Origin of the sequence: Cellulophaga sp. L1A9, assembly GCF_009797025.1 — a bacterium.
Taxonomy (GTDB): domain Bacteria; phylum Bacteroidota; class Bacteroidia; order Flavobacteriales; family Flavobacteriaceae; genus Cellulophaga.
Genome location: NZ_CP047027.1, coordinates 3460287 through 3575629, shown reverse-complemented (window position 1 = coordinate 3575629; position 115343 = coordinate 3460287). Strand labels below are relative to the sequence as shown.

Sequence of the window (115343 nt, the reverse complement as noted above, 5' to 3'; positions counted from 1 at the left end):
GACACACACCCACAGGTTGGCGATCCTGTTCTAGCATCTGGCTTATCAAACCCTACTCCTCTTCTTACATTTTCTTTGCAGAAATAACAGGTATTAAATTTCTTTATGGTTCTAGAACTTATAAAACGATCACCGCCATAAAATCCTCCTTGTAAATACATTTGCATAATTTTAGCAATATCACTCGCATTACTAAACAAGCCTGCATGCCCCCCTACGCCACCTTGCATGGCGGCTCCCATATCATGAACATATCCCTGTACTCTTTCATAGCGATAATAGGTGTCTTCTTCACTTGGGACGATCAGATCTTTATTAAATTTATCTAAAGGATTGTATGTGGTTGTTTTTGCTCCTAATGGAGCGTAGAAAAATTTATTCGCTAAAACATCTTGCTTTTCACTGTAGGTATCCTCTATATATTTATGAAATACATAATACCCCACATCACTGTACCTGTATCGATTAGATTTTAAATCTTGTCTCCCAATCCTATTGTAAATAGAATCCGTATATGCATCGGTTAAATAAAGTTTATCGGTGACTCTCGTAGAAAAACCGGGTAGTGGCTTATCTCTATAAAATTCTCCAGAAGGCTTTCTGTTCTTGTTCAATGTACTGGTATAAAATGCAATCCAAGCCGGTAGTCTTCCATAATGCGATAAGGCTTTTAAAACGCTTACATTTTTAAGCTCCGTATCTGCATAGGCTGGTATTAATTCTTGAAATGTTTGGTTTAAAGATAATTTACCTTCCTCTTCCATTTTCATCAAAATAGGTAAGGTTCCCAAGATTTTTGTTAAAGAAGCCAAATCATAGATATGATCTAGCGTTACTTCTTCCGTAGCATCATAGGTGGGTTTACCAAAGGCTTTTTCGTAAATAATCTTCCCTTTTCTAGCCACAAGCACTTGGGCTCCAGGAAACATTAAGGAATCTATACCCGCTTTCACTAAGCGATCTATTTCTGCTAATTTAGAAGAGTTTACACCTACGCGTTCTGGTAAACTATACCCCAACCTTAAAATAGAATCAAATTCAACACTCCTATTTACAGGCAGTTCAGGATTAGCGGTTACCGGTAATTTACCTTTAGCACCGATGGCGCCAAAAATAACTTCGGCAACTTTTTCTTGCGCGATAGCACTATTTTGATAGCCAACAACAACACTATTTATTTTTTCTAGTTTTACCGCAGTTAAGGCATATGGTTTTGCGAACTCGGCTAAAATTAAGTTAGACGTCCTCAAAGCACCTATACTATTCAACACATTTAAATCACCACTTGAGTACGTATATGATTTCCAAGGACTCTCGTTACTTTTATGATGCCCTACTATAATTAAATTATAAGATGCAAGGCTCTTAGATCCTGACGTGATGGTGTTTTTATCTATTTTAGTGACCGTCGTATATTTATTTAGGGTTTTAAAAAACACATCTCCAGAGTCATCCCCTAATTCTATGTAGGCAATTTTTTTATTTTCTAAGGTTCTGATAGGTAAGAGAGAAAAATCATTTTTAGCAACTGTAATAGCATTTTCAATAGCTCTTTCATAAACTAAATCATTTTCAAGGCTATTTAAATCTTCATATAAATTTTTTAAAACGACAGGCTTATAAGTATTTAAACCTACTTTATATTTTGCCATTAGAATTTTCTTCACAGAAGTCTCTAATCTTTTTTCTGATATTCTTCCCTTTCCATAAGCTTCTAGCAAACGCTTTTTAGCGGCCACCACATCTTTTGGCATCAATAAAATATCATTACCCGCATTGAATGCCGCAAGTTCTACATCGCCAGGTTTTTTTGAAACTCCTACGCCATTCATATTTAATGCATCTGTAAACACTAAGCCTTTAAACCCTAATTCTTCTTTTAGTATTCCTGATATAATTTGTTCCGATAAAGAGGAAGGAAGATCTTTTTGCAACTCCAAACTAGGTACACTTAAATGCGCCACCATAATAGAGCTTATACCTGCATCAATAAGTTTCTTAAACGGATACATTTCAATGCTATCCAATCGTTTTCTAGAAAACGGAATTTCGGGCAGTGTTTTATGGGAATCTGAAGAGGTATCTCCATGACCAGGAAAATGCTTACCGCTTGATAAAACCTGCTCGCTTTCCATTCCTTTCATAAATGCAATACCATTTCTGGTAACATTTTCACGATCCTCGCCAAAAGATCGATTGCCGATAATTGGATTTTTTGGATTCGTATTGATATCAATATCTGGCGCAAAATTAATATTCACCCCTAACCGCTTGGCATGTTTTCCTATTTGTTTTCCTACGCGTTCTACGACACTACTATCTCGAATAGCCCCTAAAGTCATGTTCCAAGGAAAGGCATACGTAGAATCTAAACGCATCGCCAAACCCCACTCCGCATCCATACCGATAAGCAACGGTATTTTTGAGGCAGATTGATAGCTATTCGTAAGTTTTGCTTGTTGAACAGGACCGCCATTAGAAAATATAACACCTCCTATATGATTTTCAGAGATAATTTGTTTTATTTTATCTGTTGCTGCTCTATTCTGATTAGACGCCACACTTACCATAAATAACTGCCCTACGCGTTCTTCTAAAGACATTGCGTTGTATTTAGCTTCTACCCAATTCTTTTGCGAAAGACTGTCCTTAACGACAAGAGGATTTCTTTGTGCATGCGCAATGAATGATCCGATAAATAATAAAGCTAATAGGGAGTTTTTAAACATAAAAAGAGGAATCTAAAAGTAGACAACCAAAAATAATGCCTTTTATTGCATTTTGTCGATTGATTATAGTAAAATTAGGGTTTTTGATTGACACTAAAATAATAAATGCGATAAATTGTACGTAAAATAGAAGCATTTTTAACTAAAAAAAACATCTAGCTAAAATAGATTAGTCTAGATGTTTAAATTATTTTTTTATTCGTTTTGCTACATGAATCTAGCATGCCAACTTTCTTCGGCTGGCACTTCCCAATGTGTTAAATACTCTTCTTTGTTGGTAACCAAATTATTAAAGACGATCGTATTCTTGGAAACAGATTTATTCTTCGCCATCTTTTTAAAATCTAACAAGGTTTTATAGGCAACAAATTCTCCTTGCTTGTAAGAAACATTCATCTTATCTAATAAGTCTACCGAATATTTTTTCTCTAATCCTTGAATGAAACGAACAGAAGCATCTATAGAACACCCTGTTGCACCAGCTACATTTTGATCTAATGCAATTACAATAAAACGATTGTATGGCATTTCATACCCTGCATTTAAATCACTACCATGTGCGGTCCAATCTTTTAAAAAGATATCTAAGGCTGAACGAATTTCTATCAATTCAATTTCATTGAAACTTCTATTGGCCTGATATATCCAAATTCTAGAAGAATCTGGTAAGTCTTTAAAATCTATAAGCATTTTTATTTTTTATTAAAGATCGTCTGCTGAAGCTATTAACTCAGCAATATCCATTACGGCAATACTTGCCTCTTTTTCTTTATTCTTTACACCATCAGTCATCATCGTATTACAAAACGGACAGCCCGCTGCAATAATATCTGGCTGTACTTCTAAAGCTTGTTCCGTACGCTCTATATTAATCTCTTTATCTCCCTTTTCTGCTTCTTTGAACATTTGCGCACCACCAGCACCACAACACAATCCTCTGGTTTTACAGCTCTTCATTTCTACAAGCTCGGCATCTAATTTTCTAATTAAATCTCTAGGAGCCTCATAAACATCATTTGCACGTCCTAAATAACATGGGTCATGAAACGTGATGCGTTTACCTTTAAACTTGCCACCTTCCATCGTAATCCGTCCTTCTTCCAGCAATTGCTTTAAAAACTGAGTATGATGTACTACCTCATAAGTACCTCCTAAACCTGGGTATTCATTTTTAAGGGTATTAAAGCAATGTGGGCAAGCAGTAACTACTTTTTTTACATCATAGGCGTTTAAAACCTCAATATTGGTAACCGCTTGCATTTGAAATAAGAACTCATTTCCTGCTCTTTTAGCCGGATCTCCCGTACAACTTTCCTCAGTACCTAATACTGCAAAATTTACGTTTGCTTTATTTAAAATTTTTACGAATGCCTTGGTTATTTTTTTTGCTCGATCGTCAAAACTACCAGCACAACCCACCCAAAAAAGTACTTCGGGTTGTTTACCTTCTGCAAAAAGAGATGCCATTGTTGGCACATTTATTTCATTACTCATACTTATTAATTCTTAAGATTCGTTAGCCCAGTTTAATCTGTCTTGTTGATTAAAAGGCCAAGGCGCTCCATTGTTTTCTATATTTCCCATCATATTATTTAAATCTGATGGTGCTGCGGATTGTTCCATAACTAAATACTGACGCATATCCATAATAATAGATAGCGGATCAATACTCACAGGACAAGCTTGTACACATGCGTTGCACGAAGTACAGGCCCATAATTCTTCATTGGTAATATAATCTCCTAATAATTGTTTGCCATCAGGGACAAAAGTTCCTTTATTGGCGTCTATATTTTTACCCACTTCTACCAAACGATCGCGAGTATCCATCATGATTTTACGTGGTGAAAGTTTTTTCCCAGTAATGTTCGCAGGGCATTCACTCGTGCAACGACCACATTCTGTACAGGTATAGGCATTTAATAACTGTACCCAACTTAAATCTGTAACATCAGATGCACCAAATTTCTCAGGAACTGGAGCATCTTCGGCAGGGGCTGCAAATGGATCAGCAGAAGGATCCATCATTAATTTCACTTCTTTAGTAACCGCTTCGTTATTTGAAAACTGCCCTTTAGGTATAAGTTTCCCGTAATACGTATTGGGAAAGGCCAATAGGATATGTAAATGCTTAGAGAAATATAAATAGTTTAAAAATACCAAAATTCCAATAATATGAATCCACCAAGCGGTACGTTCAATCATATGTACGTTTCCTTCAGACATTCCTTCAAATAAAGGGGCTATAAACTGACTCACAATATTCCCTGAACCTAAATTTTGAAACGTTGCGTCTGTTGCATTCATTAGTAAGAACAAGCACATTAAGACTACTTCAAAATACAGAATGATATTCCCATCACTTTTAGGCCAACCTGTCATTTCTGCACTCCAAAAACGCTTAAGTTTAATAATATTTCTACGGATCCAAAAAATAATTACTGAAGTCAATACCAATACCGCTAAGACCTCAAAAGTTCCTATTAGAAATCCGTAAACAGATTTGTTTAAAACATGTAAACCTATTCTGTGTGTACCGAAAACACCATCGATTACAATTTCTAATACTTCAATATTGATCACAATAAAACCTACATAAACGATAACATGAAGAAAACCAGCAATAGGCCTCACCACCATTTTGGTTTGTCCAAGTGCAATTTTGGCCATATTTTTCCATCGCTGTGGCTTATTATCACTAACATCTAGGTCTTTTCCTAATTTTATATTCCGGAATAGTTTTTTTACGTTAGAAGCAAAATAGCCAATACCGGCAATAAGAATAAGAGTGAATATTATTTGTGAAATGTATTGCATAATTTATTCTTGAATAGTTTGAGCTGGATCATTCTCTGGAACTTCGTAATCAACCTGTTTTTTTCCAAATACAGAAACATTTACGTAACGCTTAGGGTTTAAGCGAAAATCTTGAAGTAGTAAATCTAATTCTTTAGATGAGTTTGCTAAATTAGTATACAACTCTTCATCGGTCATTAATTTACCTAAAGTACCATCTCCTTTTTCCATTTTAGCCAACATAACATCTAAACTTGCTACAGTAGATTCTAAACTTTTCATAGTTTCTACTAAACCTGCTTTAGAAATAGAATCTGACAGGTTTTTAAAATTATCCGTCATGGTCGCTATATTCTGGATAGAGGTATCTAAGGTCCCTTTATTATCTACTAAAAGTCCGTTTAAAGCAGTTGCACTGCCTTGAAAACTTTTAACCAAGGTATTTAACCCACTAATACTTTCTCTTAAATCACTTTTAGTTTTGGCATCGAGAATTTGATTAAAATTAATCAATAAAGAATCTGCATTCGTAACAGCTCCTTCTATCTTACTCTGTAAAGGTGCTAAATTTTTCTGCACCAGATCTGTTAAACCTGGTTTTATATCAGATAATAAGGTATCTCCTGATTTTGCTACTGGAGCATTATCAAACATTGGAATAATCTGAATTCCTTTTCCTCCGATAATTCCCGTATCATAAAGTTCTGCTTTACTTTGGTTAGAAAAATTGAACTCATTACTTACAGAAAAGGTAACTAATAATTTTCCTGAATTATCTTTAAACTTAATGCCATTGACTTTACCAACATTATATCCATTAATAGATACCGGTGTTCCCGTTTGTAATCCTCCCACATTATCGTATACAGCATAGAACATTTTGCTATTATCAAATAAGGATGATGACTTAAGATAACTGAATCCCATTAAAAATAAAAGGATACCACCCACAACTATAATTCCCGTTTTAATCTCTCTTGATATTTTCAAATGAATGAATTTAGGATTTGTAACAAAATTAGAAATAATTTATTTAAGACTTGTTATTTATCTTACAGCTATTTAATTGCTTCTTTAATATTGATTCTAACACCATTTTTATAGGCAACCACATAAGAACCTTTATACCCCTTATCCTCAGCGTCTTTCCTTAAAGTGTTTGCATAGTCATACGATGTTGAACTCCCATACATATACCTATAAATATTTTTAAAGGCTTCTTTTGAAATATTATTTAAACCTTTAAAGTTAGAAGAAGCTACACCCAAATCTTTTGAACTGGCCATAATTTGCACTTTAAAAACAATTTCAGACTTCGGTTCTTCTTTTGCAATCACTGGAATCACCGGAGCTACTTTGGGGGTTTCTTTAGGCGCCACTACCACCGGCTTAGGTGCAACTTTAGGCTCTTCTTTTACCACTTTTTCGGCCGCAACAACCTTTGGCTCTGGGGTTAGAGCTATATTACTTTGATCACTTACATTTAAGCTGATAGACTTCTTATACTGAAGAATAGCACTTGCAATAGCATCTCCCATCTCACTCTGTCCTTTTGCAGAATTAAGATATTCTCCTTCTGGTTTATGCGTCAAAAAACCTGTTTCGACCAATACACTTGGCATGAACGTTTGATGTAGCACAATAAAACCAGCTTGTTTAACTTTACGATCCACTCGATCTAGTTTCCCTGTAAAATTATCTTGCATAGCCTTTGCCAGCAATATACTCTGATCTAAAAACTCTTCTTGCATAATGGTTAATCCTATAACGGATTCAGGAGAGTTAATGTTGTAAGCGGCATAACGCGATTCGTAATTATCTTCTAAATAAATGGATGAATTTTCCTTTTTAGCAATTTCAAAATTTTGTTTATTGGCATGTAAGCCTAGAACAAAAGTTCCTGCGCCATGTGCTTCTGAGGTATGAGAATCACAATGTACAGACACAAAAAGGTTAGCATTTGCCTTATTTGCAATTTCACCACGCTTATATAAATCAACAAAAGTATCATCATCTCTTGTATAGATCACTTTTATATCTTTATTTTTTGACAACACCTCTCCGACTCTTAAAACAATTTTAAGTGCTATGTTTTTCTCCAAGAAACCATTTCCTAAATTTCCAGGATCATGTCCGCCATGACCCGCATCTAAAACAACAATAAAAGGATCTTGCGCTGTTTCAATTTTGTCATTTCCACTAACCGTAGTAAACGTAAAACCTACTACTAAAAGTAATAGTGGATAAAAACAATTCTTATGCATATGTTATTATATTTGTAATATTGGTTAAATTTATTGTAATGTAGCCTATACAGAACAAAAAATATATGTAAGTTTGACTCCTATTCTTTAGTTCATAATGACAAGACAAACTATTACAAAAATAGGATTTATAGCCTTGCAATCAAACAAACAACATCTACTTTTAGTTTTACTGCTATTTGGCGGTATTTATAGTCTATTCAGCCAAGAAGGAAAAGTTATTATACTACCTTCTAAAACGCTAAATGACTCCATTAGGATTTCTGCTACCACAGATTTTTCTGAGATTGCATCTAAGGATAATGTTCAAACAGACTCCATACCTGCCGATTCTTTGTCGAAAAAAGAAACCCTTTTATTGGATAAGATCAAATATAACGCCAAAGATTACGTAAAACTTAGTCAGAAGGATCAAAAAATATATTTATATAACGAAGCAGAAATTCTATATCAAGATACCGAGCTTAAGGCAGGTACCATAATTATGGATTATATAAAGAATGAGGTCTACGCTGGAAGAATAAAAGACTCTCTAGGGAACTATACACAGACGCCCTACTTTAAACAAGGAGATAATGTGGTTATTCCCGATTCTATTCGTTTTAATTTTGACACACAAAAGGCTTTAATTTGGAACTCCAGAACCGAACAACAAGCAGGATTAGGATCTTTAGGTAGTGATTCTATGAAGGTGTATGCTGAAATCACAAAAAAAGAAAACGATTCTGTTTATTTTTTGAGTAAAGGTAAACTAACCACTTCAAAAGATACGATAAACCCTGATTACTATATTTTAATAAACAAAGCAAAATTTGTTCCTAAGAAAAAGGTAATCGCTGGTTTTAGTAATATGTATATTGCAGACATCCCCACTCCTATAGCATTGCCTTTTGCCTATTTCCCCATGAGTCAGGGTAGAACTGGTGGATTAATTTTCCCAACTTTTGGTAGTGTTGATGATCGTGGATATTTTATACAAAATGGAGGGTATTATTTACCTATTAGTGATTATGCCGATTTAGAACTTACTGGAGATTTATATACGAACGGGAGTTATGGCCTTAATTCCAGGTCAGTCTATGTAAAACGTTATAAGTATAGAGGAGGATTCAATTTACAATATCAAAACATCATAAACAGTCAAAAAGGATTTGATGATTATAGTAGATCTACGAGTTACAATATTCAATGGAACCATTCTCAAGATCAGAAATCGAGTCCAAATTCTACCTTTTCTGCATCGGTAAACTTAGGTAGTAGTCAGTATTACCAAAACTCTTTACGATTACAAGATATTGCGAATACGCAGAATAACACCCTAAGTTCTTCCATATCTTACTCAAAGACATTTCCTGAGTATCCATCTGTAAACATGAGTTTAACGGCTTCACACAGCCAATTAACAAGTACAGATGTTACCGATGACAATATAGATATAACCCTTCCTACTTTTCAAGCCAGTATGGAACGTATTTACCCCTTTGTAAAAAGAGATGGTATAAAAAAAGGAGCATTTGAAAACATCAACTTTCAATATGATGTGAATGCCCAGAATAGATTAACCACCAATGATGACGATTTCCTAACAGGCAGAATGTTTGATAAAGCGCGAATTGGAGCAAAACATAATCTTCCCATTAGCACCAATTTTAAAGTTGCTAAATATTTAAGTGTTACCATGGGTGGTACCTATGAAGATGTATGGTCTTTACAAACCTATAATCAAGTTTACGACAACGATGAATCTGCAATTGTAAGAGATACTGTGCAAGGGTTTGACCGTTTTAATAGTTATAATTTATCAACGAGCATTGGAACAACGGTCTATGGTACGTTTACGTTCGGTGAAGACAAAAAAATTCAAGCCATCCGTCATGTCATGAGACCAAGTATTAGTTATGGCTATACGCCTGCTTTTGATCAATACTATGACGACTTATATGATTCTGATGGCGCACCTAGAACAGATACTAATGGTGATATTACCCAATACACACGTTTTAACGGAACTTTATATGGCGTTCCTAGTCTAAGTAAATCTAACTCGGTAAGCTTTTCTCTTGCCAACACTTTAGAAGCAAAAGTACGGTCTAAAGATTCTACAGACCTGGAACCTAAAAAAGTGGACATCCTAAAAAGTTTAAACTTCTCTACAAGTTACAACTTCAATGCAGATTCTTTAAAGCTAAGCCCTGTTAGTTTTAGTGGTGGTACGGCAATTTTAAACAGTAAAATGTCCATAAACTTTGCAGGTACTTTAGATCCGTACGCTATTGACAATAACGGGACTAGAATAAACACCTTCAATAAAGCCAATGGTGGTAGTCTATTTAGATTAACCACTGCAAGAGCCAACATGAGCTACAGTCTTTCTAGCAAAGATTTTCAAAAAGACGACAAGGATAAAGGAAAAGAAGACGAAAACAAATATGATTATGCTGCCGCCAGTGGTGGGAGAACAGATGACCTTTTTGGAGATGCCGATTTCAGCAACAACAGAAGGACTGGAGATGAAGAGGATGAGGAAGAACGTGAAACTAAATTTTATTCTAACACAATTCCTTGGGATCTTCGATTAGCCTATACTGTTGGTTATACCAACCCAAACAGGCAAAACAGTATTAATAGCCATAGTTTAATGTTTTCCGGAAATATTGAACTAACTCCTAAATGGAAAGTTGGCGCCTCTTCTGGTTATGATTTTGTGAATAAAGGTTTTTCAATTACACAATTACGTTTCCAGAGAGAATTAGGGAGTTTTAACCTTAAATTTAATTGGACACCTTTCGGAACCTATGAACGCTGGGATTTCTTTATCGGAATTTCTAGTTCCATCCTACAAGACATTAAATGGGATAAGCAAAGTAGTACAACTAATTAATAGCTAAAAGATGAAAAAAATAATTAATACCCCAAATGCCCCTGCACCAATAGGACCTTATAATCAAGCTGTTTTAGCTGGCAACACCTTATATATTTCAGGGCAAATACCTATTGATCCAAAAACAGGAAACTTGATAGAAGGTGACATAAAAAAAGAAACCAAACAATCTATGGAGAATTTAAAAGCTATTCTTGATGAAGCAGGGATGACTTTTGAACATGTAGTTAAAACGACTATCTTCATCAAGGACATGAACCAGTTTGCGCAAATTAATGAAGTTTATGCTACCTATTTTAATGCAGAAACTGCTCCTGCAAGAGAAACAGTAGAAGTTGCAAACCTTCCAAAATTTGTAAACGTAGAAATTTCGATGATTGCGATAGTATAACGGAACAAAATAATCTAAATAAAAAAGCATCTAAGAAATTAATCTTAGATGCTTTTTAGCTTTATATAGGTTATTACCCGCAAGGGCTTACCCTCTATTAAATACTTTTTTGGTGAAATTTCACCAAACCATCAATTGGTTTTTGTAAAATTTGCCCCACTATTAAATCATTACGCTCTAATGCCTTTTTCAGTTCATCACGCAAATAATACGCAATACTCCCCACAAAGGATACTGGGACTTTCGTGGCCAAATCAAACTGCATGATATAATTATTTATAAACTGCTGAAAGCCTTTTTCAATAACGCCTTTACAGTAAGAGTTTTCTTTATTCTCAACAATAAAACGTGCAAAAGTAGCTAAATAGGTGTTTGGATTTGGCTGCTTATAAAGATTCTCTTTAATCACATCTGCCTCCAAATTGTATTCACTAGCAAATTTCTCTGCTAATTCTTTTGGCATTTTATTAAAGTAATAATCTCTAATTAATTTTCTTCCGAAAAAATTACCACTACCATCATCCATAGGAATATATCCTAACGAGGTTACTTTCTGGTATAATTTCTCACCATCATAATAACTACAGTTAGAACCTGTTCCTAAAATACACACAATACTTTGATCTCCTATCGCTGTAGTAGCATATACCGCCGCATATGTATCCTCTCGAACCTCAGCTATGGCATTAGGAAAAAACACTTTAAAAATTTCTTTTAAGAAATCTTGCATTCTCTCTGTTCCACAACCTGCTCCGTAAAAATATAAAGCAGTAACATCTTCTCTATTTTTAGAAAGTTCAAAATTATTCGCCAACCTATCTTCTATAACTGGTCTGGTTAATACTTCTGGACTTAACCCTAAGGTTTGCGTTAAAAAAAGTCTTTCCCCTTTTTCGGTTAAAGCAATCCAATCAGATTTTGTTGCGCCACTATCTACAATTAATATCATATGTATTGGGTAGTAAAAAAAATCCTGAAAGTATGCTTAAATTACGATCAGGATTTAATAAGATTAAAAAATTATAATTTTGCTACGTGCTGAACTAAGTCTAACATTTTATTAGAGAATCCTGCTTCATTATCATACCAAGATATTAATTTGAAGAATTTAGAATTCAATTCAATTCCTGCACCTGCATCAAAAATACTTGTTCTAGAATCACCTATGAAATCTTGAGAAACTACTGCCTCTTCAGTATATCCTAAAATACCTTTTAACTCTCCTTCTGAAGCAGCTTTAAATACTTTTTTGATTTCTTCGTAAGACGTTTCTTTTTGTAAACGAACCGTTAAATCTACAACAGAAACATCTGCAGTTGGCACTCTAAAAGCCATACCTGTAAGTTTCCCTTTTAAAGCTGGAATTACTTTTGTTACCGCTACAGCAGCACCAGTAGAAGCTGGAATAATGTTTAACATTGCACTACGACCACCTCTCCAGTCTTTTCTAGAAGGACCATCAACAGTCATTTGCGTTGCAGTAGTTGCATGCACTGTAGTCATTAAAGCTTCATCGATACCAAAGTTATCGTTTAAAACTTTAGCTAAAGGCGCTAAACAGTTTGTAGTACAAGAAGCATTAGATACAATTGTATCAGATGCTTTAGCATCTTTATGGTTTACACCCATTACGAACATAGGAGCATCTTTAGAAGGAGCAGATATAACTACTTTTTTAGCACCACCGTCAATATGATATTGTGCTGTTTCTAAAGTTGTAAAGATACCTGTACATTCTGCAACAATTTCTGCACCTACAGCATCCCACTTACAAGCTTTAGGATCTCTTTCTGCAGTAATACGAACTGTTTTTCCGTTTACTACTAAGTGACCATCTTTTGTTTCAACAGTACCATCAAACTTCCCGTGAACAGAATCGTACTTTAATAAGTATGCTAAATGTTCTACATCTAATAAATCATTAATTGCAACAACATCTACACCTTCTTTAGCTACACTAGTTCTAAATACTAATCTACCTATTCTACCGAATCCGTTAATTCCTATTTTCAAATTTGACATTTTATAATTATTTGTTATTATTATTTGTTTATTATTATACCGTCATGATATCAGAAACTCGCATAAGCTCCTTATCTATCTTTGTATGACCTTTTATTGCTTTACTTATTGGGGTAAGGGTTATTTTATTGTCCTGAATACCCACCATTAAACTTGACTTACCTTCTAAAAGTGCTTCCACAGCTCTAACCCCCATTCTACTAGCCAGAACTCTATCAAAACACGAAGGAGAGCCTCCTCTTTGCATGTGTCCTAAAACAGAAACACGACAATCATAGATTGGTAAATGCTCTTCTACATATTCTTTAAGTTCAAAAACATTCTTACCTGTTTTATCTCCTTCAGCTACCACAACAATACTGGAAGATTTCCCAGATGCTTTACTGCGCTTTAGTGATTCTAACAAACGCTCTAAACCTAAGTTCTCTTCTGGAATTAGAATCTCTTCTGCTCCTGCACCTACTCCTGCATTTAAAGCAATATGACCTACATCGCGCCCCATTACTTCAACAAAAAATAAACGGTTATGGGAACTCGCCGTATCTCTAATCTTATCGATTACTTCTACTACAGTGTTTAATGCTGTATCAAAACCTAAAGTATAGGTTGTACCAAAAATATCATTATCAATTGTTCCAGGAATCCCTATAATAGGGACATTATATTCTTTGTGAAAAATTAATGCTCCCGTAAAACTACCATCACCACCTATAACCACTAACCCATCAATCCCTGCTGCTTGCAGTTGGTCGTAGGCTTTTTTTCTACCTTCTTTTGTCTGAAACTCCATAGAGCGAGCCGACTTTAAGATAGTACCTCCTTTATTTATAATATTATTTACGCTTCTGGCATCCATAGGCTTGAAGTCACCTTCTATCATCCCTTGATACCCGCGATAAATTCCCATGCAATCTATTTTCATATATGCACAAGTACGCACAACAGACCGTATTGCTGCGTTCATTCCAGGAGAATCTCCCCCAGATGTAAATACACCTATTTTTTTTATCTCCACTGTCATTTACTTCTATAAGAAACAAATTTAGCAAACTTTTCGCATTTAAATAAGCTATAAAACCCTTTATTTATAATAGTTAGAAGCTATAACGTTTTCGTAACAAAGAGTTACAGAAAAAATGGAAATTGAACATACCCTACCTGAAATATTGCAGTATTCTATTACGATTTCGCCTTAGGTTTAAAACGCATAAGGCTATCTTTCGCCATTTCTGTTCGGATAGAATCTGACGCTATTATTTTTAGCTTTTTGGGTTTGCGCACAAATAGTTTGCTCTTAAGTTCTTTAAAAGAATTAAAGTCTACCTGATAAGACAAACCTACACCTTGGGTATATCCTTGTGTATCGCCAATTAATTGTTCATCTGCAGTCTCGCGATTAAACACCTTCCCTTTTAAAGAACCATCTTCATTAAAGAGGTATTGCAATTCAAAATCGCCCCCAACATTTGAATTGGTCAATCCATCACCGCCTCCCACTGGAATCCCCACACTTCCACTTAACAACCATTTTTCACTTAAATTGGTTGCAAAATTAAAAATGGCTTTATTTTCCGTTTGATAACTAGAACTCCCACTACTCCCTTGTTCGTATGAAAAGCCTATATCGAGATTGTCATCATTATTATCAATCACCGAATTTAAAATCCCTGAAGCAGATTGCAATAAGTTCCCCGTTAGTGCTTGCTGATTAAAGCTACCATTTGCTTCGTTTACAAAAGTACCTTGCGCCAACAAGAAAAAAGCATTATTTGCAGTCACTGTAGGATCTTGCAATTTATAGGCTAACTCTGACTTGATAACCGAACTTGCTGATGGAAAATCTATTTCATAATCGATTGTAGGGTGCTCCAGTGATTCTGACAAACTGATAATTACATTGGTAGCTATTCTCTTAGTATAATCAGAATTATCTAATAAGGGCGCAGGATTTGCATTTAAAGAATATACTGCTTGCATTTTTAATTGCGCATCTAAAGGATCTCCTTCCCAATTTATAGTACCCCCAGGCACCACCTTAAATGTTTTATCTATAACCCCACCAAGCTTAAACCTGTACTCTCCTGTAACCACAACAAAATCTCCATTCATTATGAATTTATCATTGGTATTAAGTTCTATTTGAACCAACCCAGCTCCAGTTCCTTTTAGGCTACTTCCTGTTTTTTGATCCACAATAATTTCTACTTCGGCTTCCGGAGTAATGTCTAAATCGAAAGTCAACTCTAAGCCTTCATACTTTTTAGTATTCCTGCCCTCTTCTGTTTCCTCTATTTTATTTTTGCTGATGAAATTCATAAAAGAATAATCCCCAACGCTAGCCACATCACTTATTGGAATTTTTAAAGAAGTACCCTTCGCTGTTTTTCCCTCTACATTTATAGTCAATGCTGTTGTAGGACCAAAGATGCGACCTTTCCCATTTAAATAACCCGCACCATAATACAATTGTTCTTCATCATAATTTGTATTTAAAATCAAGAACCTATTGTTATTGGTATCTATATTTAAATCTAAATCCCAATCACGGAAAAAGTTATGGTTTATAACACCCGCTAACGATGCCTTTGTTTTATGCATCACGTCTGTTAATTGAATGTTCTGAAAATCAAAAGTCTGATCAAATAATACCACTTGAGAATTAAACCCAAAATCATAATCGACGTTTAAATACGGAATACCCAATCCAGCATTGGAAAGGTTTAATAATCCTGAAATATCTGGATTATCTAGCCTGCCCTCTATTCTGGCGCTACCAGACAGATATCCTCGTATATTAGAAAGAATAGGCTCTCCCAAAGGAGCGAAAGGCTCTAAGTTAAAATCATTAAAGGTTGCCAATAAATCAGCTACCGTATTTTCCCCACTAATATCCAAGCTGCCATTTATATCTAAACGATTGATATCTTTATCAATTAAACGTGTGTTTAATCTTATTTTACTTAAATCTCTATTCCCTAAAGCATTTATCTCAAGCTTTCCTAAGCGAATATCATTGATTGAAAAATCTTTAATATCTAAGTTAGATGTTGGCCTATAAATTTTATCATTTTGACGTATATGTAATATCCCATCTACCTGACCTCCTAAGCGTAAGCTATCTATTCTTGGGGTAATTTTGTCTAAGGAAACAATTTTAAATTGCAACTCTAAATCTTTATATGTAGAATCGGCAATCTGACCTTTCAATCGAATTTGTTCATCCGCATCATTATTCATCACAATTTCTTCTATAGTGATGCTATCCAGTGTACTATTTAAAATAACCTTGTTACGAGAATCCCCATCTTTATTGAGCATCCATTTATTGCCTTTAAAACTAACATCAGATGTTTTTAAGCCAATGACAGATTTGCGTTGATCATTAAATGTATGGTAGAAGTTAAGATTAAATTTATCACTAAAATCTTTGCCTCCTTTAAATTCTGTTCTAAAAAACAAAGTGTCTTTTAATGTAGTATTAATAAGATTAAAATCTTTTACATCATAATAACTGGTCGATAAATCTGCAACAGAAATAAAGGTATTAAAAAGCGGATTTTTATTATCAATCTTAATATCTAAGCTATCTAAAGTATTCCCATAAGCTTTAATGCTCGGCGACTTAAAATTTAGTTTAAAATCGCCTTTATCGGCAATAATATCCCCTTTAATAAACGTATTTGCGCCAAAAGCTACTTCTGGCAAGAATACTTCAACAATTTTATTATAAATTTTAAAATTAAAGGCCAATTCCTGTCCTTCTGAAATTTCAAACGGTTTATAATTGGTATATATACTTCCGACGGAATTAGCTGCCAACCGACCTAGTTCTGCAACTTTAAATTTCCCCTTCATATAACCTGTAATAATGTCTGGGGAATTAATATCAATATACCTTACGTTATCCTCTTCAAAACGAGAGGACACCTTAAAATCATCAAAATAATAAGTATCATTTTTATTCTGATAACTAGTTTTAGAGAATTTTACATCACCCACAATATTATCTAGGGTATTCCCTACAATATCCATATTTACATTCCCCTTAAATATAGAAACACTATCCTTTATAAAGTTAAGTTTTCTAAAATCTGCATATTCTACATCAGCAATAAAATTAAAGTTGTTTTGCAAATCTGAAAAATCTGCCAACCCTTTAAAGGTAAACTTCATATTTTCATCTTTAGAAACCAATAAACCATCAAAAAGCTGTTCTTTTAATATCCCAGAGACCTTTAAATTTTGATAAGTATAATTATTAAAATTAATGGAATACACATCTCCAATAACTTCTGTATTCAATGTTTCTTTGATAAAACCTTCGCCCTCTACATTTAAATCAAAGGTGGCATTGCCTAAATCTTCACTCCCTACAAAATATCCTAAATCAAAATCTATCAAAGAAAAGAATCCCTTATATGAAGCATTATCTATATCTTGAATTCCTATCATTTCTAAATCTGAATAACTGCTCCCTATTGCGGTATTGAGGTTGATTTTTGAATTAATAGTATTCTCTGTTACTGTTGCTTGGCCACGAATAGTAAACTCTCCTAAACGTTCAAATGACGGAGGTATGTTTTGACCTAAAAGCTTAGGCATTAAACTTCTCAATTGAAAATAACTACTCGATACGTTCTTTATTTGCGCCTCCATTACAAATGGATTATCGCTCTTAAATAAATTTTTGAAATTAAAATCTCCACGCACTCCTGTATTGTCTGAAGTAAGGAATAAATCATCTAAGCTTAAATCATTTAAAACACCACTAAAATGAGAAGAAAAATAAGCCTCTTTATTTCTTCCAAATTCATTATACAAATGGTTTATTTCATTAAACGAGAGTTTGGAGTCTACGAAGTCTGCCGTGAATTTCACTTTATTCACAAAGTCTAAGAAATCACCAGGCCCATAATCCATTATTAAATTCCCTTTCAATTCTGATTCAGTAGATTTTATTTCTAAGGCATCGAAGGTCATTTGTTCTTTCGTATACTTAAAAGAAGTAGCCATATGTTCTACCTGTAAGTCCCGTTTACTTTTAAATGAAAGGTTTTTAATATTTGTGGTGACCTCTGGACCTAGTATTTTTAATTCTTCCGCATCAATACTTAGATCCGTAAAATTTAAAACAGCAGGACTTTCTAGATTTTCATCTATAAAAGTGAATTTACTATTCTCGATAAGTACGTCTGTAGCTGTAAATAAAAAAGGTGGTGTTCCCGGATCTCTTGGTTTACCATCATCGAGTTTTGCTATAAAAACATTGATATTGGAAGTGGTTTCACCTTTATAGGTTTTTAGCTTAAAGTTAAGGTCATCTATCGTAATGGCACCAAACTCCAAATTACCATTAATTAAGTTTCTAATACTCAAAATTGAAGTATTTAGCTTCTTAACGTAAAAAAGTGTGTCTTTTTGATAATCTTTAATATACACCCCTTTTAAATCAGTATCCCAAGTAATAAAAGAAACTTTGAGCTTATCTAGAGAAATATCTGTTTTATAGGTGTCATTGATAGACTTGGTAACCTTTGCGGCTAATGAGGTTTGCACTATCGGAAGCGAAAAAACAAGCGTCGTCAAAACACAGATAATAAAAATTACCAGCAGGAAGCGAACTATTATTTTACCCAGTTTTTTGATAGGACTATTATGTTTTATCTTTGCACTCCAATTATTATTCCAATTTGCATGGAAAACGAAACAATTTATATACTTGCCATTGAGTCTTCTTGTGATGACACATCTGCTGCTGTTTTACACAACAACAAAAGACTCAGTAACGTAGTAGCAACCCAAAAAATTCATGAAGAATATGGCGGTGTTGTTCCCGAACTTGCGTCAAGAGCACACCAACAAAACATAGTTCCCGTAGTTCATCAAGCGTTAGCTAAGGCAAATATCGATAAAAAACAGTTATCCGCCATAGCTTTTACACGCGGACCTGGACTTATGGGCTCATTATTAGTAGGAACCTCTTTTGCAAAGTCATTAGCACTGGGTTTAAACATCCCATTAATTGAGGTAAATCATATGCAAGCGCATATTTTAGCGCATTTTATTGAAGAAGAAAACAGCAAAAAACCAAGCTTTCCTTTTTTAGCAATGACCATCAGTGGTGGGCATACTCAAATTGTTCTTGTTCGCGATTATTTTGATATGGAAATTTTAGGACAAACTCTTGATGATGCCGTTGGCGAAGCCTTTGACAAATCTGCCAAAATTCTAGGCTTGCCATATCCTGGCGGCCCATTAATTGATAAGTATGCGCAATTAGGAAATCCTAAAGCATTCCCGTTTCCCAAACCCAAAGTAGGCGGACTCAATTTTAGTTTCAGTGGCTTAAAAACTAGTATTCTTTACTTCTGCCAAAAACAGGTAAAAGAAAACCCTAATTTCTTAATAGAAAATAGAGATGATATTTGTGCTTCTATACAATATACCATAATAGATATTTTAATGTCTAAGCTTAAAAAAGCAGTAAAGGAAACTGGCGTAAAAAGTATAGCTATTGGCGGCGGAGTTTCTGCAAACTCGGGCATCCGAAAAGCACTTGTTGAAGCAGAACAAAAATATGGCTGGAAAACCTACATTCCTAAATTTGAATATTGCACAGATAATGCCGCAATGATTGGTATTGTTGGGTATTTAAAATATAAAGAGAAGATGTTTTCTAATCAACATATCAGTGCAAAAGCCCGTTATGTGCTTACGGAGTCTGAAAAATAATGGCTTATAATGAACAACTCTCTAAACGTATTGAAGCTTCCTTCAGGTGTTTTCCAAAGGAGATCTCTGAAGCAATCACACAAAAAAGAATGTTTGGGGGTGTTGTTTTTCTATACCAAGGAAAGATGGCAATAGGTGTTATCAAACAAGATCTAATGGTACGAGTTATTTCTTCAAAAATGGATGAGATCATGAAAAAAGAAGCAGTACGCCTTATGGACTTCACAAAGAAACCTGCCAAAGAATATATTTATGTAAGCTCAAAAGGTCTAAGGACTGAAGAAGAATTACAATTTTACATCGAACTTGGTTTAGAACACGCGCTAACTAAAATCTAATACACCCAAAAGCATGCAACTTTTTTACAATCCAGATATAAGTCAAGATATCCCCGAGTTTATTTTTCCAACAGAAGAGAGCAAACATATTGTAAAAGTACTCCGAAAAAAAGAGGGCGACTTATTACATCTCACCAATGGAAAAGGATATCTTTTTGAAGCTGAAATTTTACGCGCAGATTTACGTAAATGCGCTGTAAAAATAACCAAAGAAACCTACTATAAAAAAAACAGTCCAGCGTTACATTTAGTAGTAGCACCTACAAAAATGAATGACCGTTATGAATGGTTTTTAGAGAAAGCTACAGAAATTGGCATCACAGAAATAACACCTATTATTTGTGATAATTCAGAACGCAAAGTTTTAAAACTAGACCGCATGGAAAAGGTCTTGCAATCTGCCATGAAGCAATCGTTACAGTATCATCTGCCAAAATTAAACGAACCCATTAGCGCTAAAACATTTATAACACAAAACAATCCCAACACCAACAAAGAGCAACAATTCTTTATAGCACATTGTGAAGAAACTGAAAAAATAGATCTAAAAGAGCGATTAACTCCTGGCAGTAATGCGTTGATACTTATTGGTCCTGAAGGAGATTTTAGTACGCCTGAAATAGAATTAGCCTTAAATTTAGGCTACACACCTGTTTCTTTAGGAGAAAACCGACTTAGAACAGAAACAGCTGCAATCTTCGCTTGTGCCACAATGAAATTAATCAACTAAAATACGGTCTAATAAAAAATCGATTCCTTACCTGTTTACATTAATTTTAGTAGCACCAGTAATATCAAATTCGCTGTTTTCGGAAATAAGTACTAATGCTATTTTTTCATTTGCATTTACAATATCAGGGATTCGAATAGCACCATTATCATTCATTTTTAGATTCAAATACTTTTCTGCAACTACTATATTATTATTTACGAGGGTTCTATTTCTATTTTCACCACGTTTCACTTCGGTAACTCTTTTATCTAAAACCAATACTACTCTCAATTTTTTATTGGACACATCACCCGTAATTTTATAATCAAAATTAATGGTCTCTGCATCGACCTTCACATTAGAAAGAGTAAGCTTATTCATTGATTTCAATTTTTTAAAGGTATTAATCTTTGCATACATTTCTAATGAATTAGACCCCACAAAATGCGTTACCCCATTCACTACCACTTGGGGTGTATAATTACTCCTATTTTTAAATTTATAATTATATGCTGTTTGTTTTTCAGTAAACATTGCTTTACTAAATGGATCTTTCCAACCAATATAATTCCAATAATCTACATGGTAGGATAAGGGTATAATGTCTTCACCATATTCATTTTTTACTTTATCTAGCAAGACATCTGCAGGCGGGCAACTAGAACAACCTTGAGAAGTATACAGCTCTAACACTACAACATCTTGATTTTCATTTACTGGCAACACTTCAGGCACCGCTTCTGAATTAAAGGCAATTGAAAATGATGTTATTGCAAAACTTATTAAAAGTAATCCTAAAAGTATCCCTTTATTCTTCATAATATTTTAAATTTGAAACTATACAGAATGTCGATTTTACATGAAAGTACTTACCTTTTTAGCGGTCTTTATTAGTTTTTTAACAATGAACGCACAAGAAATTGCCATATTAAAGTATAATGGCGGTGGAGATTGGTATGCTAATCCCACAGCATTACCCAACTTAATAAAATTTTGCAATACAAATATTGGCACCACGTTGAATGAAAAACCAGAAACCGTAGAAGTAAATAGTCCCGAGCTGTTTCAATATCCTTTTCTACACATGACGGGTCATGGTAATGTGTTTTTTTCACAAGAAGATGCTGACAATTTGAGAACCTATTTATTAGGCGGAGGATTTTTACATATCGATGACAATTACGGTATGGAACCGTATTTACGAAAAGAGCTTAATAAAGTTTTTCCAGATAAAGAACTTATAGAATTAAGTGCAGAAAATGCCATCTTTGAACAAACGTATAGCTTTCCAAAAGGCTTACCAAAAATTCACGAGCACGATGGCAAAAGACCTCAAGCTTTTGGTATCTTTCATGAAAACAAGCTCATACTACTATTTACTTTTGAAAGTGATTTAGGTGATGGCTGGGAAGACCCTCAAGTTCATAACGATCCACCAGAAGTACGGTTAGAAGCGTTACAAATGGGGGCAAATATTATTCAGTATGTTTTTAAAAATTAATTAATGACTTCAAAAATTATTTCAAGCGGCATTTTAAGAGCCATAGGGATCATAACTGCTATTTTACTTACGCTATACTTTCTTTACAAAATACAGTCTGTAATTGCGTACTTATGTATCGCTGCGGTTATTGCTTTAATAGGCAGACCTATTGTCATTTTCATACGCAAACGACTAAAAGCACCTAACACTTTAGCGGTAATTATCACTATGGTTTTAATGGTGGGGTTATTATCAGGAATCATCGCCTTATTTATTCCACTACTAACGGAACAAGGAAAAAACTTATCGCTACTAGACATTAACCAACTCCAGGAGAACGTCAACGATTTATACAATCAAGTAACCCAATATTTTAGTTCTTCCCCGGAGAAAGTAACCAAAATGTTAGAAGAGTCTCATCTTGAGAAAAACATATTTGAAGGCTTAGATGTAGGTTTTATTCCGAATTTTTTAAACACCTTTTTAGATGTTTTAAGCACGGCTAGTATTGGTTTATTCTCGGTATTATTTATTTCATTCTTCTTTCTTAAAGACAGCAACCTTTTACAAAATGGACTACTAATGTTCATGCCAAATGAGAAAGAAGGAAAGATGAAAAACTCCATTTTAAAGATCAATGATTTGCTTTCAAGATACTTTGTGGGGCTTCTAATGCAGCTGTTTATTTTATTTGTAATCTACACTGTTACCTTACTTTTAGTAGGCATAGAAAATGCTATTGTCATTGCTTTCTTATGCGCCCTTTTTAACATCATCCCTTACATAGGACCAATCATCGGAGGCGTACTAATGATTGTACTTACAATGACCACAAATTTAGATGCAGATTTCAGCACGGTAATCTTACCAAAAGCAGGTTATGTTATCATTGGTTTACTTGTGGGCCAATTGATTGATAATTTCTTTTCGCAGCCTTTTATTTTCTCCAATAGTGTAAAATCTCACCCCTTAGAAATATTCTTAATCATCATCATAGCCGGCTTATTATTCGGAATTGTAGGAATGATTGTTGCAGTACCTGGATACACCGTTATTAAGGTAATTCTAAAAGAATTTATATCTGAAAACAAGCTCGTAAAATCATTGACCAATAATTTATAGTATCACTTTGAATAAATATATATTAAATACTGGTGTTCAAGAATTTATAATAAATAATTGGAATACTGACATCATGTCAGTATTGCTTAAAAAACAACAATTCACAGGAGTAACTCAGAAAGCGCTTTCAGAGCAGTTAGAAGCCAAGAAAAAATGCAAAGACAAGCTTCCTACATGGTTTAAAACAGCACAAATATATTATCCTAACAAACTAAACATTGAACAAACCTCATCGGAAACCACCGCCCAATATAAGACAACTATTGTAGCGGGAAATACGTTACTAGATCTTACTGGAGGCTTTGGTGTGGATAGCTATTTTTTCAGTCAAAAAATCAAAGCTGTTTACCATTGTGAATTGAATGAAAATCTTTCTGAAATTGCCCAATATAATTTTGATATTCTCGGTAGAAAAAACATTACTTGTATCGCTGAAAATGGCTTAGAATTTTTAGCAAAAACTGAACTGGATTTTGATTGGATATTCATAGATCCTTCTCGCAGAAATGATGCGAAAGAAAAAGTCTTTTTCCTTTCGGATTGCCTCCCTAATGTTCCTGAGAACTTAGCTCTTCTTTTTTCTAAATCTAAGTCCTTACTAATTAAAACTTCTCCCCTATTAGATTTTACGATTGGCATCAACGAACTAAAATTTGTAAAGGAAATTCAGGTGGTTGCACTGCAAAATGATGTAAAAGAATTACTATGGATAGTAGAGAAAAATTACGACAAGGAAATTAAAGTCAAAACGATCAATCTTTCAAAAAGTAAGACAGAGACTTTTGAATTTGCTTTGAACAATGAAAAGAAGGTGGTTTCTAGCCTCTCTGAACCCCTCACTTATCTTTACGAACCCAATAGTGCTATTTTAAAATCAGGTGCCTTTAAGAGTGTTGGAAATCATTTTAAGCTAAACAAATTACATGAGCATAGTCACCTCTATACCTCTAATGACTTACTAGATTTTCCTGGAAGGATATTTAAAATAGATGCCGTTATCCCTTTCAATAAAAAAGAAATTCAAAAGCAGAAGATAGTTAAAGCAAATATCACCACGCGAAATTTCCCTGAAAGCGTAGCTTACATTCGCAAAAAATATAAAATCAAAGATGGTGGACATACCTATCTATTCTTCACTACGGATAGTAGGGATAAATTAGTACTCCTAAAATGCTCTAAAGTACAGTTCGCTACTTCTCCAAGCTAAGCATCCAAGTCATCAGCTGATTAGGCCAATCTTTTAAAAACTCATCGTGAAGTCCTAAGCCAAATCCGTGGCCGCCTTTCGGATAAACAAAAAGTGTTGCCGGCACTTTATTTGCTTTTAAAGCGGCATAAAACAACAAACTATTTTCAACAGGAACCACGGTATCGTCTGTAGCATGTACTAAAAATGTAGGCGGTGTATTTGTGGTTACCTGAGTTTCATTTGAAAATGCTTTCACTTTCTCCTCAGATGGGTTTTTACCTAAGAGTGAGTTTTTAGATCCTTGATGTGTCTGCGCTTTCATGGTAATCACCGGATAAAGCAAAGCCATGAAATCTGGTCTTGCGCTTATCTCATCTATACTATCCTGTTTTGCATAAACAATTTCATTATAATGCGTTCCTAGTGTTGACGCCAAGTGCCCTCCTGCAGAAAAACCAATGACACCAATTTCATCACTATTAATATTCCATTTTGTAGCATTCGCTCTAGTAATGCGCATAGCTCTTTGAGCATCTTGCAATGGCACTTTGTAAGCCTCTGTTAGAGATTTTGAATTTGGCAATCTTGATTTTACGACAATTGCTGCTACCCCTTTAGCGTTTAAAAATTTGGCGACATCGGTACCTTCCCAATCATACGCCAAAAACTGATAACCACCTCCTGGAAATATTAGCATGGCCTTCCCTGTAGCACTTCTTTTCGCTGGTAAAAAAACTTCTAGTATAGGCTCCTGCACCCACCTAAAACGTAAAATTTCTTTAGCATCTTTTACTTCCTTTTCATCTGTTTCCACACGATTAGGAATTTCTTTAGTCCAAATAGGCAGTATAGTATCCTGTGCATTTCCTAGAATACACATAAATAACAACAGTAAAAAGCATACTTTATTTTGATTCATCATTTAACTTCTTATGACTCACAGTCCCATTTAAAATTAGCAATCTTAGCATTACTACCCGCACTTAAATTGTAATGCCACCATTCTGTTCTGATAGACCAAAATCCAAAGGATTCCATCGTTTCTTTCAACACTTTACGATGGTCTAATATTTCTTGCGGTAAGTTAAGATTATCGTGATACGCTTTCTTCCCGAAAAAATCAAAATCGGTTCCCATATCCACATCATCTCCTTCTAAAGTCACAAGCGTAATATCTACCGCTCCCCCTTTATTGTGAATGGACCCTTTTACAGGATTAGCAACATATTGAGGATTTGGGACAATCTCCCACATTTTGTATTGTACAGAATTTGGCCGGTAGCAGTCATAAAACTTAATCTTATACCCTTTTTCCATAAAAGCCGCATTAGCTTTGAGCAATGCTTTCGCTGTTTTCACACGCGTATAGCATTCCGCACAATCATAAACTTTGGCTTTTAAAAAATTATTAGTAGTGGCATACCGCAAATCATACACAAAATCATCACTATAATCCGCTAAACGAATAAACGTAGTATCTGCTATACCTACTAAACTTTTTAGCTTAGGCTTCTGTGGCGCTACAACAGGTATTGTTACCGGTTTTTGATCCTCTTTTTCTATTACAACTTCTTGGGCTTCACTTTTGAGATCCGTGGCTTTGTTTTCTTTACACCCAAAACACAAAAACAGTGTATTGATTGCAAGTACATAAAAAATAATTCTAAACATGATTAGTATTTAATTTATTTGGCTTTGCTTGTTAATTACGTCAGCAAGTTACCCTTTTCATCCCACTCTGCTTTTGTATTTCGCTTACTTTGGTCTACACATTTTGCTAACCATTCATCTTCATACGCCACACCGTGTTGTTTTAGCACATCTTCAGGAACACCGTCCCATACATTTGGTGTATTACCCACATATCCTAAATCTTCAATTCCTATTTTTGACGTATAGTAACCCGTTAATGTTAAGTTACGCATTAAGGAGAAAAACTGAACCTCTAAAGGTCTTTTAGGCTCTGGCACTTCAACATCTGGGTAGGCTATGGTATCTAATATTAGTTTTTGCTGTTCTGGCGTAGCTGTTTTAAATTCTACGCCAAAATCTTTATTACTTTTATGATCCAACCACATGAAACCACCACGAATAGGGGTTTGAAATTTTGGATAATCTTTAGTCATAAACTCAATAAAGTCTATCACTCCAGCATCGGAAGCACTGCCATACGTATCATTGGCAGGAAGAATTAAATCTACTAAAACCGTTAAGGTTTCTACTTCGTGCGCATTTAAAAATTGGGTTGCATTGAGTTTTGCAATCTGTTCTTTTTCTTCTGGAGTTCTTCCAAAATGAGCTTCTGCTCCTGAGGCGATATTTTCTCCTGTTGGCTCCACATTCTCTGGTTTACACCCATTTAATGCCAAACCACCTGCAACTCCTCCTAAAATAAGCGATTTTATACTTTTTCTTCTATCCATCTTTTAGATATTTTGCATTTTCAATTGTTCAATAATATAGTCTGATGTTCTCCAAGACAAGGCTAAAATAGTCCACGTTGGATTTTTATCTGCTTGAGAAACAAACGGACCTGCATCTACAATAAATACATTATCTACATCGTGTAATTGCTGAAACTTATTCACTACTGATGTTCTTGAGTCGTCTCCCATTCTAGTGGTTCCAACTTCATGTATAATCTCACCAGGCGCATAAATTCCATTTTTCTGTTCAATAGTTGGTTTATCACCTAATAAATGCCCTCCTACATTATGTACAATTTCCTCAAAAGTATCATGCATGTGCCCCACTTGATTAATTTCATCATCCGTCCATTTATAATTGAACTTCAATACTGGAATACCAAATTCATCTACTTTAGTAGGGTCTATTTCGCATCTATTATCTTTCTGAGGAATAGATTCTCCACGCCCTCCAAATCCCATTACAGAACCATAATATTGTTTCACCTCTTCTCGTAGAGGATTACCATAACCTCCTACATTTATTCCAAAATATTTATTAAACTCATTATGGTTAAATCCAAAGCCATAACTAGGCATTCCCATTCCTCCCCAAACTTCCACATGATAGCCACGTGCAAAATTTAAATTTTTATTATCTAGCCACCACGGGGTATATACATGCATACCACCGACACCATCTTCATTATACACTTTACGGTTCATCAAATCCGGAATAAAAGCAGACCGGCTACCTCCAGTTGAATCATGTAAATACCTCCCAACAATATTACTACTGTTTCCTAAGCCATTAGGATGTTGTTTGCTCTTTGAATTTAAAAGAATACGCGCTGAGCTACAAGCTGATGCCGCAAGCACAACTACTTTCCCTTTTAATTGGTACTCTTTTCTATCTTCTTTATTAATGTACGAAACTCCAGTGGCTTTCCCTTCTTCATTGGTGGTTACCTCTCGCACCATGGCATTTACAAAAAGATCTATTTGTCCGCCATTTTTTTGCGCTGGAAAGATTAAACAGGTACCTGCAGAAAAATCGGCATAAACAGAACAAGCTCTAGAACATTGTCCGCAATAAAAACAGATGCCACGTTCATCATTTATTCTCTTGGTCAGCATAGACATTCGTGAAGGATATACCGGAATGTTTGATTTTCGCGCTCCTTTTATATAAAATAACTCGTGCAAGCGTGGTTTTGGCGGTGGAAGAAAAAATCCATCAGGATCATTAGGTAAGCCCTCATTGGAGCCAAAAACGCCTATTAGTTTATCTACTTTATCATAATAAGGTTTTACATCATCATATCCTATTGGCCAGTTATCGCCCAGCCCATCCATATCCTTACGTTTAAAATCATTAGGCCCAAAACGCAATGAAATTCTACCCCAGTGATTTGTTCTACCTCCTAGCATCCTAGATCTAAACCATCTAAAATCTGTACCTTCTTCGGTGGTATATGGTTCCCCTTCAATATCCCAGCCACCATAAGCGCTATCAAACTCCCCAAATGGGCGTACTGTATTTGCACCTCTACGGGGAGATTCATAAGGCCATTTAAATTGTGTTTGCTGCTCTGGTGCTGCAGGGTCAAAATACGGACCAGCTTCTACAACAGCCACTTTTAAACCTGCTTCGGCGAGAATTTTAGTAGCCATACCACCGCCTGCTCCCGAACCTACGATTATCACATCATAAATGGTAGAATTTTCTATTATCTGCATAAAATTATTGGTTTGTTTGATATAATCGGAGTCAAGTTACATCTTTTTTTGCTTTTCAAACCACTTAAATAGGTCTGGATTTTTATACACCACATCCCAAATGGCATGCCCGTAGTTGTCATAACTCGTTAAAGTGACGTTATAGCCTAATGATTTTAACCTATTGACCATTTCTTCTGATTCGGTATACGGAATGATTGTATCTTTCCTACCGTGAAAAACTTTTATAGGTAAGCTTTTATCTATCCAATGCGCATAGGGTGTAGGAGCCATCCCGCAAACAACCGCTAATGCTGCAAATTTCTCAGGATATTCTATGGCTAAATCCCAAGCTGCTGCCCCACCACGACTTAAACCTGATAAGTATACTTTTTTTTCGTCGATATTATTTTGAGCAATAATAGTGTCTAATAGCTGCATTACCCCCGCGGTATTCCACATTTTATTCGGTTCACGCAATTGAGGCACTAGAATTAGAAATGGGTAGGCTGTTCCATCAATTAAAGCATCTGGTGGTAACATTTCTTGAGTTACCTCTGTTGGAATGCTCCCAGCACCATGCAAAAATAACAGCATACCGTATTTTTCCTTTGACTTAGCCTCATACCCTTCAGGATAATATAAATAATAATTTATTTCTTTGGTAACTACCGTTTCTAGGGCACCTTCCACAAGTGTACTTTGCGCCGCACAGGAAATGAATTGAAGTGTAAAAAGTAAAAGCGTGGTAATTTTAAGCGTTTTGTTCATGGCTCTTTTTGAAAGCCAAAAGTTACAAAAAAGTGAGGGGTGCGCATAAAAAAACCCTGAACAATAAAATTGAACAGGGTGTAATGTTTGGTACGTATTTATTTTTAAAACTAAGCTCTTAATCTTTTAATTAAGGCTAAAGTTTCTCTAACTGTCTTTTCCAAACCAGCATAATCTTTATTTGCTAAAATTTCTTTACTAATAAGTTTAGATCCCATACCTACACAAGTAACACCAGCATCAAACCAACCTTTTAAGTTTGCTTCATCTGTACTTACACCACCTGTAGGCATAATGCTTGTCCATGGTTGTGGGCCTTTAATTCCTTTTACAAATCCTGGACCGTATAAATCCCCAGGGAAAAGTTTAACAATCTCGCATCCTAATTCTTCAGCTGCATTGATTTCTGTTAATGAACCACAGCCCGGAGACCATAATACTTTTCTACGGTTACATACTTGTGCAATATCTACACGTAATGAAGGCGTAACGATAAAATTTGCCCCCATTTGCATGAACATAGAAGCTGCAGCAGCATCTGTAATAGAACCAACTCCTAAAATCATTCCAGGAAGATCTTTGATAGCATATTTATTTAATTCAGAAAAAACTTCAAAAGCGAAATCACCTCTAGCAGTAAATTCCATTAAACGAGCTCCACCATCGTAAACTGCCTTTAATACTTTTTTTCCTAATTCAACATCAGGATGATAAAATAAAGGAACCATTCCGTTTTCCTTCATCACATTCGCTACTTCAATTCGAGTGTACTGTGCCATTTTTAAATTATTTTTTAAGTTTTAGAAATAGATTGAAATGAAACTAAAATCAACCTACTTTTAATTTTTAATGTTCTTATCTTGAATTCAAATGTACAATTTAAAATTTTTAATTAAACGATTAACCATCAATAAAAACGCAACAAGTTTAAAAATTCACATTTTAATTCACTAACGTATATAAAATGAATACTAAAAAATTCCTTTTAAAATACTAGCGACTAGAGTTGCGCTAAAAAGTGCTGAAGTGCGGCATTTTTATTCTCTTTCTTCCATACTGCAAAAAGTGATGTGGTATGGGTTACATTCTTTAGTTCTATAAATTTTATATTATAATTATAATCATCCCGCAAAGAATTTGGTACAATTGCAATACCCATTTTATTTTCTACCAACTTAAAAATTGTGGGTCCATGGATTGATTTGTGTGAGATTTTTGGACTAAAACCATACTCCGCACATAAGTTTAAAATTTGCTGATAATACAAGGGGCTATTTTCATTGGGAAAAAGAATAAAAAACTCTTCCGAAAAGGTACCCAAATTTTTAAAATTATCCCTATCAACAGGATGGTCTTTTGGCAATACTAAAGAAAAGTTTTCACTATAGACCAATTTCAATTGCATGTTGGCAGTAACGGAGTTGGAACGCATAAAACCAACATCAATAGTATCAATCTCCAGTGCTTTTAATTGCTCTTTGTTGATAAGCTCCTCTAGCTTAAGGTTAATTTTTGGTTGTGAAGCACTATACTTTTTAATTATAGGCGGCAAATAACGATACATCGCAGAACCAACAAAACCAATGGTGAGCTGCCCCTCTACCCCTTTTAGTTGTAAATGCCAATGCTCAAGAGAATCATCTACCTGTTTTAAAATACGCTTTGCTTCTACTTCAAATAAAACTCCTGCTTTAGTTAAAGCCACTTTCCTATTCGTTCTTTGAAACAACTGTTCGCCCATTATGGTTTCTAAGTGTTTAATCTGCTGACTTAAGGCGGACTGAGATATGAATAATATTTCTGCACTATGAGTGTAGTGCAAATTTTCTGCTAACACCAAAAAATACCGAAGTAATCTAAACTCCAATTGATTAGTTTTACTTATCATTTAACAGTTAATAAGAATTGTTTCAAATTAAAAGTACAGCTATTTTTGATAAAAATTACATTCAGTTATGGTATCAAATAAAATTAAAGCCTTAGAAGCTATATTAGATGCGCTATTTATTCCTTATAAGAACAGCGTTCCAGATGTACTAAAAGTTACAAATGGTATGATTTCTGAAGGGATTATCACTAAGGAGAATGAAATTATTAATGATCATATTGCTTTTAGAACTTTAGGAGTTCCACATTTAGGGGTAGCTTCTTTTGAAAAAATATTCTTGCACTACGGATATAAAAAAAAGGATTATTACTTTTTTGAAGGAAAGAAATTAGATGGCTATTGGTACGCACCACCTGCTGATCATTTACCACGAATTTTCATGAGTGAATTACGCGTTCAAGATTTACCTGAGAAGACACAGCAAATTATTTACCGTTATACACAACATATTACCAGTGACCCTGTAGATGCTTTAGATTTAGATGCCATAGAAGCTGTAGGGTCTTTTTTTCATAAAGCCCTTTGGGACCTACCTACATTATCTGATTACTTGGCACTTGCCGATGAAAGCGAATATGCTGCTTGGGTGATTTATAATCGCTACTATCTAAATCATTATACAATTAGCGTTCACGATTTACCTAATAACTATAATACGGTAGAAAAATTCAATGTCTTTCTTGAAGGTCTAGGCATAAAATTGAATACTGCAGGAGGTAAAATTAAGGTAAGCCCAGACGGACTATTAAAGCAGAGCAGTACCGTCGCTAAAACTTTTGAAGCAAGGTTTGCAGACGGTGAAACCTATGAAATATCGGGAAGTTATGTAGAATTTGCAGAACGTTTACCTTTAAAAGAATTTACAGATCAGGGGTTAACAAGCTTTACTCGTAACCAACGACGTGATGGTTTTGAATCTGCAAATGCAGACAAAATATTTGAAAGCACCTACAAAGAACAGACCAAAAAATAAAACTCTTTTTAAACGAAATGTAACAAAAAAATCCCTCAGAATATTTTGAGGGATTTTTTATACTTTAACATAACCTAATATTGCCTCCTTATATTTACAAATACTTCTAAGACAAATTTGTACTAAAATACAATTTTTGTCAGCTTTACCGCTATGGCATTATTACTGCAATTAATTTTATAGTGAGACACATGAGTAGCGCTAAAAAGTAATTTATATGCAAGAGGAACATTTTAAAAATAACAACTATACCTCTGATTTACTGGGGAATGGATTTGAAAAATTAATCCTGCACTTTCCAGATGATTATGAAGGTAAAGTTATTGCTACCTTAATCCGAAAATGCGCCGAAAAAGATTCTCAAAAAGCAATTTTATACATACATGGCTTCAATGATTATTTCTTCCAAAAAGAAATGGCGCAAAAATTTAATGACCAAGGATATAATTTTTATGCTTTAGATTTACGGAAGTATGGAAGATCTTATTTGAGTCATCAAAAGTTTAATAATGTACGATCCATTCGTGAGTATGATGAAGAACTGAATCTTGCGTTGCAAATAATTAAATCTGAAAATAATAACCAGGTGCTATTAATGGGGCATTCTAATGGTGGCCTCATCACTACAAATTTTGCGATGAATCATTTGAACAGTACGCTATTTCATGGCTTAATAGGAAACAGTCCATTTTATGAATTTAATTTAAATTACTTAGAGCGTTCCATAGGGATTCCTATACTATCCTTTCTAGGCAAGTATTTCCCCGACACCCCTATATCAGGAGGGTTTTCAGAAAACTACGGGTATAGCCTACAGAAAGACAAACATGGAGAATGGGATTATTCACTCATTTGGAAACCTTACAATATACAGAAGGTTAATCTAGGTTTTATTAGGGCAATTCATAAGGCACAAAAAAACTGCAGACAGAAGCAAATTTTAGCTGTACCCACACTTATCCTGCACAGCAGCCAGACCATTAGCGAAAAACATTGGTCTGATAAATTTAAAGAAGGAGATGCAGTTCTTAACATACATCATATTAAAAAATACGCTCATAAACTTCAAGGCAAGGTTACCGTGACTGAAATAAAAAACGGTTTACATGATCTAATTCTTTCTAAAAAACCCATTAGAGAAAAGGTTTATAAGGTAATATTCGATTGGATTAATACTAATTTTAATAAGACGCACTAAACTTCTTATAAGGCCGTACCTATGCAAAAGATATGAAAACAACACGCACGCAAAATATATTTAGAATTCTATTAGCTCTTTTCATGATCTATGCGGGCTATAGCCACTTAACATTTAATCGGGTAGATTTCCAGGCACAAGTTCCTGACTGGCTTCCAATCTCTAAGGATTTGGTGGTGGTATTATCCGGTATTGTAGAAATTGGATTGGGACTCTGTTTATTATTATGGAAAAAACATCGAGCAAGAGTTGGATGGGTATTAGCACTATTTTTTGTTTTAGTATTTCCAGGGAATATTTCTCAATACCTAAATGGAAAAGATGCTTTTGGCGCTCTTAATTCTGATAGCGCAAGATTAATCAGACTCCTATTTCAACCTGTTCTTATTGCGTGGGCACTTTGGTCTTCAGGTGCATGGCAATCTTGGAGAACATCTAAAAAAAAATAAACTTATGAAAGCATTACAAATAATAAAATACGGAACAATTAAAGATGGACTATCCCTAAATGAGATAGAAAAACCTAAGATAAAACCAAAAGATGTTTTAATAGAAGTTAAAGCGGCTTCACTAAACCCTATTGATTATAAAATTATTGAAGGACATCTAAAAGACATGATTTCCTTAAAACTCCCAACGACCATTGGCTACGATGTAAGCGGTGTAGTCGTTGAAAAGGGAGCTGAGGTTCATAATTTAGAAATTGGTTCTGAAGTATACTCTAGAGTACCTCAAGAACAGATGGGAACTATTGCAGAATATGTAGCCGTTACCAGCGAACTTGTTGCTAAGAAACCAAAAAATGCGTCCTTTGAAGAAGCCGCGGCATTACCATTAACAGGACTAACTGCAATACAAGCCTTAGAACGTGTTGGTTTAAAAGAGAATGATAGGATTCTTATTCATGCAGGATCTGGTGGTGTTGGTAGTTTTGCCATCCAGTATGCAAAAGCAAAAGGAGCTATTGTGTACACCACGACCAGTACCAAGAATGTGGATTGGGTGAAAGCCTTGGGTGCAGATCGCGTAATTGATTATACTACTGAGGACTATAAAGAAGTTGCCAATAATTTAGACATTGTTTTTGATACCTTAGGAAAGGACTACACTTTTGATGCTTTTGATATTATCAAGGAAGGCGGAAAAGTAACCACTCTAGTGGGACCTCCTGATAAGGACACTGCCAAGCAAATGGGGATAAAGGATTATCAATTACCAGAAAGACTGTCTCATCTCATTGAAAAAAAATCTGCACAATATGCATTAACTTGGATGCAACCTAATGTTGAGCAGCTGGATATTATCGCAGCCATGGTTGAAGATGAAACTATTAAACCTATAATTGACCTTATCTATGCAATTGAAGACGGTATAGCAGCTTATGAATATTTGGCAACAGGAAGCGCAAAAGGCAAAGTAATTATTAGCCTTTCTTAAAAAGGTATATTCCGAAAATTATAAAGAACAACCACGAATAACATGCATAAAAAGCCACCTTATCTTTCCATCTCAATGGTTCTATTATTAACCATGATATGTATCTTTTCTAACCAGGTCATAGGGCAAACCTTAACACGTCAAGAATTTAAGGACACCATACAACAAATGCCTTCTTTTACCATTCATAAAGATAATTACTTTCTAACCGGTGTACCCACCAACAAGGAAATAAATAGTACTACTGCGAATGCAAAGTATCAAGTTAGCTTTAAACAAATAATTACAAAAGATATCTTGCCTTGGAATACTTATTTATACTTCACGTATAGTCAAAAAGCATTTTGGGACATTTATAAAGATTCTTATCCTTTTAAGGAAATAAACTTTAACCCTACAATTGGAGTAGGAAGGGCATTTTTTGATAAGAATGATAGATTACGAGGTATAGGTAGTCTTTATTTTGAACATGAATCTAACGGGAGAGATAGCATTTATTCCAGAAGCTGGAATAGACTTAGTCTTGAATACAATAGGGCTATTGGCCCAAAAACCATTTTAAGAATTAAAGGATGGATTCCTTTTGGGTACAAAAGTGGCAACCCGGAATTATTAGACTACGTAGGTCTAGGCGAATTAACCGCCTCGCATGACTTTGTAGAAAACAAGTTTAGTATTGAAATGAAATTCAGGAAAGGACTGAAGTGGGATACTAAAGGAATGATACGCACACGCTTTTACTACCGACCTTCTAAACATAAATCTAATCAATATTTTATGCTGGAATGGTATGTTGGCCAAGCCGAGAACCTAATTAATTACGAAAATTTCACTTCTATGATAAGGCTAGGATATGTTATTAAAGCTGATGAATTTAATTTTTTAAAAGGAAGGAAGTGATTTTCTAGTAGATCCATTAAAAAAACTTGTGACGCTATCAAAGAAAAGTAGACCTTTTAGCTATCTGCGAGCCTATTAATTTTCAACTTTTATCGTATGTCTCAAACCTAATTCATTTTCATAATTATAAAAACTAAAGGAGAGATACCCTCTTATGTCATCAGTAATCTTCTGTTCAAAAAAACGAGGTGCTATTTCACTTTTACTAAGATCATAGACTTTCCGCTCTCTATTTTCTTCTAAATACACGGCATTTTCTAAGAGGCTATTTTTTTCTTTACTTTTAATAAACATTCTATATCCAATGTAAATATCGAAAATCTTTGTTTCATAACTCGAGAATTTTACACCTCTCGGAGGAGGTGCTAATTTATGCTTATCTGTATAAATCAAATACTTACTGGGATTATGATATCCAGAACCACCTCCGGAATTCATACTAAGCCTGCTTGTTCTTATAGTGTTTGAATAATTACTTTTTACCTTAATTCTATAGGGTTTTAATAAAATTACAACCACACTATCAGCCATAGTGATAGACTCCATAATTTTAAGGGGTGCATCGGTTTTCTCAAAACTTAATTCTACGTTTTCTTCCTGAGATCTACAAGAAATGACTATTGAGACTACTATAGCAAAAAGGATGTAGGCATGTTTCCCCATTATAGATTTTAGTGTATTAATTATAAGGCTTACTGTAAGTCCACCGAAAGTTCCTGAATTTCTTTAATATCCAAAGCACCAATGGCAATATCAAATTTTAAAAAATTCTTGTCCATTTTTAAAAGATTAGAAAATACACAGTCTTTATTTTCATGTTGAAAATCTCTAAAAGAAGCTTTAACACTAGCTCTAAATTTCAACGGCACTCCATTAATAGCAATATTATAATAACTAAGGGTATCTATATTTTTTGCTTTTACCGTTAGTGATATCTTATCAATAGCACCGTCCTTGACCTCTTGAACTTCATGGTGGACATTTGTATTTAAAAAAGCTTTGTGATCCAAATAGGTCCGTTCCATTTTAGCCAAGGCCAATGAATTTTCATAGGGGTATAAGTTTGAAACTATAGTTTGTCCTTTTTCAACTCCTATAGTACTTACTTGTATATAATTAATAGTACTTAAAGTAACACCGGTAATAGGAAATGTAGCGGTAACAAAACCACTTTGAGAATTTAAATAGAAATTTGATGCGCTTTTTTGTCCGATAAGATAACTGGATTCTTTTTCAATGTAACCCATACTTGCCAATACATTCTCTAAACTATAGTCGTTTTTATTTTCAAAAGATCGCTCATCTAATTCAAAACTTACTTGAATAGAATCTATGCTGCAATTTTTGCTGAAATAGCTCTTTAGTTCTACTTCATTTGTATTCGAAATTTTTTTAATGGTAACTAAATCACATTTTGAACTACTTTGTTTTTGCTCTTTCTTATTTTTCGAGATACATGACGAAAGCAGGAGCGTGATACCTAGTACTTTTATAAAAATAAATTTCATAGTGATTTAATCAAGGGACTAAAATAATAGTTTGGAAGTTCTCAAACCATCTATCTGAGAATAAAATTTTAGAAAATTTTAATTCATCGTGTGCTATTTATCTCAATTGTTGCTCAAACCTCAAGACCCTCCCATCATTAGACCTCAGAATTATATCCTTTCCGTTCCATTTAAATAAGTAATTAATACCATCCAATTTCATTTGGTAATACCCATCTAAATAGTAACCTGTGAAATTAAATGTCTTGAAATTTTGAGAGTTTACAACTTCATTTTTTAATACATCAAAAGTAACAGCCTCATCAATTTTATTTTCATCAACATCAAACAAATCATAAGAGTTATTAAATACTGAAACTGCAAGAACATTTTTTAGTAAGTTGGGATCCGAAAATCGAAAAGAGCCAATACCATCAGTATACGAAATACTATCATTTTCAGTAATAAAGCTAATCTGATTTTTACGCTTAGCTATAAAAATTGAATCCGAAGATTTATAATTGTTCTTATTCCAATTAGTTAAATAGTAGGTAGAATCATTAATTTCTAAAACTCTGACTTTTCTATAATCAAGATTAGCACTTTGGGAAAAAATAATTTTCTTGTCCCAATTTTCAATATAAACCGATTCAAAAGGATATTCCGTATTATTTCGTTCTACATAACTAATTCCATCGCAATAAATATCTTTTACAAAATTAGTGGGAAGCCATGATTTATTGTTAACTGACTTTAAATAATCATGCATTAAATTGATACTGCAGGGTGTAATGCCCTTTTGCAAATCTAAAGGACTAGTATTTATACTTACTGAATCTGGCTTTGTGGTCTTTTTATTTATACAGGAGTTTAATATAAAAAAAAGCATAATAGCGTTAACTGCATTCCTCATTTGACACCTTTTATTTTGATAAACTTGCCATCATCTGAAATTTTATAACGCTCATAGCTAACAGTTTCTACTTCAAAGCCATCTATATTTTGAAAACTTTTCACATACCAAATGTAATTTTCATCTATATAACAACTTTTATTCACTAGCGTTTCTATGCGAGAAAATTCGTAAGTAGGTAGAACATCTAGAACCAGACCATTTTTCACGACTAAATATATGGGATTATAATGTATATTATTCTCGTAGGCAACAAGCCCAAAGACCATATTTCCCTGTGTATCTGGTAGTTTTATAAATGCTGAAACCTTAGGATTTAATGGGGTAATTCTGGAGTCATTATATTTCAAAAGTATTTTATTAATTTCAGAAATACTTTCTCCTAAATTGAAACTTTTATTTTCGGGTTGAGAAGCTAAATTGTCTTCTCGATTAAAGTGAATAATTGAAAAATATGCTTGTGCATAATCTATACTATCTTTAGACATATACCCCTCTTGCAGTAAAGAGCCCTCTAAATAACCCCCACCACAATACCAATGATCTGGAAAATCAGAATCTATTATCTCCTTTTTCCCATAAGGGAGTTCCATTTTCAGTGACAAAGAATCTAGTATTTTTACATCAATAAAAGTATTCTCTTTTTTAGGAGAATTAAAATTTTCAAAAGATTCTAAATAATTTGTACACTCCTCTGCTATATCAACAGTTATTTTATCCTTACTTGAGTTCTTACAAGATAAAACGTTAAATACACTAATTAATAAAAGACCTACAGCTAATTTAAACATCGCCCCTAAAGTATTATAGTTTTTTTAATTTATAATAGATTCGGAAATTGTAAATTATCTCGCTCCCTCTTTATTAATAGACATTACAATTTAGAACAATTAATCTAGTATCTTAAAATAACCTTCTCTATTAATTTTAAATTTCTTAAAATCTCTAATTGAAATATCCCCTTCTATATTCGTATAAATAGCAGTACTAATATTCCAATTTTTACTTATATAAAAAAACCTAGATTCCATACTATGTGTTTTAATGGTATGATAATATATATTGCATATATCGATAATTTCGCCACGTTTTGAGGAAATTAAATACAAATTTTCTATTCCTTTTTTATTGTCGTAAACTCTGTTATATATGGTTTTTAAAAAGAATATTTTAAAATTCCCTTTTTGAATATAAGAGCTTGAAATAAAATAACTTCTTTCCTTAAGGTTAGCATAGTAATTATTACTTAAAGCTATATTCAATGAATCTTTACTCTCTTGTATAAGTTCATTAAACAGTGCATGATTATTAATACTATCTTTAAAACCTAAGTTATCAATAGTTAGTTCTGTACTATCTAAGGCGTCTTTATAATTATTATAATTAGGATTTTTTGCAGATTTTAAACGAGTTATTTTTGAATACCCTAATGGTGGATTAAGGGTATGTACATTTAAGGTATCAATAGTAAATTGTAGTAAAATATCACTAGTTCCTATTGAGCTCACATTGTTTTTGGGAATATTTGTCTCAATTTTAGATTTGCAAGAAATTAATAGTATCAAAAAAACAAATAATATGCAGCTATATCTCATTAGTTAACATTATGCAATCGATTCATAAACTTTAGCTATATCATTTCTTCTCTCCTCAAAGTCCCCCAATTAGCATGACAAGCAAAGTCAAAACCTAAACTCAACAAGAAAAACAAATTATCAGAGAGTTAAAAAATAACACAGCCACGAGAGCGACGCTCGCGCTAGCAAGGGAACAACAGTAACTCATTTTTTTAAAATTTTGTTTTTAGATATTCACCAAATCTCCTTTATAGTGTTATTAAACTCTTCAAATTCCTTAGGAACGGATATTTTACCCATTCTCCAAATTATTATGCTATCGCTTTTGGTTTCAATTGCTATTAACCAATCTTTACCTTCATTGACACCAAAACTTCCGATTGTTTTACTTTTCAACTCTTCCTTAGATATCATTTCGAAAATATTTTTTCCGAAAAATTCATTTTTCATTCTAAGAATGGTGTCCTGAAAATTAGAATTATCCTCAATATTAAAAGATTTAATTTTATAAATTGAATCTCTAAGTATTATAAGAGTATACTGCTCTTTAATATAATTTGGATTAGTCATCCCAGAAGTTTCGCCTATTCCAATTAAGCGTATTTCACTATTTTGAGTATTAGTATTATTAGTAGTCGTAGTACTCCCTTTTAAATCTGGTTCCTCTTTACAATTAGAAAAAGCAAATAAACAGAAAACAAAAAAGTATCTTAGAGTCATAATTAATAGTTTTCGATTAAACTTTCATCTTTTTTTATAATATCCCGTTGAAACTTAAAAATGAATACATTTTTCCTTTGTATTTCTCCCCGCTCTACAAAATCTTCTAATTAAGCACAACAAACAAAGTCGAAACCTAAACTCAAGAAGAAAAACAAATTATCAGAGAGTCAAAAAAATAACACAGCTACGAGCGTGACGCGCGCGCTAGCAGAGGAAAACTTTACTTAATCTAGATGCCGGGCTGTGCTAAATATAAGTTCTTTTATTATTTTACCAGTTTTAGCATCTAGGTGAAAAGCTTTAACATTAGCGGTATTAATTAATTCTTGTGGCTTATAAATTATAGCCCATATATAATCTCCAGATTCGTCTGATCTATGTATTTCTACAATCTCCTCTTTTTTTATTTTATGTTCTCCTAAAAATCTTTGAACATCTTTCCAACTAAATTCATAGGGTTCATCGTGATTCTTATAGCTTTTAATAGTACCCTGTTCGTCATACCAATACTGTATATCATTGTTAAAACCATTTATATAAAAATTCCCATACATTTTTATAGTTCCAGATGGGTAGTATTGATATATATCTTCAAAAACAGCATCTTTTTGTCTTATTGTTTTTTGATATCCGGTTAAATTATTACCTCTTATATATATGTATATACCAGTACTAAGGGTTTCCTCATAATCATATTGCCTATAATTTTCGGATCCTTTGGCTACCGATGTACTGTTAGCCTTTTTATCTAATTTAAGGACGTCCAATTTATCATTTTTCATAAACACAGTATCAGCCTTTTTAATTTGATAACTTTGCGCTGTTATTGCTTTATCTGTAAATTGAGTAGTCATTGTTTTATTTTGTATTATTTGCCCAGAGCAGTTTATTATATAAAGTGTGCATAGAAATTGTAGACTTCCCCTTCTTAGGACACCTCTAATTTCGATAAATAATTATTATTTAGCCCAGATTTGATGAAGAATTTAAATTCTTCATCAAATCTGGGCATGAATTCTTTAGGTGATATATTACCTAAAGATTTATGCGGGTGATTAAAATTATAGTCTTCTCTCCAGTTGTCGCTTATTTTTTGAAGTTGATAAATGTCATTGAAATAATAGGCATCTAATATATCCTCCCTAAAGAAACGGTTAAATCGTTCTATATATCCATTTTGCATTGGCTTTCCCGGTTGGGTATATTTAATTTCTATAAAGTTCTTTTTACACCAGTTCATAAAAGTCTTAGAGATAAACTCCGGGCCATTATCACATCTTACATATTTGGGTATTCCTATTTCCTCTTTTAGGCATTCAAGAGTTTCTACAACAGCTCTTGCTGGATAAGAAAGTCCTGCGTCTATTGCTAGAGCTTCCCGATTACAGTCGTCTATAACATTAAACACTCTGAGCTTTCTACCATCAGTAAGGGCATCGCTCATAAAATCCATACTCCAACACTCATTTAATGTTAAAGGTGTTTCTAAAGGTTGTTTTATACGTTTAACCAAACGTTTTTTATGTTTACGGCGCAGACTGAGTTTCATCTCACGGTACACACGTAACACTCGTTTTCTGTTCCATTTTAAGCCTTCACGACGGATCTTATAATAATATTCATCAAAACCTCTAGTTGGGTATGATTCCGCTAACGCTGTTAGCTTATCAATAACCTCACTATCATCTTTCTTACTTTGGTAATACCACATCGATCTACTCAGTCCTACAATATTACAGGCACGGATGATAGGAATTACAAACCTTTTGATGAGATACTTTACACGAACTCTCTTGTCGGAAGGCTTTAGAACTTTTTTGACAATACGTCTTTAAGCATCTTATTATCAAGACTCACATCAGCATACATCTGTTTAAGTTTATTGTTCTCTTCTTCAAGTTCTTTTAAACGTTTAAGCTGCTGTTGTTCCATACCGCCGTACTTCTTTCTCCAATAGTAGAAGGTGCTTTTGTCAATTCCTAATTCTCTAGATAAATCACCTACGGATCTTCCTTGTTCATTTTCCTTAAGAGCTTTAATAATCTGGCTCTCGCTAAATTTGCTGTTTTTCATTGTGACAGTTTGAATTTAAAGTTAGTAAATTCGAATTATAAACTGTCCTATTTTTAGGGAAGCCTACAAAATTTAAATATTGTTTTCATACTTATTTTTCTTTTTCATTTTTTCTCTTCAACTTTTTCCACTGCCATTCCCAAGTACTAATCTGTTTAAGAGGCCCTTTAGGAGATTTAGCATATTCTGAAAGATGGGAATAGTCCATAATATTTTCTGTTTGACCTATTTTGAAGGTATGCGATGCATCGTTATTAAAACTATGTTCAAGCCCCATACAATGCATCAACTCATGAGCTACAAAAGACGGTAATGGTTTTTTGTACATCACGCACTCCTTAGATTTAATACCGTTCGCATGCCCTCCTAAAGGTGTAATCTCTCCCGTAATCGGATGCAAAGTTCCTCCATACTCACCAAGAAAAAATACTTTATAATAGTTTTTGTACTTGGCATTACTAGAGTCAGACTTAAATTGTTTTTTTAAATAACTCCCTAAACTCTTGCCTTTACTATCACTATACTTATTAAAAATACGCTTACTAATTAAAGGATCAAAAATTTTAAACTCTTTATGAAGGGTCTGTACTTCGGGTTTCGTTAAATCAGATAAATCTAAGGTGCTATTTTCAATATCAATACTTATCAATGCTTGTTTTAAGAATGGGCTAAGATATTTTTCTTGAACAATTAAATCCTCAGGGCTAATTCCATCCACATAACAACCCCGAGTATTAATATCAGTTAGTACGTTTACAAATACAATTTTACTGACCCTCCTATTTTTCTTGTCATTTGCTTTTACTTTAAGCATTCCAGATAGTATAGGTGTATCTAGTGTACCATTACTATTCTTATTTGCCGCCCAAACTTTAATGGTCTCATCTTTGGGTAAATTTTCTACACATTGTAATTGTATGTTTATCTTATTTGGGCTTCCTGCTGTGGTAACATTTTTCATAGCAGTAACTAATTTAAAGTGTTTTAAGGTTGAGTCATCTGGAGACTCTATGGCTCCTACAATATCAAAATATTTTTTAGAAAATTCAATGTATAGTTCATCAGGCATAACATCAATTTCAGTAAGTAACTCTAATTCAGCATATGGAATTTCTGTTGAATTAGAGCCTTTAAATATACTCAACCAAGGCGTGTAATATTCTATCGTATTACCGGATGAACCTTTTCTGTTGTTGATGTTTTGGGGATCATATCTTTTTTCTAAATTTTTATATTTTGCAGGCGTAAAAACTGCTCCTGGTTTTGTTGCCGGAATTTTTCCGTATTCCCCTACATTTTCTTCATAAGGAACATCCCCATCTATATTTGTATCTCCAATACGCATCCAATCAAAACCAAATTCCCCTTTCCAAGAACTATGTGGTCTAAAATGGAGCGTAGCTTTTGGTTTAGGTTTAATTTCTAATACTTCACTATTCTTGCTCTTTCCATTATGCTCTACTTTTGCAATAAGTTTGTCAATATCCGAAGTTTTAAATTCTTCCCATTGCTCTTTTATTTCAAAAGGTGTGATTTCAACTAGGCCATCTTCTGTAACAGATTCTGTAAAAGAAAGTTGAGTTTTACCGCTTTCAAATTCGGTCCCATCCTCTTTTACTATCATAATATTTACAGTTGTTCCCACTGGATTATTTATCTCAACAATTAAACTAACTTGTTGAGTTACTCCAATTTCTGTAATATCCTCTTGTTGTTCATCTGTATTTACCCATGAAATCCTGGTAATCTTGGTCTGAGGTATTTCTTCAATAGCTACAGGAGGCGCCTCCGCAAACGGATTACTCGGGTTCCAAACTTTCTCAAAGATGACATCCCGTACACGCTGTATCCCTGGAGTAATGGTGAGTTCCATTTTTAACGGGTCATGACCCGTAGCGCTAAATTGTTCTTGTAACCCTACGCAACAGCAATTGGCGAATTCAAAATCAAACAATTTACTCAACCCATCCTTTTTAAAGAAACGGATATACCCATCATACATTTGGTAATCATCTAACATCCATAAATGAAACAAAGCATCATCACCGGTAGCTTCTATGACAAAGTTTATTTGTCCGCCTTCCACATTTGCCTTAGGCTTCCCCCTAGCATCAAGAAGTTGATGGTATACATAATTACCATTGAGAACATTGCGTTGTTCTCCGTTGATAAAGAGTTTTGCTAGAAAAGCCATAGGTTACTGGTGCTTGTACTGTTTAACTGTAGAAGGATAACACAATTGTACTACTAGTGTATACAAGAAGATAAATTATCATTAAGAATCTTTGTACCAGACCCTTACTACTGAACAGCTAAAAATAAGCTAAATAGGTAAACTGATGGTATATTATTTCTAATTTACGATGAAATACACGTAAATTTTCTATAGTTACGGAGTGCGTTTTCATGAATAAGGAGAATACGAAAGTATAAAAACAAAAAAAGTCTCTGAAAATTCAGAGACTTTTGATGTGATGGCAGAAGGATTCGAACCTTCGACCGCCTGCTTAGAAGGCAGGTGCTCTATCCAGCTGAGCTATGCCACCTACACTGAAAGAATTAAATTTAATTCTTAGAGGCTGCAAATATACTGTTTTCAATAAATAATCTGCAACTAAATTTTAAGTAATTTTAAGAATGTTAAATTTAACTTTGCAAAAACTTAATTATGAATGCATTAGGGTTTAAAAAAAAATCTGATTTACCTTCATTTAATTTCAAACTCAATATACACTGGCAAATGATCTGAAGGATATTTTAAGTCTTTAGAATCACTCAATACCGCATATTTAGTAACGTTCATAGTAGTTGGAGTGATAAATATATAGTCTATCCTTCTTTTTACGGCTGTAGTAAATTTAAAAGCGTTAAATGTACCTTCTGGTCCAAAACTTAGACGGGCCACCTCCTTAGCGTCGCTTAACACCTTCTTCACGCTAGCAATAACAGCATCATTAGGCTCTAGATTAAAATCTCCTGTTAAGACTACAGGATAGTCTTTTGTATTTAACTGTTTTATTTTATCCAGAATCAATTGCACACCTTTGACTCTAGCTATAGCTCCTTTATGATCTAAGTGCGTATTAAATACCCAAAACTTTTCTTTTGTATCCTTGTTGGTAAACAATCCATAGGTACACACTCTATTGCAAGCAGCATCCCAATCCATAGAAGCTTCTTTGGGGGTTTCAGATAGCCAAAAGGTATTTTCTTCCGTAACCGTAAATTGTGATGAATTATAGAAAATAGCAGAATATTCTCCTTTATCTCCTCCATCTCGGCCCACACCAATAAATTTATAGTCTTTTAATTGCGTTGCTAAATAAGCAGTCTGTTGTGGTGTTCCTTCTTGAATACCAAAAATATCAGGACTATAGAATTTTAATTGATCTACTACAAAATCCTTTCGCAAGGGCCATGCATTTTCTCCATCTGAGGCCACATCTAAACGTATATTATAACTCATGATAGAAGTCACTTGTCCGTAACCCATAGCTGAAAAGCAAAAAATGGTAAGTAAAAAATTTACTAGTTTCATCGTATATGTTTTAAATCAATCACAATACTAAGGAATAACAATCAGCCTACCTCTATCGTAATCCTATGAAAATGTTAAGCTTACTTTTTTCGCAAAAGCAATAAACCTAGAATAGTTAAGCCAGCATTAACGGCGATGTTCACAAAACCAAAATCGAACTGAAATTTTGATATTAAGAACTCACTTAACAAATAGGTAGCAAAAGGTGCTAGAAGGCAAACAAAAGGAACCCATTTATCTTTAAGTGTAATTTTAGTAAACATTCCTAATAGAAATAAACCTAACAACGGCCCGTAAGTATACCCTGCAACTTTAAAGATTAACGAGATTACATCGCCTTTACTATTTGCAAAAAGCATAATAATGGTAAATATAATTACAGAAAACCCAAGCAGTACTTTGTTTTTTAAACTTTTACGCTGTGCTCCAGATTTTTCTGAAATATCTAAAAAATCATAGGTAAATGATGTTGTTAAAGCGGTTAAAGAAGAATCTACACTTGAAAAAGAGGCAGCAATAATTCCTAATAAGAAAAATATGGCTGCAAAAGCACCTAGGTGATTTAAAGCTAGATTAGGGAATAAGGTATCTGTATGGATCAATTCTCCTGCATCATTAACAGGAATAGCTATTCCGTTTTTCTCTGCATAGATGTATAATAAAACGCCAAGACCTAAGAACAAAAACTGAGTTGCCGCCAATATTAAACTGTAGGTCAGCGTATTTTTCTGAGCATCCCATTGGTTTTTACAGGTGAGGGTTTTTTGCATCATGTTCTGATCTAAACCTATCATGGCAATAGCTACTAAAATCCCTGCAATAAATTGCTTGTAAAAATTATTTCCAGAAGCACCGTCCCAATTAAAAATATCAAAATAACGATGGTCTGCAACAGCAGTAATCGCTGTAGTAAAATTTAAATTTAATGAGGTAGTGATCGCATAAATAGAAATAACAGCTCCTAAAATCAAGAAGGTGGTTTGTAAGGTATCTGTCCAAACAATAGTTTTAATCCCTGATTTATTGGTGTACAACCACACCAATAAAAGAATGATAATTACCGTAATAAAAAATGGAACATTCAGCGCATCGAAAAGAGCAAACTGTAGAATTTTAGAAGCCAATAACAAGCGGAGGGCTGCGCCAAAAGATTGTGATATTAAAAAAAACAAAGACCCTGTTTTATAAGAATTTACGCCAAACCGTTCTTTTAAATAACCATAAATGGAAACCAATTTAAGCTTAAAATAAAGCGGAATTAAAACAAAAGTGATAAACAAATACCCTACTACATTCCCTAATATAAATTGATAGAAATAGAAGTTATTGTTCCCTACCATTCCCGGAAGCGATACAAAAGTTACTCCAGAGAGCCCAGCGCCTACCATACCAAAGGCTACTAAAAACCAAGGCGATTGACGGTCTCCCGTAAAATAAGACTCATCGCTCCCGTTTTTAGAAGTGAAATGAGAAATAACCATTAAAATAATAAAGTAAATAGCAATAATGCCTAGAACGTAGTATGGATTCAAATTGATACAGTTTTAAGAGGATTAATTTAGCGCTTTTTTTTAGAACAACTAAGAACATTTGCAATCTCTTAGCAGATCCGCAAAAAAAAGATCCACACTATTAAGGAATCTCTTTAAACGACAGTCACTTATACCTCATGGATTTATGTTAGTCTATATAGAATTACCACTCACCGATACTTATTAGCTATTCATCTACTTAGCGAATTTTAATACGAGATAAAATGAAATATTTGCATTATAATTTATTAAGCTATGGACGTATTATTTATTGAAGACGACACGATTGAGACTATGAAGCTACAAAGAACTGTTTCTAAACTTCAATTAAAACATAATATTATTGAGGCAAAGAACGGTGAACAAGCTTTAGAAATTTTAAAATCTAGTACAAAATTACCAGATATTATTCTGTTAGATTTGAACATGCCAAGAATGAGTGGCATTGAATTTCTTGAAATTATAAAAGCAGACCCTAACTACAGATACTTACCTACTATTGTTTTAACCACTTCTGAGAATAGAGCAGATTTGTTAGAATGTTACAGAATAGGGATTGCAGGTTATGTAATTAAGCCCCTAAGATATGAAGATTACGAAGCTAAATTAAAAACTGTTTTTGAGTATTGGCAAACGAATGAGCTAGTAAAGGCATAAGGTTTTTGTCATTTCACAACATTTTTTTCATAACGGGTACTAATTTTCCTACTTTTAAAGTGAAATTAATATTTAGATATGAAAGGTGTTGTATTTACAGAATTTTTAGAAATGGTAGAACTCAAGTTCGGTTTAGAAGTTGTAGATACCATCATAGAAAATTCTAATCTGCCTTCAGAAGGTATTTATACTTCTGTTGGCACCTATAACTTTAATGAAATGGTAAGCTTAATTACCAGTCTTAGCGATGAAGTTAAAGCGCCAATGGGCGATCTTATTTATGCCTTCGGACTTTACCTCTTTAATGGGTTAGGAAGCTCACACCCCGAAGTAATTGAAAATTACACCAACCCTATAAGTCTCCTTTATGCCATTGAAGATCATATTCATGTGCATGTAAAGAAATTATATCCTGAAGCGGAACTACCGAGTTTCAAAATTCTAGATAAAACAGACAATTCAATTTCCATGGTGTATTCCTCATCTCGAGGCTTATACCGTTTAGCGCACGGATTAATTGAAAAAACATTTGAACATTTTAACGGTACTGCTACAATTACCTACGAACTTTTAAAAGAAGATGGTACTGAAGTAAAATTTGATATTGTCCAGAATGGATAACAAAGAAGTCACTTTATTAAAACGTGCTCTTGACCGGCAAGTAAAGGCTCGTAAACAAGCGGAGAGCATCTTGGAAGCTAAATCTAAGGAGCTCTACGATACTGCGCGCCATTTACAAGAAGTCAATAGTCGCTTAGAGAGTCTACTCTCTGAAAAATCATCAGAACTAAACGAGATTTTTATAAATATTATAGATCCATATGTGGTGATGGACCTTTCTGGTTCCGTTATAAAAATGAACGATGCCGCTAGAGATTTTCTAGGCTGCGAACCTAATGAAAACGTAGATTTAAGTTCTTTAATTCACAAAGATTATATTGAATACACCTACAATTCATTTAAATCTTTAGTAGAAGTTGGCACTATAAAAAATTATCGTCCTAAATTAGTATTGAAAAACGGCGATATTAAACACGTTGAAGTCAATGGTAGCATCATCTATGACAAAAACAGAACTCCTATTGGTGCCCAAGGTATTATAAGAGATATTAGCCAAGATTCTGAAATTAAGGAACTTTTAGCCAATCAACGTAAACAACTAGACATCATTGTAGAAAATTCTCCTTTGGGAATTATATTAACTGATAATGAGACTATTATTAAAGCAAACAATGCTATTGTAAACTTATTAGGGTACTCTATTGAAGAACTCAAAAAACAATCTTTAGATGCGCTCTCTAAATCTGAACATACTACTGAGTCTGAAAACTTAATGAAAAAAATGGACGATGGAGAAGTAGAAAACTTCTCTGTAGTTAGAACATTCATTAAGAAAAATGGAAAACAGCTCTTTACTAAAACAGCGGTAAGCGCTGTTAAAAATCAGTTTGGAAAAATAGTTTTTAAAGTAATTATCGTTGAAGACATTACCAAAGAGCTTGAGGCAGAAGAACAATTAAAAGCTTCAGAAAACAGACTCTCTTCTTTAATTGCCAATTTACATACGGGAATTTTAGTAGAAGATGAGCAAAGAAACATTGTACTCGCTAATAAAATGTTTTGCGACTTTTTTGATATTGATGCTCCTCCGCACAGACTCATTGGCATCGACTGTTTTAAAGCCATGGAGGATAATAAAGAGCTGTTTAAACAGCCTGATTTTGAAGTAAAAAGAATAAATGAAATAATACAAAATAAAACTTTAACACTTTCTGACGAGCTAGAAATGGCCGATGGTAGAATCCTTGAAAGAGATTATATTCCAATATTTAACAAAGGGGTTTATAACGGACATTTATGGACCTATACCGATGTGACCATTTCTCGTAATTATAAGCGAAATTTAGAAGTCCAAAAAGAAAAGTACAGTAGCATTATTGCAAATATGAATCTCGGTTTATTAGAGGTGAATACGAATGAAATTATTTTGACTGTAAACCAGAGTTTCTGTAATATGAGTGGTTTTACGGAAAAAGAATTATTAGGTAAAAAAGCTACCGATATTATACAAATTACCAACCCCGATATTGTTACAGGTAAAATTAATAAAAGACTTAAAGGTGAATCTGATTCCTATGAAATTGAAGTAATTGGTAAAGATGGTGCAATAAAACATTGGTTAATTAGTGGCGCTCCACGATACAATGATTCAGGCAAAGTTATTGGATCTTTAGGCATTCATTTAGATATTACCGGTCAAAAACAACTGGAATTACAAAAAGAGAACCTTGTAAAAGAATTAGAAAAGAGTAATATAGGCTTACAAGAATACGCTCATATAGTTTCTCACGATTTAAAATCGCCTTTACGAAGTATTAGCGCTTTATGCACTTGGCTTAATGAAGATTACAAAGATAAATTAGACGCGAATGGAACGTATAATTTAGCCATGATGCAAGAGAAAGTTGAAGCTATGGACAGCCTTATTGATGGTATCTTAAAATATTCTACCATTAACAGTGATAATATTGAAAATACCGATGTTGATGTAAATGAAGTAATTAAAGAGATTACAGATATCATTTATATTCCAGCGCATGTTAAGGTAATTGTTACCAGTAAATTACCTACAATCCATGCAGATAGGACTAAAGTACATCAACTCATACAAAACTTTTTAAGTAACGCTGTTGTTCATATTGAACGAGAGAACGGCTTGGTAGAAATTGGTTGTATAGAAACCAAAACTCATTGGCAGTTTAGTGTAAAAGATAATGGAGTGGGTATCCCAAAGGAATACCATGAAAAAATATTTAAGATTTTTCAATCTGTAGGTAATAAAGAACGTTCTACAGGAATAGGACTTTCTATTGTGAAGAAAATTATAGACTTATACGAAGGCCAAGTTTGGCTAGAAAGTGAAATTGGGGTTGGAACAACATTTTTCTTCACCCTAAAAAAATAATATAATGAAAACTATTCAAGTAGTAAAACATAAAGGCAAAGAATGGGAATTTAAATCCGAGAAGAAAGATTTAAAGAATCCGCTTGTACTCGTTTTTGGAAATAGATTTCTATTAGAATCTGCAACCATCTATGCGGAAGTAAAAGCTATTTTCCCAGACGGGAATTTAGTCTTTGGTTCTACATCTGGTGAAATTCTAGGTGAAAATGTTTTTGATGATAGCATCGTTATTACTGCTATAGAATTTGAAAAAAGTTCGTATGTCATACATTCAGAAAACATAAACAATTTTAATGCTGATTCTGAACGATTAGGAGAAAAATTATCTAGCAAATTTGATTCACAAAATTTAAAACATCTTTTTATTGTATCTGAAGGAAGTTTAATAAACGGATCAGCACTTATAAAAGGTCTTGAAAAAAATAATTCTGACAAAACCACGATTACAGGCGGACTCTGTGGTGATGGGGCTCGGTTTGAAAAAACAGTCTCTTCCTTTAATGAGAACCCAAAGATAGGAGAAATCATTGCAATAGGACTCTATGGAGAATCCTTAGAAATTACCTGTGCCAATTATGGTGGCTGGTCTTCTTTTGGTCCAGAACGCGTTATTACAAAATCTGTAAACAATGTTCTGTATGAGCTAGACGGACAGCCAGCCTTAGATTTATATAAAAAATATTTAGGTGATAAGGCCAATGAATTACCACAAGCAGCCCTATTATACCCTTTAAGTTTACGAGTAAAAGATAGCAGTGAGGTTGTCGTTAGAACAATTTTAAATATTGATGAAAAGGCCAATACCATGATTTTAGCTGGTGATGTGCCAGAAGGATCCACCGTACAATTAATGATGTCTACTGTAGATGATATTGCAGAAGGCGCAGCCAAAGCAGCTATGTACGCCATGCGTACGAGAACAAAAAAACCAGACCTAGCTTTATTGGTAAGTTGCATTGGTAGAAAATTGGTTATGAACCAACGAACAGAAGAAGAAATAGAAGAGGTAATAGAAGCTATTGGCAATCAAGCAGTGGTAACTGGGTTTTATTCCTACGGGGAATTATCGCCATTTTCTAATCAAATTGGATGTAAATTACACAATCAAACTATGACCTTAACTCTGATTAGCGAATAATGCACTCACTCTTAAAAAGACAAATCAGAAAACATTTACCTGAGAATCTCAAGGATTCTGGGGAGATTGCTGCTTTTTTAGATGCCATTAATAATTCTTATAAGGATTATGATGATAAAGCAGAAATGGTGCAAAGAGCCATGAGTATTAGTTCTAAAGAATTAACACAAGCAAATAAAGTGTTACGTGCAGAAGCAGAAAGTCAGCGTAAGACGCTAAACATTTTAGAGAGAGCTATTCGGGTATTAAATGACTCTAGTAGCACAGAAAATGAAGAGGCTAAAAGCAAAGATACCTTAGAGATAGATGCTTTAGAATTAGCCGCTAAAATAGAAAAGCAGGCAAAGGATATTGTAAAAATGACTGCAGAAAAAAATACGTTGCTTAAAAATTTAGAGCGTCAAAATGCCTCCTTAAATGACTATGCACATATGGTGTCGCATGATTTGAAATCGCCTATTAGAAATATAAATGCTTTAATGTGTTGGATTTTAGATGACGAAAAAGAAAAATTTTCACCTGCCAGTGTAGAAAATTGTAATCTAGTATCTCAAAATCTTCAAAAGATGGATGCACTTATTGATGGTATTTTAAGACATGCCGTTATAGACTCCTTAGAAGAAGAACACATACAGCTGAATATAACGAATCTAATAGACGAAATAACAAAAACAATTTTCATTCCTGAAAATATTGAAGTAAAAATTGAAGGTAAACTACCTACATTTTTAACAGAGAAGTATAAAATAGAACAGCTATTTAAAAATTTAATAACGAATGCTGTTACCGCTACAGAACACTTAGAAAAAGGGATAATTAGTATTCAGCATATTGACGATAAAGATTTTTGGAAATTCTCCGTTGCCGACAATGGTAGAGGTATTGCTAAAAAACATCAAGAAAGTATTTTCAATATGTTCAAAAAATTAGAAAATGATTCTAATGCTTCAGGCATTGGTTTAGCACTAGTAAAAAAAGTAGTAAATATTTATGAAGGTGATATTTGGTTAGAATCTGAAGAAAATAAAGGAACTACACTATATTTTACATTAAAAAAATAATATGGAACAGCAACCAAATCTTGACTATATAAAAGACTTATCCGGTGACGACATCGAATTTGAGCAGAAATTCATCGCTGTATTAAGAGAAGAAATACCTTTAGAAAAACAGGAGTACATACGATGTATCACTGCAGAAAATTTTAAAGACACTGCGTCTATCGTACATAAATTGAAACATAAGCTAAACATACTTGGCTTAAAAGAAGATTATAAACTTTCTGTTATTTATGAGGAGGATCTAAAAAAAGGAGACGCCTCACTTAATGATAAATTTTTATTTATCTTAAACAAAATTGAAAACTACATTAAAAACCTATAATTTATGAACTGTATTATAGTAGACGATGAAGGTGCAGCACGAATGATTGTGGAGCAATTATGTACCAAAATTCCAGATTTAGATGTTATTGAATCTTTTTCTAATGCCATGGATGCTATGAAATTCTTAAATCAACAAACTGTTGATGTGGTCTTTTTAGACATTCATATGCCAGGTTTTACAGGTATAGATTTTGTTCAAACACTAAAAAACCCTCCTAGAATAGTATTGACAACTTCAGATACAAATTTTGCTATTGAGGCCTATGAATACGAAGCTATTGTAGATTATTTGGTAAAACCTATTACTCAAGATCGTTTTGAAAAATCTATTGTAAAAGTAAAAACAGCTTTAGAAAAAAGTAAAACCCCTGCAGCAGTAACGACAAAAACAGCTTCTAATGCAGAAGATGATATTTACATTAATATTGATAGAAGGCTAATTAAACTAAAGTTGAATGAAATACTAGTTGTAGAAGCAAAAGGCGATTATATTGAAGTAAAAACGATCACTAAAAACTATCGTGTTCATAATACCCTTAAGAGTATTAAGGATAAATTACCTGAAAATATGTTTTTACAAATTCACCGCTCTTATATTATTAATTTTACTAAAATTATTGATATTGAAGACAATAGCGTTTTAATTGAAAAGAGTGTAATCCCTATAAGTAGGTCTAACCGGCCAGAGTTAATGCGAAGGCTTAATTTACTGTAGTACCTTCTTTTTTTACTTTACAGCTCGTTTAAATATCTCGTAGGAAACGTCAGATAAAAAATACTTTAAATCCTTTATGCTGATCACATTCAGCAATAATTTGCTCAACTACTTAAAAACTCCGCTAAAATTAATCAGCGGAGTTTTTTTATTTCTTAAAATTTCACCAAGCATATATTGATGAGTTATTCATTATTTTTCTTCAGCTTCTTAAAGTAAAAAGGCTCTTTAAGAAACAACCATTTTACTTTCAAACCTATTTCTGTAAATTCAAAACCAGCGGCAGTAGCTGAAGCTATATTACTATACTTACCGTATATCTCTGCATTCCATCTTTTATTAAATTGATGCTTTACCCCTACTTCGGCTCTAAAAATCACAGTCTGATCGTCTTCTTCAACTTTTTGTAATCCTGAAGCGGCACTTAGCATATACGTGGTCTTATCCGAGAATTTACCTCTTAAATCACCAAACAATTCAAATGCTTGGTACGTCTCTGGACTAAAATAAATGGTAGGTAATTGGTCTTTAAAAGTAATGTACTGAAAATTTAATCCCACTTTAAATGCAGGCTTTTTAAAAACATTATAATAAAGCGACGTAAAAAGTAAATTCCGTATGTTATCATCCGTTTGTCTCGTATGCATTAATTGGGTATACCAACCTAGTTTAAAATTGGTCCCTAAATTATAATTCAACCCAAAATGATTCATTACAATTTCTCGTTCAATTAATTCCGCATTAAAACTTTGCACTTCTCTTTGGTATCCCAAATCTAAACTTTGAAGCCTAAATGGTTGTGTTTGAAGTTTAATATCAAAAACAGGCTGTGTATAAGATACATCTGTAAAACTTGAATTATTTATTCCAATAATAGCCTTCAAATTTGTTTTAGGCATAAGCTTATAACTTATCCCCCCAAGTAATACATGCGATTGTGCTTTATTTAGGGTAACAGAATTTTCGGTATTTCTGTATTGATAGCTTAGTGTGGTTAATAATCTGGTTGTAATAGGGACATTAAAACTGGTATTGCTTGAATAGGCTACGTTATTTCCATTATCAAAAGTATATGCTATATGCTCTTCCACACTGGGCGTAAATTGGATGTTAAGCTTCTCTATAAAACCTTGGGCATCTTTTTGTTTGTCAAAGATTTTCAAGGTTTGAAATGCAGCTTCATAAGCGGGTATTATTTTATCCGATGCAAAAAGGGCATTTGCCTTTCCTAAATTACCGTCAAACGAAGCACTATCTCTTGCTAAAATAGCATCATAGTTAGCGAGGCTTGTTTTAAAATCTGCCGTATACATACCACGAGTAGCTTTTAGAGCTGCAAACCAGTTTTTTTCTGGATACAATTCTTCTAATACCGTAATTTCTTCTTTTGCTTTTCCGTATTTATTATTCCAAATAAGGGCTTGCACATACCGATCATAAGTTTGCTCCTTTAATTTTGTATCATCAATAGTATTTACTTTTTCTTTTGCCTGTATGGCAACACGTAAAGCTTCTTTATCATTCTCACCAATATGTTCTGCAAGCGCAATCCCATTTAATGCTGTAATAGAATCTTTAGGACTTGTTGCCAAACGGATATAGGTATCCTTAGCCTTTTCTGTATCTTTTATAATAAGATAAACATTGGCTAGATTTAATAAAGCATCTTTATCTTCTGGAAAATCTTCAAATATTTCATTTAAGTAGTTTATTCCTTTCTGGTATTCTTGGTTATTCACATAACTATTCGCATACCCTAATTTCATATATTTCCTTGAAACCTTGGCACTTTCATTTTCTGGCTGTAGGGCGATAGCTCTATTCACCATTTCTAAAGCTTTGCTATACTTTTTTAAGTTGGATAAGGTATTGGCATACCCTAATACAGCCCCAAAATTTTCTGGGTTTTCTAAAACTAACTCCTTATATAAAGGCTCCGCTTCAATAAACTTTTTATCCCAAAGAAAAGATTCATTATAATTGATCTGAATTTCAAAATCTCCTGGATAGTCTACTAATAAGGACTTAAACATGGAGTTTGCTTTTTCTGGCTCTCCGCTAAGTCCTACCGCCCTACCGTAGCAAAGTTTTGCCGTTTTATTGTCGGGGTATTCTACTAGATATGCTTTAAAAAAAGACTCTGCCAATTCAAAATCGCCTTTTTCAAGTAATTTGAAACCTTTGGTCATATCATCTGCTTGAGACAATAGTAATTGACAGAAAAGTAGTGCTATAATAAGGATAAACTTTTGCATGGAATATTTTGTACGTTTTTTACTACATTTTAAATAACGGTATTTTATCGAAAATATTAGCATTCATTACTATTTTTTTAATCATAGTAAAGCTATACTGTCCGATTTTATTTTGGAAGGAAGAAATTGTATACTCATCTACAACAATAGGTTATTCAACGAATTCCATAATAAAAAACAGCTTTAGAACGCGTTATTTGAAAGAAATAAGAACAGATTTTCAATTATTATTTTATTCATATCTAATAAAATATAGGAATAATCTTACAATATTTTGAAGTTTTAACGTTATAACTATGTGCTTTTGAAGAAAGGCTGTTAACCAAACCATTTAACCAAATTAGAATGTCTACCATTAAAATTTTATTTAAAAAAATTACGCCAGAGCAGTTGTTCATGGGTAGTGTTTTATTGGTAAATGGTGGCAATTACATATACAATTTGTTACTAGGGCGTTTATTAGGACCTGAAGCATTTGCTGAAGCTGCCTTATTAATTACCTTATTATTAGTATTATCATTTGTAGGAATGACTTTTCAACTGGCTACCGCCAAATTTGCTGTATTATTTTCAGGAGATCAATGGTTGAGTTTTAAAAACAGAAGCTATAAACACGCTACTCTTTTTGGAACTATTGCAGGAATACTCATCATCCTATTTTCTAAAAATTTACAAGAACTCTTTCATACCAAAAGCCATTGGATGTTTATACTATTTGGTATTGGTGTGCCTTTATACTTTTTCATGAGTGTAAACCGAGGAAATTACCAAGGGAATCAAGATTTTAAAAACTTATCGATAACCTACCAAACTGAAATGTGGAGTAGATTGCTAATTACTTTAGCGCTCTTACTATTTGTTCCTTTAGAATCCTCTTTTTTAGTTGCTTTAGGTATAGGTATTTCCTTTATATTCGGACTTATTCCTTCAGAGTTAAAAGGTTTATCCTTTACATCCAAAGCAAAATTATTACCAGAGAACGCAAAGCGAGTAACTAAGTTTATGATCCTTACCGCCTGCTATGAATTTACTCAAATTATCATTAACAATAGCGATATTCTTCTTGTTAAACATTATTTTGATGCTTTAGATGCAGGCCTTTATGCCTCACTAGCATTGATAGGAAGAGTTGTTTATTTTGTCGCTTGGATGTTTGTCATGTTATTATTACCAACTGTGGTACAGAAGCAAAAAGATGGAGAACCAACTGCTCCCATATTATTTAAATATGTGGGGTACATAGGACTTTTATCTGCGGTTATTGTAACAGCCTGCTATATCATGCCCGAGTTTATCATTACCATCATGTTTGGTGATGCCTATATTTCTATGGCTGGTTTATTATGGCAATACGCTTTAGCTACATCATTATTCGCTATTGGAAACATATTTGCCTATTATTTCTTGTCATTAGACCATTATGTACCCGTAATACTATCAGGGCTGTTAGGCATGTCTCAAATTGCATTAGTAGTGTTTTATCATGACACTTTAGAAATAGTAGTACAAGTACAAATTATGGCAATGGCTATTTTACTAGCGGTACAAATCATTTATTTCCTACTAAAAAAATCAAAATTATAATGAATAGATCTATTTATCGAAAGCGTCTTTTCATTCAACGACAGTAAAACGAACCTTGGCGGATACTAAAAACATAAAAGCCAATAACAAACCATATTTGTAAAACACAAACCAAATCATAAAAAGCCATACCATGAAACTAGCTATCGTCACAGCTTATCCACCAAGTAAAGTAACCTTAACAGAATATGGTTATCACTTAGTAAAACATTTCAGATTACAAGATCAGGTCACCGAGCTTATTCTTATTTGTGACAAGACCGAAGGAAAAAAAGATTTGGCCTTTACTGAAAACGGATGTAAAATAACAGTAAAAGAATGTTGGAGTTTTAATAGTTACGGAAATATTTTTAGCGTCAATAAAGCACTCAACCAAACTAAACCAGATGCTGTATTATTTAATCTTCAATTTTTAAAATTCGGAGATAAAAAAATCCCTGCAGCTTTAGGACTTCTTTTACCTGCTATATGCAAGTTTAAAGGCATTCCTACCATTTCTTTATTACACAATATTTTAGAACAAGTAGATTTAGAAAGTGCAGGATTTACAGAGAATAAACTATTACAAAAAATATATAATTTTATTGGAACTACCTTAACGAGGTTTGTTTTAGCTTCTGATGTCGTTGCTGTAACGATAAGCAAATATGTTACTATTTTAGAAGGGAAATACCATGCTAAAAATATAGCTTTAGTTCCGCATGGAGCTTTTGAGACCCCTCCTACTCCTTCGTATAATTTGCCAGAAGGACCTAAACAAGTAATGGCTTTTGGAAAATTTGGTACCTACAAGAAGGTAGAGGTCTTAATAGAAGCTGTTGAGCTTATAAGAAAAAGAACTCAAGAAGATATTGAAATAGTTATCGCCGGTACCGATAGTCCCAATACACCCGGGTATTTAGAGGCTATGAAAACAAAATACAGTACAGTACCTCAAGTACGATTTACAGGGTATGTTGCTGAAGAAGATGTAGAAAAAATATTTAGAGATAGTGCCGTTGTTGTATTTCCATACACGTCTACTACAGGGAGTTCAGGTGTATTACACCAAGCAGGAAGTTATGGGAATGCGGTTGCCCTGCCTGATTTGGGAGATTTAAGTATTCTTGTTAAAGAAGAAGGCTACAGAGGAGAATTTTTTGATGCGGACAATCCTAATTCATTAGCCGATGCCATACAAAATATAATTACGAATGACACCTACAGAAGAAGTTTAGGACATACCAACTATACCGCTGCATGTTCTTTACCTATGTCTCGAATAGCCGAAATGTACTTAACGCATTTTAATACTATTATAGAAAAGAAATCGCCATTACCTAAATTACAAGAGGAACAGGCTTAAAAAAAAATACAATACGCGTATTGCTTCTGTAAAAAAGCAGAGGCAATGCAAAATTTTGGTTAGTGATTATGTGTGTTAAAGGAGAGGGATGTTGTGGTCTACTCTCCTTTATTTAATCATTATCACCTTAAAAAAATTATACAACGATATTTAAAATTGGTTAGTGGTTATGTGTGTTAGGGAGAGAGATGTTGTGGTCTACTCTCCCTTTTTTAAAAAGCAGCGAACTAAAAAATTTAAACGTATTTACAATTTTGGTTAGTGATTATGTGTGTTAAAGGAGAGAGATGTTGTGGTCTACTCTCCTTTATTTTTTATACCCTACTAAAACACAATTAACTTAAGATAGTGCTGGAGTACATTGAAGCAAAATAACTAGATTATTTTAAATTTGATAATACTTTAAACGAAGGCTTAGGATTTCCTAAAGAATCTAAACAACCAAAGAAGTGCTGTTTTTTTGACTTCCAAGGGAGACTACCTGCAACTGCGCTAGGCACCTTTTCAAAGTCATATAAGGTCCAGAACATGAAAGGAATCTTTTCTTGATATAATATCGCTTGCATTTCTTCATAATAGTGAAGCTGCCCTTCTTCATTAGCACCACTATATAAATTCCACAATCCTTTATAAGAGGAAACTCCATATTCTTGTAATAGTTTAGGCTTTGAAGGAACAGCCTTGGCTAATTTATGATGCGCAACTTTAAATTTACTAGCTTCTTTATAATAATGATAGGAAACAAAATCTACTTGATCTGCTAATTCCACCGCAGCTTCTGGAGAAGACCAGCCTATGGTTACGGGGTGGTTTCTATCCCACTTTTTAATGTTTGCTATCATTTGTTCTAGCCAACCTAATACCCGTAAACGCCCACGAGATTCAAAATCTAAATCTGGCTCATTCTTTAAATCCCAACCTAATAATGCAGGATGGTCTTTTACGGCATTTACAATTGCTTCTGCATGACGGTGTGTTAATGTCCAATTAGAAACATCATAATCTCCATAAAAATCAAATAACGTGATAAGAACATCTAAGTGCTGCTGCTCTGCTATATCTAAAACTTTCTTAAGAGCGGCTATCTTTTTATAATCTACCATACTCTTGCCAAAATCTTCGTACTGTACAAAAATACGAATAGAATTTAGCCCCATTTTTTTTATAATTGTAAAATCCTGAGCTATTATAGTGTCATTAAATCGCTTTCCAAAAGTATCCCAAGGCGAATCTTTAGGGTAATAGTTGATCCCTTTTAATTCATTTATTTTTTCAATTTTAGCAGCAATGTCACGATCCGCTATTTTTGTGGTATCAATATTATTTTCAATTTCCTGTAAATGTCTTATACGCCAAAAGCCATCTTCTAAAAGCATCATCACATGGTAACTGGTCGTATCTTTTTCTGCCAATATTAATTCCTCTCCCACATATGTTTCTTGATATTCCTCAACATTATAATCCTTAAAGACCACCATGGTTCCATCGGTACTATAAAAATCTATAGCTCCTTTATGACTAAGGGTTGTGCGTTTATACCAATTATTATTTTTTAAATTAAGGTCTATATTATCATACAAACGCACGCGTGCACTATCTGTATAAAAATCTTCAATTCCGTAATAATCATTCTTTTTAAAGGCGATGTTCCGTACGTGCCAAGCATTAAAATAATCACTGGTAATCTCACCTAAGGTCTGTTCTTCTATAGGTCTGCCTGGATTCTCCAAATCTGTCCATTCTATACTAGGCCTATACACCTCATCCATAGGCACCTCTAAATGCAACATAGAGGTACGGTCTGCACCCGTATTTAAAAACACCCATGCAGAACCAATACCTGAAAGTATAAATGCATTTACACCCACAAATGTTACGATGATGATGATTCTATAAATTGTTTTATTTAATTTAAATGCCATTTAGTTCTTTTGTAAACTCCTTAGTTATCCCTGCTGCTTTTACCACTAATTTATAAGTGCCATTGGGTAAATACTCTGGATTGATAAAAATAGTACTCACTCCTTTTTTAGTCGTCGTTTTTCTTGTTTCAACAAATGCTCCACCTGCTGAATAAATATCTAATTGCACCAGAATACCATCGGGCACCAATTGGTTCATAAAACTTTCTAACGGTCCTATGTCTATATTTCTATTTCCCTTTGAAAAATAAACGCTATAATCTGAAATTGCAGTTTTAAAAGGTACCTCTATGGTATTGCTTTCTGAAGCTCCTGTTATAAATGCTTGAATCTCCCAATTTACTGTCTCTGATGGGTGCAAAGTTCTCCCTTCTACCACACCCCCTAGTGTAGTGCCCACTGTGTATAAGTATGCATCTTTATCATTCTTAATAACAAAAGTCACCAATGTTCCGTCGCTCACTACATTCCCGAATTTATCATAAATGATATCCGATCTTAGTTTTAATATCTGGTTCCCATCTGCATACCCATGATCTCTAAATGCTTCTATTGTAAAATTGGTTGAATTAGAAGGGTACACTATCGTCGTTAGTTCTTTTGATGTGGTACCATTACAAGCTGAAGTTACTAATATTCTACCAGATGTTTTTGTGGCTCTAACATTATACCAAGCCATTAGGTTATTGGTCGTAACCTTATACGCATCAATAGAATTTAAGAATTGTGTTTTTATTGTTACCTCCGTTCCAGGAGGTACAGGATTATCATATACATCTGTGGGAGCAATGACTAACATGGAATAATCATTGTCTCCTGCCGTTATACTTCTGGGTCCAAAATAGGTTTCCATATTGGTTCCTTTTTCTATATTTGGACGTATATTAATTTCACCTTTTAAAATGGTATGCTTCGCTTGAAGCAATTTCCAGTGACATTTTCCGGCCATACGTGAAAAATTCTTTGGAAGAGAAAAAATTATAGATCCCTCTGTGTCTTGGGGTGACAATAATAAGGTTCCAAAGGCATTTCTAACTTGTAGCTTAAGATCTGGAGATTGGGTTTCTGTTTTAAAAGCTATGGTTATGGCATCACCAGCGATATAATTACTGGTAGTGCTTACTAATTTGGCATTACTAAGAATACGGTTTTTAGGCGCTTCTTTTTTTGAAGAACATCCTATAAGAATGAAACAAATACATATGAATAAATTTTTATGCATATTACTTTGGATTTCCGATATAGCTGTTAATTTCAAATTTTATATAGTCATACCCTACTCCTTTAAAAGGCTGGGTTTGACTTGGACCATGGCTGAGTTTTCTATCAGGAAAAATTTTATCGGCAACGGCTGAATTAGGTAATCCATTTACAAAACAATTCTTTAAACTGCTGTTAATTACCTCTAGACTATCCAATCGTTCCGGTATATAATTAAAGAACTGCTTTCTTTGAATACGAACCCCTTCTGGCACAAAAGCATGATCTACCCATAGCAATTCATGGTCTTTGCTATAGTAAGATATGATTAATTGTGGAATGGTAACCTCCTGAACACCAGAATTAAAAAGAACGCCATTAAAACCTTGCGCTGTATACTCTAAATCTTGCAATGCAACCCCTTTATATAAATCTGTATTGGCAACATTCCCTGCAGATTGCAGGTTAAACTTTGTGGGTTGATCCTCAAAATTCATGGGTGTAAATTGGTCTGGATCAAATGTAGGCGGTAAGGTATCTTTTGTAGAGGACCAGGCTATACCTTCAAAGTTTATTTTAAAAGCTGTGGTTTCTTTGGGCATTAATTTATGCTTCATATGGTACTTCGCATTGTAATTGGCCAATTCTTTATTATCGTCATTATAAAGGGTTGCTTTTACCACAATATCCGCAGGAACATTATCTACATTCTGTAATTCGCCTATGATACTAAACTGCCCTTTATTTTTTACCAATTTGGCACTTAATATTTCTAATACAGGTTGCTTTAAAACATCTTCGTGATAGGTTTGTTGTGTTGATATCTTTCTTCTACCATGGTTATAAAAGGTCGTAGTATTTGCTGTAAATAATTGATCTGGAGGAACATCATTGTCAAATTTTGACGGTTTTATATACCATTTATTTTTCCTCTTAATAAGCTCATGATAATCACTACTGTATAAGTTTTCTAATGGCGTAATCCATCTAGTTTCTACTTTCGCTTTAGCACTAGTTGGTGTTTCATCAAAAATCTCTACATGCAGTGAATCCATTTTAGCATAAGAACTAAGGATACCATCGGTAACAGAAACTTCCAACATGTATTGCGCAATGGTAATATTACTATTTGGATCTAGATATTTGTGAGCCCTATTAAATTCTTTAAAATCCAAAGCATCATAGTATGCCTCTACTACATTCTGCGCGGAATGCTGTGCTACATTTTTGACATAGAATAGATAGATACCATATCCTAAGCAAATTAATACAATCAATGCCCAAATGTGAGAGATGATTAAAAGTTTGTAAGAGAACTTTGTATAGGGTAATTCTAGCTTCATAAAAGAGGGAGGCTCTATTTTTCTAGATTTTAAAAGTCGGACCCAAATAAGCTGAATATTTATTATAAATGCGATAAGTACAGTGGACAGAGGAATAATTCCCCACATAATTTTCATGATGGTAGGCACGTCCTCCTTTGGTATAATTTGCGGAATGGGTGGGACATTTAATTTTTCCCAAACCATAATACCATTTTCTAATTGCTGTAACCGCTGCCAACCACAATAATATAAAATGGGGTCATAAAATTTATCATTGGAAAATATATACTTTAAATTGTATTTCTCTGGCACCGTTAAAAACTGCTGTAAGGATCCTATACCTTCTACGCCTCTAAACTTGGAGTTTTCAATACGCTCAATAGCCCTCGTCGTTAATTCTGGTAACCTTCTTGCGGAATGGTAATTACCATCTACAGTCATCGCTTTCGTTTGCGCCGAAAGCCAAGCCATTTGATCTCCAAAACCTAAAGGCAAATACCGCCAAGAATCATGCGAATCTGCACCCAAAAAATTTACAATAGGCAATACATTAATTTTTGCAGGTTGCGATGGTCTAAAATAGCCTAAGGTCATGGTGAATAAAACCACAAATAACATTCCGCCAGCAATCAATCCGCCCAAAACTCTGTGATACACTCCACCAAATTTCTCTTGCACAAGAACCTTTAAATCGCCCTCTACCATCCTATAAGCGAATTCTGCAAAAATGGGTAATGCCATAATGGTAGCCCATAGGGTAAAACGATCTAAGGTTAGGATATTAAATGCATTTTCTCCTAGCATCATCAGCGGAATGGGTGTAGTACCACCTGTACCTAAAATAGTAAGTAAGGCAAATGATAAGCCAAAGAAAATATATCTTTTACTAAAATATCTATAGAAAAAATAAGGCAAAACAAAAAGAAATATACCCCAAGGAATTACAAAAAATACGAGACCGGATGAAGTAACTTCTAAAAAATTATCACGGGAACCATGTGGAATAGCTACCTGAGTTATAGGGTTACGTTTAGAGTTATACCAATATGGAAAAATACAGAATACGATTAGAAAAATACTGGTAATACCAAACTTTGCTATGCGCCAAAAATGCTTTAAGGTGGTGTTCCAGAAAATTTTAAATGAAAGATCTTTGTAAGAATCCACACGTTCCCGAGCGGCATCCATAACAGCCATACCAATTAATGGTGCTATAAAAAATACCATTCCAAATATTGGAGTGACGTGATGAGAAGTCACTGTAACGGCAAGCATAGAAACACTTGTTAGAAAATACCTGGTTTTACCTGTTCTTATCCACAAGTATATTTCGGGCATGGAATGCAATAGTATAGAAAGCGCCGTAATACTAGGTAATTGCCCAAAAATATGAAGGGTTTCTACGAAGGTAGATGAAAAAACAGCTAAAATAGAACCATAACCCGCGATTCTTCTACTGCCGGTCATGAGCAGCGTATACCTATAAACCCCAGTAATAAATAATACGATAGCTAATAACGCTACCGTATACATTCCAAACTTTAAGCCGCCAATATAAGAGAGAATACCAATTACCTGGTGCACCAAAGGCGGATAAGATTGTACTGTAAAACCAGTGTACCACCTATATTCCCAAGGATCAAACCATGAATTAGCATAGTGATCGGCAAAAAATAAGTGTATTAGGGCATCATAAGTAGATTCTAAAGTAAAAAAAATGGCTGAACCATGAAAAGCAAGTCCTACAATTAAAGCTAATATTAAAAGGGTATTGGTTTTTTTCTTCATTTAGAAAGTCATAGTAAGAAAATACAACAAAATCAAAGATATAAAATAATAAATTTATTAGGGGGATATAACAATAAACTTAAAATCACGTTATATTATAGTTGTTTACTCTTTTAATTGTAAGAATTTACATATAATTATAAAATTTAAATCGAAACTAATGATGCAATCGTCACCTGCTATATACAATTCGTCTACAGCTATTGGCCATTGAACAACTACGGAAGATATTCAAATGACTCACAAACTATTTTTGTAACAAATCATAACAAAAAAACCAAATTATAATACCCCACACCCATGAAAATCTTAGCCATTGATGACCAGCAATTAATTCTTATGTCTTTGCAAAAAAGACTAATTGAGTTGGGATACGACGTAAAAATTGCAGATTCTGGAGAAAAAGGAATCGAAATATTTAAAGATTTTAACCCTAATTTAGTTATTGTTGATATTAACATGCCAGGATTATCTGGACTGGAAGTTGTAAAACACATTCGATTAGAGGAGAAGTCCAAAACACCTATCATGGTGATGTCTGGCAATACTGATGAACAAATAATTGTTGACGGTTTTGATTTAGGCATCGATGATTACATGAAAAAGCCCGTGAGTTTAAGTGAAGTAGCGGCACGTGTAAAACGTATTATAGGCAATCCAGAAAATACCGTCACTACAAAAACTAAAAGTGAAGGTCAAATGTTGCAACAATACTGCGTTGGAGTGGTGATACCTTGCTATAACGAAGAAGAAAGGTTATCTGGAGAGGCATTTAGAAATTTTGTACACAATAATCTTGGCTACCATTTATGTTTTGTTAATGATGGGAGTACAGACAGTACCTTAGAAGTACTAGAAGAATTACGCAAAGGGAATGAAAATAAAATAAGTGTTTATAATTGTGAGAAGAATGGTGGTAAAGCTGAGGCAGTACGCCAAGGAATGTTACATTTAGCCAAAGATCCACAATTAGATTACATTGGATATTTAGATGCTGATTTATCTACAGATTTTAGAGATTTTGATGACTTGGTTAAAACCATGGAAACATCAGATTTTAAAATTGTTAGTGGCTCTCGTATGAGCAGAATGGGTGCTAATATTACCAAAGAATCTGCACGAAAAATAATTAGTATGACTATTAATTTAATCATCAGATCTATATTAAAAATGCCCTTTAATGATACCCAATGTGGCGCCAAAATAATGGACAAAGAATTGGTGGAATTAGTCTTTCAGAAAAAATTTATTACCCGTTGGTTGTTTGATGTAGAGATTTTTATGCGCATGCGTAAACATTACGGAAAAGACAAGGTACAAACTATGATTTGTGAGCAACCATTAAAAAGATGGATTCACGCCGATGGTTCAAAACTATCTATGAAAGACTCTATACAAATTGTGGGGCAACTGGCTAAAATTGCGATACACTATAAATAAAAATAAAATTTAAAATCGATATTTAAAATCCAATGCACTGTCATTGGATTTTTTTTGTCTTGAAACTTATTTTTAGAACACAGATGACATATATCATTTTTTAATGACCAGTTCTCTTCGTAACTTTATAGTTAGTTTTTTAAACGTAAAACTAAATTAATACGGGATAATAGCGCATATGGAATTCATAGATTATTATAAGGTTTTAGGCATTACTAAAAATGCATCTGCTAGCGACATCAAAAAAGCATATCGCAAAATGGCACGGAAACATCATCCAGATTTAAATCCGGATAATGCAGAAGCTGAGAAAAATTTTAAAAAAATTAATGAGGCTAATGAAGTGCTTAGTGATGTAGAGAAGCGCAAAAAGTATGACCAATACGGAAAAGATTGGCAACATGCTGATGAATTTGAAAGACAAAAACAAAGTCAAAATCAGCGTAGCAGACAAAACTATGGTGGTTCTGGAGGTTTCTCTGGCGGACAATCTAATGAAGATTTCTCAGATTTCTTTGAAAGTATGTTTGGTGGGGGGCAACAAGGTAATTTTAGATCCTCAAGACAAAACACCAAGTTTAGAGGGCAGGATTATAATGCAGAAATAACTTTAAACCTAACAGAAACTCTTACCACACATAAACAGACTTTAGCGGTAAACAATAAAAACATACGGATTACAATTCCTGCCGGGATAGAAGACCAACAAACCATAAAAATTACGGGCCATGGCGGACCTGGGGTTAATAATGGTCCTGCTGGAAATTTATTCATAAAGTTCACTGTAAAAAACAATACGGAGTTTAAACGTGAAGGAGCTAATCTTTACAAAACAATAGAACTGCCTTTGACTAAAGCTATTCTAGGAGATGAGATCACCATAGATACCTTATCGGGAAAAGTGAAATTAAAAGTAAAACCAGAAACACAAAACGGCACCAAAATAAAATTATCTGGAAAGGGTCTCCCTAAATACAAAAAAGAAGATCAATTTGGAGATCTTTATATTACCTATCAAATTAAAATACCTACTAATTTAACAAAAGAACAAAAAGAATTATTTGAATCATTAGCAGCCACAAACCTATAATCGGAAACACATGGAAACACAATTAATACAACTTAATGATTTTTGTAGTGGTCACGAAATAGAAGTAGCATTCGTTACTGAATTATATGACTATGACATCATCGAATTAAAAATCGTAAATGACAGTCCTTTTATTTCTTTGGAAGAGTTGCCCAAGGTAGAAAAAATGTTACGCCTACATCAAGACCTCAACATTAATATTGAAGGTCTTGATGCCGTACACCAACTACTAGAACGCACTATAGCGATGCAAAGCGAAATACGTTTGTTACGACAAAAACTTCACCGTTTTGACGAATTTTAGCCTTACTTTTTAGATTTAATATGATTTTCAATATGATGTTTTAATAAACTTTTTAGATCTGTTAAATAATCTTCAAGTGTATTGTTATCTAGATTTGGATGAACTTCTGTAGGTAAGGTTATAGGGTTTTCATCTAAGAATTGATATAGTTCTGGGTAATCTGTTTCTATCTTTTTAATCAAAACAGAAATCTCCGTTAATACATTATGTGCTTTTTTCATTTCATCAAATATTTAAATTATAATTTTGTGTTTCCCTAAGGTATAATCTTACCATCTTCCATTTGGATAATGCGATCAGTTTTTTTTGCAAAATCTTCATCATGGGTTACAATTAATAAGGACAGTCCTTCTTCTTCTTTCAATTGCTTGAAAATATTGAACACATTATCTGCATTATGACTATCTAAATTTCCTGTAGGCTCATCTCCCATTAAAATTACAGGATTATTAATTAAAGCTCGAGCAATAGCTACTCGTTGTTTTTCCCCTCCAGAAATTCTAGAAGCACGTTGTAAAGCTAGCTTATCTATGGCTAACATTTTTAATTTTTCCATCGCTAAATACTCAATTTCTTGATGCGATTTTTCGCCTAGTTTCTTTGCGGGTAACATCACATTTTCTAAAACAGAAAACTCCGAAAGTAAATAGTGAAACTGAAAGACGAAACCTACATATTTATTTCTGATTCTAGAAAGCTCTTGATGCTGTTTACCGGTCACCAATTCATTGTTCAAATACAATTCTCCCGTATAGTCTGTATCCATAGTAGATAAGATATACAGTAAGGTAGATTTGCCGGAACCAGATTTCCCCATGATAGAAACAAACTCCCCTTTTTCAATTCTGAATGAGATGTCTTTTAAAACATGAAAATCTTTGGGCTTTAAAAAATGCTTATTTATGTTTTTTGATTCTAGAACTAAATCCATATGCGCTATTATGTACCTCTGATTATTTTTACTGGATCAATTTTACGGGCTTTATTCGCAGGCAAATATCCCGCAATAAAAGTGGATACTAATGCAAATACGATTCCGATAATGTAATAACTAACACTAAAATCTACCGGATAGGTGTCAATCGTCGGTAAAGCCTCTGTTTCAAAAGGGGCATGATCAATAAGTACTGAGAACCCAAAACCTACTAATAGTCCAAGTACCCCACCAACGAAACCTATAATCATTGCCTGACTCATAAAAATAGACCACACATCTTTCCCTGAAAACCCTATTGCTTTTAATATGGCTATATCTTTCATTTTCTCATAAATCAGCATATTCAGAATATTATAAATCCCAAATCCCGCTACAATTAATAAGGTAATGGATACCGCATAGGTAATAAGATTTCTAATATTAGTACCTGTTTCAAATTGTGCATTGGCTTCATTAATGCTTGTTGCCGTAATAGAGAATAAACTGGCTAGTTTTTTTGAGTATTCTGGTGCATCATTAATTTCATTAAGTTTTACATTAATGTCTGTAATGTAATTTTGAGTTTCTCCTAAAATTCGCTGTACCGTTTTTAAATTTACAAAACTTTGGCTGTTATCTACATCTGCTATACCACTTTGGTATATTCCTACTATTTTAAGCGGAAAAAGGTCGCCCTTAATGGTACTCACCTGTACCCTATCTCCTATTTTCAAAGACATTTTTTTAGCTAAGCCTGCTCCTAATAAAATACCGCTGTCACTGTTTTTTAAATCTTCAGGAGTGCCCTGTGCTATATAATCTCTAATATTTGAAAGCTTAACTTCCTGCATAATATCTACGCCTATTAAATTACCTCCTAATTCAATAGCACCAGAAATATAAAAAATCTGAGCTCTTGCTTGTGGCGTAGCCCCTTTTACCTTTTTATCCTCTTTTAAGTACTGTAAAATAGGCAACGCATTATGTATTTTTTTCTGATTTTGCTTGGGCTTTACAGAATGTATAAATTGAAAAGATTGCTGTATTTCATCAAAGCGTGCTACGGGCTGTTTCTCTGTAGGTTTAACCTCATTGTACAAATGAACATGAGGGGTCTGATTTAAAATCAAATCATCAAGCATCGTATTTAAACCGGTCATAAAACTAACCAAAGTAATATAAGCTCCAATCCCAAAAGTTACACCAAGTGCTGCGGTTAACGTAGACTTTAACTTCGTAAGCAAATGAGTTTTTGCGATATTAAGGATTACAGGCCAATTCGTCATTATTCTGGTTTTATAATTTCAGTAGCTGCAGTAATCCCTTTTATAACTTCTACCTCATTTAAATTCTGTAATCCTATAACAACAGGCACCAAACCATCTTCCGTTAAAACCGAATTCCCATTCACTACATACTCTTTAGGAATGATTAACGCATCATTTTTTTCAGAAATCACAATATTACCTTCTCCTGAAAGCCCTGGGTATAGCTTAGCTGGCATGTTTATAAACAAAGCTTCTACTTTAAAAGTCTGTGTACGCGAATCTTTCTGTGGGTATATTTTAGAAACTAAAGCCTCAAATACTGTGGATGAATACGCATCTAAGCTGATTAAAGCTTTCTGGCCTTTTTCAATTTTCACAATATCTACTTCATCCACCAACAATTCTATAATAAAATCCGTGGCACTACCTACGGATGCTAATGGTTCCATCGTGGTCACATTTTCACCTGCATTTTTATACAACGCATACACCTTTCCATTAATTTTACTAGTAATGGTGTAATCATCGGTATTAATTTTAGACGTTGTATACGTGTTTTGTGCGAGCTTAGCTTGTGTCTGTAATTCCTTTTTAGTCCGATTAAACTTATTCAACAAGACCTTTAGTTGGTTTACAGAACGCTGATAGGTTAGCTTTTTAGTATCATATTCAATTTTAGAACCAATATTTTGATTCCATAAGTTTTCTTGCCGTTTAAAATTTATAGAATCATTTCTTAAGGTTAATTCTGCTGTTTTAATATCATCATTTAGCTCTTTTAAAACAGTTGAATTCCCTTGGTAATTACTTGTAGAGAGCTGCAATGATAGTAAGGCATTTTCTGCCGTTAATTCACTTGAGGAGTTTGTGATATGCATTAGAGGAGTATCTTTTGAAACTAAGGCACCTTCTTCTATTAAATTACGCTCAAGAATACCATTAACCACAGCGTGCGCTTCATACAAACTATCTGGTTCAATAGTCACAGAAGCATATACAGACTCCGTTAATTTTTTAACTACAGGAAGTGTTTTCTCTTGTTTACTTCCACATGAAACTAAAAATAAGATAAAAACTAGAGATACTATTTTCATTTGAAAGAAATCATCGTTACACTACAAAATAAACATAAGTAATATTCTTTACCTATGAGATTAATCATGTAAACGTATTTTTTGTTACTAAAGGATCTTTTTTCACCATAGCATCTAAAATAAATGAATGACTAATGTCATATTTTAAGACCTCCAAGCATATTATTTTTGTTGAAGCAATCAGTAGACTCTTAAAAACAACATCAATTACATCCAATAAAATGACCGATTTAAGCAAAAGCCAGAGCATAAGCATCCTCATTCAAAATTATTTTGGTAACCTAGGCGTTATCTCTCAGAACATCCCGTACGTGATACCAATTACGTATTATTTTGATAAAGAAGAGGGTTCAATAATAAGCTATACTGCTGATGGTCTAAAGCTAAAAGCCATGCGCAAGAACAAGCATGTTTCCTTAGCAGTACAAGAAATAACATCGGTAAATAATTGGCAATCTGTTTTAGTCCATGGTACTTTCGAAGAACTTACCGGTATTGATGCTAAGCAAAAACTACATGAGTTTAGTGAGGGGGTAAAAAAGTTGATTTTTGAGAAGGAAAATAAAGAAGCCGAGTTTATAAGCGAGTTTTCTAACAAATCTTATTCCAAAGGCATACCTACCGTATTCCGCATAAATATCACAGAAATTACGGGAAAAAGAAAGGAAATGTAATCCCGATCTGCCGTTATAAAAATTCAATAATTAATTCAACTTAAAGAGATTATTGTCTTTATCTTGTGCTTAGATAAAGAATCTCTTAACTTTGAGACTACGATAATATTTCCATTTCATGAGTAAAGCCATTTATATTGCAACCACTGAACCTAATAGTGGTAAATCAATTGTTTCATTAGGTCTAATGCATATTTTATTAGGAAAAACAGCAAAAGTAGGTTACTTCCGACCTATTGTTGACGATTTTAAAAATGGGGTCGTAGACAATCATATTAAAACCGTATTATCTCATTTTGAAGTGGATATTAAACCTGAAGATGCTTATGCCTTTACGCGTAGTGAAGTACTTCAGCTAAAAAATCAAGATAAAGACGATGAAATAATTAGCCACATCATTCATAAATTTAAAGCAATTGAAGATCGTTTTGATTTTGTTCTGGTAGAAGGAACCGATTTTTCTGGAGAGGGTGCTATTATTGAATGGGATATAAATGTACTCGTAGCTAAAAATTTAGGGATTCCTGCTGTTATTATTACAAGCGGTGCTGGTAAAACATTAGAAGAATTAGTAGGCAACTTATATATGGCTTTTGATTCTTTTAGAGAAAAAGGAGTAGAAGTGTTATTAACTGTAGCGAATAAAGTACAACCAGAAAATTTAGAATTGGTGGTTGCTGCTTTAAAGAAAAAATTACCAGAAAAAGTTCTTATTGGCGCTATCCCGGAAAATCCTACCTTAGGAAACCCCACAGTTAAAGAGATTGCCAATGAATTGGATGCCAAAATATTGTTTGGAGAAGATTATTTAAACAACCAAGCAAATGGTTTTAGTGTGGGCGCCATGCAGCTTCGTAATTATTTAACCCATTTAAAAAAAGACAGTCTTGTAATTACTCCAGGAGATCGAGCAGATATTATCCTTGGAGCCTTACAAGCTAATATCTCTACAAATTACCCTAACTTATCTGGTATAGTACTTACCGGTGGCTTAATTCCTGAAGATTCTATTATAAAATTAATAGAGGGATTATCTGATATTATTCCGATCATTTCTGTCAACCAAGGGACCTTTGCAGTGACCAATAAAATTGGCGCAATAAAGCCAAAAATATATGCGGATAATACAGAAAAAATAACCACTTCAATTCAAGAATTTGAAAAGCACGTTCCGGTAAATAATCTTGCAGAACGACTTATTACCTTTAAGGCCGAAGGCATTACTCCTAGAATGTTTCAATACAACTTACTAAAAAGAGCTAAATCTGCTAAAAAACATATTGTATTACCCGAAGGTACAGACGAGCGAATTCTAATAGCAGCTAAGAAATTACTGGAAGTAGAAGCTGTAACGTTGACACTTTTAGGTGATAAAGCCCAGATTGCGGCTAAAATGGAAGAGCTAGCACTTGTTTTTGACCCTAATGAGATAAACATCATTGATCCAAAAACATCCCCTAACTTTTTAGATTACGCGACAACTTTATATGAATTGCGCAAACATAAAAATGTAAACCTAGCTATGGCACAAGATCTTATGGAAGATGTGTCTTATTTTGGGACGATGATGGTATATAAAGGCCATGCAGACGGTATGGTTTCAGGTGCAGTACACACAACCCAACACACCATATTACCCGCATTACAGTTTATCAAAACAAAACCTGGCGTTTCTTTAGTTTCTTCAGTATTTTTTATGTGTTTGCCTAACCGGGTAACCATTTTTGGCGATTGCGCCATTAACCCTAACCCTACTGCGGAACAATTATCTGAAATAGCCATTTCTTCTGCAGCTACTAGCGCCGCCTTTGGAATAGAACCTAAAGTAGCCATGTTATCGTATTCTTCTGGAGCCTCTGGTACAGGAGAAGATGTGGATAGAGTGAGAAAGGCTACCGCATTAATTAGAACCAAACGACCCAATCTAAAAGTAGAAGGACCTATTCAATATGATGCTGCGGTAGATATTAAAGTAGGAAAAAGTAAACTTCCAGATTCTGAAGTAGCGGGGCAAGCAAGTGTATTCATTTTTCCTGATTTAAATACAGGAAACAACACCTATAAAGCCGTACAAAGGGAAACGGGCGCCTTAGCGATTGGTCCAATGTTACAAGGTTTAAATAAACCCGTAAACGATTTAAGTCGTGGCTGTACTGTTGAAGATATATTTAATACAGTAATCATAACGGCTATTCAGGCAGAAGGACTATAATTAACACCAAACATAAAACCAGTTTTACGTGAATATTCTTATTATAAATTGCGGCAGTTCGTCTATAAAATATCAATTGATAAGCATGCCTTCTGAAGGCGTAGTTTGTGAAGGTCTCATAGAAAGAATTGGGAGTGAAAGTGCCCTGCTAAAATACCGTACAGATACTGATCTATTAGAAGAAACGTTGCCCATATTAAGTCATAAAATGGGGCTGCTTAAAATAGCACGTGTATTATTAGACCCGTTACTAGGCGTAATAACCAACGCAGATGAAATTACAATCGTTGGGCATCGCGTAGTACACGGCGGAAAAACATTTTCTGATACTTCACTGATTGATGCTTCTGTAAAAGAAAAAATTAAGAACTTATTTTCATTAGCTCCTTTACACAATCCGCATAACTTAGAAGGTATAGAATTAGCAGAAGAAATTTTCCCACATGCAAAACAAGTAGCTGTTTTTGATACTGCTTTTCATCATTCTATCCCAGATGTGGCAAAAAAATATGCTTTACCAAAAGAATTCTTTGAAAACAGAGTTCAGGTATATGGTTTTCATGGTACCAGTCATAAATATGTTTCGGAAAAAGCTATTGAATACTTACAATTAAAATCTTCTAAAATTATTTCTATTCACTTAGGAAACGGTTGTAGTATGACCGCAATTAAGGACGGAAAAAGTATTGACCACAGTATGGGATTTGCGCCCTCAAACGGGTTAATAATGGGGTCTAGAAGTGGCGATATTGATCATGCCGTAATTTTCTATTTAGTAGAAACTCTTGGCTATACCTTGGAGGAAGTGAATACCCTGTTAATTAAAAAAAGTGGGATGCTAGGACTTACTGGTTTTAGTGATTTAAGAGACATACAGACAGAAGCTGCAAATGGCAATCAAGATTGCATTTTAGCTTTACAAATGAATGCGTATCGCATTAAAAAATACATTGGAGCTTATGCTGCTATTCTCAACGGTATAGATGCAATTATTTTCACTGCTGGTATTGGAGAAAATTCTGCATTGATTCGTGAAATGGTTTGTACGGATTTAGAGTATATGGGAATTACTCTTGATGTTGAGAAAAATAATACCCGATCAAAAACACTACTAGAAATCAATAAAAAAGAGGCGAAAGTTAAAGTATTAATGATACCCACCAATGAGGAATTGGAGATTGCGAAGCAGGCTTATCGTTTAATACACCTATAAACGATCTCATCTAATGGCCTTCTTTCGAGTGATAATTATCATTTGATACCAACACGGATTGCCCTATTTTTGTTTTACGTTACAGCATAAAATGTAACGTAAAACGCTATGCCGTCATTAAAATTACCTAAAACACATGATTTAAAAAGGTACGGTACACTGTTTAGTGTACTTTCTAAATATGGTTTTGAAGATGTATTGGCATCAACCTCAATTAAAAACCTAATCCCTAACACCTACCTAAAGAAACACCCTGACACTCATAAATTGCTTTCATACTCTACGTACGAACGTATCAGAATGGTATTGGAAGAATTAGGTCCAAGCTACGTGAAGATGGGACAGGTAATTAGCAATCGACAAGATATGCTACCTCCTGAACTTTTAAAAGAACTTGAAAAATTACAAGACAATGTAAAACCATTGGATAATTTTGATGTAGCAAAAAAAATTACAGAAGAATTAGCACTTGATACCAATGAGTGTTTTTCTTATATTTCTCCTGAACCACTGGCTGCAGCTTCTTTAGCTCAAGTGCACAAAGCACAATTGCTAACGGGAGAATGGGTTATTTTCAAAATTCAAAGACCAAATATAAAAGATACGATTGCTTCAGACATTTCAATTATGAAAGACGTAGCAAAAGCATTAGAAAAATACAGCACACAAGCACAACAATTACAACCAATACAGTTAATTAATTCTTTCGAAAAAAGTATTAATGAAGAGCTTAGTTACACTCAGGAACTAAACAATATGCTTCGTTTTGCTAAAAATTTTGAAAACAATCAAATTATTTATGTTCCAAAAGCATATCCAGAATTCAGTAATGATAGGGTTCTTTGCATGGAATTTATTGATGGTATTAAAGTCTCTGAAGTAGAAAAACTAAAAGAAAATAATATTGATACTAAAGCAGTAGCAACTTTAGGAGTCGATTTGTATTTAGAACAAATTTTAGATTTTGGCTTCTTCCATGCAGATCCTCATCCTGGCAATATATTTGTCCTTCCAGCATTAGAACGGATTTGTTTTATTGATTATGGGATGATGGGCAGTATTATGCCAAAAGATAAAGAAGCCTTAGAAGATCTATTGCTTGCGTTCTTTAAAAAAGATGTAAAAAAGATTATAATCGTATTAAAAAAAATTGCCATACGAACAGATATTCCAGAGGAGAAAACCTTGGAGTATGACTTAAATGAGCTTTTAGAAGGTATTAGTAATATTGCCATTCAAAATATAAAATTAGGGACCACTCTAAATCAATTCAAAAATATTTTATACGCCAATAAAATTGCTATTCCGCATTATTTATACATGCTAATTCGTGCCTTAGTGATTATTGAAGGGGTAGGTTTAAAACTGAATCCAGATTTTAATATTACCGAGAATTTAGAGCCTTACATGTCTACCATTATCCGCAAGCGTTTAAGCTTTAAACGCTTTGTAAAAAAGAGTATTTCTAGAGTTCAAGACTATACCAACTTAATGGATAACCTTCCGGAAGACATAAATGATATCATAGGTAAAATAAAAAATGGAAAACTAGTCATTGTTCATGAACACAAAGGATTAAATGAACTTAAAGACACGCTTAAAACGGCTATAAACCGGATGGTATACGCTATAATTATTGCAGCGTTATCTATTGGTTCTTCTATTTTAGTGATTGCAGATATGCCCCCAAAATTTAACGGCATCCCTATTTTAGGAGCTCTTGGTTTTTTAATTTCTGCTATTTTAGGCTTGACCATCATTTATTCTATTTTTAAAAACCGCAATTTATAGCTCTTATCCTATGGAAACCACTACCTATTTAAATGAAATCATGGGCAGCTATATGCTTGGTATTGTTATCAGTATTGGAATGGGACTAATTATTGGTTTGGAACGGGAGTACGATAAATTAAAAAAAGAAGCAGGTTTTGCTGGTATCCGTACCTTTCCTATTGTTACCATACTAGGCTTTGTCATTGGAAGTTTGAGTGATTCATTTACCGTATGGTTTCCTATTGCCACCTTAGTCGCATTTATTCTATTTTTAGGTTTTAGCCAGTTTTCAAAATCAAACAGCACCTATTCTAACGATTTAACGACAGATCTTGCTTTAATAACCACTTTCGTTTTAGGCCTTATGGTTTCAAGAGAATTGTATAGAGAAGCCGTTGCGACAGCTGTTATTATCACAACCCTATTGTCCCTTAAAACAAGATTTAATAGTGTAGTAAGCAATATCACTGCAGAAGAATTGTCTGCTTTTATAAAATTTACGATCATAGCGTTGTTAATCCTTCCCTTTTTACCCAACAGAGACTTAGGTCCAAACAGTTTACTAAACCCATTTGAAATTGGGTCTGTTATCGTAATTGTTTCCTTTCTAAATTTTATCGGTTATTTTCTTGTAAAATTTGTAGGTTCAAAAAAAGGAATCCTCTTAACCGCATTGCTAGGCGGACTCATATCCAGTACAGCTGTGGCATGGAGTTATGCGGCAAAAAGCAAAGAATTCCCTGAATTATCAAGAAAATATAGTGCGGGTATTATTTTAGCTTCAGCAATCATGTTTCCTAGATTAGCATTATTAATTTTCATATTTAACAGTGCATTGATACCCTCAATTGCCATACCTTTTGCTGTATTAACTTTCATTTGTCTTGGTACTGCATTACTATTAGTCAATAACCAAACAAATACACCCGATTCAAATATAAAGTTAGGGAACCCTCTAAATTTATTGAATGCTATTGGTTTCGGAGTTATTTATATCGTAATACGATTTGCTGTTTTTTATGGAAAATCATTTTTTGGTGATGATGGCTTGTATTATACCGCATTAATTGCAGGGTTAGCAGATACAGATGCTATCACCATTAGTATGGCTAAACTGTCGCAAACTTCTGGCAATTATAGTACGGCAACATCCGTAATTATCACAGCTATTTTAAGCAACACCGTGGTTAAACTCGGCATAAGCTTAATCAATGGATCTTCCGAAACTCGTAAACTCATAAGCATATGCTTCGGAGGAATTATAATTCTTGGGGTGCTATATGTTTTATTTGGGTAAGGTTCTAGGAATCTATTCTCAATTTATTCTTTAATTTTCAGGCTGATTTTAGTAACTTCATCGTCCGTTTATATACATTGAATTTATTCACATTAAAATATAAGTATGCATATTGTTTCTTGGAATGTTAATGGCATTCGTGCTGTCGTAAAGAAAGATTTTTTTGAAGCCGTAAAAACAATGGCTCCTGATATTTTATGTTTACAAGAAACAAAAGCACAAGATACGGAGGTAGCAAAGGCACTAGAACCCTTATCACATTTTAGCCTTAGTGCTAATTCTGCGGAAAAAAAAGGATACTCAGGTACTGCAACCTTAAGTAAACAGCCTCCTATAAGTGCAACGCCAGATATGGGGGTTGAAGCACACGACTTTGAGGGGAGAGTTCTATGTACTGAATATGATACTTTTTACCTTGTAAATGTATACGTTCCTAATTCCGGACAAAAATTAGACCGCTTAGAATACCGCCAGCAATGGGATAAAGATTTTTTAGCCTATCTAAAAAATTTAGAAAAGAAAAAGCCTGTCATTGCATGTGGTGATTTCAATGTGGCACACCATGCTATAGATTTAAAAAACGACAAAGCCAACTACAACAAAACCGCTGGATATACCCAAATAGAAATTGATGGGATGGATAACTTTATAGCGAACGATTTTACAGACACTTTTAGAGTTTTACATCCCGATGAAGTGGCCTATACTTTTTGGAGTTACCGTTTTAAATCTAGAGAACGCAATACAGGCTGGCGAATAGATTATTTTTTAGCAAGCAAGGCTATTGCAGATAAAATTGAAACGTTTACTGTGTATTCAGATATTATGGGTTCTGATCATTGCCCTATAGGAATTACACTCTCAATTTAGTTCTTTACGTTGCTTTACAAAATCGAAAATTGTCATCTTTAACTCTTTAAAATCTTGTGCTAATAAAGACATGTTTTCCCCTAACTTTTTATGTTCGTCTCTATAACTAGCATCATTTAATCCCGCAGCTAATTCCTTTAACTCAGAAAGGTTTTTTTCATGTGCAACAATATCTTTTTTAAGAAATTTAAAAAGTTGATCGTATATGGTATCTAAAGTTTGCAGCATTTGTTGATACCGAGATTCATTTGTTTTTGCCTTTTCTAAAAGATTTTTAAAAAACTGTGTTTCATAACTCCAAAAAGCAATAGTTTCTAAAAATTCTTTACTTTCTTGATGCAACACATCTAAACTTGCTCCTAGAAGCAGTGCAGTTTTAGGGTTTCCAGGTATTGTTTTCATAGTCTTACCGTTTAAAATTAATTCATATATCTGTTTAAAAAACTAGATTTCATTTTTGATTTTGCTTCTTTTAAGAAATGCTCAACTTCATGAACACTTAAATTTAAAATATTGGAAATTTCGTGGGTATTAAACTTATACGTACTAAATAATTCAAAAACATTACGCATAGGTTTTGGCAGGCCTAACAAAACTAAATCTGCATGTCTCTTAATACGTTCTGCCCCCAATTCTTTATCCAAATTAGCAATAATCTCTTTATCTTTATCTTCTACGAAAACAGCATTTAATAAATAATCATTATTCAAATATTGATTATTATCAAACTCTTCAAGCAACACAAAATCGCCATCGCCATCTGTGCTATATTTTTCTTCCATTTCATTCCATTCTGGTTTCGAAAAATTATCGACATTTTCAAAAAAATAAGTGTCAAATTCTTCATCAACCAGCAAATCTTCCACTAATTCATCTGCTTTTTTAAATAACCACGTATGAAAATCAGAAGCAGCTTCAACGGCGTCGATATGATCATAAACTTCAATGAATAGCTGATCTATAATATCATCCGCTTTAAACCTGTTTTTATCTAATTCCCCATTTTTTGATGCTACGTTCAATTTATGCTGTACATATTGTTTTACCTGTGGTAAAACTTTTAAGAGTAAATCATTGAAAGCTTTTGTCTTTCCTTCTTTTTTAAGTTGCACTAAACTTACATAGCTGGTAGATACAAATACATTAAATTCATTTGTTTGCTCTGAGTATTTCATAATATTTTTCTTAGTATTTGTGTATTGAATGATAATCACATTCAAAGTTGTTAAATAGTATAGAATCATACTATGACATTCGTCAGGTTTAAAAAAATAAAACTTTCTTACTTTCGATACTAAATTATCTGATCGTACATACTATGAATATAGGTTTAGTTCTTTCTGGAGGAGGCGCAAGAGGCATTGCACATATAGGTGCTATAAAAGCCTTAGAAGAACACCATATATATCCCTCATATATTGCAGGCACCAGTGCTGGAGCTATTGTTGGCGGATTATATGCTGGTGGTTGTTCTTGGCAACAAATTCTAGATTTTTTTAAAACCACCCAATTATTTACATTCACAAATTATGCAATGAGCAAACCTGGCTTTTTAGATACCGAGAAGTTCTATGAGCAGTTTAGCACCTACCTTCCAATTGATGATTATAGTGCCCTAAAAACACCGTTAGTGGTAACAGCAACTAACTTATTAGACGGTACTCTAAAAGTATTTGATTCTGGCATTTTGATTAAAACAATATTAGCTTCCGCTGCTGTTCCTGGTGTTTTTGCTCCTGTAGAAATAGAAGGTGGTTATTATGCTGATGGAGGAATTCTAAATAATTTTCCTGTTGATTTAATCAAGCATAAATGTGATAAAGTGATCGGCGTATATGTCAATCCTTTTCAGAAAATAAAAAAAGACAGTTTAAAGCATGTATATAATATCATGGAACGCTCTTATCATATTATGATGTCTAATGAAACAAGTCTAAAATTTAAAGAATGTGACCTATTGATTCGGCCTAGTCGAATGAAAGAATTTAGTACCTTTTCATTGAAAAATATTGATGCTATTTTTAATCTAGGTTATGAATCGGCACTAGCGGCTATTGAAAAAGATAAGGAAAAAGCAGAAAAATCACTTGATACCATTAATTTAGAAGCCATTAATGGCTTTACCATTACAAATTAAATAAAAACCTACCTCATGATTAACCCTACTGACTTTGGTATAAAAGGATTGTCTGACCAAGAAGTACTGACTGCTAGAAAAAATCACGGAAAGAACACCTTAGACTACAAAAAGAAAAGTAAACTTTTAGATGCTATAAAAAGTATTTTGCAAGAACCAATGGTCATTTTACTAGCCATTGCTTCGTGCATCTATTTTTTAACGGGCAATATTGGTGATGGCATTTTTTTAGCCGCTGCAATCATTCTTGTAGCTTCCATTTCCTTCTACCAAGAATCTAAAAGCAGAAATGCTTTAGAAAAATTAAAAGACATTACCCAACCCAAAGCACAGGTCATTAGAAATGGCAAAATTGTAGAAATACAAAGCCATAACCTCGTGATTGGAGATAGTTTGATGGTTGAGGAAGGGAATGTTATTCCTGCAGATGGAGTTATAATACATTCCAATGATTTTTCCGTAAATGAATCTTTACTCACCGGAGAATCTATGGCTGTCTTTAAAGATGCAGCTACTGAGAATTCCAAAATTTTTACGGGAACTACTGTAGCCATTGGATTAGCTATTGCTACTGTTACAGCGATTGGAAACGCAACAGCATTAGGGAAAATAGGAAAAAGCCTCGAAGGGATCCATGATGAGAAAACTCCGCTAGAATTACAAATAGGAAATTTTGTAAAAAAAATGTCTATTATTGGCGGAATAACATTTCTATTCGTCTGGGGAATTAATTATTACAACACACTAAATCTTCTAGACAGCTTATTAAAAGCATTAACCCTAGCGATGAGCATACTACCCGAAGAAATTCCGGTAGCTTTTACGACATTTATGGCTTTAGGATCATGGCGATTAATGAAGTTAGGGATTGTTGTAAAACAGATAAAAACAGTTGAAAGTTTAGGAAGTGCAACCGTTATATGTGTTGATAAGACAGGCACAATCACGCAAAATAAAATGAGCTTGGTAAAGCTTTACCTTTTTAAAACAGATCAAATAGTCCCGATACCCGAAAAAGCAAATCTTTTAGAAGAAGACTTAATTACAACGGCCATGTGGTCCAGCGAACCCATACCCTTTGACCCTATGGAAATTGCCCTTCATGAATCTTATTCAAAATTAATAGCCTCTGACGAACGCCAGGCTTATAAAATGATTCATGAGTATCCTTTAGGCGGGAAACCACCTATGATGACGCACCTTTTTGAAAACAAAACGGGAGACCGAATTATTGCTGCAAAAGGTGCTCCAGAAGCTTTCTTTCCCATAGCGAAGTTGAATGATGAAGAAAAAAATAAAATTAAAAAGGCAATCACAACATTGGGCGATAAAGGGTATCGTTTGCTAGGTGTAGGTAAAGCAAAATTTAAGGGGACAGATTATCCAAAAACGCAACAGGAATTTCCATTTGATTTTCTGGGACTTGTTGCCTTTTACGACCCACCTAAAGAAAATATTAGCACCGTTTTAAAAGAATTTGATCGTGCAGGGATTACCGTAAAATTAATTACTGGAGATACCGCAACAACCGCAAGTGCCATCGCTAAAGAAGTGAATTTTATTGGGTACGAAAAATGCATGACGGGTAATGAGTTAATGCAATTAGATGATAAGCAACTGCAAGAAAAGGTAAAAACTACGCAAATATTTTCTAGAATGTTTCCGGATGCCAAATTAAGAATAATCAATGCCTTAAAAGCCAACAAAGAAGTCGTTGCCATGATTGGCGATGGCGTTAACGATGGTCCAGCATTAAAAGCTGCTCACTTTGGCATTGCGATGGGTACAAAAGGAACAGAAATTGCAAAAGAAGCGGCTTCCTTAATATTAGTAGATGATGATCTTTCTAAAATGATAGACAGCATTGCTATGGGAAGAAAAATTTATAGCAATCTTAAAAAGGCTATTCAATATATTATATCCATACATATCCCGATTATATTAACGGTATTCATCCCCTTAGCCTTAGGTTGGGCATTTCCGAATATATTTTCTCCGACGCATGTTATTCTTCTAGAATTAATTATGGGACCAACCTGTTCTATTATCTATGAAAATGAACCCTTAGAAAAAAATACAATGCTTCAGAAACCAAGACTCTTGACGTCCACTTTTTTTAATATAAAGGAACTATTAACGAGTATTATTCAAGGTCTGGCAATTACCGTGGGTACCCTTTCTATTTATCAATATGCATTGGCTCAGAATAATTCAGAAGATACGACTAGAACAATGGTATTTTTAGTATTAATCATCGCAAATGTTTGTTTAACCTTAATAAACAGGTCTTTTTATTACTCTATACTAACCACCTTAAAATACAAGAATAATCTCGTTCCTTTAATAATAGCAATCACATTGTTAATCACAGCTTCCCTCCTATTTATTCCGCCGTTAACAAGCTTTTTTCAATTTAGTCGCTTAAGTTTTGAGCAATTATTTTTGTCTGTGCTTACCGGTTTCATTTCCGTTATTTGGTTTGAGATTGTAAAATGGAATACCCGTAAAAAAACCAATCGTACTAATACTTAACACCAAGACCCATAAGCATCACATTTTGCTTTACATAAAAGCAAGACTGTAAAAAAATAGCCACTTATCGCACACTATATTTATAAGAAAGCAGAAGTACAGCTTGTAGTGGCGTAATTGCATTTTTCAATGCTAAAATTGCTTAAAAGGCTGTATTTTTTTTGGTGATTAAGCGGTAATATTTAAAAAATCACCACGTATACTATTGTTTTTATTTTTATATTTTCCCTGTTTATTCCTAGCACTTAAGTATAATATGATAAAAATCAGTTTTAAAATTTTATCTTTGAAAGTATGCAAGCTTTCGAAAAGAACAGTACCATATTTACCCTACTCTCAGAAGGTGTTTCAGAGGGAATTATTGTTGTTAATAAAAAACAAAATATTGTCGCTTCTAATTCTGCCACAGACCAAATGTTTGGCTATGAAAAAGACGAACTAATAGGGAAACCGCTTGATGTTCTTATTCCAAAAAGATACCACCCTAACCACGATCAACAGGTATACAATTTTATTTCTAAAAGTGAAAAAAGACAAATGGGTCACGGACGTGAGTTGTTTGGAGTCCGAAAAAACGGAGATGAATTTCCTTTAGAAGCTGGTTTAAACCCCTTTGAGCTTTATGACACTACCTATGTCATGGCACTTATTATTGACATTACAGACCGTAAAGCCGTCGAGAAAGATCTAAGAATGAAAAGTGAGGCATTGCAATCTGCTTCAAATGGTATTGTTATTTCCGATGCGTTAAAGCCCGACAATCCTATTATATATTGTAATGCATCATTTAAAACGCTCACTGGATATTCCGAAGAAGAAACTATTGGAAAAAATTGTCGTTTTCTACAAGGGGATGACAAAAACCAAGAGTGCATCACCCATATGCGTGATGCTATTAAAAATGGAGAGAGTTCGCAAGCAATTTTAAGAAACTATAGAAAGGACGGTTCGCTTTTTTACAATGATTTATACATTACTCCCATAAAGGATAAATTTGGAAAAATTACCAATTATATCGGAATTCAGAATGATGTAACAGAACGCGTAAAAGCCCAACAAGAAAAAGAGCATTGGGCTAAGATTTTTAATGAATCTTTAAATGAGATCTTTCTATTTGAAAAAGAGTCTTTACTTTTTTTAAATGCAAATAAGGGAGCACAAAACAATATTGGCTATAATTTAGAGGAATTAAAAAAGCTTACTCCTATAAGTATAAAACCGTTTTATACAGAAGCGCAGTTCAGAGAAATATTAATCCCACTGATTAACAAAGAAGAAGAAAAAATAGAATTTGAAACTACGCATCAAAGGAAAGATGGAACGCAATACCCTGCGGAAGTGCATTTACAACTTTCTAGATTTGGAGATCAGGATGTTTATTTGGCCATTATATTAGATATTACAGACCGTAAGAACTATACTTTAAAACTAGAAAAAACCGTACAAGAACGTACCAAACAATTAACGGAAGCTTTAGCAAAAGAAAAAGAACTTAACGAGTTAAAAACAAGATTCTTATCCTTGGTTTCCCATGAATTTAAAACGCCTTTAAGTAGTATTCTAACGTCTATTACCCTACTTGCTAAATACACACAAACAGAACAACAAGAGAAAAGAGACAAGCATGTAAATACCATAAAAAGTAAAGTGCGTTATCTCGATACTATTCTAACGGATTTCTTATCGGTGGAGCGTTTAGATTCTGGAAAAATAAATTATACTTTAGAGGAGTTTCCCTTAAGTAAATTATTAGATGAAGTTATTTACAACGCAAACATGTTGCTTAAAACTGGACAACGTATTAGTTATCCAAGAAATATAGATGATCTTTTTATATATTTTGATGAAAAAACGTTGGCCTTGGCCCTATCTAATCTGGTACACAATGCCATAAAGTACTCTCCAGAAGATACTTCTATTGATATTATCGTGGAGAATGACAAGACTACAATTAGCATTAAAGTGGTAGATCATGGAATAGGTATTCCTTTAGAAGAGCAAAAACACATTTTTAATCGCTATTTTAGAGCAGAAAATGCACTCTTAACACAGGGAACAGGAATAGGACTAAATATTGCAAAACAGCACCTAGAAAGTTTAAGCACCACCTTAGATTTCTCAAGTATAGAGAATGAAGGGTCTATTTTCACCATTACCATACCAAAAGATATAAAATTATAAGCACATGAAGACTATTTTGTTAATTGAAGACGATAGAGCCCTTCGCGAGAATACGGAAGAACTTTTAGAACTTGCGGGGTATGCGGTAACTACAGCTCCAAATGGTAAAATAGGCATTCTAGCCGCAAAAGAACTTTTGCCTAATATTGTGGTCTGCGATATTATGATGCCAGAAGTTGATGGCTATGGCGTTTTAAAAGCGCTTAACGAAGATGAAAACACAAAACATTTACCTTTTATATTTCTTTCTGCAAAAACAGAACATAAAGAAATTAGAAAAGGGATGGATTTAGGTGCCGATGATTATCTAACCAAGCCCTTTGAAGAAGAAGATTTAATTAGTGCTATTGAAAGCAGGTTAGCCAAACATGAAATTTTAAAGCTAAATGCCACTGCTGCGCATAACAAAGAAGAAAACTCAGAAGACAGCATTCTGGATTTAAATGAGTTGAAGAATTTTTTTGATGATAATGGCGAAGTAGTCAAATTTTCTCAAGGCGCTACCATTTACAAGGAAGGCAATGCATCCAACACCATATACTTGGTTTTAAAAGGTGTGATTAAATGCCATTCTATGGATGAAGATGGCAAACAGTTAATTACCTCATTATACCGAGCAGATGATTTTCTTGGCTTTACATCATTCTTAAAAAACGTTCCATATAAAGAATCTGCTACCGCTATGGAAGACGTTGTTCTTACCGGTATTTCCAAAGAAAGCTTAAAAGAAATTTTGGAAAAAAACCATAATATATCTTTAGAGTTTGTTGAATTATTATCAGGAAATATAAAAGACATAAAACAACAACTCTTACAGATGGCATACAGTTCTGTACGGAAAAAAACAGCACAAACGCTGCTACAATTTGCAGATGTTATGAATACGCAAACCGATGATCCCATAAAAATTTCTCGGAGTGATTTAGCAAGTGTTGCCGGGATTGCTACAGAAAGCTTAATCCGTACTTTATCTGGTTTCAAAAAAGAAGGCCTTATCGAAATTGAAGGCCGAAACATAAAAATAAAAGAACTTAAAGCACTACAATACATATCCTAATCCATATTCTGAAATAGGTTTTGATCGTACTGATATTTATCATTTTTTTGGAACAAATGCCGTTATACCTTTGCTTTAAAGTATTTAGTCCCATTAATGAAACAAATTTTAGTACCTACCGATTTTTCTGAGAATTCCTTTAATGCATTAGAATACGCTGTAGCCTTTTATAAAAATACAGCTTGCACGTTCTATGTCATGAATATAAGGTCTTTAAGCGACTCAGGAATAGCATCTAATGGCTTTGCATTACATTTCAATAAGGTAGAAACACCTTCTAAAATGGAGTTGTTAAAAGAAAAAATAAAAGAGATTTCACAAAATAACACTTCAGATCTTCATCAATTTTATGCCTTACAAGAATTCGGGAATTTCGTTGATATTATCCGTAAAACTATTTTAGAAAAAAAGATAGATCTTATTGTTATGGGTACCAAAGGAGCCGCTGGCATAAAAAATACTTTTATTGGTAGCAGTACGGAAGATGTGATTACAAAAGTAGCCGCAGACTTATTAATTGTTCCTAAAAATGTTAAGTATCAACCTATAAAAAACATAGCCTTTCCTACGAATTTTAATAATTTTTATTCTTTCGACATTTTAGAATCACTAACCGAAATTGTTCGTGTTTCTGAGGGCACATTAAAAGTGATGAATGTATTGGTAACGGAAGCATTAAACACTTCTCAAGAAAAAAACAAAAACTATCTCCATGAATATTTAGATGAAGTCTTTGAAGAACGTTATAGTTTTCATAGTGTGAAAAATAAAAACGTAAAAAACGCTATTGAAGACTTTACCCTCCTCCATCAAATTGACATGACTATCATGGCGGCCAAAAATTTAAACTACCTACAACTGCTCTTATTTAACACCACTATTAAAAGAATAAGTAGGCATACAAGAATTCCAGTTTTTATACTTCATGAATAAGTGACTGCTCTAAATTATCGCAGTATGATAATTATCATAGGGAATTAGTGTATCAAAAGATATTTTTGAAGTGATATCAAAAATAAAAGCTATGACCACTGTATTGATTCCCACAGATTTTTCTACAAATGCGATGCATGCTATTGATTATGCATTAAATTTATATAAATGTGAGCAAACAGTTTTTTATTTTGTTCATGCCTATGCCGATGAAGTCTACGGCGAATTTAAAAACACAACAGATCTTTCTATTTCTGAGCGGAAGACTTCTATTGAAAAAAAAGCAAAACAATTACTTAGTGACCTTATTCGCGATAAGGAAGAAAAAATTCACAACCCCAAACATGAATATAAAGGAATAGCTACTTTTGAATCCATAGTAGATGCTGTAAATGATACGGTCAATCAAATAAATATTGACCTTGTAATCATGGGAACCAAAGGCCAAACGGCAGATAGAAAAATAACTTTTGGAAGTCATACCGTTCAAGTATTTAAATATGTAAAATGCCCTGTTCTTGCTATACCAGAATCCTATAGCTATCGTCAGCCTAAAAAAATTCTATTTCCAACAGATTACAATTTGCCTTATAAACGCCGTGAACTAAAGTTATTGAACGCTTTAGCACATGAGTTTAAGGCTACCGTATATTGTCTGCATATCTCAGATTTTGAAGTGATGAGTTTGCGTCAGTTAGACAACAAAAAATTTCTAGAAGAAAGCCTATCTGGTGCGTATTTAAATTTTGAACAGACTCCAGTTGAAAATAGACTAAAGGCCATAATGAAAAACATAGAAGAAAAAGAAATAGACTTTTTAGTCATGGTAAATTCTCGTCATTCCTTTTTGGAAGATATGCTGTACAGGTCTACTGTAGACGAAATAGGTCTTAAAATACACGTACCTTTTTTAGTGCTTCAAAATTTATCACGCTAACAACATCAACCACATGAAAAATATACTTATCCCAACAGATTTTTCTGAAAATTCTTGGAATGCTATTGCTTACGGATTATCATTGTTTAAAAAATCTAATTGCACTTTTTATCTTACGCACATAAGTCCTGTTTTGGCTGCAACTGGTGGAGATACTGCTCTGGTCATTGCACCAGATCTTATCGAAGAAGAGCTATTAAAAGAGAACTTAGTAAAGCTTGATGCGCTGTTAGAACGTATCGACGAATTGCCTTTTAATACCAATCATGTTTTTCACACCTCAGCTACTTACGGTTTTTTTGTTGATCATATAAAAAATGAGGTAAGCAATAAAAAGATAGACCTTATTATCATGGGAACTAAAGGAGCTTCTGGTCTAAAAAAATTAACCTTAGGAAGCAACACAGGAAACGTAATCACTAAAGTAAAGTGCGCAGTATTAGCAGTACCAGAAAACACCTCCTACCATAAACCAAAAAAAATAGGCTTTCCAACCGATTATATTATTGATTATAACTTACATATATTATCACTCTTAAAAGATATATCGGTATTAACCAACGCACAACTTAATTTTCTGCATATAGAAAGCAAAAATGAAACAATGAGTTCTTTGCAAACAAAAAATAAAGAATTTCTAGCCTATTATTTTAAAGATATTACACACAATTTTAGCACTTTAGAAGGTCATAATTTAGACGCCGCTATAGATAAATTCACGAAGAATGAAAATATAGATATGTTGGTAATGGTGGCTAAAAACTTAAACTTTTTAGAGCGCATCTTGTTCCGCCCCACTGTTGAAGAAATAAGCTACCATACCAACGTACCATTTTTGGTCTTACACGAATAAAAGTGAGTATCCTTACTTCGATTTAATAATAGTTATAATATCATTTTTCTGAAGTACACCTGATTGTCTCCAAAGTTGTTTTCCATTTTTAAATAACATCATTGTGGGCACCCCTCTTACTTGATATTTAGAGGCTAAAGATTGGTTTTTATCCACATCAATTTTTACAATTTTAACAGCATCACCCATTTCTTCTTTCACTTGTTTTAAAATAGGTGCCAAACTTTTACATGGACCACACCAATCTGCAAAAAAATCTATTAATACAGGGGTACTTGAATCTATTATTTTATCGAAACTACTTTTCATCTTGTTATCTTTTTTGTACTATAAATTTATAAAATATAGTACAAATAGAACTGATATATATCATGCTTTTATTGCATGAAGTTGGGTAATTTTATTCCAACGTAAAATTAAAGCGTCATGAAAAAAATATTGCTTCCTACTGATTTTTCTGAGAACTCCTATAAAGCTATCGAATATGCTTTAAAAGTTTACAATGATATAAAATGCACCTTTTATCTTTTACATACTTACAACCCCACTGTTTATCAAACAGAATACCTTATTGGTAGCCCAGGCTTAATTGGTTTAGGTGATGTTATGAGAGAAACGTCAGTGTCTAGAATACAAGAATTAAAAGAAAAAATTGAAACAGAACACCCTAACCCTAAGCATACTATAAAAACGCATACAGTTTTTAACACACTTTTGAATGAAGTTCTTGAAATGACAACAGCTGAAAAAATTGATCTTGTTGTCATGGGCACCAAAGGCGCCTCTGGTGCCCAAGAAATTCTATTTGGTAGCAATGCCGTTAGTATAATCAAACGCACCAAATGCCCTGTGATCGTGGTACCCGATTCTTTTGAATACGCAGCACCAAAAGAAATTCTATTCCCTACAGATTTTGAAATAACCTATCCTAAAAAAGAAATTGAAGGGCTTTTACAAATTGCAAAACATCATCAATCACAAATTAATATTATGCATGTGCGCACCGGAAATGAACTTGATATCGTACAAAAAGAACACAAAAAGCAATTAGACAAACTACTGGTTAATTATGCAACTTTCCATGATGTACCAGACAATGAAATTATTGCAGCTGTAAATGATTTTCAATTGAAAAAGGAAATTAATCTAATTGTCATGATTCAAAACAAGCATACATTTTTTGAGCGTCTATTTATGGAGCCTATTATTAAAAAAATAGGATTTCATGTTAATGTGCCTTTAATGGTAATTCCACAATTATAAAAAAAGAGAAATGAAATCTATCTTAGTAGCCACCGATTTTTCAAATGATGCGTATTGTGCTTTATTTTATTGTGCAAAATTACTCAAAGAAGAGCCTTGTACTTTTTACATTCTAAACGTGTATGATGAGATGACTCCCCTGGAAAATAAAAGGGCTCCCTTCTTATCAAATAAAAATGAATTAAAAGAGATTGAAGATCAATCTATAGAAAGGTTAGAAAAGTTTATTCATAAAATAACTTTAGATACAGAAAACACAAAGCATACCTATATTGCCTTATCTAAAGAAGGTAACTTAACTAAAAACATAGAAAACACGAGTAAAGAATATGATATAGATTTAGTGGTTATGGGCAGTAGAGGCGAAACTGGCGCTAAAGAATTATTTTTTGGCAGTAATACGGTTCAAATCATTAATGCCATTAAAACTTGTCCTGTGCTTGTCATCCCCAAACAAATAGACTACAAAGCTCCAAAAGAAATTGCTTTTGTAACCGATTTTAAACAAGGGTGTTCCCTAAATAATATTGCACCTATACTTTTAATTGCAAAGCAAACAAATGCGGCAATACGAGTGATGCATATTTTTGAAGAAGCAAATTTAGATGCCGAGCAAAAACTTAAATATAAGTTACTAGATAATTACTTAAAAGACTATCCACACTCTTTCGCTACTATGAAAGATTTTAATGAAAAAGCACAAGTAATCAATGAATTTATAACAGAAAGGGAAATAGACCTGTTGTGTATGGTACATCAAAAGAGAAGTTTTCTTGAAAAGTTAATGCGGGAACCTGTAATAAAAGATGTGAGTATGTATGCAAACATCCCCTTTCTAATTCTTCCGAATAAGGAATGACAATGGTCATAGATGAATTGCTTTACTCCAACTAAATTTACGTAGCAAACTAAAAAAAGAACATCATGAATAAGCGAATATTAATCCCCACAGATTTTTCGAAAAATGCATTAAATGCTACACGCTATGCTTTGGATTTATATGCCAAGCTCAATTGTGATTTTTATTTTCTTCATGTATTTAATCTAGAGGGTTACACAACAGATGATTTAACGCTCCCAGAACCTGGCAGTGAGGCTTACGATACTACAAAAGAAAAATCCGAAGAATCATTTCGTAAGCTTTTAGATATTTTAAAACTTCATGCTGACAATCCAAAACATACCTATCATACTATTTCAAGTCTAAATTTTTTGTCTGAGGCTATGAAAAGTGTTATTGCTGCCAAAGATATTAATTTAGTGGTTATGGGTACTCAGGGTGCTACAAGTACCAAAGGGGTCATTTTTGGCAGTAATACGGTAAAGGCGATGGAAAAAATTACTGTTTGTCCTGTATTAGCTGTTCCTGAAGATGTTCGGTTTATGTCCCTAAAGGAAATAGTTTTTCCTACCGATTTTAAAACTAATTATAAACGTAAAGAACTAAACTATCTTATCGAAATTGTTAAGATGCATGGTGCATCTGTATGCGTATTACATATTAGTAAAGAAGATGAATTATCAAAAATTCAGCAAGAAAACAAAATGTTATTAAAAGATATTTTTAGTACAATAGCATGTAGTTTTCATACACTTTCTGATATAAGTATTGCTAAAGGTATTACCACATTTATGGAGAGTAGAGATAGTGATATGATTGCGTTTATAAATCGAAGACATTTTTTCTTTAGCAGTATTTTTTCAAAACCACTAGTGAAAGAAATTGGTTATGATGCTAGGACTCCCATTCTAGCACTTCATTAACCTTTAATCCTAAAAAAAGTTCAATTTAAGAAACTATATGGATACTATAAATGCCTTATTAGAGCACCCAACAGTTATTAAAATAGGCAAATTATTAATTTGGATATCTGTAATTCTAGCGCTAATTGGTTTTTTTAGAAAACTATTAAAGAAAAGAATAGCAGATATATCCATTCGTTATAAAGCACAAAAGGGGATTGAAATTATTGGGTATGCCCTTATTATATTTCTTGTTATTTTATCTTTTACAGTAAAAAATTTAGAAGATTACACGGTTATTATTGGACTCTTTACGGCAGGTATCACTTTTACACTTCAGGAACTAATTTTAAGTATTGCGGGATCCTTTTATATTTTCTTTGTCCGTATTTACAAGCCTGGTGATCGTATTGAAATTAACGGAATAAAAGGTGACGTAATAGATATTGACAGTATTTACACCACGTTGATGGAAATAGGCGAATGGGTGAGTAGTGATAATTATTCTGGTAGAATTGTAAAAATAAGTAATGCCTTTGTTTTCAAAGGTCCTATTAAGAATTACTCCATGGATTTTCCTTTTGTTTGGGATGAATTGAATATTCTAATTACCTACGAATCTGATTTAGATATTGCAAAAAGTATTATCCAGAAACAGGCTACTATATTCTTATCAGAATACACCCAAAACTCCATTACCAAATGGAAACAAATGGTAAAGCATTATTATATTGAAGATTCTAAATTAGAACCTTCCATAGCGATTAATTTAACGGATAATTGGATTGCTATAAACCTGCGATACATTACTGATTATAAACGCAGACGTGCAACTAAGAATGAACTGTTTGAAGCAATCCAAAAAGAAATTAAGGCAACAAATGGTACAGTAACCTTTGCCTCTACTACGCTTCAATTACTTAAAATACCCGAAGTAGATGTGCAACTAAAAAAATAAAATGGAACGTAACTTAGCAATTGAAGTCACTAAATCTTCAGGGGAAAAAGCACTGTTTTCCTTAGATAAATTACGTAATTCATTAAAATATAGTGGTGCTAGTCATAACGTCGTTGAAGAAATTGTTGCTAAAGTAAAAGACGAACTTTATGACGGTATTTCTACCCATGAAATCTATAATCGCGCTTTTGCCCTTTTAAAAAAGAACAAATCTGTTTTTGCCTCTAAATACAAACTAAAAAAGGCCATTTATGAATTAGGCCCTACTGGTTTTCCTTTTGAGCAATTTGTCGCAGCTATTCTCACCTATTCTGGCTATAAAACTACCGTTAGTAAAATTTTAAACGGAATCTGCGTTACCCATGAAATAGATGTAATAGCAGAGAAAAACAAAATGTCTACAATCATTGAATGCAAATTTCATTCTGAAGAAGGCCGTAATTGCAATGTGAAAATTCCGCTTTATATTCAATCGCGCTATATCGATGTAAAAGCACATTGGGAATCAAAAACAGCTGAAACCAATATACTTGATAAAGGTTGGGTCGTTACCAACACCCGTTTTACAAGCGATGCGATTACATATGGAAATTGTGTTGGCTTATATTTACTTAGTTGGGATTTTCCCAAAAACGATGGTTTAAAAGATCGCATAGATCGCTTAAACCTCTATCCCATTACGGTTTCTACATTATTATCCAATAAAGAGAAGCAGTTTCTTTTAGATAGAGGCATCGTTCTTTGCAGGCAATTATGGGACGAACAATTTTTATTTGATCATCTCGGCATATCCAAATCTAGAAAGGCAAGTATAATTAATGAACTTAAACAACTTTGTAATCCTTAAGCTATGAACACTCTAAAAATTCATTTTCTTGGCGCATCAGGTACAGTAACAGGCTCTAAATTTTATTTAGAAACTCCCGATCTAAACCTTATGGTAGATTGCGGAATGTTTCAAGGATTAAAAGAACTCCGCGAAATTAACTGGGCACCTTTACCTATTGATGCTTCAAAAGTCGATGTTGTTTTACTTACGCATGGGCATTTAGACCATACTGGATATTTACCACGATTAGTGAAAGAAGGCTTTAGAGGTAAAATTATTGGTACCGCTCCAACATTAGCTATTACAGAAATTATACTCTTAGATAGTGGCAAAATTCAGGAAGAAGAAGCCACAAAAGCAAATGAAGAAGGGTATAGTAAGCATCATCCTGCAGTACCATTCTATACTGTAGATGAGGCCAAAAACACGATTTCGAAATTTGAGTCCGCCGAAAAAGACAAATGGTTACCGCTTTCTGATACTATAAAACTGAGATTTAGATATAACGGACATATTATTGGAGCAACGTTTATAGAACTAGATATTTCAGGGAAAATATTTGTGTTTTCTGGTGATGTTGGAAGAATTCACGACGTCTTACTATCTAAACCAGAAAAGCCACAATGGGCAGATTACTTGTTTTTAGAAAGTACATATGGCAATAAGTTACATCCTAAAGAAGATGTAGAAGGCATGCTAGTTGATTTGGTACATAAGACAATTACGAATGGCGGAAACTTAATTATCCCCTCTTTTGCTGTAGAACGTTTACAATCTTTAATGTACACGTTGTGGCAATTATTCAAAAAGAATAAAATTCCGAATATCCCAATATTTATTGATAGCCCCATGGGAAATAATGTGTTGTCTGTATTTCAGGAATTTCCAGAATGGCACAAATTATCTTCAGCAGAATATGATGCAATGTGTACACATTTCAACATCATTACATCGTATAGTGATACTTGGAAAACAATAGATAACCCTAGACCTAAAATAATTATTGCGGGAAGTGGTATGGTAACTGGTGGGCGTGTTTTAACCTATTTAAAACAAATGATAGACAAAACATCTACTTCTATTTTAATCGTAGGTTACCAAGCAGAAGGTACCCGAGGCAGGCAATTATTAGATGGCGCTCATGAATTAAAGATTTATGGAAAGTACTATCCCGTTAAAGCTTCTGTAAATCATTTAGAAAGCTTATCCGCACATGCAGACCAAGGGGAGTTAATAGATTGGTTAAATGAGATAAAAAACATACCCGAAAATGTATTCTTAATCCATGGAGAACCTAGTGCTTTAGATATTTTTAAAGTAAAAATTAGAGATGTATATCACTGGAATGTTACTATTCCTAAATTAAATGATACCCTAGAAATTATTTTGTAATCACAATCACTCATGAAAATATTATTCTATAGTAGTAAAGATTTTGAAATTCCGTTTCTCAAAGAAGCGAACTCAAAAAACCAAAAAATAAGTTTTATTAAAGATGCTTTAACCAGCGAAACTGCACTAAAAGCTGTAGGATATCAAGCAATTTCAATATTTTCGGGAGATGATGCTTCCTCATTAGTATTAGAAAAACTTTGGGATTTAGGAGTTAAATATATTGCATTGCGCTCTGCAGGGCATAACAATGTACATTTAACTGCCGCTAAGAATTATGGCTTTAAAGTAGCCAATGTTCCAGATTATTCTCCGTATGCAATTGCCGAACATGCAAGTGCACTACTACTAGCTTTAAACCGTAAAATTGTCACTGCAAGCACTCAAGTTAAAGCTTACAACTTTCTTCAGAAGCACCTAATGGGATTTAATATACACGGTAAAAAAGTTGGTTTAATTGGTACAGGAAGCATTGGTTCGGCAATGGCCAGTATCATGAATGGTTATGGTTGTACTATTCTTGCTTATGATATTAGCCCTAATTATGATTTAGAAACCAAATACAATCTAAAATACGTAGGCTTAGATCAATTGTGCATTGAATCAGATATTATTAGTTTGCACATACCCCTTACGGAAGATAATTATTATCTCATTAACAAAGAGCGAATGGCTTTAATGAAAAAAAATGTAGTTATCGTAAATACCGCTAGAGGCGCCCATGTTAATACTGTAGCTATTATTGAGGCCCTTGAAATTAAACAAATTGCTGGCTATTGCACCGATGTATATGAAAAAGAAGCGGGAACTTTTTTTAAAGACTTTTCGGAAATTGGAATAAAAGATAAAGTGCTTAAAAAATTACTGAGCTTACCAAATGTATTACTCACCCCACATCAAGGCTATATGACCGTTGAGGCCGTTGAAAATATTGCAGAAATGACCTTTAACACTTTAAACTCATGGAATGAAAATAGGGAGAGTCGCCATGAATTATAATAATGTAATAAACACTATTCCTGATGAAATTATCCAATTGACAGCAAATTTTAAAATTGTTAAAAACTGTTAAAACCCCTCTAATGTAACTCGGGTTACAGACAGCATTAATGTAATAGTTTAATTTTATTGAATAATATTTAATAATAGATAAAAACTATAATATGAATAACGAAAATGTAGTGCCAGAACAAGTTGTTTCAATGCCAAGAATAGGAGATATAGCTCCTGATTTTGAAGCAGTAACCACTAAAGGTAAAATCAAAATGTCAGATTTTGCTAAAGACAAATGGATTGTAATGTTTTCACATCCGGCAGATTTTACTCCGGTGTGTACCACTGAGATGAGTGGTTTTGCAACCCGAAAAGGCGAATTTGACGCTCTTAACACGGAATTATTAGGATTAAGTATTGATAGCATTCATGCACATTTAGGGTGGGTTCAAAATGTACGAGAAACTACCGGAGTATATTTTGATTTTCCAATCATAGCTGATATTGACATGAAGGTGTCTAAATTATATGGCATGTTACAACCCAATGAAAGCGAAACTGCAGCAGTTAGAGCCGTCTTTTTTATTGATCCAAAGAAAAAAATACGTTTGGTAATGTATTACCCACTAAACGTTGGTAGAAATATGGATGAAATACTTCGCGCGCTTGATGCCTTACAAACTTCCGATGAGTACAAAGTAGCCATGCCACTAGATTGGAAAAGAGGAGACAAAGTTATTGTATCTCCTCCTAAAACCCTAGACGAACTTAATGCTCGATTAAAAGATGATTCTCTTGAAAAAGTAGCTTGGTATCTTGCTAAGAAAACTATTTAATTTTATAATATCCATTTCGATTGTATTATATCGAAATGGATATTTCTTTTATTTTTAAACCTTAAAATTGTAAGCCCTATGATTATTAAACAATTTCAAGACAAACCATTAGCTCATTACTCTTATGCAATTTTGAGTGGTGATAAAATTAGTTTGGTAGATCCTTCCAGGGATCCTAAACCTTATTATGTATTTGCCGAAGAAAACAATGCGCAGATTGTTGCCGTTTTTGAGACCCATCCGCATGCAGATTTTGTAAGCAGTCATTTACAAATCCATAATGAAACAGGTGCTACTATTTATACTAGTAAATTAGTTGGTGCAGATTATCCGCACAAAACCTTTGATGACGGTGATACTTTCTCCATGAGTGAAGTAATTTTCACTGCGCTAAACACACCAGGACATTCTCCAGACGGTATTACCATTGTAGCAAAAGATAAAAAATCTAAGCATGCCATGTTTACAGGAGATACTTTATTCATTGGTGATGTAGGTAGGCCTGATTTAAGAGAAAAAGTAGGAAACATGAAAGCGAAACGGGAAGAATTAGCAAGAGCTATGTTTCAAACCATCCAAAATAAATTTAAGCAACTACCCGATGAAACTATCCTTTATCCAGCTCATGGAGCAGGATCACTTTGTGGGAAAAATATGAGTACTGACTCTTCCAGCACGCTTGGTAAAGAGCGTAAGAGTAATTGGGCATTTAAAAATTTATCAGAAAAAGATTTTACAGATCATATATTAGCAGACCAACCTTTTATTCCTTCTTATTTTGGATTTGATGTAGACCTAAATAAAAGTGGAGCCACCTCTGTTGAACCTAGTATTGCCAAAATTCCTTTTTTAATGGAGGTAGCTACAGTTGAAAAAAATATTACTGTAGTAGATACTAGAAATGAAATTGATTTCAAAAATAACCACCTCCCCAATTCCATAAACATTATGGCACGAGATGAGGATGATAAAATTGAAACTTGGCTAGGTGCTATCATAGCTCCCAATGAACCTTATTACCTGGTTGTTGATAGTATCACTAAAAGGCAAGAAATTATAGAACGCATTGCTAAAATTGGCTATGAAGCACAAATAAAAGCCGTAGTAACTTTAGCAAATATAGACATGGAGCAATCAGATAAATTTGACTTTTCAGCTTTTGAAGGTCATACGGAAGATTACACTATTCTAGACATTAGAAATAAAAGTGAAGTACATGAGGGTAAAATTTTCGCCAATGCGATGAACATCTCCTTAAATGAACTTCGTCATTCAATTAAAATTATTCCTAGAAATAAGCCTATTGTTGTTCACTGTGCTGGTGGGTATAGAAGTGCAGCAGGATCAAGTATTGTAGCAAAAGAAATGAAGGAAGTTAAGGTATTTGACCTCAGTGAAAAAGTAAATAAGTATAAATAAGTAGGTATAGTTTGCTGCTTAGCAGTACCTATTTATTTTAAATTTAAAAACAAAAAAAAGTGAGACCAAGAGGTCTCACTTTTTTTATCTATTAAAATTTATATTGTACGAAAGCTGATAAATTTCGACCCGGATCATTGATCGGAACCGTACCAAAAGCTGCCTGATTATTGAAAGCAAAATTAAGATGATTACTGTATGTTTTATCAAATACATTTAGCGCTGCTACCCCTAATGTTATATTTTTAAAAGGAATAAAACCCAATCGTAAATCTAAAACATCGTAACCAGGAGTTACCTGTTCGCCAAATGAAATAGCAATATCTTCTTGTTTAGAAGTTAAGGTATAATTTGCGCTAGCCCAAAATTTTTCTTTTTCAAAAGCCAGTTTAAAACGAGTCGTTAAAGGGGGCACTAAAGGCAAAGATTCACTCAAATCTTTATTTTTAGCATATACATAAGCTAGGGCTGTTGTGAAATTAAAATTTTTATAAAAATCTACCCCAGTACTAATTTCGAAACCCGTTTTATAAGCTTCATCTAAATTCCTAAATACCTTTGGATTCAAAGGCTCACTAGTCGGCATAAATTTTCGTGTTTTAGAGGGATCAATTACAGCAACAATATAATTTTCATACAAAGAATAATAAAACGATGTCTGGTAGGTAAACTTACCTGCATTTTCTTTAGAAATAGGTAAAGATCCTTTAAAACCAATTTCAAACTGATTATTTACTTCTGCCTTTAAATTAGGATTACCTATGTATTCATAGGAATCTTGACCTACTGTAAAATGATTAATTACGCGTTCTATCATATTCGCAGAACGGACACCTCTACCATACGCTATCTCCATTAAAAACTGCTCTGATTGTGCATATTTTATAGAAGCCGTACCACTAATATTATGCTCTGTTCTTTTATCCAAATCTGGATATAACGCAGCGAAATCTGCTTCAGGATCTTTTATTTCAGAAGTTACCCCATCATAACGCAAACCTGTCACTAAAATAGTTTTATGGCTTATAGGATATCTACTTTCTACAAAAACACCAAAATCATTAATATAAGAATCTTGCCATACCTTATCTGTATATGCTATAGGCGTTAAAATTGCTCCCATCATATTTTGTTTTACCAATCGCGTACGGTCTCCGTCTCTAGCGATGTGCAAAAGGTCTACGCCTGTGAATAGCGAAAATTTATCAGAAGGTTTAAGGTGTAATTCTACTTTACCTCCAGCGGTAGTTGCATCTATAGCAGAAACAGCTTCCGTCATCATAAAACTAGGTCTTCGTGTATTGGTCATCACATGATCTACATAGCTATAATATGCTTTAGCATCAACTCCTTTTAAAACACCCTGTAAACCATCTAAAGCGTAATCAATTGAGATAATAGAACTATTATCTTCCTCAGTATCCATAGGGAGTCCTGCGTGCAATACATCTCTTCCGAATGATTTTCTCCAATGCGATTGGATTCTTTGGTTCTCGGTAATATTATACCCTACACGTAATCCAAAATCTAAGCTCCTAAAAGAGGAAGGAATTTCTACCCCATCACCATCTTCATAGTTTCCAAAATCTCTGAAGCCAACATTTCCAACAAGATCGTACTTTTCTGTTGCTTGTTGCAAACGAGCCATGGAAACCAGTGAATTACCATTACTTTCATACCCTGCATGCACACTACCACTTAAACCAAAATCATCATTGCTAGGTTTTTGAGTTACCAAATTAACAATACCGCCAAATGTTGCGCCATACCGAACCGTATAAGGTCCTTTTATAATTTCTATTTTCTCTATCTCTTCAGGAATAACATGCGTTGTTATAGGATCCATACGGTTAGGACAGGCGTGCATCGCTTTTGTACCGCCATCAAACTGTACATTTAATTGCTCATATTGCGTAGCTCTAAATGAAGGATCAATAGCATAATTCCCTCGTTTAATTAGAGCAAAACCATTAACATCGGCAAACAAATCAGCCACATTTTTAGGCTGAACTGTTTTTTTAACATAATCATTAGTTTCAAGGGCAAATACAGGATCTGTCTTAGCATTACCCGTAACCAAAACTCCTGTGACTTCTATAGGAGTCATTTTTAATAAGAATTGTTTTTCTTCTTTGGCCGGAAAAATATCCTGTTGGATGGTTTTATACCCCAGATATGAAATAGTAATTGAAGTCCCATTTTGTGGAACTGTCAATTGAAAATTTCCATTCTCATTGGTATAGGTACCTTTTCCAGTTTGTGTTATTATATATGCTCCAGTAAGGGGACTATTGTTCTCTTCGTCCAGGACCTTACCCTTAAAATTTTGTGCGGAAATTAGCTGCCCGAATAAAAAAAGCACAGGCATCAAAAAATAGGTGATTTTCATATTTTTGATATTTAAAATTATACATGTAAACAGCACTGAAGGCTCTAAAAGAGCGTTCAGTAATTTAGTAACGAAGTATCATCTTAAATTTGTGGTGGGTGCGTAATTTGGGCTATTAGTTTAAAGGAATACGTAATATGATATCCTAAATTAAGATAGGATGTATTCATAGGGGTTACAAATTCAATATTAAAAATTGTTCCTAAAAACAATACTGTTTCATTTCTTAAAAAATCTATTTTTAAAGGCTCTTTATCTTCACTTGCTTGTTGTAAAAGCATTTTTGAAAGCACACACTTTCCATTACATTCTAACGCTGGTCTACTTTTATTTTCGCAAAAATTCTCAACAAAATTATCCGTAAATACAATATAATACCCTAGTGTACCTGTATTCTTTAACGTACTGAATAAGGTAATAGTAGTAAATAAAATAAAAATTATTTGGTTAGCTATTTTCACAATACTAATTTAATATGTTGTACTCATTTTTACCGTAACTTTTGTTACATAAGACGCTTAATTATGAGAGAAATTTTGAAAAATATTTGTATTATATCTTTATAAAAGGGCACTGAACAACTTGCCAAAACCTTCTTTTAATTTATCACTCCACGGTCTATTTACAAATTCTACATAGGTTAAACTTTTACTTCGATGAGCATCTTTTAAAAAATCTGCTTTGAGAAGCTTTGCGAAAGCGCTATCATACATTACTGCATTGACCTCATAATTCTGTTCAAAACTACGGTCGTCTAAATTTGCTGTGCCTATAGTACTTATCACATCATCACTCACTATAATTTTACTGTGTAAAAAACCATCTGGAAAAAGGTGAATTTTAATTCCTGATTTTAAAAGTGCTTCAAAATAAGAGCGTACACTCCACCCTACTATTTTACTATCTGCTTTTTCAGAAACCAATAGTCGCACATCCACCCCACTTAGCGCAGCAGTTTGTAAAGCCTGTAATAGTGCTTGCCCAGGAATAATATACGGATTGGTAATATAAATGTATTTTTCAGCTTTGTTTATCATTGAAAAATAGGTCTGCTCTAAAGAAGCAAAATCGTCATCTGGACCACCAGCAACGATCTGCACCAAACTATTGGTTCCTACTTTCACATCGCTATTTCTTTTGGCTGGTGTACACTCTTGCTGACTCACCAAATACCAATCTAGCGTAAAAACATAATCTAAATGTGTGGCTGCTGGTCCTATAATTTGCAAGTGCATATCATGCCATTTTCCAAGTGCCTCATCACCTTTAAGGTATTTATCAGATATATTTATTCCACCAGTAAACCCAGTATAACCATCTATAACTATAATTTTCCTATGGTTTCTATAGTTTAATGATCTAAAAAATCGGCCAAATTTAAATGGTAAGAAAGGATACACCTCAACCCCAATCGCCTCCAACTTATTAATATATTTTTTACTTAAAGAAAAACTCCCTACCCCATCATAAATCATCCGAATAGAAACACCTTCTTTAATTTTCTTAGCAAAAAGAATTAAAAAAGCATCTGCTAATTCTCCTTCTTCAAAAATGTAATACTGTAAATGGATGGTGTGTTGTGCAGCATCTAAGGCTTTAAAAATAGCTTCAAAAGTAGTTTCCCCATCTTTTAATAATTGTAAATCATTGCCTTCGGTTGGTGGAAAGTGGGAGTTGCGATACACTAAAGTCATGAGTTTTTTAAACTGCCCATGCATTGCTGACATATGTTCCAAGGAAGGTTTTGGAAATTGAAAGAAACGTTCTTTCTTTAAAAGTATCAACTTATTCTTTCTTCTATTTCTACCCAACAATAAATACAAGAAAATACCCCCCACAGGAACTGTAAATATTGCCAATAACCAACCTAGTGTTTTTGATGGCTTAGCGCCATGCAACAAGATGCTAACTACTAAAGTTAACGCAATAAGCACATAAATTGTTAATATAATATGAAGTCCCAATACAATCTTTTAAAGTTACCGCTAAGGTAACCCAAGAGTACCTGGACAATCTATGATATATATCAGATTTGCAAGTACTGCTTTCTACAAGATAAATTAAAGAATGTTAGGTTATATGGATCAAAAAAATGATGCCAATTTTAAGCCTAAAATATTAAGGTATGGTTCCAATCTAAATATCTTGATAAGGAAACTTAGCAATCTTAATCCCTGAAATACATAGAGCAATTAAAATGTACCTAAGACTATTCCTTTTCATGCGTAAATTTAAAACTAATTCTTATTCTCTATGCGCCTTAATAAATTTAGTAGGGTCTAGATATCCCGCTGTATTTACTGAGTATCCATTTCCTATGGGTAGTGTGATATCATCTCTTATTTCAAAATGCAAATGTGCCAAGTAAATTCCATCTGCGTTTCCTACGGTTGCAATTTTATCGCCCTTAAAAACATATTGACCCTGTTCTATAATTATGGTATCACAATGTGCATATAAAGACTCTACAACTACCCCATCCACTGTGGTATGCCAGATACGGATTACTTTTCCCCAACCACCACCAACATCAACAGCAAAATTAACAAAACCATTTGCTGTGGCATAGATAGGATCTCCTAAATCTGAATTTCCGCCTGTAACGGCATTCCAATCATCACCAAGATGATGATTATCTCCAAAAGGTTGCGCATTATAGTATCCCTTAGCGTTTGGCTTTGCAATAGGAAAATCAAAACCTCTAGCCTTGTAAATAGATTTTTGCTCAAAAAGTTCAATTAAAATATCTAATTTATTTTTCTGTGGTTCAACTTTTATACTTGCTTTCTTTGTTTTTGAAGACGGAATGGGCTCTTCTTTCTTCGCCTCCTGACAAGAAACTTGAAACCCTACAGCTATACTTAAAATTATTCTTAGAAAATTCATTTAATTATTTTTTGCATTTATTGCTGTACAATGATCATAGCATGGGATACAGATAACAATCTGCTTATAACGTAAAACTTAATTTAATACCTTCTATTATCATTCCAGTTCCTATAATAGCAAGTATTAAGCCCATCAATTTTCCGATAACAGCGATTAAGTTTTCTCCTATTTTTTCTACAATTACGTCACTTAAAACAAAAGCCAAATAGGTCAATAAAATCATCAACCCAAAAATACCAACTACAATACCTATGTGTGTATAACTTGCATTGGTTACAAAATTCATTCCTGTTACGATTGTCCCTGGTCCTGCAAGGATAGGAATAGCTAAAGGCGATATCCCTACACTGCTATCATCCTCATTATCTTCAGGACTTTGTATCTTAGATTTTTTAGACATCAGCATTTCAAACCCCACATAGAATATTAATATTCCACCGGTAATCTTAAATGCTGGAATAGTGATTCCAAAAAGTTCAAAAATATATTTCCCAGCAAAAATAAAGGACACTACAATTATAAAAGCTGTGATTGTAGCTGTCTTGGCAATCTTTTTTTTCTGATCTTTATTTTTTCCTTCTACAAGCCCTAAAAAAATGGGTGTATTTGCAATAGGGTTCATAATTGCAAAAAAGGCCATAAAAACACTTAAGCTATAAGTAATTATACTATCCATATGTATTCAATAGGTATTTTAATAGCTAAAACTAAGATATTTTTCAAGTATAGTACTGGTTAAGAATAATAATCTATTAAGCTACAGCTATTAGTTTTACAACAATTGAATTTGTAATTAGGCACAACCGTTTAATAGTACCGATCTATTTCCAACTTTACTCCAAAAAATGTTTCTTAAAGGATAAACTGATCCTAACACTATATTTAGTGCTCTCATAGCATGAGTTTTTCATGGTGTCATTCGTTTTTACGTAACTTCAAATTTCTTAAATAGTAATTTACTCGTGTAATTAATAGCGAATAGATACGTACTAAATACAAAATAAAAAGATGGAAACGAAAAATAAGATAAGACCTTTAGAAAACGAATTAAACGAAAAAAAAACGGCTTTTGAACATACGGCATCAGCAGATAAAAAAAAGAAATATGCAGAAGGTATTGCTTCAGTAGTACATAATGAAATTACGCAGAAAGCTTTGCAGGTGGGAGACACCGCTATAAACTTTACCTTACCAAATGCTGTCGGAGAAAAAATTACACTGTATGACGAACTAAAAAATGGTCCGGTAATTTTAATGTGGTATCGAGGTGGATGGTGTCCTTATTGCAATATGCAATTGCACTATATGCAAGAAGCACTACCTGAATTTAAAAAATTAGGAGCAAGTCTATTAGCAATTACGCCTGAAACGCCCGACAATTCTATTTCTACAAAAGAAAAAAATAATTTAGAATTTGAAGTTTTAAGTGATCTTGACAATAAGGTTGGCTACCAATATAAAGTTGTCTTTAAACTAACGGAGGATGTCAAAGAAATTTATGAAAATGGATTTGGCCTAAGCAACTTTAATGGGAATGATAAAGGAGAATTACCTTTAGCTGCCACCTATATAATTGGTCAAGACAAAATTATCCAATATGCATTCTTAGACGCTGACTATAGAAATAGAGCAGAACCACAGGATGTACTAGAACATTTGAAGTAAATACTTTTTACCTCCAATTAATTTTAAAAAAACGCTCGTTTTTGACAAACTCTTCGGGCGTTTTATCTAATATTTCTAAACGTAAAGCATCTAACAAAACATCTTTACTAAAAGAGTGGTGTGTTACTAAACTTACCTCTCGTACAGGTTTAGGTGCGGTAAAATGAATAGCAGCACCACTATCGTTAGCATCAATTGCCATTTCAGGAACTAAGGTAAATCCGCCATAATTGTTTACCATCTTCTTTAAGGCTTCTATGGAGCCGCTTTGAAACTGAATTGTTTTTGTACTTTCTACATTTCCACAAATATTTAGCACTTGATTTCTAAAACAGTGCCCTTTTTCTAAAAGCCATATATTATCCAATTTTTCTATTTCTTCTACAGCTATAGATTTTTTATCCTTCTCAAAATAATTTTTTTGACCGTAAAAAATAAAGGGTTCATTATATAATTTGATCTCTCTGATAAACGGCTCGTTTAAAGGGGTTACTAATATCCCCATATCAATTTCTTTTTTTTGGAGTGCTAAGATAATTTGGTCACTCTCCATCTCTTGTATTTTTAGAATTGTATTTGGGTATTTTTGTGAAAAAGCACCTGATATTAAGGGAATTAAATACGGTGATATTGTGGGTAGCACTGCTAGTCGGTACTCCCCCTCCAAGTTATCTAACTCTATACGTACCATATTTTTTAATTCGCTCACTTCCTGTAAAATTACTTTTGATTTCTGGATAAACATTTCACCTAAATCTGTTGGTCTTATGGGGAATTTACTCTTGTCAAAAATTAAAAACCCTATTTCATCTTCCAGTTTTTTTACTTGAATAGTTATTGTCGGTTGTGTTACAAAACACTTCTCGGCAGCTGTAACAAAGTGTCTGTAAGTATCTAAGGCGATTACATATTCCAATTGTTGTAAAGTCATGCTCCTATCATATTAATTTTAGCAATACAAGTATATAAAGTATCAATTTGATTCATCTCCCAAAGTGATTGAATTTTACGGCATCATTATAAATAAAATTGATACAGAATGAAAAAGACATTAGTTACCCTTATTATCCTCTCGTATTCTTTAACCGGATTTTCACAGAGCGATAACATCATTACAACAAACGGAGGAGTGCCTGTTGGTGATAACCAAAATTCTAAAACGGTAGGAGAATATGGTCCTGTGTTATTGGAAGATATTTTTCTTGTAGAAAAATTGGCTGCCTTTGATAGAGAACGAATTCCCGAGCGTGTGGTACATCCAAGAGGCGCTGGTGCCTCTGGGTATTTTGAAGCCACAAAAGATATGTCTGCTTACACAAAAGCTGTATTATTTGCAGAAACTGGCAAAAAAACAGATCTAGCGGTACGACTATCTACTGTAATCCATGGAAAAGGCTCACCAGAAACAGCAAGAGATCCAAGAGGTTTTGCCGTTAAATTTTATACAGAACAAGGTAATTATGATATCGTAGGAAACAATCTTCCTATTTTCTTTATTAGAGATGCCATAAAATTCCCAGATATGGTACACTCCTTGAAACCATCTCCTGAGACAAACAAGCAAGATCCGAACAGGTATTTTGATTTCTTTTCTAATGTTCCTGAAGCTACCCATATGATTACCAGATTATGGACCGATTTAGGGATACCAAAAGGATACCAATATATGAACGGTAGTAGCGTTCACGGTTACAAATGGATAAACAAAGCTGGTGAAGTAACATATGTGAAATATTCCTGGGTTTCTAAGCAAGGTGAAAAGAACTTAACTGCAGAAGAAGCTACCCTCCAACAAGGTTTAGATTGGCAACATGCTACCGTAAGCTTACGTAAAGCTATTGCTGAAGGTAATTATCCGCAATGGGATTTATATGTGCAAATGATAAAACCAGAAGACCTCCACTCCTTTGATTTTTGGCCTTTAGATGCTACAAAAGATTGGCCTGCTGATAAAATTGAAAAAATTAAAGTTGGGACGATGACATTAAATCAAAATCCTATAAATTATTTTGAACAAGTAGAAAGTATTGCGTTCTCGCCAGGCGCATTAATACCGGGTATTGAGCCATCTGAAGACAAATTATTACAAGGTAGATTGTTTTCTTACTTTGATACTCAAAGGCATAGATTAGGACCTAACTTTTTACAGTTAGAAATTAATAAACCCTTAGAAGACCCTAAAAATTATAATTCTGACAGTTGGATTAGTGCTGGCAATAAAAGATTTGAAAACCCTGATATTAACTATCAGCCAAGTTCTAAAGCTTCATTAACAGAAGACCCGCAATACAAACAGTCTGAAACTACACTTACGAATGTAACCATCACACAAAAGAAAATTACTAAAACAAATGATTTTGCTCAAGCTGGGGATTTTTACAGATCACTTACAAAACAAGAACAGGATAATTTAATTAAAAATTTGAGTGGTGATTTGGGGCAAGTAACGGATAAAAATATTCAAAAAACAATGATTGGCTATTTCTATCAAGCGGATAGAGAGTACGGTATGAGAATTGCTAAAGCCTTAGGTTTTTCTCAGAAAGATTTTATGAACTAATAGTCAACTTTTAAAATAAACAAGATATAAGAGAGGATGTGTACAAAGCGTCCTCTCTTTTAAATACAAAAGATATGAAATATACCCTAGTAGTTTTAATTTTAATATTTAGTAGGACCATGAACGCACAATCAATTTTTGATGCCTCAAGAAATGGTGATTTAGCACAAATTACAGCATTATATTCTGCAGATAACGATGTCATCAATTCTGTTGATGATAAAGGTTTTACGCCGTTAATTCTAGCTGCCTACAATAATCAGGCAGAGGTGGTTGATTTTCTAATAAACAAAGGATGTGATTTAAATGCACAAGATTTTTCTGGAAATACAGCATTAATGGGCGTTTGCTTTAAAGGATATAGTGCTATTGCAAAGACATTAATAGCGAGCGGTACCCGTGTAAACCAGCAAAACTTTAATGAAGCCACTGCATTAATATATGCCAGTACTTTTGGCCACGCTGAAATTGTATCGTTCTTGTTACAGAATAATGCAGATAAAACCATCAAAGACAATAGAGGCAATACAGCGTTAACTCATTCAAAAATGCAAGGAAATGAAGAAATTTCACAATTGTTACTTGCCAAATAAAAAACAAATATTCTCTAAAAATTAAACACAAAAAGTACTTTCATCTAGAATTTCATGGATTTGAAAGAAATCTACTTAGAATGATTTTTTAATTCCTTATATTTTCATGTTGTATCATTCATCAACAGAAAAATGCGAAAGAGTATGGATTATTGAGAATAGTTTTATTTTTATTAGCACCGAACTAAACTTACTAAAACTATATTCAATAAATACCTTAATTTTGCATACGTGTTTTTTTGTTTTCTTAGAATTCTAAGGTGAAAAAAATTAGGGTCAATTATAAAATAATTTTTAAGTTCATGAAAAAAGTACATCTATTATATTTCATTGTATCCATACTTTTTATAGCGTGTGAAGGCGACCAAGGTCCTGCAGGTTCAGAAGGGTCTAATGGTTCTAACGGTTCTACTAGTTTGATAAATATCTCTGATGAAGCTCCTGGAGGCAATTGTGAAAATGGAGGTATAAAGATTGAAACTGGAGTAGATAGTAACGCTAATGGAATACTAGAGAGTGGTGAAGTTCAAAACACAAGGTATGTGTGTAATGGGATCAATGGAACTACTAGTCTAACCACGGTAATAACAGAGCCTGCAGGGGCCAACTGTGCAAATGGAGGTATTAAAATAAATTCAGGTTTAGATCTAAATGAAAATGGAAATCTTGAAGAAACAGAAATAACATCGTCTGCATATATTTGTAATGGAATAAACGGCGACAATAACGGATTAACCAGAATTACCAATGAAAATTCAGGTGCTACTTGTGCCAATGGTGGTTTAAAGGTTGATTATGGGATAGATGTTAATAATGATGGCGTATTAAATGACCTTGAGGTAGAATACACGACATATGCTTGTTTTGACCAAAGTAGCAGTCTAAGCCTTATTAATATTACAGATGAACCTGCCGGAACTTTTTGTGAAAATGGGGGAATTAAAATAGATACAGGATTAGATGCAAATGGAAATCAAATCTTAGATGAGGCCGAAATTGAAATAACGAAGTACGTATGTAATGGATTAGATGGTATCATTAATGAAGAAATTAGATTAAAAATAGTGGAAGGCATAGGTACTGCAGCTACTACCTCAAGTGATACACCTATTATTATTTCTGGTATAAGTTTCGACAAAAGAAATTTTGATAATGTTAGTTCCATCTTTTTTGAATCTGATCCATATGTAAGTAACTCTTCTAACTTTGCCTTAGTAGAACTTTACAATCTTACCGGTAGCACAGGCATTAATAATTCATTAATTAGAACCAATAACCTATTAAGTTTAAAAGAAGCATTAAGATCTAACGATATTTTTAATGAGCTTCCAGAAGAAGAAATTAATCTAGGAATAAGGTTTAGTTCTGAGGTAGATGGAGCGTTTTCTGCTAGTGGTATTGCGTATCTTGTCTTAAAAAGAAGCAACTAAAGTTTTTAAAATCAAAGCGTTAAAAACTGAAAATAATATATTATGAAAAAAATTATCTTACCCATATTATTAATTGGAATAAGCCTGGGCGTTAAAGCTCAAAATATATTTCCTGTTAATGGAAATGTAGGTGTTGGAACAGCAACTCCAAGCAGCAAACTTCAAATCAATGAAGGCGATGTAACTATCTATGGCTTAAATACTTCTAGATATTTACGGTTTACACAAAACAACCTTCAAGGTGCTTTTTTAAACTATGATGGAGCTAATAATATTTTAAATATTGGTGTTAATAATGTGAATACCACAGATGTTTCTAATGATAATAATGCAATTAGTATTGCTCGATTAAATGGAAATGTGGGTATTGGAACTACAAATCCAGATATGAAGTTAACCGTTAAAGGCAATATTCATGCAGAAGAAGTTAAAATAGACCTTAGCGTTCCTGCTCCTGATTATGTCTTTAAAGAAGATTACAAGCTTAGAAGCATTGAAGACCTAGAAAATTATATAAAAGAAAATAGCCATCTTCCTGAAATACCATCTGCTAAAGAATTTGAGCAACATGGTGTAATGCAAGGTGAAATGGATATGAACCTTCTTAAAAAGATTGAAGAACTAACCTTATATATTATTCTTCAAGAAAAGAAGCTTAAAAAGCTAGAAGCACTTGATTCTAAATATATTGAGCTACAAAAAAGATTAGATAAATTAGAAAATAAAAACTAAGGAAGAATAATTTTCTCCTCAATTAACCTTAAATAAACCACCTTAAAAAGGTGGTTTATTGTTTTTCTATGATTAGCATTCCTCCAATTATCTTCTAGTAGGCCTTTATTAAAATGCACGGCACTACTCCACTATTAGTGCATCTCATCTAGTCGCTACACTATCTTACATGAAATTTAAGAAGAAGAAGTAAACTACTAGTAGCCTGCAATACGCACCTAGGCCATTTTTAAATTTAGTTGTTGATATATTGTATCAAACCAAGAATATTACTTTTAAAGGGTTAAATCAAGATTAAGAAGTTGTGAAATTTTATCCTTGTTTATAATATGAATAACTCTTTTATTTACTTCAATAATCCCCTCATCTTTAAATTGTTTGAGACTCCTTCCCAAGCTTTCAATTGAAGTACCAATGATATTGGCTAAATCTTCACGTGTTAAATCAATACCCCCTTCTTTATTATGCTTCTTAAATCTATTTTCTAAAATAAGTAAGTTAACAGCTAGTCGGGAATTTTGATTCTTTTGGGCAAGCAACGCTATAATATTAGCTAACACCCCAAATTCATGACCAATGTTCTTAATAAAGGTTTGCTGTAAAGCGGGAATATTTTGTAAAAGTTGAAGAAAAACATCCTTAGCTATAAAATTTACTTCTAAATCTTCCAAAGCTTCACATGAATCCTGGTAACGTTCCTCACCAAATAGTGCGTGATACCCAAGTACATCTCCAGCTGTGTAAATATAAAATATCTGTTCTGTACCTGAAAAACCTCTTTTTATTTTTTTTGCTTTTCCCTTTTCAATTTGAAAGATTCCCGTTGGTACCCCTTCTTCATAAAATAAGAGACTTCCTTTTTTTATGAATAAAGGTTCCATTGCATTATATACTATTTTTTTTTCATCAGAAGTCAATGCTTCAAAAAGCAGATTACTCTGAAAATCAAATTGCGAATACAAATTTTTCATGCAACAAATATATACTAAAAACAATATAAAAATATAACATATGTTATGTTTAAAAATAACATTTATCGTATATTTGTATTCAATTTAAGGTATTGTAAACTATGAATGAAAGTAAAATTAGTCTTATTGACGGCAAATTAAATGTTCCAAACACTCCTACGATCCCATTTATTGAAGGAGATGGCACGGGTCCAGATATTTGGAAAGCCACAAAATTAGTCATTGATACAGCCGTTCAAAAAGCATATGGTGATAACAGAGCAATTAAATGGAAAGAAGTATATGCCGGTGAAAAAGCCTTTAAAAAAACTGGAGAATGGTTACCAAAAGAGACTATTGACAGTATTTCAAAATATCTGGTAGCTATTAAAGGTCCATTAACCACGCCAATAGGTGGTGGTATGCGATCTCTTAATGTAGCATTACGCCAACAATTAGATTTATACGCTTGCGTAAGACCTGTTAAATGGTATGAAGGGGTACCTTCTCCTGTTAAAGCTCCTGAAAAAGTAGACATGGTCATCTTTAGAGAAAACACGGAAGATATTTACGCAGGAATAGAATGGCTGAATGGTACGCCTGAATTAGAAAAAATAAAGAACTTCCTCATCAATGAAATGGGCGTAACTGCCATTCGGTTTCCTGATACGGTATCTATAGGAATTAAACCCGTTTCAAAAGAAGGTACAGAACGTTTAGTGAGAGCAGCCATTCAATATGCCATAGACAATAATAGAGATTCCGTGACCATTGTCCATAAAGGAAATATTATGAAATTCACTGAAGGGAAATTCAAGGAATGGGGGTATCAATTGGCTAAAGATGAGTTTGCCGCAAAAGACTATGAAGGAGGTCCTTGGCAGGTACTTACTAAAAACGGACATCAGGTAATTATCAAAGATGTTATCGCCGATGCATTTCTACAACAAATAATACTGAGACCGGAACAATATGATGTTATTGCTACCTTAAACTTAAATGGGGATTATATTTCTGATGCTTTAGCTGCTATTGTAGGTGGGATAGGAATTGCACCAGGTGCCAATATAAATTACAATACAGGAGTTTCTATATTTGAAGCGACCCACGGAACAGCACCAAAATATAAAGATCTAGATAAAGTAAATCCTTCTTCTGAAATCCTATCTGGCGTAATGATGTTAGAATATTTGGGATGGCAAGAAGCTGCAGACCTTATCGTCAAAGGGTTAAAGGGAGCTATTCAGAAAAAAACAGTAACCTATGATTTTGAAAGATTAATGAACGGTGCCACACTGCTTAAATGTTCTGAATTTGGAAAAGCTATTGTGAATAATATGTAAATTCATCAGCACAAAATAGTTTGCATCAAATAGAAGGTAGTAGATGAAAAAAGGAACCAAAAGTTATAGTATTTTAAAATTAAAATGTCCACGTTGTCAAATTGGAAATTTATTTTATAATCCCGGATTATTTGTAGTTAAAGACATCTTAAAGATGCCCGATAATTGTCCTCATTGTAAACAAGATTTTAAGCTTGAGCCTGGATTTTATTCTGCTGCCTTATGGATTAGCTATCCTATTGTACTTCTTATTTTCATCCCATTAATTTCTTTGGGATTAGTCGTACATAGCATGCATAGCTTTTTCAAATTTATATTTCCATTTATTGTACTCTTTAGTTTTATGTTACAAATTCCTTTAATGCGTATTGCAAGAGCTATTTTATTGAATATGACTATTGATTATAGACCAAATAATAAAGTAGAATAAAACCTTAAGAGCAACGTAACTAAAAAAAATAACTTGTAAAATAATGCGTAAAGAATTTACACCCAAATTATTTTCT

103 protein-coding genes and 1 tRNA gene (2 of these 104 cut by a window edge) are annotated in these 115343 nt (G+C 33.6%); 55 read left to right on the top strand and 49 right to left on the bottom strand.

The genetic code is table 11. The annotated features are described in order from the left end of the window. The 6 genes from GQR94_RS15820 to GQR94_RS15795 all read right to left on the bottom strand — a co-directional run. A protein-coding gene (locus GQR94_RS15820; RefSeq protein ID WP_158976780.1) for a glycoside hydrolase family 3 N-terminal domain-containing protein crosses the window boundary here: on the bottom strand, window positions 1-2729 show its 5' portion. Its footprint begins 181 nt before the window's first position; only the first 2729 of its 2910 coding nucleotides appear in the window; the start codon lies at window positions 2727-2729; its stop codon lies off the left edge, out of view. A 207-nt stretch (window positions 2730-2936) separates the two neighbouring features. Further along, complete coding sequence (locus tag GQR94_RS15815; protein ID WP_158976779.1) at window positions 2937-3419, bottom strand: ABC transporter ATPase; 483 nt, start codon at window positions 3417-3419, stop codon at window positions 2937-2939. Between the two features lie 12 nt (window positions 3420-3431). After that, window positions 3432-4223, bottom strand: a complete 792-nt coding sequence (locus tag GQR94_RS15810; protein ID WP_158976777.1) for a (Fe-S)-binding protein — start codon at window positions 4221-4223, stop codon at window positions 3432-3434. Window positions 4224-4235: 12 nt separating this feature from the next. After that, entirely contained in the window at window positions 4236-5546 is a 1311-nt protein-coding gene (locus tag GQR94_RS15805) for a (Fe-S)-binding protein (RefSeq protein ID WP_158976775.1), read from the bottom strand. Window positions 5547-5549: 3 nt separating this feature from the next. Then, complete coding sequence (locus tag GQR94_RS15800) at window positions 5550-6515, bottom strand: MlaD family protein (protein ID WP_158976773.1); 966 nt, start codon at window positions 6513-6515, stop codon at window positions 5550-5552. Window positions 6516-6583: 68 nt separating this feature from the next. After that, window positions 6584-7789, bottom strand: a complete 1206-nt coding sequence (locus tag GQR94_RS15795; protein WP_158976771.1) for an N-acetylmuramoyl-L-alanine amidase — start codon at window positions 7787-7789, stop codon at window positions 6584-6586. A gap of 97 nt (window positions 7790-7886) precedes the next feature. Between GQR94_RS15795 and GQR94_RS15790 the strand changes: the two genes are divergently transcribed. Then, window positions 7887-10670, top strand: coding sequence for a putative LPS assembly protein LptD (locus GQR94_RS15790; RefSeq protein WP_158976769.1), 2784 nt, complete (start codon window positions 7887-7889; stop codon window positions 10668-10670). Window positions 10671-10680: 10 nt separating this feature from the next. After that, window positions 10681-11061 carry a RidA family protein gene (locus GQR94_RS15785; protein WP_158976767.1) on the top strand — a complete coding sequence of 127 codons (381 nt, stop codon included), beginning with the start codon at window positions 10681-10683 and terminating at the stop codon, window positions 11059-11061. Window positions 11062-11158: 97 nt separating this feature from the next. Here GQR94_RS15785 and GQR94_RS15780 read toward each other — a convergent pair whose 3' ends face one another. The 4 genes from GQR94_RS15780 to GQR94_RS15765 all read right to left on the bottom strand — a co-directional run bounded on the left by GQR94_RS15780 (window position 11159) and on the right by GQR94_RS15765 (window position 18639). Beyond that, window positions 11159-12010: an N-acetylglucosamine kinase gene (locus GQR94_RS15780; protein WP_158976765.1), complete on the bottom strand. Its 852-nt coding sequence runs from the start codon at window positions 12008-12010 to the stop codon at window positions 11159-11161. A gap of 71 nt (window positions 12011-12081) precedes the next feature. Further along, the gene (gap, locus tag GQR94_RS15775) at window positions 12082-13083 is read right to left on the bottom strand and encodes a type I glyceraldehyde-3-phosphate dehydrogenase (protein WP_158976763.1); all 1002 of its coding nucleotides are present in this window, start codon (window positions 13081-13083) and stop codon (window positions 12082-12084) included. Window positions 13084-13117: 34 nt separating this feature from the next. Next, complete coding sequence (gene pfkA, locus GQR94_RS15770) at window positions 13118-14104, bottom strand: 6-phosphofructokinase (protein ID WP_024480279.1); 987 nt, start codon at window positions 14102-14104, stop codon at window positions 13118-13120. Between the two features lie 158 nt (window positions 14105-14262). Further along, window positions 14263-18639 (bottom strand): translocation/assembly module TamB domain-containing protein, encoded by a 4377-nt coding sequence (locus GQR94_RS15765; RefSeq protein ID WP_233268357.1) that lies wholly within the window; start codon window positions 18637-18639, stop codon window positions 14263-14265. Between the two features lie 138 nt (window positions 18640-18777). Between GQR94_RS15765 and tsaD the strand changes: the two genes are divergently transcribed. From tsaD to GQR94_RS15750, 3 genes are read left to right on the top strand one after another with little or no spacing between them, the layout of a single operon-like run. Further along, entirely contained in the window at window positions 18778-19815 is a 1038-nt protein-coding gene (tsaD, locus tag GQR94_RS15760; RefSeq protein ID WP_158976759.1) for a tRNA (adenosine(37)-N6)-threonylcarbamoyltransferase complex transferase subunit TsaD, read from the top strand. Next, window positions 19815-20153, top strand: a complete 339-nt coding sequence (locus GQR94_RS15755) for a TfoX/Sxy family protein (protein WP_158976757.1) — start codon at window positions 19815-19817, stop codon at window positions 20151-20153. Before tsaD ends, GQR94_RS15755 begins: the two co-directional genes overlap by 1 nt. Window positions 20154-20166: 13 nt before the next feature. Next, on the top strand, window positions 20167-20883 hold the full coding sequence (locus tag GQR94_RS15750) for a 16S rRNA (uracil(1498)-N(3))-methyltransferase (protein ID WP_158976755.1): 717 nt from the start codon (window positions 20167-20169) through the stop codon (window positions 20881-20883). Window positions 20884-20910: 27 nt separating this feature from the next. On the opposite strand, the gene GQR94_RS15745 is transcribed toward GQR94_RS15750, so the two are convergent. After that, the gene (locus tag GQR94_RS15745; RefSeq protein ID WP_158976753.1) at window positions 20911-21684 is read right to left on the bottom strand and encodes a thioredoxin family protein; all 774 of its coding nucleotides are present in this window, start codon (window positions 21682-21684) and stop codon (window positions 20911-20913) included. Between the two features lie 40 nt (window positions 21685-21724). On the opposite strand from GQR94_RS15745, the gene GQR94_RS15740 reads away from it, so the two are divergent. Genes GQR94_RS15740 through GQR94_RS15730 form a run of 3 tightly spaced genes read left to right on the top strand, consistent with a single transcriptional unit; the run spans window position 21725 to window position 24677 of the window. After that, window positions 21725-22366 carry a DUF4159 domain-containing protein gene (locus tag GQR94_RS15740; RefSeq protein ID WP_158976751.1) on the top strand — a complete coding sequence of 214 codons (642 nt, stop codon included), beginning with the start codon at window positions 21725-21727 and terminating at the stop codon, window positions 22364-22366. 3 nt (window positions 22367-22369) lie between these two features. After that, the gene (locus GQR94_RS15735; RefSeq protein ID WP_158976749.1) at window positions 22370-23470 is read left to right on the top strand and encodes an AI-2E family transporter; all 1101 of its coding nucleotides are present in this window, start codon (window positions 22370-22372) and stop codon (window positions 23468-23470) included. 7 nt (window positions 23471-23477) lie between these two features. Then, complete coding sequence (locus GQR94_RS15730; RefSeq protein ID WP_158976747.1) at window positions 23478-24677, top strand: class I SAM-dependent methyltransferase; 1200 nt, start codon at window positions 23478-23480, stop codon at window positions 24675-24677. On the opposite strand, the gene GQR94_RS15725 is transcribed toward GQR94_RS15730, so the two are convergent. The 7 genes from GQR94_RS15725 to GQR94_RS15695 form a co-directional block, all read right to left on the bottom strand. Further along, window positions 24661-25581: an alpha/beta hydrolase gene (locus GQR94_RS15725; protein ID WP_233268355.1), complete on the bottom strand. Its 921-nt coding sequence runs from the start codon at window positions 25579-25581 to the stop codon at window positions 24661-24663. The two genes, GQR94_RS15730 and GQR94_RS15725, sit on opposite strands and share 17 nt — an antisense overlap. Before the next feature lie 8 nt (window positions 25582-25589). Then, window positions 25590-26330, bottom strand: a complete 741-nt coding sequence (locus GQR94_RS15720) for a M15 family metallopeptidase (RefSeq protein ID WP_158976745.1) — start codon at window positions 26328-26330, stop codon at window positions 25590-25592. Between the two features lie 35 nt (window positions 26331-26365). Continuing rightward, window positions 26366-27082 carry a gluconate 2-dehydrogenase subunit 3 family protein gene (locus GQR94_RS15715; protein ID WP_158976743.1) on the bottom strand — a complete coding sequence of 239 codons (717 nt, stop codon included), beginning with the start codon at window positions 27080-27082 and terminating at the stop codon, window positions 26366-26368. Window positions 27083-27085: 3 nt separating this feature from the next. Next, on the bottom strand, window positions 27086-28804 hold the full coding sequence (locus GQR94_RS15710) for a GMC family oxidoreductase (RefSeq protein ID WP_158976741.1): 1719 nt from the start codon (window positions 28802-28804) through the stop codon (window positions 27086-27088). Window positions 28805-28840: 36 nt separating this feature from the next. Beyond that, window positions 28841-29554: a PHB depolymerase family esterase gene (locus GQR94_RS15705; RefSeq protein ID WP_158976740.1), complete on the bottom strand. Its 714-nt coding sequence runs from the start codon at window positions 29552-29554 to the stop codon at window positions 28841-28843. A 110-nt stretch (window positions 29555-29664) separates the two neighbouring features. Beyond that, entirely contained in the window at window positions 29665-30333 is a 669-nt protein-coding gene (locus tag GQR94_RS15700; RefSeq protein ID WP_158976738.1) for a bifunctional 4-hydroxy-2-oxoglutarate aldolase/2-dehydro-3-deoxy-phosphogluconate aldolase, read from the bottom strand. Between the two features lie 221 nt (window positions 30334-30554). Continuing rightward, on the bottom strand, window positions 30555-31442 hold the full coding sequence (locus GQR94_RS15695; RefSeq protein ID WP_158976736.1) for a LysR substrate-binding domain-containing protein: 888 nt from the start codon (window positions 31440-31442) through the stop codon (window positions 30555-30557). A 67-nt stretch (window positions 31443-31509) separates the two neighbouring features. Between GQR94_RS15695 and GQR94_RS15690 the strand changes: the two genes are divergently transcribed. The 5 genes from GQR94_RS15690 (at window position 31510) to GQR94_RS15670 (ending at window position 35950) form a co-directional block, all read left to right on the top strand. Beyond that, window positions 31510-32415, top strand: coding sequence for a DUF1338 domain-containing protein (locus tag GQR94_RS15690; protein WP_158976734.1), 906 nt, complete (start codon window positions 31510-31512; stop codon window positions 32413-32415). A gap of 217 nt (window positions 32416-32632) precedes the next feature. Further along, complete coding sequence (locus tag GQR94_RS15685) at window positions 32633-33613, top strand: alpha/beta hydrolase (protein ID WP_158976732.1); 981 nt, start codon at window positions 32633-32635, stop codon at window positions 33611-33613. 32 nt (window positions 33614-33645) lie between these two features. Next, window positions 33646-34062 carry a DoxX family membrane protein gene (locus tag GQR94_RS15680; RefSeq protein ID WP_158976730.1) on the top strand — a complete coding sequence of 139 codons (417 nt, stop codon included), beginning with the start codon at window positions 33646-33648 and terminating at the stop codon, window positions 34060-34062. A 4-nt stretch (window positions 34063-34066) separates the two neighbouring features. Next, window positions 34067-35050, top strand: a complete 984-nt coding sequence (locus GQR94_RS15675) for an NADP-dependent oxidoreductase (protein WP_158976728.1) — start codon at window positions 34067-34069, stop codon at window positions 35048-35050. Between the two features lie 93 nt (window positions 35051-35143). Further along, window positions 35144-35950, top strand: coding sequence for a phospholipase A (locus tag GQR94_RS15670; protein ID WP_233268353.1), 807 nt, complete (start codon window positions 35144-35146; stop codon window positions 35948-35950). 75 nt (window positions 35951-36025) lie between these two features. Here the strand turns inward: GQR94_RS15670 and GQR94_RS15665 are convergent, their stop codons facing one another. The 13 genes from GQR94_RS15665 to GQR94_RS15610 form a co-directional block, all read right to left on the bottom strand. Then, on the bottom strand, window positions 36026-36613 hold the full coding sequence (locus GQR94_RS15665; RefSeq protein ID WP_158976724.1) for a hypothetical protein: 588 nt from the start codon (window positions 36611-36613) through the stop codon (window positions 36026-36028). A 29-nt stretch (window positions 36614-36642) separates the two neighbouring features. After that, a complete protein-coding gene (locus GQR94_RS15660; protein ID WP_158976722.1) occupies window positions 36643-37458 on the bottom strand; it encodes a hypothetical protein in 816 nt (271 codons plus the stop codon). 97 nt (window positions 37459-37555) lie between these two features. Continuing rightward, the gene (locus tag GQR94_RS15655; RefSeq protein WP_158976720.1) at window positions 37556-38350 is read right to left on the bottom strand and encodes a hypothetical protein; all 795 of its coding nucleotides are present in this window, start codon (window positions 38348-38350) and stop codon (window positions 37556-37558) included. Then, entirely contained in the window at window positions 38347-39141 is a 795-nt protein-coding gene (locus GQR94_RS15650; protein ID WP_158976718.1) for a hypothetical protein, read from the bottom strand. The genes GQR94_RS15655 and GQR94_RS15650 overlap by 4 nt, the downstream gene beginning before the upstream one ends. Before the next feature lie 99 nt (window positions 39142-39240). Next, window positions 39241-39915: a hypothetical protein gene (locus GQR94_RS15645; RefSeq protein WP_158976716.1), complete on the bottom strand. Its 675-nt coding sequence runs from the start codon at window positions 39913-39915 to the stop codon at window positions 39241-39243. Window positions 39916-40161: 246 nt separating this feature from the next. Continuing rightward, the gene (locus GQR94_RS15640) at window positions 40162-40647 is read right to left on the bottom strand and encodes a hypothetical protein (RefSeq protein ID WP_158976714.1); all 486 of its coding nucleotides are present in this window, start codon (window positions 40645-40647) and stop codon (window positions 40162-40164) included. 227 nt (window positions 40648-40874) lie between these two features. Next, window positions 40875-41504 (bottom strand): hypothetical protein, encoded by a 630-nt coding sequence (locus tag GQR94_RS15635; protein WP_158976712.1) that lies wholly within the window; start codon window positions 41502-41504, stop codon window positions 40875-40877. Between the two features lie 74 nt (window positions 41505-41578). Beyond that, the gene (locus GQR94_RS15630; protein ID WP_233268683.1) at window positions 41579-42421 is read right to left on the bottom strand and encodes an IS3 family transposase; all 843 of its coding nucleotides are present in this window, start codon (window positions 42419-42421) and stop codon (window positions 41579-41581) included. Window positions 42422-42456: 35 nt separating this feature from the next. Continuing rightward, window positions 42457-42723, bottom strand: a complete 267-nt coding sequence (locus GQR94_RS22480; RefSeq protein ID WP_034669045.1) for a transposase — start codon at window positions 42721-42723, stop codon at window positions 42457-42459. A gap of 91 nt (window positions 42724-42814) precedes the next feature. Beyond that, window positions 42815-44917, bottom strand: coding sequence for a type VI secretion system tube protein TssD (gene tssD / locus GQR94_RS15625; RefSeq protein WP_158976710.1), 2103 nt, complete (start codon window positions 44915-44917; stop codon window positions 42815-42817). Window positions 44918-45195: 278 nt separating this feature from the next. After that, window positions 45196-45269, bottom strand: a tRNA-Arg gene (locus tag GQR94_RS15620). A gap of 161 nt (window positions 45270-45430) precedes the next feature. Further along, complete coding sequence (locus tag GQR94_RS15615; RefSeq protein ID WP_158976708.1) at window positions 45431-46261, bottom strand: endonuclease/exonuclease/phosphatase family protein; 831 nt, start codon at window positions 46259-46261, stop codon at window positions 45431-45433. Window positions 46262-46341: 80 nt separating this feature from the next. After that, window positions 46342-47793 (bottom strand): sodium:solute symporter, encoded by a 1452-nt coding sequence (locus tag GQR94_RS15610; protein WP_158976706.1) that lies wholly within the window; start codon window positions 47791-47793, stop codon window positions 46342-46344. A gap of 255 nt (window positions 47794-48048) precedes the next feature. On the opposite strand from GQR94_RS15610, the gene GQR94_RS15605 reads away from it, so the two are divergent. The 7 genes from GQR94_RS15605 (at window position 48049) to GQR94_RS15575 (ending at window position 54653) form a co-directional block, all read left to right on the top strand. Next, on the top strand, window positions 48049-48450 hold the full coding sequence (locus GQR94_RS15605) for a response regulator (protein WP_158976704.1): 402 nt from the start codon (window positions 48049-48051) through the stop codon (window positions 48448-48450). Window positions 48451-48528: 78 nt separating this feature from the next. Further along, window positions 48529-49071, top strand: a complete 543-nt coding sequence (locus GQR94_RS15600) for a heme NO-binding domain-containing protein (RefSeq protein ID WP_158976702.1) — start codon at window positions 48529-48531, stop codon at window positions 49069-49071. Further along, window positions 49064-51415, top strand: coding sequence for a PAS domain-containing sensor histidine kinase (locus tag GQR94_RS15595; RefSeq protein ID WP_158976700.1), 2352 nt, complete (start codon window positions 49064-49066; stop codon window positions 51413-51415). The genes GQR94_RS15600 and GQR94_RS15595 overlap by 8 nt, the downstream gene beginning before the upstream one ends. A gap of 4 nt (window positions 51416-51419) precedes the next feature. Next, entirely contained in the window at window positions 51420-52553 is a 1134-nt protein-coding gene (locus GQR94_RS15590) for an FIST signal transduction protein (RefSeq protein WP_158976698.1), read from the top strand. Beyond that, the gene (locus GQR94_RS15585; RefSeq protein WP_158976696.1) at window positions 52553-53614 is read left to right on the top strand and encodes an ATP-binding protein; all 1062 of its coding nucleotides are present in this window, start codon (window positions 52553-52555) and stop codon (window positions 53612-53614) included. The genes GQR94_RS15590 and GQR94_RS15585 overlap by 1 nt, the downstream gene beginning before the upstream one ends. Before the next feature lies 1 nt (window position 53615). Continuing rightward, window positions 53616-53936: an Hpt domain-containing protein gene (locus GQR94_RS15580; RefSeq protein WP_158976694.1), complete on the top strand. Its 321-nt coding sequence runs from the start codon at window positions 53616-53618 to the stop codon at window positions 53934-53936. Between the two features lie 3 nt (window positions 53937-53939). Then, window positions 53940-54653 carry a LytTR family DNA-binding domain-containing protein gene (locus GQR94_RS15575; RefSeq protein WP_158976692.1) on the top strand — a complete coding sequence of 238 codons (714 nt, stop codon included), beginning with the start codon at window positions 53940-53942 and terminating at the stop codon, window positions 54651-54653. A 185-nt stretch (window positions 54654-54838) separates the two neighbouring features. Here GQR94_RS15575 and GQR94_RS15570 read toward each other — a convergent pair whose 3' ends face one another. Beyond that, a complete protein-coding gene (locus GQR94_RS15570) occupies window positions 54839-56908 on the bottom strand; it encodes a lipopolysaccharide assembly protein LapB (protein ID WP_233268351.1) in 2070 nt (689 codons plus the stop codon). 345 nt (window positions 56909-57253) lie between these two features. On the opposite strand from GQR94_RS15570, the gene GQR94_RS15565 reads away from it, so the two are divergent. Beyond that, entirely contained in the window at window positions 57254-58492 is a 1239-nt protein-coding gene (locus GQR94_RS15565; protein WP_158976688.1) for a sugar isomerase, read from the top strand. 133 nt (window positions 58493-58625) lie between these two features. After that, the gene (locus GQR94_RS15560) at window positions 58626-59837 is read left to right on the top strand and encodes a glycosyltransferase (RefSeq protein ID WP_158976686.1); all 1212 of its coding nucleotides are present in this window, start codon (window positions 58626-58628) and stop codon (window positions 59835-59837) included. A 380-nt stretch (window positions 59838-60217) separates the two neighbouring features. Here the strand turns inward: GQR94_RS15560 and GQR94_RS15555 are convergent, their stop codons facing one another. Genes GQR94_RS15555 through GQR94_RS15545 form a run of 3 tightly spaced genes read right to left on the bottom strand, consistent with a single transcriptional unit; the run spans window position 60218 to window position 66072 of the window. Next, window positions 60218-61759, bottom strand: a complete 1542-nt coding sequence (locus tag GQR94_RS15555) for a glycoside hydrolase family 2 TIM barrel-domain containing protein (protein WP_158976684.1) — start codon at window positions 61757-61759, stop codon at window positions 60218-60220. Next, window positions 61749-62981 carry a hypothetical protein gene (locus GQR94_RS15550; RefSeq protein WP_158976682.1) on the bottom strand — a complete coding sequence of 411 codons (1233 nt, stop codon included), beginning with the start codon at window positions 62979-62981 and terminating at the stop codon, window positions 61749-61751. The genes GQR94_RS15555 and GQR94_RS15550 overlap by 11 nt, the downstream gene beginning before the upstream one ends. Before the next feature lies 1 nt (window position 62982). After that, window positions 62983-66072 carry a hypothetical protein gene (locus GQR94_RS15545; protein WP_158976680.1) on the bottom strand — a complete coding sequence of 1030 codons (3090 nt, stop codon included), beginning with the start codon at window positions 66070-66072 and terminating at the stop codon, window positions 62983-62985. Window positions 66073-66372: 300 nt separating this feature from the next. Here GQR94_RS15545 and GQR94_RS15540 point away from each other — a divergent pair, with 300 nt between their 5' ends. From GQR94_RS15540 to GQR94_RS15530, 3 genes are all read left to right on the top strand, one after another. Further along, window positions 66373-67512, top strand: a complete 1140-nt coding sequence (locus tag GQR94_RS15540) for a response regulator (RefSeq protein ID WP_158976678.1) — start codon at window positions 66373-66375, stop codon at window positions 67510-67512. Between the two features lie 178 nt (window positions 67513-67690). Then, the gene (locus tag GQR94_RS15535) at window positions 67691-68602 is read left to right on the top strand and encodes a DnaJ C-terminal domain-containing protein (protein WP_158976676.1); all 912 of its coding nucleotides are present in this window, start codon (window positions 67691-67693) and stop codon (window positions 68600-68602) included. A gap of 10 nt (window positions 68603-68612) precedes the next feature. Then, window positions 68613-68906, top strand: coding sequence for a chaperone modulator CbpM (locus GQR94_RS15530; RefSeq protein ID WP_158976674.1), 294 nt, complete (start codon window positions 68613-68615; stop codon window positions 68904-68906). 2 nt (window positions 68907-68908) lie between these two features. Here the strand turns inward: GQR94_RS15530 and GQR94_RS15525 are convergent, their stop codons facing one another. The 4 genes from GQR94_RS15525 to GQR94_RS15510 are packed head-to-tail and all read right to left on the bottom strand — an operon-like array spanning window position 68909 to window position 72184. Continuing rightward, window positions 68909-69127 (bottom strand): hypothetical protein, encoded by a 219-nt coding sequence (locus GQR94_RS15525; protein ID WP_158976672.1) that lies wholly within the window; start codon window positions 69125-69127, stop codon window positions 68909-68911. A 35-nt stretch (window positions 69128-69162) separates the two neighbouring features. Next, window positions 69163-69837, bottom strand: coding sequence for an ABC transporter ATP-binding protein (locus GQR94_RS15520; RefSeq protein ID WP_158976670.1), 675 nt, complete (start codon window positions 69835-69837; stop codon window positions 69163-69165). Window positions 69838-69845: 8 nt separating this feature from the next. After that, window positions 69846-71108, bottom strand: a complete 1263-nt coding sequence (locus tag GQR94_RS15515; RefSeq protein WP_158976668.1) for an FtsX-like permease family protein — start codon at window positions 71106-71108, stop codon at window positions 69846-69848. Further along, window positions 71108-72184: an efflux RND transporter periplasmic adaptor subunit gene (locus tag GQR94_RS15510; RefSeq protein ID WP_158976666.1), complete on the bottom strand. Its 1077-nt coding sequence runs from the start codon at window positions 72182-72184 to the stop codon at window positions 71108-71110. The genes GQR94_RS15515 and GQR94_RS15510 overlap by 1 nt, the downstream gene beginning before the upstream one ends. A gap of 134 nt (window positions 72185-72318) precedes the next feature. Between GQR94_RS15510 and GQR94_RS15505 the strand changes: the two genes are divergently transcribed. The 6 genes from GQR94_RS15505 (at window position 72319) to GQR94_RS15480 (ending at window position 80223) form a co-directional block, all read left to right on the top strand. Continuing rightward, window positions 72319-72858, top strand: a complete 540-nt coding sequence (locus tag GQR94_RS15505; protein WP_158976664.1) for a pyridoxamine 5'-phosphate oxidase family protein — start codon at window positions 72319-72321, stop codon at window positions 72856-72858. Between the two features lie 118 nt (window positions 72859-72976). Next, window positions 72977-75070 carry a phosphate acetyltransferase gene (pta, locus tag GQR94_RS15500; RefSeq protein WP_158976662.1) on the top strand — a complete coding sequence of 698 codons (2094 nt, stop codon included), beginning with the start codon at window positions 72977-72979 and terminating at the stop codon, window positions 75068-75070. Between the two features lie 28 nt (window positions 75071-75098). Then, window positions 75099-76283, top strand: coding sequence for an acetate/propionate family kinase (locus GQR94_RS15495; protein ID WP_158976660.1), 1185 nt, complete (start codon window positions 75099-75101; stop codon window positions 76281-76283). A 108-nt stretch (window positions 76284-76391) separates the two neighbouring features. Next, window positions 76392-78074: an AarF/ABC1/UbiB kinase family protein gene (locus GQR94_RS15490; protein WP_158976658.1), complete on the top strand. Its 1683-nt coding sequence runs from the start codon at window positions 76392-76394 to the stop codon at window positions 78072-78074. A 10-nt stretch (window positions 78075-78084) separates the two neighbouring features. Then, window positions 78085-79353 (top strand): MgtC/SapB family protein, encoded by a 1269-nt coding sequence (locus GQR94_RS15485; protein ID WP_158976656.1) that lies wholly within the window; start codon window positions 78085-78087, stop codon window positions 79351-79353. Window positions 79354-79458: 105 nt separating this feature from the next. Then, window positions 79459-80223: an exodeoxyribonuclease III gene (locus tag GQR94_RS15480; RefSeq protein ID WP_158976654.1), complete on the top strand. Its 765-nt coding sequence runs from the start codon at window positions 79459-79461 to the stop codon at window positions 80221-80223. Here the strand turns inward: GQR94_RS15480 and GQR94_RS15475 are convergent. Both GQR94_RS15475 and GQR94_RS15470 read right to left on the bottom strand, forming a co-directional pair. Beyond that, complete coding sequence (locus tag GQR94_RS15475) at window positions 80215-80625, bottom strand: hypothetical protein (protein ID WP_158976652.1); 411 nt, start codon at window positions 80623-80625, stop codon at window positions 80215-80217. The two genes, GQR94_RS15480 and GQR94_RS15475, sit on opposite strands and share 9 nt — an antisense overlap. Window positions 80626-80642: 17 nt before the next feature. After that, window positions 80643-81398, bottom strand: a complete 756-nt coding sequence (locus tag GQR94_RS15470) for an RNA polymerase sigma factor (protein WP_233268349.1) — start codon at window positions 81396-81398, stop codon at window positions 80643-80645. Window positions 81399-81541: 143 nt separating this feature from the next. Between GQR94_RS15470 and GQR94_RS15465 the strand changes: the two genes are divergently transcribed. The 7 genes from GQR94_RS15465 (at window position 81542) to GQR94_RS15435 (ending at window position 90853) form a co-directional block, all read left to right on the top strand. Continuing rightward, a complete protein-coding gene (locus GQR94_RS15465; RefSeq protein WP_158976648.1) occupies window positions 81542-82360 on the top strand; it encodes a patatin-like phospholipase family protein in 819 nt (272 codons plus the stop codon). Between the two features lie 15 nt (window positions 82361-82375). After that, window positions 82376-84892, top strand: coding sequence for a cation-translocating P-type ATPase (locus GQR94_RS15460; protein WP_158976646.1), 2517 nt, complete (start codon window positions 82376-82378; stop codon window positions 84890-84892). A 294-nt stretch (window positions 84893-85186) separates the two neighbouring features. Continuing rightward, the gene (locus GQR94_RS15455; protein WP_158976644.1) at window positions 85187-87073 is read left to right on the top strand and encodes a PAS domain-containing sensor histidine kinase; all 1887 of its coding nucleotides are present in this window, start codon (window positions 85187-85189) and stop codon (window positions 87071-87073) included. Window positions 87074-87077: 4 nt separating this feature from the next. After that, on the top strand, window positions 87078-88130 hold the full coding sequence (locus tag GQR94_RS15450) for a response regulator (protein WP_158976642.1): 1053 nt from the start codon (window positions 87078-87080) through the stop codon (window positions 88128-88130). 96 nt (window positions 88131-88226) lie between these two features. Next, the gene (locus GQR94_RS15445) at window positions 88227-89063 is read left to right on the top strand and encodes a universal stress protein (protein WP_158976640.1); all 837 of its coding nucleotides are present in this window, start codon (window positions 88227-88229) and stop codon (window positions 89061-89063) included. 91 nt (window positions 89064-89154) lie between these two features. Beyond that, window positions 89155-90000, top strand: a complete 846-nt coding sequence (locus GQR94_RS15440; protein ID WP_158976638.1) for a universal stress protein — start codon at window positions 89155-89157, stop codon at window positions 89998-90000. Between the two features lie 13 nt (window positions 90001-90013). Continuing rightward, window positions 90014-90853, top strand: coding sequence for a universal stress protein (locus GQR94_RS15435; RefSeq protein WP_158976636.1), 840 nt, complete (start codon window positions 90014-90016; stop codon window positions 90851-90853). Between the two features lie 12 nt (window positions 90854-90865). Here GQR94_RS15435 and trxA read toward each other — a convergent pair whose 3' ends face one another. Beyond that, window positions 90866-91162: a thioredoxin gene (gene trxA, locus GQR94_RS15430; RefSeq protein ID WP_158976633.1), complete on the bottom strand. Its 297-nt coding sequence runs from the start codon at window positions 91160-91162 to the stop codon at window positions 90866-90868. Between the two features lie 117 nt (window positions 91163-91279). Here trxA and GQR94_RS15425 point away from each other — a divergent pair, with 117 nt between their 5' ends. From GQR94_RS15425 to GQR94_RS15385, 9 genes are all read left to right on the top strand, one after another. Further along, window positions 91280-92116, top strand: coding sequence for a universal stress protein (locus GQR94_RS15425; RefSeq protein ID WP_158976631.1), 837 nt, complete (start codon window positions 91280-91282; stop codon window positions 92114-92116). Between the two features lie 10 nt (window positions 92117-92126). Next, the gene (locus GQR94_RS15420; RefSeq protein WP_158976629.1) at window positions 92127-92975 is read left to right on the top strand and encodes a universal stress protein; all 849 of its coding nucleotides are present in this window, start codon (window positions 92127-92129) and stop codon (window positions 92973-92975) included. A gap of 65 nt (window positions 92976-93040) precedes the next feature. Next, window positions 93041-93880 (top strand): universal stress protein, encoded by an 840-nt coding sequence (locus tag GQR94_RS15415; RefSeq protein WP_158976627.1) that lies wholly within the window; start codon window positions 93041-93043, stop codon window positions 93878-93880. Between the two features lie 37 nt (window positions 93881-93917). Next, window positions 93918-94817: a mechanosensitive ion channel family protein gene (locus GQR94_RS15410; RefSeq protein WP_158976625.1), complete on the top strand. Its 900-nt coding sequence runs from the start codon at window positions 93918-93920 to the stop codon at window positions 94815-94817. A gap of 1 nt (window position 94818) precedes the next feature. Continuing rightward, complete coding sequence (locus tag GQR94_RS15405) at window positions 94819-95664, top strand: ATP cone domain-containing protein (RefSeq protein ID WP_158976623.1); 846 nt, start codon at window positions 94819-94821, stop codon at window positions 95662-95664. A 3-nt stretch (window positions 95665-95667) separates the two neighbouring features. After that, window positions 95668-97038: an MBL fold metallo-hydrolase RNA specificity domain-containing protein gene (locus tag GQR94_RS15400; RefSeq protein ID WP_158976621.1), complete on the top strand. Its 1371-nt coding sequence runs from the start codon at window positions 95668-95670 to the stop codon at window positions 97036-97038. Between the two features lie 12 nt (window positions 97039-97050). Beyond that, window positions 97051-98037, top strand: a complete 987-nt coding sequence (locus GQR94_RS15395) for a 2-hydroxyacid dehydrogenase (RefSeq protein WP_158976619.1) — start codon at window positions 97051-97053, stop codon at window positions 98035-98037. Between the two features lie 164 nt (window positions 98038-98201). Beyond that, complete coding sequence (locus tag GQR94_RS15390) at window positions 98202-98867, top strand: peroxiredoxin (protein ID WP_158976617.1); 666 nt, start codon at window positions 98202-98204, stop codon at window positions 98865-98867. A 78-nt stretch (window positions 98868-98945) separates the two neighbouring features. Further along, window positions 98946-100286 (top strand): rhodanese-like domain-containing protein, encoded by a 1341-nt coding sequence (locus GQR94_RS15385; protein WP_158976615.1) that lies wholly within the window; start codon window positions 98946-98948, stop codon window positions 100284-100286. A gap of 91 nt (window positions 100287-100377) precedes the next feature. Here the strand turns inward: GQR94_RS15385 and GQR94_RS15380 are convergent, their stop codons facing one another. The 5 genes from GQR94_RS15380 to GQR94_RS15360 all read right to left on the bottom strand — a co-directional run bounded on the left by GQR94_RS15380 (window position 100378) and on the right by GQR94_RS15360 (window position 106240). Continuing rightward, window positions 100378-102675, bottom strand: coding sequence for a TonB-dependent receptor (locus tag GQR94_RS15380; protein ID WP_158976613.1), 2298 nt, complete (start codon window positions 102673-102675; stop codon window positions 100378-100380). A gap of 83 nt (window positions 102676-102758) precedes the next feature. After that, window positions 102759-103136: a hypothetical protein gene (locus GQR94_RS15375; RefSeq protein WP_158976611.1), complete on the bottom strand. Its 378-nt coding sequence runs from the start codon at window positions 103134-103136 to the stop codon at window positions 102759-102761. A 99-nt stretch (window positions 103137-103235) separates the two neighbouring features. Continuing rightward, the gene (gene cls / locus GQR94_RS15370) at window positions 103236-104639 is read right to left on the bottom strand and encodes a cardiolipin synthase (RefSeq protein WP_158976609.1); all 1404 of its coding nucleotides are present in this window, start codon (window positions 104637-104639) and stop codon (window positions 103236-103238) included. A 280-nt stretch (window positions 104640-104919) separates the two neighbouring features. Next, a complete protein-coding gene (locus GQR94_RS15365; RefSeq protein ID WP_158976607.1) occupies window positions 104920-105561 on the bottom strand; it encodes a M23 family metallopeptidase in 642 nt (213 codons plus the stop codon). Window positions 105562-105625: 64 nt separating this feature from the next. Further along, the gene (locus tag GQR94_RS15360) at window positions 105626-106240 is read right to left on the bottom strand and encodes a MarC family protein (RefSeq protein ID WP_158976605.1); all 615 of its coding nucleotides are present in this window, start codon (window positions 106238-106240) and stop codon (window positions 105626-105628) included. A gap of 332 nt (window positions 106241-106572) precedes the next feature. Between GQR94_RS15360 and GQR94_RS15355 the strand changes: the two genes are divergently transcribed. After that, window positions 106573-107229 carry a peroxiredoxin-like family protein gene (locus GQR94_RS15355; protein WP_158976603.1) on the top strand — a complete coding sequence of 219 codons (657 nt, stop codon included), beginning with the start codon at window positions 106573-106575 and terminating at the stop codon, window positions 107227-107229. A gap of 7 nt (window positions 107230-107236) precedes the next feature. On the opposite strand, the gene GQR94_RS15350 is transcribed toward GQR94_RS15355, so the two are convergent. Next, window positions 107237-108160, bottom strand: a complete 924-nt coding sequence (locus GQR94_RS15350) for a hydrogen peroxide-inducible genes activator (protein WP_158976601.1) — start codon at window positions 108158-108160, stop codon at window positions 107237-107239. A 108-nt stretch (window positions 108161-108268) separates the two neighbouring features. Between GQR94_RS15350 and GQR94_RS15345 the strand changes: the two genes are divergently transcribed. The 4 genes from GQR94_RS15345 to GQR94_RS15330 all read left to right on the top strand — a co-directional run bounded on the left by GQR94_RS15345 (window position 108269) and on the right by GQR94_RS15330 (window position 112544). Continuing rightward, on the top strand, window positions 108269-109789 hold the full coding sequence (locus GQR94_RS15345; RefSeq protein WP_158976599.1) for a catalase: 1521 nt from the start codon (window positions 108269-108271) through the stop codon (window positions 109787-109789). Between the two features lie 74 nt (window positions 109790-109863). Then, the gene (locus GQR94_RS15340) at window positions 109864-110382 is read left to right on the top strand and encodes an ankyrin repeat domain-containing protein (protein ID WP_158976597.1); all 519 of its coding nucleotides are present in this window, start codon (window positions 109864-109866) and stop codon (window positions 110380-110382) included. A gap of 302 nt (window positions 110383-110684) precedes the next feature. Continuing rightward, window positions 110685-111812, top strand: a complete 1128-nt coding sequence (locus GQR94_RS15335; RefSeq protein ID WP_158976595.1) for a hypothetical protein — start codon at window positions 110685-110687, stop codon at window positions 111810-111812. A gap of 42 nt (window positions 111813-111854) precedes the next feature. After that, on the top strand, window positions 111855-112544 hold the full coding sequence (locus GQR94_RS15330) for a tail fiber protein (protein ID WP_158976593.1): 690 nt from the start codon (window positions 111855-111857) through the stop codon (window positions 112542-112544). 275 nt (window positions 112545-112819) lie between these two features. Here GQR94_RS15330 and GQR94_RS15325 read toward each other — a convergent pair whose 3' ends face one another. Next, window positions 112820-113515 carry a Crp/Fnr family transcriptional regulator gene (locus GQR94_RS15325; protein ID WP_158976591.1) on the bottom strand — a complete coding sequence of 232 codons (696 nt, stop codon included), beginning with the start codon at window positions 113513-113515 and terminating at the stop codon, window positions 112820-112822. Window positions 113516-113616: 101 nt separating this feature from the next. Here GQR94_RS15325 and icd point away from each other — a divergent pair, with 101 nt between their 5' ends. The 3 genes in view from icd to GQR94_RS15310 are tightly spaced (at most 43 nt apart) and all read left to right on the top strand, a layout consistent with a single transcriptional unit that may run on beyond the window. After that, entirely contained in the window at window positions 113617-114837 is a 1221-nt protein-coding gene (icd, locus tag GQR94_RS15320) for an NADP-dependent isocitrate dehydrogenase (RefSeq protein WP_158976589.1), read from the top strand. A 43-nt stretch (window positions 114838-114880) separates the two neighbouring features. Further along, entirely contained in the window at window positions 114881-115267 is a 387-nt protein-coding gene (locus GQR94_RS15315) for a DUF983 domain-containing protein (RefSeq protein WP_158976587.1), read from the top strand. A 43-nt stretch (window positions 115268-115310) separates the two neighbouring features. Next, window positions 115311-115343: the 5' portion of a SulP family inorganic anion transporter gene (locus tag GQR94_RS15310; protein ID WP_158976585.1), read on the top strand. It continues 1617 nt past the right edge of the window; the window shows 33 of its 1650 coding nt (coding positions 1-33); its start codon is at window positions 115311-115313; its stop codon lies off the right edge, out of view.

Coding starts and splice junctions, on each gene's coding strand:
- GQR94_RS15815 (WP_158976779.1), bottom strand. CDS start 3,419: ATGCTTATAGATTTTAAAGACTTACCAGATTCTTCTAGAATTTGGATA.
- GQR94_RS15360 (WP_158976605.1), bottom strand. CDS start 106,240: ATGGATAGTATAATTACTTATAGCTTAAGTGTTTTTATGGCCTTTTTT.
- GQR94_RS15795 (WP_158976771.1), bottom strand. CDS start 7,789: ATGCATAAGAATTGTTTTTATCCACTATTACTTTTAGTAGTAGGTTTT.
- GQR94_RS15755 (WP_158976757.1), top strand. CDS start 19,815: ATGGCTTATAATGAACAACTCTCTAAACGTATTGAAGCTTCCTTCAGG.
- GQR94_RS15595 (WP_158976700.1), top strand. CDS start 49,064: ATGGATAACAAAGAAGTCACTTTATTAAAACGTGCTCTTGACCGGCAA.
- GQR94_RS15750 (WP_158976755.1), top strand. CDS start 20,167: ATGCAACTTTTTTACAATCCAGATATAAGTCAAGATATCCCCGAGTTT.
- GQR94_RS15385 (WP_158976615.1), top strand. CDS start 98,946: ATGATTATTAAACAATTTCAAGACAAACCATTAGCTCATTACTCTTAT.
- GQR94_RS15680 (WP_158976730.1), top strand. CDS start 33,646: ATGAAAACAACACGCACGCAAAATATATTTAGAATTCTATTAGCTCTT.
- GQR94_RS15565 (WP_158976688.1), top strand. CDS start 57,254: ATGTCTACCATTAAAATTTTATTTAAAAAAATTACGCCAGAGCAGTTG.
- GQR94_RS15690 (WP_158976734.1), top strand. CDS start 31,510: ATGGTATCAAATAAAATTAAAGCCTTAGAAGCTATATTAGATGCGCTA.
- GQR94_RS15740 (WP_158976751.1), top strand. CDS start 21,725: ATGAAAGTACTTACCTTTTTAGCGGTCTTTATTAGTTTTTTAACAATG.
- GQR94_RS15615 (WP_158976708.1), bottom strand. CDS start 46,261: ATGAAACTAGTAAATTTTTTACTTACCATTTTTTGCTTTTCAGCTATG.
- GQR94_RS15790 (WP_158976769.1), top strand. CDS start 7,887: ATGACAAGACAAACTATTACAAAAATAGGATTTATAGCCTTGCAATCA.
- GQR94_RS15345 (WP_158976599.1), top strand. CDS start 108,269: ATGAAAAAGACATTAGTTACCCTTATTATCCTCTCGTATTCTTTAACC.
- GQR94_RS15745 (WP_158976753.1), bottom strand. CDS start 21,684: ATGAAGAATAAAGGGATACTTTTAGGATTACTTTTAATAAGTTTTGCA.
- GQR94_RS15435 (WP_158976636.1), top strand. CDS start 90,014: ATGAAAAATATACTTATCCCAACAGATTTTTCTGAAAATTCTTGGAAT.
- GQR94_RS15705 (WP_158976740.1), bottom strand. CDS start 29,554: ATGAACAAAACGCTTAAAATTACCACGCTTTTACTTTTTACACTTCAA.
- GQR94_RS15735 (WP_158976749.1), top strand. CDS start 22,370: ATGACTTCAAAAATTATTTCAAGCGGCATTTTAAGAGCCATAGGGATC.
- GQR94_RS15460 (WP_158976646.1), top strand. CDS start 82,376: ATGATTAACCCTACTGACTTTGGTATAAAAGGATTGTCTGACCAAGAA.
- GQR94_RS15340 (WP_158976597.1), top strand. CDS start 109,864: ATGAAATATACCCTAGTAGTTTTAATTTTAATATTTAGTAGGACCATG.
- GQR94_RS15640 (WP_158976714.1), bottom strand. CDS start 40,647: ATGACTCTAAGATACTTTTTTGTTTTCTGTTTATTTGCTTTTTCTAAT.
- tsaD (WP_158976759.1), top strand. CDS start 18,778: ATGGAAAACGAAACAATTTATATACTTGCCATTGAGTCTTCTTGTGAT.
- GQR94_RS15650 (WP_158976718.1), bottom strand. CDS start 39,141: ATGTTTAAATTAGCTGTAGGTCTTTTATTAATTAGTGTATTTAACGTT.
- GQR94_RS15325 (WP_158976591.1), bottom strand. CDS start 113,515: ATGAAAAATTTGTATTCGCAATTTGATTTTCAGAGTAATCTGCTTTTT.
- GQR94_RS15575 (WP_158976692.1), top strand. CDS start 53,940: ATGAACTGTATTATAGTAGACGATGAAGGTGCAGCACGAATGATTGTG.
- GQR94_RS15530 (WP_158976674.1), top strand. CDS start 68,613: ATGGAAACACAATTAATACAACTTAATGATTTTTGTAGTGGTCACGAA.
- GQR94_RS15585 (WP_158976696.1), top strand. CDS start 52,553: ATGCACTCACTCTTAAAAAGACAAATCAGAAAACATTTACCTGAGAAT.
- GQR94_RS15785 (WP_158976767.1), top strand. CDS start 10,681: ATGAAAAAAATAATTAATACCCCAAATGCCCCTGCACCAATAGGACCT.
- GQR94_RS15410 (WP_158976625.1), top strand. CDS start 93,918: ATGGATACTATAAATGCCTTATTAGAGCACCCAACAGTTATTAAAATA.
- GQR94_RS15490 (WP_158976658.1), top strand. CDS start 76,392: ATGCCGTCATTAAAATTACCTAAAACACATGATTTAAAAAGGTACGGT.
- GQR94_RS15330 (WP_158976593.1), top strand. CDS start 111,855: ATGAAAAAAATTATCTTACCCATATTATTAATTGGAATAAGCCTGGGC.
- GQR94_RS15695 (WP_158976736.1), bottom strand. CDS start 31,442: ATGATAAGTAAAACTAATCAATTGGAGTTTAGATTACTTCGGTATTTT.
- pta (WP_158976662.1), top strand. CDS start 72,977: ATGAGTAAAGCCATTTATATTGCAACCACTGAACCTAATAGTGGTAAA.
- GQR94_RS15520 (WP_158976670.1), bottom strand. CDS start 69,837: ATGGATTTAGTTCTAGAATCAAAAAACATAAATAAGCATTTTTTAAAG.
- GQR94_RS15560 (WP_158976686.1), top strand. CDS start 58,626: ATGAAACTAGCTATCGTCACAGCTTATCCACCAAGTAAAGTAACCTTA.
- GQR94_RS15420 (WP_158976629.1), top strand. CDS start 92,127: ATGAAATCTATCTTAGTAGCCACCGATTTTTCAAATGATGCGTATTGT.
- GQR94_RS15355 (WP_158976603.1), top strand. CDS start 106,573: ATGGAAACGAAAAATAAGATAAGACCTTTAGAAAACGAATTAAACGAA.
- GQR94_RS15390 (WP_158976617.1), top strand. CDS start 98,202: ATGAATAACGAAAATGTAGTGCCAGAACAAGTTGTTTCAATGCCAAGA.
- GQR94_RS15805 (WP_158976775.1), bottom strand. CDS start 5,546: ATGCAATACATTTCACAAATAATATTCACTCTTATTCTTATTGCCGGT.
- GQR94_RS15535 (WP_158976676.1), top strand. CDS start 67,691: ATGGAATTCATAGATTATTATAAGGTTTTAGGCATTACTAAAAATGCA.
- GQR94_RS15525 (WP_158976672.1), bottom strand. CDS start 69,127: ATGAAAAAAGCACATAATGTATTAACGGAGATTTCTGTTTTGATTAAA.
- GQR94_RS15665 (WP_158976724.1), bottom strand. CDS start 36,613: ATGGGGAAACATGCCTACATCCTTTTTGCTATAGTAGTCTCAATAGTC.
- GQR94_RS15720 (WP_158976745.1), bottom strand. CDS start 26,330: ATGTTTAGAATTATTTTTTATGTACTTGCAATCAATACACTGTTTTTG.
- GQR94_RS15365 (WP_158976607.1), bottom strand. CDS start 105,561: ATGAATTTTCTAAGAATAATTTTAAGTATAGCTGTAGGGTTTCAAGTT.
- GQR94_RS15540 (WP_158976678.1), top strand. CDS start 66,373: ATGAAAATCTTAGCCATTGATGACCAGCAATTAATTCTTATGTCTTTG.
- GQR94_RS15475 (WP_158976652.1), bottom strand. CDS start 80,625: ATGAAAACAATACCTGGAAACCCTAAAACTGCACTGCTTCTAGGAGCA.
- GQR94_RS15810 (WP_158976777.1), bottom strand. CDS start 4,223: ATGAGTAATGAAATAAATGTGCCAACAATGGCATCTCTTTTTGCAGAA.
- GQR94_RS15550 (WP_158976682.1), bottom strand. CDS start 62,981: ATGCATAAAAATTTATTCATATGTATTTGTTTCATTCTTATAGGATGT.
- GQR94_RS15445 (WP_158976640.1), top strand. CDS start 88,227: ATGAAACAAATTTTAGTACCTACCGATTTTTCTGAGAATTCCTTTAAT.
- GQR94_RS15515 (WP_158976668.1), bottom strand. CDS start 71,108: ATGACGAATTGGCCTGTAATCCTTAATATCGCAAAAACTCATTTGCTT.
- icd (WP_158976589.1), top strand. CDS start 113,617: ATGAATGAAAGTAAAATTAGTCTTATTGACGGCAAATTAAATGTTCCA.
- GQR94_RS15545 (WP_158976680.1), bottom strand. CDS start 66,072: ATGAAGAAAAAAACCAATACCCTTTTAATATTAGCTTTAATTGTAGGA.
- GQR94_RS15350 (WP_158976601.1), bottom strand. CDS start 108,160: ATGACTTTACAACAATTGGAATATGTAATCGCCTTAGATACTTACAGA.
- GQR94_RS15480 (WP_158976654.1), top strand. CDS start 79,459: ATGCATATTGTTTCTTGGAATGTTAATGGCATTCGTGCTGTCGTAAAG.
- GQR94_RS15440 (WP_158976638.1), top strand. CDS start 89,155: ATGACCACTGTATTGATTCCCACAGATTTTTCTACAAATGCGATGCAT.
- GQR94_RS15700 (WP_158976738.1), bottom strand. CDS start 30,333: ATGGCACAGTACACTCGAATTGAAGTAGCGAATGTGATGAAGGAAAAC.
- GQR94_RS15710 (WP_158976741.1), bottom strand. CDS start 28,804: ATGCAGATAATAGAAAATTCTACCATTTATGATGTGATAATCGTAGGT.
- GQR94_RS15395 (WP_158976619.1), top strand. CDS start 97,051: ATGAAAATATTATTCTATAGTAGTAAAGATTTTGAAATTCCGTTTCTC.
- gap (WP_158976763.1), bottom strand. CDS start 13,083: ATGTCAAATTTGAAAATAGGAATTAACGGATTCGGTAGAATAGGTAGA.
- GQR94_RS15580 (WP_158976694.1), top strand. CDS start 53,616: ATGGAACAGCAACCAAATCTTGACTATATAAAAGACTTATCCGGTGAC.
- tssD (WP_158976710.1), bottom strand. CDS start 44,917: ATGGCTTTTCTAGCAAAACTCTTTATCAACGGAGAACAACGCAATGTT.
- GQR94_RS15605 (WP_158976704.1), top strand. CDS start 48,049: ATGGACGTATTATTTATTGAAGACGACACGATTGAGACTATGAAGCTA.
- GQR94_RS15450 (WP_158976642.1), top strand. CDS start 87,078: ATGAAGACTATTTTGTTAATTGAAGACGATAGAGCCCTTCGCGAGAAT.
- GQR94_RS15425 (WP_158976631.1), top strand. CDS start 91,280: ATGAAAAAAATATTGCTTCCTACTGATTTTTCTGAGAACTCCTATAAA.
- GQR94_RS22480 (WP_034669045.1), bottom strand. CDS start 42,723: ATGAAAAACAGCAAATTTAGCGAGAGCCAGATTATTAAAGCTCTTAAG.
- GQR94_RS15780 (WP_158976765.1), bottom strand. CDS start 12,010: ATGATATTAATTGTAGATAGTGGCGCAACAAAATCTGATTGGATTGCT.
- GQR94_RS15470 (WP_233268349.1), bottom strand. CDS start 81,398: ATGAAATACTCAGAGCAAACAAATGAATTTAATGTATTTGTATCTACC.
- GQR94_RS15380 (WP_158976613.1), bottom strand. CDS start 102,675: ATGAAAATCACCTATTTTTTGATGCCTGTGCTTTTTTTATTCGGGCAG.
- trxA (WP_158976633.1), bottom strand. CDS start 91,162: ATGAAAAGTAGTTTCGATAAAATAATAGATTCAAGTACCCCTGTATTA.
- GQR94_RS15600 (WP_158976702.1), top strand. CDS start 48,529: ATGAAAGGTGTTGTATTTACAGAATTTTTAGAAATGGTAGAACTCAAG.
- GQR94_RS15555 (WP_158976684.1), bottom strand. CDS start 61,759: ATGGCATTTAAATTAAATAAAACAATTTATAGAATCATCATCATCGTA.
- GQR94_RS15405 (WP_158976623.1), top strand. CDS start 94,819: ATGGAACGTAACTTAGCAATTGAAGTCACTAAATCTTCAGGGGAAAAA.
- GQR94_RS15590 (WP_158976698.1), top strand. CDS start 51,420: ATGAAAACTATTCAAGTAGTAAAACATAAAGGCAAAGAATGGGAATTT.
- GQR94_RS15510 (WP_158976666.1), bottom strand. CDS start 72,184: ATGAAAATAGTATCTCTAGTTTTTATCTTATTTTTAGTTTCATGTGGA.
- GQR94_RS15315 (WP_158976587.1), top strand. CDS start 114,881: ATGAAAAAAGGAACCAAAAGTTATAGTATTTTAAAATTAAAATGTCCA.
- GQR94_RS15670 (WP_233268353.1), top strand. CDS start 35,144: ATGATATGTATCTTTTCTAACCAGGTCATAGGGCAAACCTTAACACGT.
- pfkA (WP_024480279.1), bottom strand. CDS start 14,104: ATGACAGTGGAGATAAAAAAAATAGGTGTATTTACATCTGGGGGAGAT.
- GQR94_RS15455 (WP_158976644.1), top strand. CDS start 85,187: ATGCAAGCTTTCGAAAAGAACAGTACCATATTTACCCTACTCTCAGAA.
- GQR94_RS15635 (WP_158976712.1), bottom strand. CDS start 41,504: ATGACTACTCAATTTACAGATAAAGCAATAACAGCGCAAAGTTATCAA.
- GQR94_RS15660 (WP_158976722.1), bottom strand. CDS start 37,458: ATGAAATTTATTTTTATAAAAGTACTAGGTATCACGCTCCTGCTTTCG.
- GQR94_RS15465 (WP_158976648.1), top strand. CDS start 81,542: ATGAATATAGGTTTAGTTCTTTCTGGAGGAGGCGCAAGAGGCATTGCA.
- GQR94_RS15335 (WP_158976595.1), top strand. CDS start 110,685: ATGAAAAAAGTACATCTATTATATTTCATTGTATCCATACTTTTTATA.
- GQR94_RS15725 (WP_233268355.1), bottom strand. CDS start 25,581: ATGATGAATCAAAATAAAGTATGCTTTTTACTGTTGTTATTTATGTGT.
- GQR94_RS15570 (WP_233268351.1), bottom strand. CDS start 56,908: ATGCAAAAGTTTATCCTTATTATAGCACTACTTTTCTGTCAATTACTA.
- GQR94_RS15685 (WP_158976732.1), top strand. CDS start 32,633: ATGCAAGAGGAACATTTTAAAAATAACAACTATACCTCTGATTTACTG.
- GQR94_RS15655 (WP_158976720.1), bottom strand. CDS start 38,350: ATGAGGAATGCAGTTAACGCTATTATGCTTTTTTTTATATTAAACTCC.
- GQR94_RS15505 (WP_158976664.1), top strand. CDS start 72,319: ATGTCATATTTTAAGACCTCCAAGCATATTATTTTTGTTGAAGCAATC.
- GQR94_RS15675 (WP_158976728.1), top strand. CDS start 34,067: ATGAAAGCATTACAAATAATAAAATACGGAACAATTAAAGATGGACTA.
- GQR94_RS15715 (WP_158976743.1), bottom strand. CDS start 27,082: ATGGATAGAAGAAAAAGTATAAAATCGCTTATTTTAGGAGGAGTTGCA.
- GQR94_RS15485 (WP_158976656.1), top strand. CDS start 78,085: ATGGAAACCACTACCTATTTAAATGAAATCATGGGCAGCTATATGCTT.
- GQR94_RS15415 (WP_158976627.1), top strand. CDS start 93,041: ATGAATAAGCGAATATTAATCCCCACAGATTTTTCGAAAAATGCATTA.
- GQR94_RS15400 (WP_158976621.1), top strand. CDS start 95,668: ATGAACACTCTAAAAATTCATTTTCTTGGCGCATCAGGTACAGTAACA.